Annotated in this window: 100 protein-coding genes and 6 pseudogenes (1 of these 106 running past the window's edge); 58 read left to right on the forward strand and 48 right to left on the reverse strand. The window is 39.9% G+C overall.

Annotated elements, in window-relative coordinates:
* Positions 1-77: 77 nt before the first annotated feature.
* Entirely contained in the window at positions 78-401 is a 324-nt protein-coding gene (locus ACX1N5_RS08940; RefSeq protein ID WP_458801804.1) for a cupin domain-containing protein, read from the forward strand.
* 170 nt (positions 402-571) lie between these two features.
* On the opposite strand, the gene ACX1N5_RS08945 is transcribed toward ACX1N5_RS08940, so the two are convergent.
* Positions 572-1954, reverse strand: coding sequence for a dihydrolipoyl dehydrogenase (locus ACX1N5_RS08945; protein ID WP_458801802.1), 1383 nt, complete (start codon positions 1952-1954; stop codon positions 572-574).
* Positions 1955-2225: 271 nt separating this feature from the next.
* Positions 2226-2561 (reverse strand): protein tyrosine phosphatase family protein, encoded by a 336-nt coding sequence (locus tag ACX1N5_RS08950; RefSeq protein WP_458801800.1) that lies wholly within the window; start codon positions 2559-2561, stop codon positions 2226-2228.
* 200 nt (positions 2562-2761) lie between these two features.
* Between ACX1N5_RS08950 and trxC the strand changes: the two genes are divergently transcribed.
* Both trxC and ACX1N5_RS08960 read left to right on the forward strand, forming a co-directional pair.
* Positions 2762-3187 (forward strand): thioredoxin TrxC, encoded by a 426-nt coding sequence (gene trxC, locus ACX1N5_RS08955; protein ID WP_131379370.1) that lies wholly within the window; start codon positions 2762-2764, stop codon positions 3185-3187.
* 63 nt (positions 3188-3250) lie between these two features.
* Entirely contained in the window at positions 3251-3619 is a 369-nt protein-coding gene (locus tag ACX1N5_RS08960; RefSeq protein WP_131379722.1) for an acyl-CoA thioesterase, read from the forward strand.
* Positions 3620-3678: 59 nt separating this feature from the next.
* Here ACX1N5_RS08960 and ACX1N5_RS08965 read toward each other — a convergent pair whose 3' ends face one another.
* Positions 3679-4167, reverse strand: a complete 489-nt coding sequence (locus ACX1N5_RS08965; protein WP_116727373.1) for a YajQ family cyclic di-GMP-binding protein — start codon at positions 4165-4167, stop codon at positions 3679-3681.
* A gap of 90 nt (positions 4168-4257) precedes the next feature.
* On the opposite strand from ACX1N5_RS08965, the gene ACX1N5_RS08970 reads away from it, so the two are divergent.
* Positions 4258-4569, forward strand: coding sequence for a rhodanese-like domain-containing protein (locus ACX1N5_RS08970; RefSeq protein ID WP_004754119.1), 312 nt, complete (start codon positions 4258-4260; stop codon positions 4567-4569).
* 62 nt (positions 4570-4631) lie between these two features.
* On the opposite strand, the gene mnmC is transcribed toward ACX1N5_RS08970, so the two are convergent.
* The 4 genes from mnmC to ACX1N5_RS08990 are packed head-to-tail and all read right to left on the reverse strand — an operon-like array spanning position 4632 to position 7965.
* Positions 4632-6512: an FAD-dependent 5-carboxymethylaminomethyl-2-thiouridine(34) oxidoreductase MnmC gene (mnmC, locus tag ACX1N5_RS08975; RefSeq protein WP_458801797.1), complete on the reverse strand. Its 1881-nt coding sequence runs from the start codon at positions 6510-6512 to the stop codon at positions 4632-4634.
* 17 nt (positions 6513-6529) lie between these two features.
* Positions 6530-7030 carry a hypothetical protein gene (locus tag ACX1N5_RS08980; protein ID WP_131389023.1) on the reverse strand — a complete coding sequence of 167 codons (501 nt, stop codon included), beginning with the start codon at positions 7028-7030 and terminating at the stop codon, positions 6530-6532.
* Positions 7031-7034: 4 nt separating this feature from the next.
* A complete protein-coding gene (locus ACX1N5_RS08985; protein WP_004754116.1) occupies positions 7035-7337 on the reverse strand; it encodes a YciI family protein in 303 nt (100 codons plus the stop codon).
* 13 nt (positions 7338-7350) lie between these two features.
* Complete coding sequence (locus ACX1N5_RS08990) at positions 7351-7965, reverse strand: septation protein IspZ (RefSeq protein ID WP_004754114.1); 615 nt, start codon at positions 7963-7965, stop codon at positions 7351-7353.
* Positions 7966-8009: 44 nt separating this feature from the next.
* On the opposite strand from ACX1N5_RS08990, the gene ACX1N5_RS08995 reads away from it, so the two are divergent.
* On the forward strand, positions 8010-8861 hold the full coding sequence (locus tag ACX1N5_RS08995; protein ID WP_458801794.1) for a PHP domain-containing protein: 852 nt from the start codon (positions 8010-8012) through the stop codon (positions 8859-8861).
* Positions 8862-8967: 106 nt separating this feature from the next.
* On the opposite strand, the gene ACX1N5_RS09000 is transcribed toward ACX1N5_RS08995, so the two are convergent.
* The 3 genes from ACX1N5_RS09000 to radC all read right to left on the reverse strand — a co-directional run bounded on the left by ACX1N5_RS09000 (position 8968) and on the right by radC (position 11326).
* Positions 8968-9591: a glutathione S-transferase family protein gene (locus ACX1N5_RS09000; RefSeq protein ID WP_458801792.1), complete on the reverse strand. Its 624-nt coding sequence runs from the start codon at positions 9589-9591 to the stop codon at positions 8968-8970.
* 63 nt (positions 9592-9654) lie between these two features.
* Positions 9655-10566, reverse strand: a complete 912-nt coding sequence (locus tag ACX1N5_RS09005) for a bestrophin family protein (protein WP_458801790.1) — start codon at positions 10564-10566, stop codon at positions 9655-9657.
* Positions 10567-10576: 10 nt separating this feature from the next.
* Positions 10577-11326, reverse strand: coding sequence for a RadC family protein (radC, locus tag ACX1N5_RS09010; protein ID WP_458803636.1), 750 nt, complete (start codon positions 11324-11326; stop codon positions 10577-10579).
* Between the two features lie 63 nt (positions 11327-11389).
* Between radC and coaBC the strand changes: the two genes are divergently transcribed.
* Complete coding sequence (coaBC, locus tag ACX1N5_RS09015) at positions 11390-12640, forward strand: bifunctional phosphopantothenoylcysteine decarboxylase/phosphopantothenate--cysteine ligase CoaBC (RefSeq protein ID WP_131379359.1); 1251 nt, start codon at positions 11390-11392, stop codon at positions 12638-12640.
* A gap of 400 nt (positions 12641-13040) precedes the next feature.
* Here coaBC and ACX1N5_RS09020 read toward each other — a convergent pair whose 3' ends face one another.
* Positions 13041-14390 (reverse strand): MATE family efflux transporter, encoded by a 1350-nt coding sequence (locus ACX1N5_RS09020; RefSeq protein WP_458801786.1) that lies wholly within the window; start codon positions 14388-14390, stop codon positions 13041-13043.
* An 18-nt stretch (positions 14391-14408) separates the two neighbouring features.
* A complete protein-coding gene (locus ACX1N5_RS09025) occupies positions 14409-14867 on the reverse strand; it encodes a DMT family transporter (RefSeq protein ID WP_458801784.1) in 459 nt (152 codons plus the stop codon).
* 110 nt (positions 14868-14977) lie between these two features.
* Here ACX1N5_RS09025 and hemW point away from each other — a divergent pair, with 110 nt between their 5' ends.
* Entirely contained in the window at positions 14978-16132 is a 1155-nt protein-coding gene (gene hemW / locus ACX1N5_RS09030) for a radical SAM family heme chaperone HemW (protein WP_458801782.1), read from the forward strand.
* A 49-nt stretch (positions 16133-16181) separates the two neighbouring features.
* On the opposite strand, the gene ACX1N5_RS09035 is transcribed toward hemW, so the two are convergent.
* Complete coding sequence (locus ACX1N5_RS09035; protein WP_458801780.1) at positions 16182-16796, reverse strand: LysE family translocator; 615 nt, start codon at positions 16794-16796, stop codon at positions 16182-16184.
* Between the two features lie 198 nt (positions 16797-16994).
* Between ACX1N5_RS09035 and ACX1N5_RS09040 the strand changes: the two genes are divergently transcribed.
* Positions 16995-17921 carry a Dyp-type peroxidase gene (locus ACX1N5_RS09040; RefSeq protein WP_458801778.1) on the forward strand — a complete coding sequence of 309 codons (927 nt, stop codon included), beginning with the start codon at positions 16995-16997 and terminating at the stop codon, positions 17919-17921.
* 54 nt (positions 17922-17975) lie between these two features.
* On the opposite strand, the gene ACX1N5_RS09045 is transcribed toward ACX1N5_RS09040, so the two are convergent.
* Entirely contained in the window at positions 17976-19799 is a 1824-nt protein-coding gene (locus ACX1N5_RS09045) for an acyl-CoA dehydrogenase C-terminal domain-containing protein (RefSeq protein WP_458801776.1), read from the reverse strand.
* A 222-nt stretch (positions 19800-20021) separates the two neighbouring features.
* Here ACX1N5_RS09045 and ACX1N5_RS09050 point away from each other — a divergent pair, with 222 nt between their 5' ends.
* Positions 20022-22331 (forward strand): hypothetical protein, encoded by a 2310-nt coding sequence (locus ACX1N5_RS09050; RefSeq protein ID WP_458801774.1) that lies wholly within the window; start codon positions 20022-20024, stop codon positions 22329-22331.
* Positions 22332-22384: 53 nt separating this feature from the next.
* On the opposite strand, the gene aroE is transcribed toward ACX1N5_RS09050, so the two are convergent.
* Together aroE and hemF are read right to left on the reverse strand one after the other, a co-directional pair.
* Entirely contained in the window at positions 22385-23173 is a 789-nt protein-coding gene (aroE, locus tag ACX1N5_RS09055) for a shikimate dehydrogenase (RefSeq protein ID WP_458801772.1), read from the reverse strand.
* A 430-nt stretch (positions 23174-23603) separates the two neighbouring features.
* The gene (gene hemF, locus ACX1N5_RS09060; RefSeq protein ID WP_458801770.1) at positions 23604-24542 is read right to left on the reverse strand and encodes an oxygen-dependent coproporphyrinogen oxidase; all 939 of its coding nucleotides are present in this window, start codon (positions 24540-24542) and stop codon (positions 23604-23606) included.
* A 263-nt stretch (positions 24543-24805) separates the two neighbouring features.
* On the opposite strand from hemF, the gene hemN reads away from it, so the two are divergent.
* Positions 24806-26173, forward strand: a complete 1368-nt coding sequence (hemN, locus tag ACX1N5_RS09065) for an oxygen-independent coproporphyrinogen III oxidase (RefSeq protein WP_458801768.1) — start codon at positions 24806-24808, stop codon at positions 26171-26173.
* Positions 26174-26333: 160 nt separating this feature from the next.
* On the opposite strand, the gene ribA is transcribed toward hemN, so the two are convergent.
* Positions 26334-26936 carry a GTP cyclohydrolase II gene (gene ribA / locus ACX1N5_RS09070; RefSeq protein ID WP_004754074.1) on the reverse strand — a complete coding sequence of 201 codons (603 nt, stop codon included), beginning with the start codon at positions 26934-26936 and terminating at the stop codon, positions 26334-26336.
* A gap of 303 nt (positions 26937-27239) precedes the next feature.
* Between ribA and dxs the strand changes: the two genes are divergently transcribed.
* The 8 genes from dxs to ACX1N5_RS09110 all read left to right on the forward strand — a co-directional run bounded on the left by dxs (position 27240) and on the right by ACX1N5_RS09110 (position 36203).
* Positions 27240-29153, forward strand: a complete 1914-nt coding sequence (gene dxs / locus ACX1N5_RS09075) for a 1-deoxy-D-xylulose-5-phosphate synthase (protein ID WP_458801766.1) — start codon at positions 27240-27242, stop codon at positions 29151-29153.
* 121 nt (positions 29154-29274) lie between these two features.
* Positions 29275-30105: an inositol monophosphatase family protein gene (locus ACX1N5_RS09080; RefSeq protein ID WP_131388995.1), complete on the forward strand. Its 831-nt coding sequence runs from the start codon at positions 29275-29277 to the stop codon at positions 30103-30105.
* 633 nt (positions 30106-30738) lie between these two features.
* Positions 30739-32631: a DEAD/DEAH box helicase gene (locus ACX1N5_RS09085; protein ID WP_131377001.1), complete on the forward strand. Its 1893-nt coding sequence runs from the start codon at positions 30739-30741 to the stop codon at positions 32629-32631.
* Between the two features lie 345 nt (positions 32632-32976).
* Positions 32977-33795, forward strand: coding sequence for an ABC transporter ATP-binding protein (locus tag ACX1N5_RS09090; protein ID WP_004754062.1), 819 nt, complete (start codon positions 32977-32979; stop codon positions 33793-33795).
* Positions 33792-34568 (forward strand): lipid asymmetry maintenance ABC transporter permease subunit MlaE, encoded by a 777-nt coding sequence (gene mlaE / locus ACX1N5_RS09095; protein WP_004903116.1) that lies wholly within the window; start codon positions 33792-33794, stop codon positions 34566-34568. The genes ACX1N5_RS09090 and mlaE overlap by 4 nt, the downstream gene beginning before the upstream one ends.
* Positions 34568-35248, forward strand: coding sequence for an outer membrane lipid asymmetry maintenance protein MlaD (gene mlaD / locus ACX1N5_RS09100; RefSeq protein ID WP_131379331.1), 681 nt, complete (start codon positions 34568-34570; stop codon positions 35246-35248). The genes mlaE and mlaD overlap by 1 nt, the downstream gene beginning before the upstream one ends.
* Before the next feature lie 22 nt (positions 35249-35270).
* Positions 35271-35900, forward strand: coding sequence for an MlaC/ttg2D family ABC transporter substrate-binding protein (locus tag ACX1N5_RS09105; protein WP_131379329.1), 630 nt, complete (start codon positions 35271-35273; stop codon positions 35898-35900).
* Between the two features lie 12 nt (positions 35901-35912).
* Positions 35913-36203 carry an STAS domain-containing protein gene (locus tag ACX1N5_RS09110; RefSeq protein ID WP_004754055.1) on the forward strand — a complete coding sequence of 97 codons (291 nt, stop codon included), beginning with the start codon at positions 35913-35915 and terminating at the stop codon, positions 36201-36203.
* Positions 36204-36243: 40 nt separating this feature from the next.
* Here ACX1N5_RS09110 and ACX1N5_RS09115 read toward each other — a convergent pair whose 3' ends face one another.
* Positions 36244-37257: a CorA family divalent cation transporter gene (locus tag ACX1N5_RS09115; RefSeq protein ID WP_131376992.1), complete on the reverse strand. Its 1014-nt coding sequence runs from the start codon at positions 37255-37257 to the stop codon at positions 36244-36246.
* A 155-nt stretch (positions 37258-37412) separates the two neighbouring features.
* On the opposite strand from ACX1N5_RS09115, the gene ACX1N5_RS09120 reads away from it, so the two are divergent.
* A complete protein-coding gene (locus tag ACX1N5_RS09120; protein WP_116727401.1) occupies positions 37413-37994 on the forward strand; it encodes an LOG family protein in 582 nt (193 codons plus the stop codon).
* A 99-nt stretch (positions 37995-38093) separates the two neighbouring features.
* Here the strand turns inward: ACX1N5_RS09120 and ACX1N5_RS09125 are convergent, their stop codons facing one another.
* Positions 38094-38717 carry a ComF family protein gene (locus ACX1N5_RS09125; protein WP_131379326.1) on the reverse strand — a complete coding sequence of 208 codons (624 nt, stop codon included), beginning with the start codon at positions 38715-38717 and terminating at the stop codon, positions 38094-38096.
* Complete coding sequence (gene recG, locus ACX1N5_RS09130; protein ID WP_458801761.1) at positions 38704-40749, reverse strand: ATP-dependent DNA helicase RecG; 2046 nt, start codon at positions 40747-40749, stop codon at positions 38704-38706. Before recG ends, ACX1N5_RS09125 begins: the two co-directional genes overlap by 14 nt.
* Positions 40750-40772: 23 nt before the next feature.
* On the opposite strand from recG, the gene ACX1N5_RS09135 reads away from it, so the two are divergent.
* Positions 40773-41588 (forward strand): NAD-dependent epimerase/dehydratase family protein, encoded by an 816-nt coding sequence (locus tag ACX1N5_RS09135; RefSeq protein ID WP_131379322.1) that lies wholly within the window; start codon positions 40773-40775, stop codon positions 41586-41588.
* Between the two features lie 407 nt (positions 41589-41995).
* On the opposite strand, the gene plsB is transcribed toward ACX1N5_RS09135, so the two are convergent.
* Positions 41996-44572 (reverse strand): glycerol-3-phosphate 1-O-acyltransferase PlsB, encoded by a 2577-nt coding sequence (gene plsB / locus ACX1N5_RS09140; RefSeq protein WP_131379321.1) that lies wholly within the window; start codon positions 44570-44572, stop codon positions 41996-41998.
* Positions 44573-44876: 304 nt separating this feature from the next.
* Between plsB and ACX1N5_RS09145 the strand changes: the two genes are divergently transcribed.
* Together ACX1N5_RS09145 and ACX1N5_RS09150 are read left to right on the forward strand one after the other, a co-directional pair.
* Positions 44877-45752 carry an acyl-CoA thioesterase gene (locus ACX1N5_RS09145; RefSeq protein ID WP_131388983.1) on the forward strand — a complete coding sequence of 292 codons (876 nt, stop codon included), beginning with the start codon at positions 44877-44879 and terminating at the stop codon, positions 45750-45752.
* Positions 45753-45884: 132 nt separating this feature from the next.
* Positions 45885-47126, forward strand: coding sequence for a dicarboxylate/amino acid:cation symporter (locus tag ACX1N5_RS09150; protein WP_131379317.1), 1242 nt, complete (start codon positions 45885-45887; stop codon positions 47124-47126).
* Between the two features lie 55 nt (positions 47127-47181).
* Here ACX1N5_RS09150 and ACX1N5_RS09155 read toward each other — a convergent pair whose 3' ends face one another.
* The 4 genes from ACX1N5_RS09155 to ACX1N5_RS09170 are packed head-to-tail and all read right to left on the reverse strand — an operon-like array spanning position 47182 to position 49496.
* Positions 47182-47538: a roadblock/LC7 domain-containing protein gene (locus ACX1N5_RS09155; protein ID WP_131379315.1), complete on the reverse strand. Its 357-nt coding sequence runs from the start codon at positions 47536-47538 to the stop codon at positions 47182-47184.
* 42 nt (positions 47539-47580) lie between these two features.
* Positions 47581-48522 carry a hypothetical protein gene (locus tag ACX1N5_RS09160; protein ID WP_458801757.1) on the reverse strand — a complete coding sequence of 314 codons (942 nt, stop codon included), beginning with the start codon at positions 48520-48522 and terminating at the stop codon, positions 47581-47583.
* A 10-nt stretch (positions 48523-48532) separates the two neighbouring features.
* Positions 48533-48949, reverse strand: a complete 417-nt coding sequence (locus tag ACX1N5_RS09165) for a roadblock/LC7 domain-containing protein (RefSeq protein WP_131379311.1) — start codon at positions 48947-48949, stop codon at positions 48533-48535.
* 10 nt (positions 48950-48959) lie between these two features.
* The gene (locus tag ACX1N5_RS09170) at positions 48960-49496 is read right to left on the reverse strand and encodes a GTP-binding protein (RefSeq protein WP_458801755.1); all 537 of its coding nucleotides are present in this window, start codon (positions 49494-49496) and stop codon (positions 48960-48962) included.
* 475 nt (positions 49497-49971) lie between these two features.
* Between ACX1N5_RS09170 and ACX1N5_RS09175 the strand changes: the two genes are divergently transcribed.
* Together ACX1N5_RS09175 and ACX1N5_RS09180 are read left to right on the forward strand one after the other, a co-directional pair.
* Positions 49972-50196, forward strand: a complete 225-nt coding sequence (locus tag ACX1N5_RS09175) for a type II toxin-antitoxin system RelB/DinJ family antitoxin (RefSeq protein WP_131379307.1) — start codon at positions 49972-49974, stop codon at positions 50194-50196.
* A 162-nt stretch (positions 50197-50358) separates the two neighbouring features.
* Positions 50359-50781: an NUDIX hydrolase gene (locus ACX1N5_RS09180; protein ID WP_458801753.1), complete on the forward strand. Its 423-nt coding sequence runs from the start codon at positions 50359-50361 to the stop codon at positions 50779-50781.
* A 12-nt stretch (positions 50782-50793) separates the two neighbouring features.
* On the opposite strand, the gene add is transcribed toward ACX1N5_RS09180, so the two are convergent.
* Positions 50794-51816 carry an adenosine deaminase gene (gene add / locus ACX1N5_RS09185; RefSeq protein WP_458801752.1) on the reverse strand — a complete coding sequence of 341 codons (1023 nt, stop codon included), beginning with the start codon at positions 51814-51816 and terminating at the stop codon, positions 50794-50796.
* Between the two features lie 97 nt (positions 51817-51913).
* Positions 51914-53245: an omega-aminotransferase AptA gene (aptA, locus tag ACX1N5_RS09190; RefSeq protein WP_458801750.1), complete on the reverse strand. Its 1332-nt coding sequence runs from the start codon at positions 53243-53245 to the stop codon at positions 51914-51916.
* A 102-nt stretch (positions 53246-53347) separates the two neighbouring features.
* Here aptA and ACX1N5_RS09195 point away from each other — a divergent pair, with 102 nt between their 5' ends.
* Positions 53348-54259, forward strand: a complete 912-nt coding sequence (locus tag ACX1N5_RS09195; protein WP_458801748.1) for a LysR family transcriptional regulator — start codon at positions 53348-53350, stop codon at positions 54257-54259.
* A gap of 247 nt (positions 54260-54506) precedes the next feature.
* Here the strand turns inward: ACX1N5_RS09195 and ACX1N5_RS09200 are convergent, their stop codons facing one another.
* The 8 genes from ACX1N5_RS09200 to ACX1N5_RS09235 all read right to left on the reverse strand — a co-directional run bounded on the left by ACX1N5_RS09200 (position 54507) and on the right by ACX1N5_RS09235 (position 65342).
* On the reverse strand, positions 54507-55301 hold the full coding sequence (locus ACX1N5_RS09200) for a substrate-binding domain-containing protein (protein ID WP_458801746.1): 795 nt from the start codon (positions 55299-55301) through the stop codon (positions 54507-54509).
* A gap of 84 nt (positions 55302-55385) precedes the next feature.
* Positions 55386-56696: a tricarballylate/proton symporter TcuC gene (tcuC, locus tag ACX1N5_RS09205; RefSeq protein ID WP_458801744.1), complete on the reverse strand. Its 1311-nt coding sequence runs from the start codon at positions 56694-56696 to the stop codon at positions 55386-55388.
* A gap of 260 nt (positions 56697-56956) precedes the next feature.
* Positions 56957-57886: a LysR family transcriptional regulator gene (locus ACX1N5_RS09210; protein ID WP_004754027.1), complete on the reverse strand. Its 930-nt coding sequence runs from the start codon at positions 57884-57886 to the stop codon at positions 56957-56959.
* A gap of 458 nt (positions 57887-58344) precedes the next feature.
* The gene (locus ACX1N5_RS09215; protein WP_458801742.1) at positions 58345-60558 is read right to left on the reverse strand and encodes a SulP family inorganic anion transporter; all 2214 of its coding nucleotides are present in this window, start codon (positions 60556-60558) and stop codon (positions 58345-58347) included.
* 561 nt (positions 60559-61119) lie between these two features.
* Entirely contained in the window at positions 61120-62202 is a 1083-nt protein-coding gene (locus tag ACX1N5_RS09220; RefSeq protein WP_458801740.1) for an alkene reductase, read from the reverse strand.
* 266 nt (positions 62203-62468) lie between these two features.
* Entirely contained in the window at positions 62469-63476 is a 1008-nt protein-coding gene (locus ACX1N5_RS09225) for an aldo/keto reductase (protein WP_458801738.1), read from the reverse strand.
* 14 nt (positions 63477-63490) lie between these two features.
* Positions 63491-64489: an NADP-dependent oxidoreductase gene (locus ACX1N5_RS09230; RefSeq protein WP_458801736.1), complete on the reverse strand. Its 999-nt coding sequence runs from the start codon at positions 64487-64489 to the stop codon at positions 63491-63493.
* A gap of 49 nt (positions 64490-64538) precedes the next feature.
* Positions 64539-65342 (reverse strand): oxidoreductase, encoded by an 804-nt coding sequence (locus ACX1N5_RS09235; protein WP_131379284.1) that lies wholly within the window; start codon positions 65340-65342, stop codon positions 64539-64541.
* Positions 65343-65694: 352 nt separating this feature from the next.
* On the opposite strand from ACX1N5_RS09235, the gene ACX1N5_RS09240 reads away from it, so the two are divergent.
* Positions 65695-66570, forward strand: coding sequence for an alpha/beta fold hydrolase (locus ACX1N5_RS09240; protein ID WP_458801808.1), 876 nt, complete (start codon positions 65695-65697; stop codon positions 66568-66570).
* Positions 66571-66617: 47 nt separating this feature from the next.
* A pseudogene (locus ACX1N5_RS09245) lies at positions 66618-66748 on the forward strand (NADH oxidase); the annotation flags it as partial.
* Between the two features lie 69 nt (positions 66749-66817).
* On the opposite strand, the gene ACX1N5_RS09250 reads toward ACX1N5_RS09245, so the two are convergent.
* The gene (locus tag ACX1N5_RS09250) at positions 66818-67252 is read right to left on the reverse strand and encodes a winged helix-turn-helix transcriptional regulator (protein ID WP_131379280.1); all 435 of its coding nucleotides are present in this window, start codon (positions 67250-67252) and stop codon (positions 66818-66820) included.
* A 578-nt stretch (positions 67253-67830) separates the two neighbouring features.
* Between ACX1N5_RS09250 and ACX1N5_RS09255 the strand changes: the two are divergent.
* The 7 genes and pseudogenes from ACX1N5_RS09255 to ACX1N5_RS09285 all read left to right on the forward strand — a co-directional run.
* Positions 67831-68180, forward strand: a pseudogene (locus tag ACX1N5_RS09255) (IS5/IS1182 family transposase); the annotation flags it as partial.
* Between the two features lie 196 nt (positions 68181-68376).
* The gene (locus ACX1N5_RS09260) at positions 68377-69459 is read left to right on the forward strand and encodes a CBASS cGAMP-activated phospholipase (protein WP_458801734.1); all 1083 of its coding nucleotides are present in this window, start codon (positions 68377-68379) and stop codon (positions 69457-69459) included.
* 20 nt (positions 69460-69479) lie between these two features.
* The gene (locus tag ACX1N5_RS09265) at positions 69480-70781 is read left to right on the forward strand and encodes a CBASS cGAMP synthase (protein ID WP_458801732.1); all 1302 of its coding nucleotides are present in this window, start codon (positions 69480-69482) and stop codon (positions 70779-70781) included.
* Positions 70782-70785: 4 nt separating this feature from the next.
* The gene (locus ACX1N5_RS09270) at positions 70786-72552 is read left to right on the forward strand and encodes an E2/UBC family protein (RefSeq protein ID WP_458801730.1); all 1767 of its coding nucleotides are present in this window, start codon (positions 70786-70788) and stop codon (positions 72550-72552) included.
* Entirely contained in the window at positions 72542-73003 is a 462-nt protein-coding gene (gene cap3, locus ACX1N5_RS09275) for a CBASS system CD-NTase/cGAS isopeptidase Cap3 (protein WP_458801728.1), read from the forward strand. Before ACX1N5_RS09270 ends, cap3 begins: the two co-directional genes overlap by 11 nt.
* 450 nt (positions 73004-73453) lie before the next feature.
* Positions 73454-73915: a hypothetical protein gene (locus ACX1N5_RS09280; protein WP_458801726.1), complete on the forward strand. Its 462-nt coding sequence runs from the start codon at positions 73454-73456 to the stop codon at positions 73913-73915.
* Complete coding sequence (locus ACX1N5_RS09285; protein ID WP_458801724.1) at positions 73912-74574, forward strand: Cap15 family cyclic dinucleotide receptor domain-containing protein; 663 nt, start codon at positions 73912-73914, stop codon at positions 74572-74574. Before ACX1N5_RS09280 ends, ACX1N5_RS09285 begins: the two co-directional genes overlap by 4 nt.
* A gap of 205 nt (positions 74575-74779) precedes the next feature.
* Here the strand turns inward: ACX1N5_RS09285 and ACX1N5_RS09290 are convergent, their stop codons facing one another.
* The 6 genes from ACX1N5_RS09290 to ACX1N5_RS09315 all read right to left on the reverse strand — a co-directional run bounded on the left by ACX1N5_RS09290 (position 74780) and on the right by ACX1N5_RS09315 (position 81232).
* Positions 74780-76708 (reverse strand): TniQ family protein, encoded by a 1929-nt coding sequence (locus ACX1N5_RS09290; protein ID WP_458801722.1) that lies wholly within the window; start codon positions 76706-76708, stop codon positions 74780-74782.
* A gap of 13 nt (positions 76709-76721) precedes the next feature.
* A complete protein-coding gene (locus ACX1N5_RS09295; protein WP_458801720.1) occupies positions 76722-77669 on the reverse strand; it encodes a TniB family NTP-binding protein in 948 nt (315 codons plus the stop codon).
* Positions 77659-79533 carry a transposase gene (locus ACX1N5_RS09300; protein ID WP_458801719.1) on the reverse strand — a complete coding sequence of 625 codons (1875 nt, stop codon included), beginning with the start codon at positions 79531-79533 and terminating at the stop codon, positions 77659-77661. Before ACX1N5_RS09300 ends, ACX1N5_RS09295 begins: the two co-directional genes overlap by 11 nt.
* Complete coding sequence (locus ACX1N5_RS09305) at positions 79530-80240, reverse strand: TnsA endonuclease N-terminal domain-containing protein (RefSeq protein ID WP_458801717.1); 711 nt, start codon at positions 80238-80240, stop codon at positions 79530-79532. Before ACX1N5_RS09305 ends, ACX1N5_RS09300 begins: the two co-directional genes overlap by 4 nt.
* A gap of 162 nt (positions 80241-80402) precedes the next feature.
* Entirely contained in the window at positions 80403-80606 is a 204-nt protein-coding gene (locus tag ACX1N5_RS09310) for a DNA-binding protein (protein ID WP_458801715.1), read from the reverse strand.
* Positions 80607-80749: 143 nt separating this feature from the next.
* Positions 80750-81232, reverse strand: coding sequence for a hypothetical protein (locus ACX1N5_RS09315; protein WP_458801713.1), 483 nt, complete (start codon positions 81230-81232; stop codon positions 80750-80752).
* 323 nt (positions 81233-81555) lie between these two features.
* Here ACX1N5_RS09315 and ACX1N5_RS09320 point away from each other — a divergent pair, with 323 nt between their 5' ends.
* The gene (locus ACX1N5_RS09320; RefSeq protein ID WP_458801711.1) at positions 81556-81891 is read left to right on the forward strand and encodes a helix-turn-helix domain-containing protein; all 336 of its coding nucleotides are present in this window, start codon (positions 81556-81558) and stop codon (positions 81889-81891) included.
* Positions 81892-82005: 114 nt separating this feature from the next.
* Entirely contained in the window at positions 82006-82218 is a 213-nt protein-coding gene (locus ACX1N5_RS09325) for a helix-turn-helix domain-containing protein (RefSeq protein ID WP_458801709.1), read from the forward strand.
* A 72-nt stretch (positions 82219-82290) separates the two neighbouring features.
* Here the strand turns inward: ACX1N5_RS09325 and ACX1N5_RS09330 are convergent, their stop codons facing one another.
* A complete protein-coding gene (locus ACX1N5_RS09330; protein WP_458801707.1) occupies positions 82291-82545 on the reverse strand; it encodes a hypothetical protein in 255 nt (84 codons plus the stop codon).
* A 295-nt stretch (positions 82546-82840) separates the two neighbouring features.
* Here ACX1N5_RS09330 and ACX1N5_RS09335 point away from each other — a divergent pair.
* The 4 genes and pseudogenes from ACX1N5_RS09335 to ACX1N5_RS09350 all read left to right on the forward strand — a co-directional run.
* Positions 82841-83635, forward strand: a pseudogene (locus tag ACX1N5_RS09335) (DEAD/DEAH box helicase family protein); the annotation flags it as partial.
* Positions 83623-83838 (forward strand): annotated as a pseudogene (locus ACX1N5_RS09340) (SAM-dependent DNA methyltransferase); the annotation flags it as partial. The pseudogenes ACX1N5_RS09335 and ACX1N5_RS09340, both read left to right, overlap by 13 nt.
* A 15-nt stretch (positions 83839-83853) precedes the next feature.
* Positions 83854-86253 (forward strand): restriction endonuclease subunit S, encoded by a 2400-nt coding sequence (locus ACX1N5_RS09345; RefSeq protein WP_458801705.1) that lies wholly within the window; start codon positions 83854-83856, stop codon positions 86251-86253.
* Positions 86254-86268: 15 nt separating this feature from the next.
* Positions 86269-89511, forward strand: coding sequence for an RNA-directed DNA polymerase (locus tag ACX1N5_RS09350; protein ID WP_458801703.1), 3243 nt, complete (start codon positions 86269-86271; stop codon positions 89509-89511).
* Between the two features lie 97 nt (positions 89512-89608).
* Here the strand turns inward: ACX1N5_RS09350 and ACX1N5_RS09355 are convergent, their stop codons facing one another.
* Positions 89609-90892 carry a ribonucleotide-diphosphate reductase subunit beta gene (locus ACX1N5_RS09355; protein WP_131379255.1) on the reverse strand — a complete coding sequence of 428 codons (1284 nt, stop codon included), beginning with the start codon at positions 90890-90892 and terminating at the stop codon, positions 89609-89611.
* A 328-nt stretch (positions 90893-91220) separates the two neighbouring features.
* Positions 91221-94049, reverse strand: coding sequence for a ribonucleoside-diphosphate reductase subunit alpha (locus ACX1N5_RS09360; RefSeq protein ID WP_458801701.1), 2829 nt, complete (start codon positions 94047-94049; stop codon positions 91221-91223).
* A 567-nt stretch (positions 94050-94616) separates the two neighbouring features.
* On the opposite strand from ACX1N5_RS09360, the gene bfmR reads away from it, so the two are divergent.
* Entirely contained in the window at positions 94617-95333 is a 717-nt protein-coding gene (gene bfmR, locus ACX1N5_RS09365; RefSeq protein ID WP_034426050.1) for a response regulator transcription factor BfmR, read from the forward strand.
* A 98-nt stretch (positions 95334-95431) separates the two neighbouring features.
* Positions 95432-97057: a sensor histidine kinase BfmS gene (gene bfmS / locus ACX1N5_RS09370; protein WP_004753974.1), complete on the forward strand. Its 1626-nt coding sequence runs from the start codon at positions 95432-95434 to the stop codon at positions 97055-97057.
* Here the strand turns inward: bfmS and ACX1N5_RS09375 are convergent.
* Positions 97054-97521: pseudogene (locus ACX1N5_RS09375) on the reverse strand (M15 family metallopeptidase); the annotation flags it as partial. The gene bfmS and the pseudogene ACX1N5_RS09375 sit on opposite strands and share 4 nt — an antisense overlap.
* A gap of 7 nt (positions 97522-97528) precedes the next feature.
* Between ACX1N5_RS09375 and ACX1N5_RS09380 the strand changes: the two are divergent.
* The 15 genes and pseudogenes from ACX1N5_RS09380 to ACX1N5_RS09450 all read left to right on the forward strand — a co-directional run bounded on the left by ACX1N5_RS09380 (position 97529) and on the right by ACX1N5_RS09450 (position 113887).
* Positions 97529-98290, forward strand: a complete 762-nt coding sequence (locus ACX1N5_RS09380) for a hypothetical protein (RefSeq protein WP_458801699.1) — start codon at positions 97529-97531, stop codon at positions 98288-98290.
* 32 nt (positions 98291-98322) lie between these two features.
* Positions 98323-99102: a C40 family peptidase gene (locus tag ACX1N5_RS09385; RefSeq protein ID WP_458801698.1), complete on the forward strand. Its 780-nt coding sequence runs from the start codon at positions 98323-98325 to the stop codon at positions 99100-99102.
* A gap of 13 nt (positions 99103-99115) precedes the next feature.
* Entirely contained in the window at positions 99116-99604 is a 489-nt protein-coding gene (locus ACX1N5_RS09390; RefSeq protein ID WP_458801696.1) for a hypothetical protein, read from the forward strand.
* Between the two features lie 74 nt (positions 99605-99678).
* Positions 99679-100215: a hypothetical protein gene (locus tag ACX1N5_RS09395; protein ID WP_458801694.1), complete on the forward strand. Its 537-nt coding sequence runs from the start codon at positions 99679-99681 to the stop codon at positions 100213-100215.
* Between the two features lie 24 nt (positions 100216-100239).
* Positions 100240-101996 (forward strand): annotated as a pseudogene (locus tag ACX1N5_RS09400) (DUF2345 domain-containing protein); the annotation flags it as partial.
* Complete coding sequence (locus ACX1N5_RS09405; RefSeq protein WP_458801692.1) at positions 101989-104199, forward strand: LysM peptidoglycan-binding domain-containing protein; 2211 nt, start codon at positions 101989-101991, stop codon at positions 104197-104199. The pseudogene ACX1N5_RS09400 and the gene ACX1N5_RS09405, both read left to right, overlap by 8 nt.
* Before the next feature lie 127 nt (positions 104200-104326).
* A complete protein-coding gene (locus tag ACX1N5_RS09410; protein ID WP_458801690.1) occupies positions 104327-105040 on the forward strand; it encodes a hypothetical protein in 714 nt (237 codons plus the stop codon).
* Positions 105041-105587: 547 nt separating this feature from the next.
* Complete coding sequence (locus tag ACX1N5_RS09415) at positions 105588-107636, forward strand: UvrD-helicase domain-containing protein (protein WP_458801688.1); 2049 nt, start codon at positions 105588-105590, stop codon at positions 107634-107636.
* Positions 107637-107660: 24 nt separating this feature from the next.
* Positions 107661-108113, forward strand: a complete 453-nt coding sequence (gene dut, locus ACX1N5_RS09420) for a dUTP diphosphatase (RefSeq protein WP_131379213.1) — start codon at positions 107661-107663, stop codon at positions 108111-108113.
* Positions 108114-108281: 168 nt separating this feature from the next.
* Complete coding sequence (locus tag ACX1N5_RS09425; protein ID WP_458801685.1) at positions 108282-109709, forward strand: phosphomannomutase/phosphoglucomutase; 1428 nt, start codon at positions 108282-108284, stop codon at positions 109707-109709.
* Positions 109710-109719: 10 nt separating this feature from the next.
* On the forward strand, positions 109720-110634 hold the full coding sequence (argB, locus tag ACX1N5_RS09430; RefSeq protein WP_004753965.1) for an acetylglutamate kinase: 915 nt from the start codon (positions 109720-109722) through the stop codon (positions 110632-110634).
* Positions 110635-110813: 179 nt separating this feature from the next.
* Positions 110814-111662: a class II glutamine amidotransferase gene (locus tag ACX1N5_RS09435; protein WP_458801683.1), complete on the forward strand. Its 849-nt coding sequence runs from the start codon at positions 110814-110816 to the stop codon at positions 111660-111662.
* Between the two features lie 225 nt (positions 111663-111887).
* The gene (locus ACX1N5_RS09440) at positions 111888-112343 is read left to right on the forward strand and encodes a bacteriohemerythrin (protein WP_034426043.1); all 456 of its coding nucleotides are present in this window, start codon (positions 111888-111890) and stop codon (positions 112341-112343) included.
* A 150-nt stretch (positions 112344-112493) separates the two neighbouring features.
* A complete protein-coding gene (locus tag ACX1N5_RS09445; RefSeq protein ID WP_458801681.1) occupies positions 112494-113576 on the forward strand; it encodes a hypothetical protein in 1083 nt (360 codons plus the stop codon).
* Positions 113576-113887: an RnfH family protein gene (locus tag ACX1N5_RS09450; RefSeq protein WP_131379203.1), complete on the forward strand. Its 312-nt coding sequence runs from the start codon at positions 113576-113578 to the stop codon at positions 113885-113887. Before ACX1N5_RS09445 ends, ACX1N5_RS09450 begins: the two co-directional genes overlap by 1 nt.
* A 67-nt stretch (positions 113888-113954) precedes the next feature.
* Here ACX1N5_RS09450 and ACX1N5_RS09455 read toward each other — a convergent pair whose 3' ends face one another.
* Positions 113955-114341, reverse strand: a complete 387-nt coding sequence (locus ACX1N5_RS09455; protein ID WP_131379201.1) for an outer membrane protein assembly factor BamE — start codon at positions 114339-114341, stop codon at positions 113955-113957.
* Positions 114342-114452: 111 nt separating this feature from the next.
* On the opposite strand from ACX1N5_RS09455, the gene fur reads away from it, so the two are divergent.
* A complete protein-coding gene (gene fur, locus ACX1N5_RS09460; protein ID WP_004753949.1) occupies positions 114453-114890 on the forward strand; it encodes a ferric iron uptake transcriptional regulator in 438 nt (145 codons plus the stop codon).
* Between the two features lie 64 nt (positions 114891-114954).
* Here the strand turns inward: fur and ACX1N5_RS09465 are convergent, their stop codons facing one another.
* On the reverse strand, positions 114955-115343 hold the 3' portion of the coding sequence (locus ACX1N5_RS09465) for a PilT/PilU family type 4a pilus ATPase (protein WP_131379708.1). Its footprint extends 730 nt past the window's final position; the window shows 389 of its 1119 coding nt (coding positions 731-1119); the start codon falls outside the window, past its right edge; the stop codon is at positions 114955-114957.

A 115343-nucleotide genomic window follows, 5' to 3' on the forward strand; every position in this document is an offset into this window, starting at 1 on the left:
AAAAAGTATTTAGTATAAGGCTATAACTACAAATAACTGTTAATGTGCTATTAGTTCATAATCGAATCGTCTTTACTATGAATTCATTTAACATATTTGATTCACTTCCGAAAGATTTAAGTTCAGAAGTGTTTGAGGACATTGTTCATTCTTCAACAGTAAGAATTGAGCGTATAGTTTCAAAAGGGCATTGTTCACCAGATATAGGTTGGTATGATCAGGATGAGAATGAATGGGTCATGATTGTTGAAGGAAAGGCCATCTTGGAATTTGAGAATGGTTCAAAATGTGAGTTGTCCACTGGCGATTACATAAATATTCCTGCCCATGTCAAACATAAGGTGATCTGGACGAATCCAAATCAAATTACCATTTGGCTTGCTGTCTTCTATAAGTTGTAAACAATGGTATCAAAAGCCATTTAAGTGGCTATCTCAACTCTCGTAAGAGTGACTTATGAATCGTTTAGATATTTTTAAAGCAGCTTAATATAAAGAGAGTCTAAATTTTAAATCAATTAACCCAATTACTTTTCTAATTATTTAAAAAATAATCAAAATGCAAAAACTACTTACAGAGCATTTAATTGCCGCCAAGCATGCTTCAATGCAGTTCTTAAACCTTCTTCCAAAGTTGGATGATAAAACGGTTTTTCTAAAATTTCATCAATTGTGAGCTGTTCAGAAATGACCCAGTTGAGTAAATGTGCTAAATGTTCGGCTGCTTCGACCAGTAATTCTGCACCAAGTAACTGGTTATTTTGGGGATCAACATATACCTCAACAGCTCCTTGATTTTTGCCTAGAACCAAAGCGCGTGCTTGTTTGGTATAAGAGGCTGTACCAACAATAAAAGGAATATTTTTTGCTTGAAGCTCTTTATAGTTTTGCCCCACACTTGCCATCTCAGGAGAGCAAAAAATAATATTTAAAGGCGTTAAGGTCTTAATATTTTGAATTTCTGGGTAATTTAAGCAGTTATGTACAGCCATTTTACCTTCATGCGCCGCTTCATGTTGTACGGGAGTCGTTGTAGCTGCATCTCCAACAATAAAAATCGGGTAATTGCTAAGTTGTCGGGTTTTTTCATCAATCGGGAGTTGTTTGATATCCTGAAAACTTGCTTCAATATTTGCAAGTTGCAGGCTTGGTAACAATGAGCGTCGACCTGTAGCATTTAATAAATAATCGACATGAAGTGTTTGTGGTTGTTGTTGCTGTGTATATTGAATCTCAACCTGCTGGTCAGCATTCAATTGTACGGTGTCTGGTAAGGTTTCAAATAGAATATTCAGCTCTTTGCTGAGTTCTTGTTGTGCCAGTTGTTGTAGTGTTGGACTGGTTAATTGCCCAATGCGTTTACTCCGTGCAAAAATGGTGGTTGTCACACCTAAACGCTGCAAGGCTTGTGCTAGCTCAATAGCAATAATGCCACTTCCCACCACAGCAATAGATTGAGGAAGGGTCTCAAGTTCAAAGATTTGGTCTGAGGTGAGATGACGTTCGCCTAGAGCCGTTTGCCATGCGGTATTGATATTCGGTGTGGAGCCAACTGCGAGAATAAAACTTTTCGCCTGATAGCGTTGTCCATTCACTTCAATTGTTTGAGCGTCTACAAAATGTGCTTGCCCATTGATTTTATGTGCAGCATTCCAACTGTCGACATCTTTGAGTGTAGCATCTGTAAAACGATCACGTAATTGACGTACATGTGACATAACTCGATCAGTTTTGGCCGTGATAGTTGCCTGAACAGCAACCCGATCTAGATGTTGTGCTGCATGGAGTTGATTGGCGCAGGAAATTAAGACTTTACTGGGCATACATCCAACACGGGCACACGTTGTGTCCCAAGCACCTGCATTAATAATTAACAGGTTTTGCGTGTATTTAATTGCTTCTTTATAGGCACTAATACCTGCTGTGCCAGCACCAATAATAATCAAGTCGTACATGTTGTTATTCTAACGTATGGATTCCTTTATAAAACTATAAAGGATATTCACTTCTTTCAGGTGGCAGATTGCATTTTTTAACAATACTGCGTTTTAAATACTTGTACCGATCATAATGCTGGCTCTTGGCTTGGTGGTATCCATACTATTGCAGGCGGTGAGTAATGTCAGACAACTTAAGCTGATTACAATCCATTTCATGATCGTGATTCTCCAAATCTGCATTTAAAATTCTCCTGTATTGCAAGGTTGCAATACAGGTAGTCTGGATTTAGTCGTCAAGCAAATCCATTTGTTTCGCAAGTTGGTATAAGTTGTTTGAACGGTTACCAGTACGACAGAACATTAAAATCGGTTTTGGTAACTCATTGTAATGATTTGCAAAAGTACGTACATCTAGCTCTGTGATTTGCCCTGCAACAACAGGTTGATAGACATAGTCTAAACCAGCTTGGCGTGCAGCTTCTTCGATTTGTGCACTGGTTGGCTGTTCAGCACCACCTTCTAAATCTGGGCGGTTGTTGACGATAGATTTAAAGCCTTTTTCTACAATTTGTGCAACGTGCTCAGGGGTGATCTGGCCTGTAAAACCGACATTTTCAGTCATGCTTAACTCCAACTGGGTTTGATTTTGATTGGTTTATCATAGCATTAACCTTATTGTGATAGCGCAAACTCTCGCTGTAATTTGATGATGAAACGTTAAATCAGGTTAAGGTTAGGTGATTTTTTCTTGGGCTAAGTGTTTTAATTTTGAGGTTTTACCCTCATTGTTATACCAATAAAGATAATTGAGGAGATTGGCTCATGATCGTGGTATGTCCAAGCTGTTTAGCTAAAAATCGTGTGCCTGAAGAAAAACTGGCAGCACAGCCACATTGTGGTCAGTGCCATCAGGTTTTATTGCCATTGGCGCCGATTGAACTGAATGAACAAAATTTCAGTACAGTTTTACAAAACAGTGATTTGCCGATTTTTATTGATTTATGGGCGGATTGGTGTGGTCCATGTAAGATGATGGCACCACATTTTGCTGAAGTTGCCAAGCAGTACCCTAATGTGATTTTTGCCAAGATTAATACCGAGCAGAATCCACGTTTAAGTCAGGCATTTCATATTCGTAGTATTCCGACATTAGTTTTGATGAATAAAACCAACGAAATTGGTAGAATAAGCGGTGCATTACGTTCTAGCGAATTAAAACAATGGCTAGATCAACAACTAATGAAATAGGGAGCAGAAGTGCCAAATTCAAGCATAAAACCAGAAGGGATATTGTCATTACAAACCATTGCTATGCCAGCAGATACTAACTGGAGTGGTGATGTTTTTGGCGGCTGGATTGTTTCGCAGATGGATTTGGCGGGAGCGATTCATGCCGAGCGTTTTAGTAAAGGACGTTGTGCTACGATTTCTATTCATGAAATGACTTTTCTCGTGCCTGTGAAGGTCGGTGATGTCGTAAGCTGTTATACCAAGATTCTCAAGGTCGGTAATACCTCAATTCAGATGCAAATCGAAGTTTGGGACAGCCATGATAGCTCACGTGAACCGAAACGCATTACCCAAGGGCTATTTACCTTTGTTGCAGTCGATGCAGAAGGGCAGAAGCGCCAGATTCCAGAAGAAGCCAAACAGAAATTTTTAAGTCAGACAAAAGCTTAAATATGAGATGTTAAAAATCCCCGTAAAATGAATTACGGGGATTTTTTATACAACAAGGTTTAATCTTTAAAGTTGTTGAACTGCAAAGGTAGACCAAACTGCTGTTCGCGAAGGTAGTTCATTACTTGTTGTAATGTATCTCGCTTTTTGTCAGTCACACGAATTTTATCGCCCTGAATTGAAGACTGCGCTTTAATACCGCTCTCTTTAATAGATTTATTAATTTTTTTCGCAGTATCTGAATCTAGCCCATCTTTGAGCTTGATCACCTGTACAACGTTTTTGCCAGAGGCTGTGGCTTTTTGTGGGTCAAGTGCCTGAACATCAATTTTACGTTTGTAAAAGTGGTTTTCGAGCATGCTATAGACCTGTTCACATTGGAAATCGCTTTCAGTCGAAATTTTAATTTCTTTTGATTTTTCATTGAGTTCAATTGAAACATCCTGACCACGAAAATCAAAACGTGTTGCAATCTCTTTTTGTGTATTTTGTACAGCATGATTGACTTCAAATAGCTCAAGTTCAGATACAATATCAAATGATGGCATGTTGAGACCTTTACAAATGGATGAAATATTTGAGATGCTAAGAGGGTTTTCTTCATTTGCCAAGTGTTGTTTATATCAAAGGAGTGCGCAATGATCCGTAAACAAGAAATTACAACATTTGAGTTCCCAGAAGACGCGGTCATTTGGGATGTTCGTGATGCTGCTGCCTATGCAGAAGGTCATATCAAAGGGGCAATCAATCAGCCTATTAATGACTTGAATATCAGCTGCTTAACTCAAGTGGGTGCGGGTCAGCCAATTTATATTCTTTGTGGCGGCGGCAGTAAAGCCCCACGTGCAGCTGAAAAACTGGAGGGTTTTGATAGCGGTCGTGAATATGTGATCCTGATGGGTGGAACACGTGCAGCAAAAGAGGCGGGTCTACCAATCGAACAAAATTAAAGCAAATAAAAACCGCACCTTAGCTAAAGGTGCGGTTTAAAGAAAAATAATTAAAATAAATTTTACAATTCTTTTTTCTCGTCGGTTTTCACTTCTTTCACAAAATAGGGCTTTTTGACCTTCGATTTTTTCTGAAAACGTTGTAGCTGTAATTTTTGACGTAAAGTCATCGGTACAGGACAAGCCTCTCCAAGAATCTCAGCCGCTAAAATCTCAGCACACAACGGTGCATATAAAAAGCCTTTTGAGCCTAATCCTGCAAAGCTATACACTTCACGTTCAGCATTCGGTTTACCTAGCAATGGAAAATAATCCTGACTTTGTGCACGTAACGAGGCACGTCCTTGCCAAGAGTCGATCGCTGGTAGCATTGCGGCATATTCTGGGCTGAGCTGCTGCAATAATTCCAGATTATGCTGATGGTCAGCTTCAAGAACATCAACATCATCCCGCTGTGGATGAAACGATGCGCCTAGAATTAGTTCTTGCGCATTGAGCTGCATACAATAGCCACCATAGCTATACGCTTGATCTGTCGCTAAAGGTTGCGCTGCATTGTTAACCCAGCTGACTTGCCCACGAATGGGTTTCAGTACAGGGTAGTTTTCAAAGAACTGGGTATTATCTAGCGCACAGCAGACAATCACGTGGTCTGCTTCAAGCAATACAGAGAGCTGTTGATCCAGCAACTGAACTGGTGTGTTATGACTCAATGCTGTGATGTGTTGTGGGTGAAAATGAATATTCTTATGTGCCAAAATCTCATCGCGCAGTTGATGTGGGAACACAGCACCTGCCTGAGTTAAAGTAATCCCTGAGAGCACGCTGTTAAATTCAGGATGCGTTTGTGCTGTCAGTAAACCTTCAGGATATTGGTCAGGCAGTTTTGCCAGCTCACCATTGGCTTTGAGATCAAACTGGCTGACCTGTAACGGGCGAAAGGCTTGAAATTGTGGATAATGCCGTAGGGCATATTGCCAGCTCACCAACATCAGATGTTCATGGCTTTGCTCAATTGGGCAAAACTTTGGGTTGAGCAAGGCTAAAGGGTTGCCTGAACCGCCTGAGAGTGGACCATTGCCATCAAACAGATGTACCTTGTGACCACGCTGTGCAAAAGCCCATGCCGTAGATAAGCCCGCAATCCCTGCGCCTAAGACCGCAATGGTTTTTTGAGTCAGTTTGGGTTGTAGCTGTTGCGAGGTCTGTTCTTCGGTTGCCCAAATGCCTTTGAGCATTTCCCGCTTATGCATAAAACCGCGTGGACGAGAAATCTGTATGCCATGCTGCTTTAAGCCACGTTTGAGGATACCTGCAACACTAAACGAGGCAAAAGTTGTACCGATATCTGACAGTCGGATAATTTGATCCAGTACATTTTGTTGCCACAGCTCAGGATTGCATGAAGGTGCAAAGCCATCTAAAAACCAAGCATTAACCTGACAGGTTTTCGGCATAATCGGAAACACGTCTTCGGCATCGCCGAGCCATAAATCGAGGCTAAAGCGTTCTTCTGGAAAATTAAGGCGATGACAGCCTGAAATCGGTAGGGGATATTGGGCAAGTAGCTGCTCAGCCAAAGGACGCAGCTCTTCCCATGCATTGAGCGCTCGAATCAAGTCAGTTTTGGATAGTGGAAATTTTTCAACACTGATGGCATGCAAATGACTGTGATTGTCAGGGCGTACTTGTTGCCACAGTTGCCACAACGCCAGAATATTTAAACCTGTACCAAAACCTGTTTCACCGACACAAAAATATGCATAGTCATCAAGCTGTGAGAGACGTTCAGTTAAATCATTGCCATTGAGAAAAACGTGGCGAGTTTCGAGTAAGCCATTGTCTTTGGAAAAATAGACATCACCAAATTGTTTGGAAATGGGCACATCAATGCCATCGACCTGTTGCCAATCCAGCTCAGCCGTTTCAATTGCACTAAACATGCAAAATTACCTCAGATTTACCACTGGCGACGACGTTTGGTATGAATATAACTTGCGAGCAGAAAGCCGATTAATACCCCAACGCCCATGGTCGCTGCACCATACATAAAGATTTGAGCGCTACGTTCACTTTGTAACACCTGAACCTGTACATTTAAATTGTCATTTTTAAGCTGGAGGGCCTGGTTTTGTGCTAACGCATCCAGATTAGCTTTTTCCAATTGTTGCATACGCGTCGATTGGTTTTTGACTAATGCTTTAATGCGAGCATCTTCTTCGGCTTTTTTCTGGGCAATTTGTGCAGGCGTCAGCTCCATGATTGGAGCAGGCTGATTGAGTTTGACAGCCGCAGGTTTGGCTGCGGGCTGTGCAGGTGTAGCAGGTTTTTGTGTTGTCGGTGGGGCTGTTGCTGTTGTACCCGTGGGTGCAGCAGCTTGCGGCTGAGTTGCTGTTTCAACAGCCCATGCTGAAGAACTAAGCAGAAGCAAGCTGAGTAAGCTTGGTACAACAACACGCATGATTTTATCCTTTTGGGAAAACTTGAATGAAAGGTTTAACGTCAACCTGACTATAAACCCCTGCTTTGAGATAAGGTTCTTCTTTCAGCCAGTCGTCGAGATCTTCGCGAGAATCAAAATCAACGATCAGGGTGCTGCCATAAAATCCTGCTTGTGGATTACCTGGCTGTTTTGGCATAGGGCCCGCAAGAATCAGACGACCTTCAGCATTGAGCTGTTCAAGGCGAGCCAGATGTGCAGGGCGGGATGCAATACGTTGTTCAAGAGTACCTTCATGGTCGGTACAGGATACTACAAATAAAGCCATAATCTTCTCTGATTTACTCTTCTGGAGATTTGAAATGTTTTCGTAATACGACAAACTGGATAATGATAAAAGAAAACATCACGATCATGTCACCAAATGCAGTAAATTCTCCCCAATATTTGCCATGTGCAAATAAAAATGCGAAGAACACATGTAAACCTGACATCACCACAAACATTGCTGCCCATGCATAGTTGAGTTTTTTCCATGCCGATGAGGTCAGCTCAAGGATCGGGCCGAACATGCGCTGAATCAGGGTATTACGATCTTTGGTAAAAAATGGAGAGAGTGCAAATGCACCTGCAAAGACCAGATTTAAAAGTGCGGCTTTGAGACGAATATAAAAATCATCGCTCAAGAGTAAGGTGACGCCCCCAAAAATCACCGTCATAAACAGCACGATCCATTGTTGTTTATCTAAACGGAATTTTTGGAAAACAAATAATGCACCGTAAACCACTAACATGGAAATAATTAGACCTGTGGTTGCTGCCAGAATATTATTATTGTCGATCCCGCCTGGTGAACCAATCAAAGTGAGTAAAGGATGATGTTTATCGGTCGGATCAACAGTCTTATATAAGTAAAAGAAAATAATGAGCGGCACAAAGTCTAAAAGTGCTTTCATGTTAGAGTATCTAATCCAGTTTCAAGAATGGCATAGTATAAAATATGCAGGTGATAGATTTACATACACATAGCAACATTTCTGATGGGACTTTGTCACCAGAAGCGCTTTTGGCACTGGCTGCCGAACGTAATATTGATGTGCTTGCCTTAACTGATCATGATTCGATGCAGGGAATTGAACGGGCAAGACAAGCGGCTGAGCAATATGGTATCTCGTTAATTTCGGGTGTGGAAATTTCCAGCCAGTGGTCACGTCCTGCCACCAAGAAAAGCTATAGTGTGCATATTGTCGCGCTGAATATGCAAAATCCTGAACCTTTAGAATATGTTTTAGAACAGCAGCAGAAAATTCGGGCTGAACGTGCCCAGCGTATTTGTGAAAAATTGCAGCAATTGGTCAAAATTGATTTATATCCTGAAATTTTACTGGAAGTTGAGCAACAGCCTGATCGGATTACCCGCAGCCATATTGCCAAAGCCTTACTCAAAAATGGTGTAGTCAGCCGTTTGCAGCAAGCTTTTGATCGCTTCTTAAAAGAAGGTAAGCCTGCGTATGTCAAGTTTGATGGTTTGAGTATTCAAGATACCGTACAGTCGATTCATGAAGCACAGGGTTTTGCTGTACTGGCTCATCCGACCCGTTATGATTTGTCTGCGACCAATACTCGATATTTGATTGATTTATTTGCCCAGAGTGCAGGAGATGCCGTTGAACTTGCACCTGAAATAGATTCATTGTCGACTCGGCAAATGGTTGATCGCATGATTGCGCAAAACAATTTAAAGGTCTCTATCGGCAGTGATTTTCATGGTGAACATATGCCATGGCTCAAGCTTGGACAAGCACCACGTCCAAGACCTGAACAGGTGGGGATTTGGGAGAGCTTTCGCTAAAAGCTAGCGTGACATGTCCCAAATGCATTTTCTGATTGATTCGGAAAGCCTTACAAGATCGCTTTCTGATGGATATGTTGATCTTGTAACCAATGCTTGGACTGAATTAATTCTGGCCGTTATTACCCCAGCGCAGATATGCTTCACGCTGACTGAGTAATTCATAATAACGCTTCACCTGTGGGTAATCTGGTTTGTCAAAAGGAGTTAAGTACCAACGCTGTACCGATAACCCAATTACGATATCGGCTAAAGAAAAATGCTCGCCTGTGATATAAGCCCCTGTTTTTTCCAGTTGTTGCTCAACCATCTTCATCATTTTGCTCCATGCCTGAATGCTCTTTTCCACCAGCTTTGGATCTTGATGGTCAGGCGAATGACGAAACAAATTCATCAGGGCATACGTCCAGCTGTTATTCAGCTCAATGCCTTGCCAGTCAATCCATTGATCGATGATGGCACGTTGTTTGACGTTGGTTGGATAAAGGTTTTGCCCCGCATAAGCATTGGCTAAATAACGAATAATTGAATTGGACTGCCACAGTACAAAATCACCATCAATGATCACAGGAATGGTGGCATTGGGGTTGAGTTTGACAAATTCTGGTGCTTGAGGCGACTGAAAACCACGTCCCCAATCTTCACGTTCATAGGTAATATTTAATTCATCGCAGAGCCAAAGCACTTTGCGGACATTGATTGAGTCGGCTCGACCTAAAATTTTAATCACAGCATCATTCCTTGAGTGGTTATTGAATTGAAAAAATGCTCATGTGAGCATTTAATGATTTTTTTATAGCAAATTATGATTGTCTACCTGAATCGGGGCAGGGATTGGCTTACCCAGTGAACTTAGTAATTCACGCTCGATGAGGCGTACAATCGAATCTAGTGGCAAATCGTTGTCTTGAGTGCCAAACGGCTCTTCAAGTTCGGCGCTGAGCATGTCGAGCCCCAAAAACAAATATGCTAGAATCCCGACAAATAGCGGTGTCCACAAGCCTAAAATTGACTCTAGACTAAAAGGCAGCAGAAAGCAGAAACAATACACGGTACGGTTCAGCAACACCGAATAAGAAAAAGGTAAGGGGGTGCTGACAATTCGGTCACAGCCAGCCTGAACATTGCCCATATCCACTACATGACTGTTGACTTGTTGATACAAAATATCGCTAATTTCGCCGTCTTTAAGAGCTTGCATCAGCTCCCACTGAATCAGCCCCAATGTATATTGTGGTGCGTTCAAATGCTGATTGAGCCGTTCCACAGCATGTTCATTTAAACGCCCTGTTTCAAGTAGTTGGGTCGGGTTGGCGGTTTGATGGCGCAAACGGTCACGTAGCATGTTGGCAAATACAATCACATGGTGAATCACGCGTTCACGGCGTGCGTGCGACAAGACGCGCGTATCACGGTCCATATGGCGGGCATTGGCAATCAATGCACCCCAGAGTTTGCGACCTTCCCACCAGCGGTCATAACAGGCATTGTTGCGAAAGCCCAAAAAGATCGACAGAATGACCCCGAAAATGGTAAAGCCAATCGCAGGAACTTGTGGCACATGCAACATGCCATAATAGGTCAGTGTTGCAGTCACTGTGGAAGCCAGCATCACTACCGCTAAAGACGGCAGGACTTTGGGTAAAATCGTCCCTCTCCAAGAAAATAACAGGTTAAAAATATTACTTTTATCACGGATAATCATAAGGTTTCTATCACTTGTTCAGCTCTGAAGGAGAAGGCAAAAGCTGTTGCTCCGCGAAAGAGAATGAACCTGTTGGTGAAATAATGCAATGGTCAAGTAATTGGATTTCAAGCAGTTGGCAGGCAGTAGCAATCTGCTTTGTCAATTCATAATCGGCGGATGAAGGCTGTGCTACACCAAAGGGATGGGTGTGGGCAATCACGATATGTACAGCGTGTTGAGAGATGGCATAGCGCAGCAGTTGATTGATGGAAATGCTGCAGTGTTGTAGTGAACCAAAGAATAATTTCTTAAAGTCGAGTTTATGTAATTCGGCATCCAGACACAGTACCGCAAACACTTCCTGTTTTTCACCTTGCAGTTCATAGCGTAAATAGTCCATGACCAAGGTCGATGAATCCAGTGCTTGGCGCAGTGACCGATAGCTCTGGCTCAAATAACGCCGTCCCAGTTCCTTGACTGCCATAAGCTGTGCGTATTTTGTTGGGCCAATGCCGTGAAAATTGGATAAATCGTTCAGTGAAGCATCAAAAACAGGCGCAAGCCCTTCAAAATGCTGAATCAGAACACGGGCAAGCTCTACGGCAGAATATTGCTGTGAACCTGAGCGCAGAAAAATGGCCAGTAATTCGGCATCGGATAAACTGCTCGCACCTTGGTTTAATAATCGTTCGCGTGGGCGTTCCTGTTCGGGCCATGATTTAATGCTAGATAAACTCATATTTTTTAATTCTAAATAAATCGTTGTTGTTTTTCCCATGACTTGGGATTCGTTATATTTAATGCTATTGTGAGCGCCACTGCAACACAAAGGTAGCCCCTCGTGAGCTTTGATGTAAGCGTAATTTCAAGCAAAAACATTCTGTTGGCTGTAACCGGCGGTATCGCTGCATACAAAAGCGCCATTCTGGTTCGCCGTCTAAAAGACTACGGTTTTAATGTCCGTGTGGTGATGACTCATGGCGCGCAAGCGTTTATTACCCCACTCACTTTTCAGGCACTTTCAGGCAATACTGTACATACCGAATTGCTCAATCCAGAAGCAGAAGCGGGAATGGGGCACATTGAACTGGCACGTTGGGCTGACCTGTTACTGGTTGCACCTGCCAGTTGTGACACGCTGGCCAAGTTTGCACATGGTCTAGCCGATGATCTGCTCAGCACCTTATATCTGGCAATCAAAGCGCCTGTCTGGGTGGCTCCTGCCATGAACCAGCAAATGTGGGCAGCCAAAGCCACCCAGCGTAATTTGCAGATGCTGGTTGAAGATGGTGTGCATGTGATTATGCCTGCGGCAGGGTCGCAAGCCTGTGGTGATGTTGGTTTGGGACGTATGCCAGAACCTGAGTTTTTGGCAGAGCAGGTCAAACTGTATTTTCATCAGACTCAGCGTGCAATTGCTGAAAAATTTGGTTTACTGGCAGGCAAACGTGTGGTGATTACCGCAGGACCAACCCGTGAAGCGATTGATCCTGTACGTTATATTTCGAATCATAGTACAGGTAAAATGGGTTTTGCCTTAGCCAGTGCCTGCTATGCTGCAGGGGCAAAAGTTACTTTAATTGCAGGCCCTGTGAGCCTCGATACGCCAAATGGTGTGCAACGGGTGAATGTACATTCAGCTTTAGAAATGCTGGATCAAAGCTTGCAGCAGCTTGAATATGGCTGTGATATTTTTATTGCCACGGCTGCGGTAGCAGATTACCGTGTGGCGCAGGTTGCCGAGCATAAAATTAAAAAATCGGGCGATGAACTGGATGTTTCATTGATTAAAAATCCCGATATTGTCGCAACTATTGCTCAGCAGCAGAAACGCCCGTTTATGGTGGGTTTTGCCGCAGAAACTCGCAATGTTGAAGAATATGCCGCAGGCAAACTGGTGGCGAAAAAACTGGATATGATTGCCTGCAATGACGTGTCACGTAGCGACATTGGTTTTGCTTCCGATGAAAATGCCATGACGGTATTTTTTGCACAAAAGCATGCGTTACCAAAACGTGACCTTGCCAAAGCCAGTAAGCAGGAAATCGCACAGCAGTTGGTCGAAGCGATTGCGGATGCTTTAGTGCATTAAGTTTCGACTTTCTCAAGCCATAAAAAAACCGCATCTGTCATGGATGCGGTTTTTCTTTGAATGATCATCTGATTTTGATATCAGAATTTTAGAAAAAATAGGATTTGCAGAAACGTCAGTTGCATGTTTGAGGTCAGGACTACTTTTTAAATATATTGTATTTGCAATACATTAATAAAATGCTGGTATTTGATCGAGTTTGCAACTGACAAATGGTTTTGCCTACTTTTCCCAAAAGAAAAGTAGGTCGAACCTGAACAAGATTGAAATATATTTCAATCGCAGTGCAAGACGTAGTGGGTTAATCATAAAATATGAGTCAAATCAGAAAGATTTATTTTTAATTATTTCAATATCTTAAGTTATATAGTTTTAACTGTAAGTTGAGTAACAACATGGATTAAGCTTGCACTTTTAAATGCTGATTCATACGATATAACCGTCCAAGCAACAGCACACATGCCACTGCCAAACCTACAATCAGACTAATCCAGATGCCCTGTGGTCCCATGTGTTGATAGCGAATCCAGTAAATACTCAGCGGTAACGCCACCACCCAATAGGCCAGCAAGGTGATCCACATCGGGGCTTGGGTGTCTTGCATCCCTCGTAGACAGCCTGCGGCACTGACTTGCCATGCATCCATCATTTGATAGGCGATACAGAAAAACAGCAAATACACGGTCACCTGCGCCACGGTAGGGTCACTGGTATAGAGCGCTGTAATTTGGTTGTGAAACAGGGCAATAAAACTCATGGTCAGACAGGCCATACCTGTGGCGGTCATTAAACCGAGTTTTTGCACTTTACGCATGCCTTCCCAGTTTTTCTCACCATAATACGTGCCTACCCGAATGGTCAGGGCAATGGCTAGTGACATCGGGATCATAAACAGTTGCGACGTCACCGAAATTGCAACCTGATGCGCGGCAATAATGGTATCGCCGAGTGGGCTTAAAATAATTGCGCCCGTTGAGAAAATACTGACTTCAAAAAATACCGCCAGGCCAATCGGGACACCCAAGGCCAAAATACGTTTTGGGATGGCTTTGTCGAGTGTTTCCCAAACGCTGAAAATTTTATGGTTTTGATATTTTTTGGCTTTCCAAATATAAACCGCCAAAGTTGCCAGCATCAGCCATTGTAAAATCGCGGTGGCGAAACCACAGCCCGCACTGCCTAAATGTGGAATCGGGCCGATACCATACATAAAAATATAGTCGAGCGGAACGAGAATCACCAGAGACAACAAACTAATCACGGTCACAGGGCGCGGATAGCCCAATGCTTCAGAATAACAACGTAGTGCCGTGTATAAAGTGATCGCAGGCATACCAAAACCAACAGCATGTAAAAACAGGCTGGCTTTAGGCATCAAATCTACAGGAACTTTAAATAACGGTAATAACAGCGGCATAAACTGGAGTAGTAACAACGCTAAAATGCCAAGTAGCCCTGCAACCCATAATGATTGGCGGACAATATGCGGAATCTGATGCTCCTGCCGAGCGCCCAGTGCTTCAGCAACTAAAGGTGTGGTCGCCAGTACAATCCCTGTAAACATCAGCATGACAGGAATCCAGATCCCGACACCAACTGCAATAGCAGCCAAATCGCTGGCAGATAAATGCCCCGCCATAATGGTATCAATCAGCCCTAAACCCGCTTGGGCAAACTGGGTAATCAGAATTGGAATCATAAGGCTAAACAGACGTTTAAGTTCCACGCCTGTCGAAGGAGTTTTTAGCACTGAAAATACTCAAATAAATTAGCGTTGTAGAGTAAGTAATACACCGACAAAAATTGCGACGGCTCCGCAAACACGTTGCCAAGAGATCGGGACACGTTCATTACCAAACCATGCAAAGTGATCCAGTAAGATTGACATACTAATTTGACCAAACAGTACCAAACCAGAAAAGGTCAAAAAGCCCAGTTTAGGGGCAGTATAAATGCTCACGCTGATGGCATAAACCCCCAAACAGCCACCAAACCACAAATACCACGGCAACAAACTCAAGGTCTGCCACTGCGGATAATTTTTGGTAAAAAATAGAACCAGTAGCAATAACGTCAGTGTGCCAACACTAAACGAAATCAATGCGGCATGTAGCGCTGACTCTAAGTGTTCACGTAAGGCACTGTTGATGGCAGTTTGAATGGTCATTGCAATGCCAATGCCAAAGGCAAGCGGGCACAACCATAACAGATGGACTGAAAGTTTCATGGCTGCTCCTTGCTATTGTTATTTTCATTTCAGTGTAGCATTGCCCAGCGGCTTTTATGCGTCAGACATGCTAAAATCTACGATGGTTTTTCTCATTTTAGGCTGAGTTCTTGAGCTTGTTTAATCCGCAAAATATTCCGCTGTCGCTGTACATTCATATGCCGTGGTGTGTGCGTAAATGCCCGTACTGTGACTTCAATTCGCATGCCGTACCCGATGGCAAACTGTCACTGGACTTGGAGCAGGAATATTTACAGGCGTTGGTTGCAGATTTTGATACGCAGATTGAATGGGCACAGGGACGCGAGATTCAGAGCGTATTTATTGGCGGGGGAACGCCGTCACTTATTTCAGCGGCAGGTTACCAGTGGTTATTTACTGAGTTAAAACAACGTCTGAATTTTGCTGCGGATTGTGAAATCACCTTGGAAGCTAATCCAGGCACACTGGAGCATCAACCTTTTGCCGATTATTTACAGGCAGGTATCAACCGTTTGTCGATTGGGGTACAAAGCTTTGACAATGCCCATTTGCAGCGTTTGGGGCGGATTCATAGCGGCGATAATGCAGAAAAAGCCATTCAGCAGGCGAGAGCAGCAGGTTTTGAACGGGTCAATGTGGATCTGATGCATGGTTTGCCGCAGCAAACCCTTGAGCAAGCCTTACTGGATTTACGCTTGGCGGTGGAATGTGGTGCAACGCATGTATCTTGGTATCAGCTCACCATTGAACCGAATACGGTATTTTTCCGTACTCAGCCACTTTTACCCGATGAAGATGTGTTACTTGAGATTCAGCAGCAAGGTGAAGATTATTTAAGAGCCCAAGGTTTTATCAATTATGAAGTGTCCGCATGGCGTAAAGAATTACCTTCACGACATAATCTGAATTACTGGCAGTTTGGGGACTATCTGGCGATTGGGGCAGGCGCTCATGGTAAAGTCACGCAGCCCGATGGCATTTACCGTTTTCAAAAAAGCCGTTTACCGAAGGATTATCTTGCCAAACTGCCTGCACCTGCGTTGCAGTGGCAACGGATTGAAGATGAAGATCTGCCTTTTGAGTTTATGATGAATGCATTGCGTTTAAACGAAGGTGTTCCGAGTGAGTTTTACCAGCAGCGTACAGGGCTGCCATTTTCCAGTGTTGCAGCAAGCGTTGAAAAGTTACAGCAACAGGAATTGATGCTTGCTGATGCTAAGCGACTGGCATGTACCAACAAAGGGCATTTATTTTTAAATAGCGTGCTGGAAGAGTTTTTATAAATTTGGCTATAAAAAAAGGGGCAAAACGCCCCTTTATCATGTGTATATTTTAACGCTTACTGAATGCCAGTTTCAGGGCAAACAAGACAAAAACGGTGCCTGTAATACGGTCAATGCTCTGCACGATTTTTGGCTGTTTCAGATATTTGGCAAAAGGCTGTGAACCGAGAATAAGGAAAGTTGACCAGATCAGCGTCAACAGAATATGAATCAGCACCAACAACATGATCCACGCGGTTGCAGCATGCTGATTGGGCACAAACTGCGGTAAAAATGAAATATAGAAAATTCCGACTTTGGGATTGAGCAAATTACTCAGGCAGCCTTTGAGTAACCAGTTTTGCTGCGTAGTTGTATCTTGCTCCAAATTGCCCAAGTGCTGACGCGGGTTGTGCAGCATTTGTACCCCGAGCCAAGTCAGATAAATCGCCCCTGTCCATTTTAGTAAGGTAAAGGCAAGGACCGAGCTACTCAGTAATGCACCTAGCCCACAGGCAACCACCAATCCCCAGACCAAACACCCCAGATTAATTCCAATCGCTGCTTGTAAGGCTTTTTTCCGACCTTCCATCGTAGCGGTACGCAAAATCAGCGTGGTATCCAGCCCAGGGGTAATCGTTAGTAAAGTAATCGCAATCAGGTAAGAAATCAGCAGGGTAGTCACAAGGTTGTGTGACCTTTAGGTTGGGAAAATGATTGTTACTTTGATTTTAACTGGATTGTGCAAAATCACAATTCTGTAGTAACACATGAAAGGGATCTGTTTAGAGCAAAAAATATTATCAAAAATAGCCTATTAAGCAATGAATGCTTCGGGCAGAATGATGCGAACGATAAATTACAATAGTGTTTAGGAGCCTTCATGACTGCTCAATCCGTGATTTTGCCATTACCTTCAGATCATGCGCGTTTTCTTGTGGTTCGCTTGAACCAGCTCAGTCTTCATGATTTAAAAAAACAACTAGAGAAATTTTTCTCGGAACGAGATCGTCTGATTACTCAACATCCAAATGAACAAATCAAAATCGCAGTGGCCTTTGGCCCTGACTTGTGGAGTCAGCTGCATAGCACCATGCCAGCAGGATTCAAGCAGCTTGATCCACAAGCAGGTGCGTTTAACATGCCTGTACAGCCTGCTGATATACTGATTCATATTGCCAGTCAGCGTACCGACATCTGTTTTTCTTTGAGTCAGACCTTCTTTAATGGCATTCAGGACAAAGTGGAAGTCCTTGATGAACGAGCCTGTTTTCGCTATCTCGATGGGCGTGATTTAACGGGTTTTATTGATGGGACAGAAAATCCACAATTTAAGGATGACCGTGAAGAAACCGCATTACTTGGGGCAGAAGCAGGTGAGTTTGCAGGCGGCAGTTTTGTGTTTGCACAGCGTTATGTACATGATCTGGATAAATGGCGCCGTTTAAAAGTCGATGTTCAGGAACAGGTAATCGGACGCACCAAGCTTGAGTCGATTGAACTGGACGATGAAGCTAAACCTGAAAATGCCCATATTGCCCGTACCGTGGTTGAAGATGATGAAGGTGAGGAACTTGAGATCTTGCGCCACAGTCTACCGTATGGCGATGGGCATGGTGATCAGGGACTATTTTTTATCGCTTATACCAAAGATCTGACTCGTATTGATCGGATGTTGCAGCGCATGTTTGGAACCAGTGGCGACGGAATTCATGACCGCTTATTGCATTTTGTGACTGCGGTGGACGGTGCTTATTATTTTGCGCCATCAGAGCGGTTACTGGAACAAGTACTCGATTTAGACGATTAAAGTGATCCAATAAAAAGAGCGCATTAAGCGCTCTTTTTATTTCGAAATCATGGCTTAGTAATCAAAACTAAAATGTTCAACAGGTAAGCCAATCAGACTTTTTGATGGGGTCACCGCAGATTCGGCATGTCCTTGGGCACGCGGCAAAATACGGTCAAAGTAGAAATCTGCCACTTTGATTTTGGCTTTATAAAACTCGATGGTTTCTGCACCGTCACCTGCTTCGATTTTTTCAGAAGCAATCGCGGCTTGTTGTGCCCAGAAATAGGCCATCATCACATAACCCGAGAACATCAGGAAGTCGACAGAAGCAGCAGATACTACATCGCGGTCTTTGCGTGCTGCCAAGAAGATTCGTACAGTAATCGCATTCCACTGTGCGCAAAGTTTTGTTAAATCCCAGATAAAGCGGCGCAAGTATTTGTTACGGGCATGCCGTCCTGAGAATTTCAAAATCTCGGCAGTATAGTCACGAATGATTTTACCTTTAGATGAGAGCAGTACTTTACGACCAATCAAGTCGAGTGCCTGAACGCCAGTTGTCCCTTCATACAAGGTTGAAATACGGGCATCACGGACGATTTGCTCCATACCCCATTCTTTAATATACCCATGTCCACCAAAGACCTGCATGCCATGATTGGCTGCTTCAAAGCCCAGTTCAGTCAGGAAACCTTTTAAAATCGGGGTGTAAAAACCGAGTTTGTCATCATAGGCTTCGAACTCTGCCTGATCACCACGTTTCAAGGCATCGTTCATTTTGTCGGCAAGCTGTGCAGCATAATAGATCATGGCACGCCCACCTTCAGCGATGGCTTTTTGGGTCAATAACATGCGACGGACATCGGCATGATGAATAATCGCATCGGCAGGTTTGTCAGGGTCTTTCTTACCAGACAGAGCACGCATCGACATACGCTGTTTCGCATATGGCAGTGAACCTTGATAAGACAATTCTGCATGGGCGATCCCTTGTACTGCTGTACCAATTCGCGCCGTGTTCATGAAGGTAAACATGGCATGCAAGCCCTTGTTGGGTTCGCCAATCAAGAAGCCTTTAGCTTGATCAAAATTCAGCACAGTTGTGGCAGATGCGTTGATTCCCATTTTATGTTCAATCGAACCGCAATTCACTGCATTACGTTCGCCCACACCGCCATCGGTATTTGGCAAGAACTTCGGCACAATAAACAGGGAAATACCTTTAGTTCCTTGTGGCGCATTTGGTAAACGTGCTAGCACAATATGCACAATATTTTCAGTCAGGTCATGTTCGCCTGCCGAAATGAAAATTTTGGTGCCTGTAATATCATAGCTGCCATCGGCATTAGGCTCGGCTTTGGTTTTGACTTGACCAAGGTCAGTACCACACTGCGGCTCGGTCAAACACATGGTACCACTCCATGTTCCTGCTACCAGATGTGGCATATAAGTGGTTTTCTGCTCAGGCGTGCCAAACTGCATAATGGTATTCATACAGCCCATACTTAAACCCGGATACATGGTAAATGACCAGTTGGCTGTACCCATCATTTCGGATTTAATCAGGTTGAGCGACATGGGTAAATCTTGCCCACCAAATTCTTCAGGGTAAGACAGGCCTTGCCAGCCACCTTGGACAAACTGATCGTAGGCTTCTTTATATCCTTTTGGTGTGGTGACGACACCATCTTTAAAATGACAGCCTTCATCATCACCCGTTTGATATAACGGTGCGAGGACATTTTCACAATAATCTGCTGCCCCTTCCAAAATCATATCGACTGTGTCTTGGTCAATATTTTCAGCATTGGAGAGGGTTTTATAGTGCTCAGGATAATGAAATACCTCATTCATGAGGAAACGTATGTCACGTAGGGGCGCTTTATATGTGGTCATAAGGCAAATATCCTAATTTTTATTGCGTTCTGATGGATTTCATTATTCATAACCGTGTACTAATTACATTGATAGCCTGACTTGCAAGTGCTGTCAATAAGGCAAATTGGCTGGGCTGAATTACATAAAGCTATTATTTGTATATCGTTTTTTTGTTAAGGTATCTCCGAAAAATCGCAATATAGCGATAAGTCGATATAACAAAACGGAAAACAAGTGATTATGAAACCACAGTATTTAACATGTTGTTTGTTAGGTTTAAGTGTAGCAGGTTGCTCACAACATTTTATTCAGCCTTCTCAAAAAAAACAGCAGATTCAGGAGCGTACCGTTCATGCAGTCAGTGCAATCTATGAGAATTCGGGCTTTGATTTTAAAGGCAATCTCAATTTTGATGTACAAGATAGTTTATCTGTATTAAAGAGAAAACCTGAATTAAATCATGAGCTAAAAGACAAATTAAATCATTATTTGAGCGCACAGCAAATCAATTTATCTGCCGAGCAGCGTCAGCAGCTTGACTTTGCCTTGCTCCAGGAACAACTGCAAAACGGCAAGCAAAAGTGGTCACGTCTGCTTACAACAGGTTTCAATTTCTTACAAGATTTTCAAGTGAATTATCAGGGTGGCGTTGATTATCGCGATCAGGTGGCGGGCATGAACCTGACGGCTCGTTATCAGACTCCAAGTTTACAAATGCAGCTTACTTATCCGCTCATCGTTGACTTGAAACAGGCTAAATTCTATACCAACGTTTTTGCATTTATGCCATTTTTGGCTGCCCCAGAACAGCGTGACCAGTTGATGTATTTTGACCTGTCTAAATTTAAAGGCCAGTTCAATCGGCTGGATATGCGCTTGTTGGTTGATTACCTGAAACAAAGCAATGCGTTGCCTTATATTCTGGCAACACCAGAACAGTTGACCCATGTTAGCGTAAGTGCCGCTGAACGCCAGCAGGGTGTTGTCGAAAAAATACAATTGCATACTTCTCTTGAGGAATATGTTGCGCAAAGTCTGAGTTATGCCACGGTCAATAGCGCTTATTTGACTCAGCATTTGCTCAGTGATAAACCTGTCAGCGCAGACGTCAAACCAGTTGATTTAAACCGTATGACGCCACAAGAGCAGGCAGATTGGGCCTATGCTTTATGGAAAGATCATGCGGCAGTTGAAACTGAAAATTCTGGTGAATCAGATACTAAAGATCAAGAGCCTACGGCAGCTGTGACAGCTCATGATGATGTAGAAGATGTAGCTGAAGTGGATCATCCGATTGCTGCAGCTGCTAAAAATGAGCCAACTGATGCAGAGGATAGGGCGACAATAGCCGCATCGGCAGAACCAGCCGATGATCAAACAAATTTAGCGGCTGAAAGCGATTCAGTTGAGCTTTCTCATGAACAGTGTGTTGTATTACAAAAGCAAGCGAAGGCAGTGAGTGTAGGGCAATATCAAACCTGTCTGGATGAAGGTGTTGATCTGTTTGCAAGTCAGACACAAGATGACCAACTTGCAGAACAATTGGCCAAAACAGGTACGAATGTATTTAAAGTGGTGGAACTGTTTAAAGGTCAATCATCGGAAAAATTTGTTAGCGCTACAGATTTTAAAACCCAGTGGCAAGCCAAACAACCTCAAATTCAGGCGTTGCTGGCAAACGTAGAACAGCGTAACCCGTTAGTGATTGAGGTCGGCATTGACCGTCAGGGGCGTGCTGTCACTACCAATTATCAGGCACAATTAAAAGCCGATTCGATCAATAAGACTTTACATATCCGCTCGAATAACCAGTGGAGCAATTATGGTCATCCGAAAAATATTGACCGTGACGGAATGCGAAAAGCTAAATCCTTTGACGAAGCGGCGCAAGGCACGGTATTACAGGAAAAAGCTGAGCAATTTAAACGGCTATTTGGGCAACACAGTTGGGATGAGCAAATTCAGCAGCTTGCTAACCAAGCGTATGCACAAAACCATTCGTATATAAAAACCTATCAGCTTGTGTATGGCATGTTATTGTCGCTGAAATATCCGAAAATCATGCAGCATTATTCGGCACAGGACATTCAAGAGATTGCACTGGTCATGGCGTATTATGACGGTCAGGAAAATGGTAGCTACACGCCAAAAGGTCAGGAGCTGGCAAGAATCAAACAGCTGATTAAAAAACACCAGCTCAATTCAAGAACATTCTATAAGGTTGATGCGACACCGATTGTGAAAAAAGCGCAGCGTCAGGCGGGAGTGAGTAAGCAATGGGCCATTATTCAAAAATCATATAGCACTCCGGAGTCACGTTTTGCCAAGCTATATGAAGTCAGTTATTTAAACGCACATAATGAGGAGCAAGCCACGAATGATTTGAAGCATCTGGCAAATCGTTTGGGTAAATTTTATGTGCAGTCACGTCAGAAGTTACCGAACCTGAGCAGTATTCAACAGGTGAGTAGTACTGAATATTTATATATGGATCAAGATGTATTTAAGTCTGTGTATGTGCAGATTCTACAAAGTTCAAAACAGAAATAACAACGCAATCACATGGCAGGCAACCTTAAGGTTGCCTGTTTTTTTTATCGGGTTTAGAGGAAATCTCTCAGTTCGGGTTTAACACCATTCCAGATTTCAAAGGCTTCAACCGCCTGACCAACCAGCATGCCAAAACCATCGCTATATGGGACCTGGCGCTGTGCAGCTTGATCGAGAAAACTGGATGGTTTGCCGTATGCCATTTCATAAGCATGGCTGAATTTTAACTGCTCTGGCAGTTGCAAAGCATCGCCTGACAGGCTGGCGGATGTAGCATTAATTACCAAGTCGAAGTCGCCGCTTAGCTGATCTAAACCAGTGGCAGATAATTCGGTATCGGGTACAGCTTGTTGTAAGTCAGTAATCAGTTGTTCTGCGCGAGCCAAGGTACGGTTGGCAATCACGATTTGTTTTGCGCCCGCTTGGGCCAATGGATAAATCACGCCACGGGTTGCACCGCCTGCACCTAAAATCAGAATTTTACTATTTTTAAGTGACCAGCCTAGCGCCAAAATAGCATTGACTAAACCCTGACCATCAGTATTGTCACCGTGCAGTTGTCCATCTTGCATCCATAAGGTATTGACTGCTTTGGCAATTTTGGCACGTTCAGTGAGCTGTTGGCACAAGGCAAAGGCTTGTTCTTTAAAGGGTACGGTGACATTTAAACCGATACCACCTGCCTGAAAGAAATCTTTAATGTTGTGTTCAAAGCCATCAAGAGGAGCAAGACGCTTCTTGTAAGTGAGATCGATACCTAATTTTTGTGCAAAGGCATGATGTAGTTCAGGAGAGCGCGAATGTTCGATTGGATTACCAACAACAGCAAACTGTTTGCTCATGTTTTGATGTCCATGCGGTGAAAAAATTGCCCTCAATATACGTGAATTTTCACCTTGAAAAAACCTGTTTATGGATTACAGATGCCTTCAATTTTTTCCCAGAGTAGTGCCAAAACTAGACTGATGAGAAGCATACTTAGCATAATGCTGAAAAGAATGGATACGCTGTCAGAAATGTGGTTGTTAAATGTGAATGTAGCTGTCATAGAACAGATAAGCAGGGCTAGTGTAAGAACAAAAAAACTAGCTTTGTGATTATGAAATAGATTAAACATGGTGACTCTCATTCCTCGATGAGGTTGTATTACAGCAGATAAATTTTAAACTGATATGACAAAAATATCCTGAGTCTTTTGTAAGAATAATTATTATTTATAGTGGAAAAAGGCAGTTAAATTTAACTGCCTAAAAAGCTTTATGTTTATAACGTTTATAACTCATTGAGCCAGTCATGTGGTTGCAGATAGTACTCAGTTAAACGCCGTTCAGGTGAGTTTTTTTCCCATTCAGGGCGGTATGACCATGCTGCTAGGTTAGGTAGACTGACTAAAATAGATTCAATCCGCCCCCCCGTTTGTAGACCAAAAAGTGTACCGCGATCATACACCAGATTAAATTCTACATAACGCCCACGTCGGTAGAGTTGAAACTCACGTTGTACTTCGCTATAGGGTTGCTCGCGGTGTTTTTCAAAAATGGGTAAAATCGCATTGAGGTAACCATTACCTACAGCCTGCATATACTCAAAACAGGTTTCAAAGTCCCAGCAATTTAAATCATCAAAAAATAAACCACCGACGCCGCGCTGTTCATCGCGATGTTTTAAATAGAAATAATCATCACACCATTGTTTATGCTTGGCATATACATCTTCCCCAAAAGGCTGACACAAGTCATGTGCTGCCTGATGCCAGGCTTTAATGTCAGCATCATCTGGGTAAAATGGGGTAAGGTCATAACCGCCACCAAACCACCATACAGGATCACGACCTTCGGGTTCTGCGACAAACAGGCGCACATTGGCATGTGATGTTGGAATGTGCGGGTTTTTAGGGTGAATCACCAATGATACACCGAGAGCCTGTGCTTTGGCGCCTGCAATTTCAGGATGGCGAGCAGTCGCTGATTCGGGCAATTTGCTGATATTGATGTGTGAAAACATCACACCGCCTTTTTCAATTACTGTGCCGTTTTGCAGTACACGGGAACGTCCACCACCACCTTCAGGGCGTTGCCAGTCATCAATCTCGAATTGGACAGTACCACCGCCTGCTTGTTCTTGTTGTTCAAGACGCTCACAGATTCTTGCCTGCAAGTCGAGCAGAAATTCGCGTACACGCTGAATATCGACTGAAGTCGGATGCTGCATCACAATCCTCATTTAAAAGAGCAAATATGGCATACATCAAAACATAGAAATGTCAAAAAATTAAGGAATTTTAAATTTATACAGGAAAATCAAAGTGTTTTAGTCGGAATAATTGGAATATTATGATTGTAAAATAGCAGTTATGTCATGTCGTTATTGCTTGAAATCTTGTCGGTAGCCAATCAGAATAAACATGCATTTAGGATCAATCTTTCCAAATTTTGCCTGTTGTGGTCAGCAACATCACCAAGAGTTGAGTAAATATGGGTACAACCTCGTTAATTCAAAAATATAATGTTCCAGGACCACGCTATACCAGTTATCCAACTGTGCCGTATTGGGATAATCAGGCATTTTCACTAGAGCTTTGGCAACAGACTTTAAAACGCGCCTTTGATGAATCTAATGCCAGCGAAGGCATTAGTTTGTATATTCATCTGCCATTTTGCGAAAGTTTATGTACCTTTTGTGGTTGCCATAAACGGGTCACCAAACGCCATGAGATGGAACAGCCGTATATTCAGGCAGTACTCAAAGAATGGGATTTGTATTGTCAGTTATTACAAGATCGCCCAATCATTAAAGAAATTCATTTGGGTGGCGGGACGCCGACTTTTTTCTCAGCAGAACATTTGCTTGAGCTGATTCAGGGGATTTTAGCCAAAGCCGAGATTGCTCCACAGCACGAATTTAGTTTTGAAGGGCATCCCAACAATACCACCCGCGAACATCTGCAAACCTTGTATGATCTGGGCTTTCGCCGTGTCAGCTACGGGGTGCAGGATTATAATTTAAATGTACAAAAAGCCATTCACCGTATTCAGCCGTTTGAGCATGTTGAGCAAGTGACGCGTTGGGCGCGCGAAATTGGTTATGAATCGATTTCCCACGATTTGGTTTTTGGTTTGCCATTTCAAAGTCTGGAAGATGTGTTAAACACCATTGAAAAAACCAACAGTTTAAGCCCAGACCGTTTGGCGTTTTACAGCTATGCACATGTGCCTTGGATTAAGGGGAATGGTCAGCGTGGTTTTAAAGATCAGGATGTGCCCAAAGATGATGTGAAACGCACGCTATACGAAGAAGGCAAAAAGCGTTTGTTGGCACATGGTTATCATGAAATTGGCATGGATCATTTTGCTCTGGAACACGATAGCATGTATCAGTCGTTTCAGCAGGGCAGTTTACACCGTAACTTTATGGGCTATACCTCATCGAAAACCAAGGTCATGATTGGTCTAGGACTGTCTTCGATTAGTGATAGCTGGTATAGCTTTGCGCAAAATGAAAAAACGCTCGAAGATTACTATGCACGTTTAGAGCAAAATCAAATTCCTGTGTTTAAAGGACATATCCTGTCGCAGGAAGATTTAATCATTCGTCAGCATATTCTGAATTTGATGTGCACATTTAAAACCTCCTGGGCAGAGTCGAGCATGGCATTCCCTGAGTTACCTCAAGTCCTCAGCCAGCTTGAAGAAATGCAGCAAGATGGTTTGTTGATGCTTCAGCCTCAAGGCATTCAGATTAGTGAACAAGGTAAACCGTTTATTCGCAATATCTGTATGGCGTTCGATTTGCATCTAAAACGAAAACAACCGCAGACGCGAATTTTCTCCATGACGATTTAAAATTGCACAAATAGACTTCTTTCATCACTTTCTTATGTTTCTCTCTAAGGGAGAAACATAAGAAGATCCAGATAGGGATGAAAAGGGCTAGTGTAAAAAAAAGAGCATTTTAAAATGCTCTTTTTATTTGCCTGAAGTGGCTTGTGTGTAATGTGGTGACTTAAAAGTCATCTTCTTTATACATGTGTGACATACGGTCATGTTTGGTTTTTAAATATTGCTGATTAAATGGATTTAAACCCACAGTCAGTGGTACACGATCAACTACATCAATACCCAAATCACGCAAAGCAATCAGTTTAAGCGGGTTGTTTGTAATCAATTTAACCTGGTGTACCTGTAGATGATCGAGCATGATTTTACACATGTCATAGCGGCGTGCATCGGCAGGCAAGTTCAGCATCAGGTTCGCATCGACTGTGTCATGTCCCTGATCCTGCAAGGCATAGGCACGGATTTTATTGGTGAGCCCAATGCCGCGACCTTCCTGGCGCAAGTATAAAATGACCCCTTGACCTGCTTCATTAATCATGTGCTGGGTCGCTTTAAGCTGCGGGCCACAATCGCATTTTAAGGATGAAAATGCATCGCCTGTAAGGCATTCGGAGTGAATGCGCACTAAAACCGGTGCAGTTGCTGGCATATCCAAACCTTTCCATAAGGCGACATGTTCTTCACCTGTTTCAGGGTCTTGAAATACACTAATATGAAATTCACCAAATGCGGTTGGAAGTTTAGAAGTAGCAACAAAAGCAATCGGCACAGTCAAACTCTTTCGTCATCAATTAGTCGAACAAAGTATAGCGCAATGATCAGATATTGATAGCTTGAGCATACAAAAATTACGCCAATCAAATTATTTTTTTGTAGAAAGCAAATAATAATAGTTGAATATCTCTATCATTTTTCAGGATAATCACAGCCCTGTCTAGGACAAAAGCAATGTGTAAGACTACATCAAAAGACATGTGGCTCATTGAAAACAACGTTCGATAAGGTAGAATTATCGATTTAACGCAATATACCTAGCTTAGGATTTGCCAGGCTCTAGAAGGCTTTGCCACATATGTTGTATACAGAAATACCAACTCAACGTCCTGTTACGCCGTTGTTGAATGCGATTGATCATCCGCAGCAATTACGTCAGCTAGATCAAAGCCAGCTCGAACAAGTAGCGGATGAGTTACGTCAATATATCTTGTATGCGGCAGGACAAAGTGGTGGGCATTTTGGTGCAAACCTGGGCGTGATTGAACTGACGGTTGCACTACATTATTGCTTCAATACTCCGCAAGACCGTTTGATTTGGGATGTGGGGCATCAGGCCTATCCACATAAAGTGTTGACGGGGCGACGTGAACAACTGACCACCATTCGTAGTAAAAATGGTCTGGCAGCATTTCCCACACGTGATGAATCTGAATTTGATACTTTCGGTGTGGGACATTCGTCGACTGCGATTTCTGCGGGACTGGGTATGTCGCTGGCATGCCGCTATCAAAACAAACCGCGTGATGTGGTGTGTATTGTCGGTGATGGTGCTATGACCGCAGGTATGGCATTTGAAGCCATGAATGATGCAGTAGCGCACCAAGCTGACTTAATCGTGATTTTAAACGACAATGATATGTCGATCTCATGCAGTACAGGTGGTTTTGCCAAGCATTTGGCAGCCATTTGGGAGCAGGGGCAACTGGTCAATATTAATGCCGATGGCGATGCAGTGATCGAACCGCATCCTGAGTGGGCATATACTTCACGCTTGCATCAGTCTGCGACTCAAGAAGCCGATAACCTGTTTAAAGCAATTGGATTTGAGTACTTTGGGCCATTCGATGGGCATGATGTTCAGCAATTGGTTCAAGTCCTGAACGCGCTGAAACAGCGTAAGGGGCCTCGTTTGGTACATGTCTATACCAAAAAGGGCAAAGGTTTTGCACCCGCAGAAGCCGACCCGATTGGTTATCATGCCATTCCAAAACAAGTAGTTATGGTCGCGCCAGCTAAGAAAAAGCCAGCCCCGAAATATTCCGATGTTTTTGGGCAGTGGTTGTGTGATGAAGCTGCACAAGACTCGCGTTTGCTTGCCATTACTCCAGCCATGTGTGAAGGCTCGGGCATGGTGAAGTTTGCGAAGCAATATCCTGAACGTTTCTTTGATGTTGCGATTGCTGAACAACATGCTGTGACACTTGCAGCAGGCATGGCATGTGAAGGTTTAAAACCTGTAGTCGCGATTTATTCGACCTTCTTGCAACGTGGTTATGACCAACTTGTCCATGATGTTGCCTTGCAAAATCTGGATGTGACTTTTGGGATCGATCGCGCTGGTTTGGTGGGTGAAGATGGACCAACGCATGCAGGTGCGTACGATTATGCGTATATGCGGACTATTCCGAATTTGGTGATTATGGCGCCAAAAGACGAAAATGAATGCCGCCAAATGCTGCATACTGCCTATGCTTATGAAGGACCTGCGGCAGTACGTTATCCTCGTGGTGTAGGCGCAGGTGTAGAGATCGAGCAGAAATTGACTGCTTTACCAATTGGTCAGGCGGAAATTGTGCTTGAACTCAACAGTCAGCATGACGATAAAATCAGTATTTTGGCATTTGGTAGTCGTGTCATGCCTTGTCTGAAAGTTGCAGAAAGCCTTGCGAAGCAGCTTGATGTTGCTGTTACAGTCGTGAATATGCGTTTTGTCAAACCACTGGATGAAAATATCATTCAGCAACTTGCAGCAACCACAGCTTTGTTCGTTACCGTTGAAGAACATGCAGTCATGGCGGGGGCAGGCAGTGCCGTCAATGAATATTTGGCAGAAGCCCAGATTGTAAAACCTGTATTGAACTTAGGTTTGCCAGACAGCTTCTTGCATCAGGCAGAGCATGCACAAATGTTGCACGATTGTGGACTCGATGCAGATGGTATTGAGCAGTCGATTGTGCAAGCATGGAAAAAAGCCGTACAAATCGCATAATTTTTTCTGGTTACACATTTCGAAATATTTTTTAGCAAAAAGCGCAGAGATTTGTTAAAATGCCTGCGCTTTTATGCATTATTCTTTGTCAAAATCTTCTTGTATTTTTAGTGGGTGTTCAATGGAACCTATGGTGGTGATGGCTGCGCGTGCGGCTCAAACAGTTGGTCAAGAGCTTTTAAAAGCGCATCAAAATCGTCATAAACTCGATTTACAAGTTGAAGAAAAAGGCATCGACGGTCCTGTAACACGTGTTGACCGTTACCTAGAACAACTGACTATTGATACTCTTCGTAAAAGCTATAAAAACCACAGCTTCTTAGGCGAAGAGTTTGGTATGCAAGAAGGCAAAGGTCACGATGCAGACTGGTGCTGGGTCATCGATCCTTTAGATGGTACATTAAACTTCATCAATGGCGTTCCACATTTCTGTATTTCTATTGCGGTACAACATAAAGGTATTACTCAACACGGTGTGATCTATGATCCTGTGCGCGATGAGTTATTCTCTGCAAGCCGTGGTCGCGGTGCGATGATGAACCAACGCCGTATTCGTGTAAATGTTCGTGATAGCCTAGAAAATACCTTTATTTCTGTTGGTCATGCTTACCGTGCTAAACGTAATGGCCAAGTCATTTCTTATGCAAAACAACATTTTGATGCATTGCTTGCCGTGACTGAAGCAGGTGCACAATTCCGCCGTACAGGTTCAGCAGCACTTGATTTAGCTTATGTCGCAACAGGTCGTTTCGATGGTTTCTTTGAACTTGGTTTGAAACCATGGGACATCGCAGCAGGTGAGTTAATTGTGAAAGAAGCGGGCGGTACAGTCGTAGACGCGCGTGGTGGTACAGACTCTATGGACAATGGTCAAGTGTTGGCATGTTCAATGAAAATGTTAAAACCATTCATGCAAGCTGTTGTGCCTGCCTGGGCAGATGCAGCTAAATAAGATTGAATATCAATCTACGAATATTTAAAAAGTGACTCGTAAGAGTCACTTTTTTTATGGGAACAAAAAATCATGATCTGACAAATAAAAAATGTTCCTACTGATGATTTTAATAGATAAGCTTGGATAGATGGCAATCATTTTATCTGTAATGCTTGCTTTGAGTGAGAGAGGGCATTTGTAATAGAAACCACGAATTGAACTATAACAGGCAATAATACACATCCAATACATCAGAAAATTTCTTGTTTTTTGAAATTTAATTTTAAAAATTGTAATAAAATTCAAATACTTTAATTTAATGACATAAAAGCCAATCAAAAAAGGTGACTTTCTCGAATTTTCTGCTATAATTCTCGAACGCACTTAATTTTCGTTCATTACCTGAACATTATCTTCTAATCATTGTATGCGCGTCTTGTCCATAGAGAGGACATATCCTTCGCGCCCCAATCGCTTAAGCGATTCCTTCAGGTTTGCGGCAGTAATCATGTGTGCGTTATATCCACATCGTCGTTATTCGGATCGCTGCTGAATTCTTATATTTTCAGCTCTAATTGCTGTACCGCTTTTTGCCGATGTCCATATTGTAATTTATTAAATGGAGCACCCACTTCAGGGTGAATACTCTCTATGAGCAAAACTTTTGCTGATTTTTCCCTTGATGAGTCATTAACACAGGCTCTTGAAGGTTTAGGTTTTACTACGCCAACTCCTGTACAAGAACAAGCTATTCCTGCTGCACTTGAAGGTAAAGACCTTCTAGTATCAAGCCAAACAGGTTCTGGTAAAACTGCTGCATTCTTGCTTCCAACTTTGAATGCGCTTGCAAATCAAGAAACTTTCGTACCGTTTAAAGAACGTATGAAAGCAATTACTCAACCGTCAATTCTAGTGATTTCTCCGACTCGTGAGTTAGCACAACAAGTATGTCAAGATGCGATTGCATTTGTTCGCCATATGAAGGGCGTTCGTGTTGCTGCAATCATGGGTGGTATGCCTTTTGGTAAGCAAATCCAACAATTAAAAGGCGCGCAAGTGGTTGTTGCGACTCCAGGTCGTTTACTTGACCTTGTTAACCGTCGTCAAATCAAACTTGATAAAGTTGATTCGTTAATTGTCGATGAAGCTGACCGTATGCTTGACCTAGGTTTCTCTGAAGATCTAGAAGCAATTGGTGAATTAGCAGCTAACCGTAAACAAACGTTGATGTTCTCTGCAACTTTTGCACCACGTATTATTACGCTTGCTGAACGCATGATGAATGATCCGATGCGTATTGCGATCGAAACTGGTCACTCTACAAATACAGACATCACTCAAACATTGCATTGGACTGATGGCTTTGAACACAAGAAAAAATTATTAACTCACTGGTTATCTGATGAGTCAGTAGATCAAGCAGTTGTGTTTGCTTCAACTCAAGAAGATACAGATATGCTGGCTGAAGAGCTTGCTGAAGCAGGTTTATCAGTTGTTGCACTTCATGGTGCAATGCCACAAACAGTTCGTAACCGTCGTTTACGTAGTATTCGTGAAGGTCGTGCAAAAATCCTTGTTGCTACTGATGTCGCTGCACGTGGTCTTGACGTACCAACAATTTCACACGTAATTAACTTCGGTCTTCCGATGAAAAATGAAGACTATGTACACCGTATTGGTCGTACAGGTCGTGCGGGACGTACAGGTAATGCAATTACTTTAGCGACTTACCGTGAACGTGGTAAAATTCGCGCTTTAGAAGATTTCTTAGATGCACGTTTAAGTGTATCTGAAATCGAAGGTCTTGAGCCATCTCCACCTCCTGCACGTAGTGGTCGTGATGGTGGCGGTCGTGGTCGTGATGGCGGTGGTCGTGGTCGTGGCGGTCGTGATGGCGGTCGTGGCGGTTTCGGTGGTGGTCGTCGTTTTGAAGGCGAAAGCAACTTTAAACGTCGTGAAGGTGGTGATGATCGCCCACGTCGTAGTTTTGATGACAAACCTCGTGGTGAACGCCCAGCGTTTGGTGGTGAAGATCGCCCACGTCGTGATTTCGGTGATCGCCCAGCTCCACGTCGTGAAGGTGGTTTTGGTGACCGTCCACAACGTTCGTTTGATGACCGTCCAAAACGTGATTTCGGTGATCGTCCAGCTCCACGTCGTGAAGGTGGTTTCGGCGACCGTCCACAACGTTCGTTTGATGACCGTCCAAAACGTGATTTCGGTGATCGTCCAGCTCCACGTCGTGAAGGTGGTTTCGGTGATCGTCCACAACGTAGCTTTGGTGACAAACCGCGTTCTAATGATGACAACCGTGGTAACCGTGTAGATTACAAGCCAGCTCGTGATGGTGCTGATCGTCCGCGTCGTGATTTCGGTGATCGTCCAGCTCCACGTCGTGAAGGTGGTTTCGGTGATCGTCCACAGCGTTCTTTCGATGATCGTCCAAAACGCACTTTTGGTGGTGAAGAACGTCCACGCCGCGAGTTCAACGCAGACCGTCCTCGTCGTGAAGATGGTGAGCGTCGCCGTAAATTTAACGACTAATTTTCGTTAGAATTTATTGTAAAAAGCCAGTTTTCTAACTGGCTTTTTTACTGAAAGTTATTTTTTTAAGATTGAAGAAAGTATTAAAAAATAGATTATTCTTTATGAAAATAATTATATTAATGATTTACTTATGTCTTATTTGATTGAATTAATTACCTATATGATACAGACAAAAATATACCTTTTTTACACGATTTATCTCGTCCATTGATAAAATCTTCAACTTTTTCCGTTGCGAAAATGGTAAGCTACGTCACGTAAAATCTATAGGTAAATTTTAAAAATCTTCTATCCTATGAAGAGTTCACTTGCTGTGAAAATCAAGCAGGAATTTGGTCCATTATGAAAAATACAGTAGCTGTGCCAGAGGATTCATTGATTGATATCAAGAATCTGAGCTTTAAGCGAGGTGAGCGCGTCATTTATGACAATGTCAATCTTTGTATTCGCCGTGGGCAAATTACTGCCATTATGGGACCTTCAGGTACAGGTAAGACAACTTTATTACGTCTGATTGGTGGGCAGTTGACTCCCGATCAAGGTTGTGTCCTGCTCGATGGCAAAGATTTGTCAGAAATGTCGCGTCATGAGTTGTTTGCTGCACGTGCGCGTATGGGAATGCTATTTCAAAGTGGCGCATTATTTACCGACATGACTGTGTATGAAAATGTTGCTTTTCCACTTCGTGCACATACTAAACTGCCAGAAAATCTGATTGCTGAGCTGGTAGCACTGAAATTGGAGTCGGTTGGTTTACGCGGTGCTGAACAGTTGATGCCTTCTGAGCTATCTGGTGGGATGAACCGTCGTGTAGCATTAGCTCGCGCCATTGCACTTGACCCTGAACTCATCATGTACGATGAGCCTTTCGCTGGGCAAGACCCAATTGTAAAGGGTGTTCTGACTCGCCTGATTCGTTCATTGCGTGAAGCATTAGATTTGACAACGATTATTGTCTCGCATGATGTCGATGAAACCATGTCGATTGCAGATTATATCTATATTGTTGCCGAAGGCATCATTCAGGGGGAGGGTACGCCACAAGAGCTACGCCAACATCCTTCTGCATTTGTACAACAATTTTTAAATGGGCAGGCTGAAGGCCCTGTCGATTTCCAGTTTAGCCATCAGGCATATTTAAGCCAAGAGGTAAGTTCATGAATGCTATAGCCTTATTGGGTCGACGCGTGATTGAACGTGTACATGGAATTGGTGTGGCAACATTGATGTTGCTCCAAATTATTTGTTCAATGCCAACCCGACTCGGGGTACGTTTATTTGTTTACCAAATGTACCGTGTCGGGGTGATGTCCTTATTGATTATTTCTGTATCTGGTTTGTTTATCGGTTTGGTCTTGGGTTTACAAGGCTACAATATTCTGGTGAATGTCGGTAGTGAAACCATGCTGGGTACGATGGTGGCATTGACCTTGCTGCGCGAGCTTGCCCCTGTGGTTGCAGCTTTGCTGTTTGCAGGGCGAGCAGGTTCTGCATTGACTGCTGAAATTGGCTTGATGAAAGCCACTGAGCAATTGTCGAGTATGGAAATGATCGGGGTAGACCCGCTTAAACGTATTGTGTCACCACGCCTGTGGGCTGGGATTGTCAGTTTACCGATGCTGACCGTAATTTTTGCTGCAATCGGGATTTTTGGCGGAAAAATGGTGGGCGTAGATTTTCTGGGTGTAGATGAAGGCTCTTTCTGGAGTGGCATGCAAAACTCAGTAGAATTTCAACATGATATTGTCAACGGCATCATTAAAAGTGTGGTATTTGCCGTGATCTGTACATGGATTGCTGTGTATCAGGGATATTTTTGTGAGCCGACATCAGAAGGTATTTCCACCGCAACAACGCGTACCGTGGTGTATTCATCTTTGTGTATTTTAGGTTGTGACTTTGTGTTGACTGCGGTCATGTTTGGAGGAGTGTAATGAAGTCCCGTTCAAGTGAGCTGGCCGTAGGTGTACTTGTTATTCTATTCGGCTTGGCATTGTTTTTCTTGGCAATGAAAGTAAGTGGTTTGTCAGGCAGTACTTTAAGTAAAAGTTATGAAATGACCGCCACATTTGACAATGTCAATGGTCTGAAAGAGCGAGCTAAAGTCACGATGAGTGGTGTGACCGTAGGGCGTGTCGAATATATTGACCTTGACCCTGTAACGCGCCTTGCCAAAGTGACGTTTGAGCTGGATGGTAATAAAACGACTTTTAATCCGACTCAATTGCAGACTGTAGAACAAAATGCTCTAGAAGAACTGCACTATAGTGATGACTATCAACATGCAAATGCTGCGAAACAAAAAGTAATGGAACAGCAACTGTTGAGTAACATGAAGTCCATCACCAATATTGACCAAGATGCTTACATTATGGTGGCAACTAATGGTCTGCTTGGGGAAAAATACCTCAAGATTGTACCAGGTGGTGGTTTGAATTATATCAAGCGTGGCGGTGTGATTAGTAATACCCAAGGGACGATGGATCTTGAAGACTTGATTGGTAAGTTCATTACAGGTATGTCTGGCAAGTCATCTACAGGTACAGCCGCAGAGACGAAAACAGCCTCTGAACCGAGCCAAACAGCTGATCCACAGACTTCATTCACCCAATAGCAGAATTTAGAGGAGTAAGACGTTGAATACTTTATTGAAACAAACCCTTACAGCAGGCATCTTATCTAGCATGATCGCAGGAACTGCGTTTGCAGCGCCTGCTGAAGCACCGCCAGTATTTGTAAAACGCGTTGCAGATGCTTTGATTAGCCGTTTAAAAGCAGACCATGCCAAATTGCAAAGCAACCCAGCATCTGTCAATGCAATTGTGAAGCAAAACCTTGACCCATATGTTGATGCGCAGTCATTCACCCGCATTGTAATGGGAACTTATGCTGCACCACAAAACAGTACCGCACAGCAACGTGCAGCATTCGAACATAATTTGCGTCAAAGTCTAGTTCAAAACTATGGCTCAGCTTTAGCAAAATATAGCAATCAAAGTTATAGTCTACGCCCTTATAAACCTACAGGTGGTGCATTCCCTGTGGTCACCATTGACTTTGTTAACCAAGGGCAAAAAACCCCTGTATCATTCCAGTTGACGGATAATAATAGCCAATGGAAAATCCGTAATATTAATGTGGCTGGAATCGATTTGGGCTTACAATTCCGCAACCAGTTTGCAGCAACTGTAAAACGTAATGGTGGCAACATCGATAAAGCGATTGCGACCTTTAAACCAGATGCTGATGCTGCGGTGAAAAAATAAGATAGGTGCATTGTGATTGAGCTTAAACATCAGCAATTATGCCTGTCAGGCACGATTAATTTTGAGAATGCAGCCGAAATTTACCAGAAAGGTCTGGCGCTAATTCGCCAGCAAGCACATTTTCCTGTGGTGGTGAATCTGGAAGGGTTGCAGCTTGGTAATACACTTGCGCTGGCGGTTTTGGTACAGTGGTTACGCCAGACGCCAGAACAAAAGGGACTACATTTTCAGGCAGTTCCAGTCAAAATGCTCAAGATTATTGAAGCCTGCCATTTACAGGATGATCTGATTTTGTTGAGTTAAAGCATGCAATATAAAAAAGCATCCAGATAGGATGCTTTTTTTATATCCATTTTTTCCAGCGGAAATAAGCAGTTGGAAGAACAAATGATGCAACGATAATGATAGAGACAGCAGTAAAGCTGAAATCTCCATGCGCAAATGGTAGAACAGTCGTATTCATCCCATAAAGACTGGTGACCAGCATCGGTGCTGTGAGTAAACTAGGTAAAATCGAGAAACGACGAATCGTATCGCTTTGTTCTGAGTTAATGAAGCCTGATGTGGTATCGAGTAAGAAACGTACTTTCTGGAATAAGAACGCTGTATGTTCAACCAAGGAACGCACATCTTCACTCATCTCCCGAATTTCACCATCATAAATATGGCTACCTAAAGCGCGTGGGCGAGATAGAAAACTGAGAATACGGCGTAAATCGATCAGACACAGTTGCGCTTTTCCGAGCATGTCTTCTTGTTGTGCCAAACGAGTGACCATGTCATCAAGATCAAGCACTTGTTCGCGGTGGTGGTTATTTAGAACTTCGGTTGAATATTTTTCTAGATCTTTATGAATATCTTCCAAGATATCAGCAAGCTCATCAAGCTTGGCTTCGAATAATCCCAGTAAAATCCAGACAGGGTCTTTATAGTCTACATCGTAATCGTTGCGGCGCGCGCGGGCACGAAATGCACGAAACGACACCAGTTTCTCACCACGAAGTGTAAGCAGGCGCTGTTTATTTAAGATAAATGCAACGGTTTGTACCGTTGCCAGCATATGATCCTGCTCATCACTTTCATTATCGACCTGATAGTTTTTATTTTTCGTTAAAAAATAAGTACTGATATGTAAAATGCCATCATCATCGCGATAGAATCGAGCTGATGAGGAAATATCTTCAAGCGATTTGAGTGTAGGCAGATTCTGTTCATAGGCATCAATAACCCATTGTTGCTCCTCTTGTGAAGGTGCAATCAGATCAATCCATACTAATTCTGGGTGTAAGTCGAATCCACCATTAATGGTTGCATCTTCGAGACTCCCACGCTCTGTTGCGTAAAAAGCTTCAAGCATCGGTGTCTTTCTCCCTTGGATAGGTCGGGGGTAAAACGGTGGGTGTATTTTAGACAAGGAATTGCGGAAAAACACTGATCAGTTCGTTATTTTGCTAAAAAAATTTCGCTTTAGTTTATTTTTAATACATGACAGATCAATAGTAGGTCAATTTTATGAATTCAATCGCAATCTTTTGTGGCTCTAAAGCAGGTAATGATTCAATTTTTGTAGAAACTGCGCAACAAGTTGGGCAAAAAATTGCCGAGCAAGGTAAAACTTTGGTTTATGGTGGTGGACGTTCTGGGTTAATGGGGGTTGTTGCTGATAGTGCTTTGCAAGCAGGTGGAAAAGTCATTGGTGTGATTCCTGAGGTACTGGTAAATCGCGAATTGGCGCACCCACATTTAACCGAATTGTATGTGGTCCGCAACATGCATGAGCGTAAAACTAAAATGTCTGAGCTTGCTGATGGGTTTATTGCCTTGCCAGGAGGTGCGGGTACACTGGAAGAAATTTTTGAACAATGGACGTGGGCTCAGCTAGGAATTCATTTAAAACCGTGTGCATTTTTAAATGTGATGGGATTTTATGATCCGTTACTATCCATGATCCAAGCGACGGTCAGACAAGGTTTTACCCACTCTCGCTTTGCCGATACCTTGTTAATTTCGGATCAGATTGAAACTTTATTGACCCAGTTTGAACAGTATCAGCCACCACAGCCAAAATGGGGAATGAATGAAAGCGTAGCATAACGGTTTGCTATGACTTGTCATCTACTGAATAGATTCGTCATGATCCATTTATCCAGTTGCTGCCACCCCAAATGTTGATCAGCTTGGTACCATGTTGCGTTAAGCTTTGGGGCTTGCGAGGCAAACTGCATAAATCTGCTGGCAACCGAGTTGCTGTAATTTTGTATGCAATGCCTGAATTGAGCTCCCCGTCGTGATGACATCATCCACAATCAGTACACGGCGGTAACGTACTTTACTGGGGGCTTGAATCACGAACTGCTGTTCAATATTGCTGAGTCGTTCCAGTCGGTTCAAACCTTTCTGATGTTGCTGATCTTGCCGTAGAATGGGTTGCCAGATTGGGACATTCAGTCGTTTGGCTAAATGCTCTGCCAAAAGCAAGGCCTGATTATATCCCCGTTCAATCAAACGCTGCTGTGAAATAGGCATGGGAACAATCGCTTGAATTTTGGGAAATTTAAGCTGACTCAACATATGATTAAATAACGGCAGATAATGCAGTTGCTGTTCGTATTTGAATTGTTGAATCATCCGATCAAGCGGGTACTGATAGTAGGCAGCGACCTGAATTTGCATTTCTTGGCGATGAATATGTTGTTTGAGCCATGGCAATTGTTGCCAGCAATCCTGACAGACAGAAGTTTGGGTCGCCCGATCACTTTGGCACAGGCTGCAGCTCAACACAGGTTGTAACAGCTGAGACAATTTAGACATAAGCATAGCGCGGTGCCTCAGGTAGCCAGCGTTTTAGCAGGGGTTCAACCAGTTGCGGATACTTTTGCATGATTTGCTGCGCCACATCATGGGCTTGATTGAGCAAATGATCATCGCGCTCCAGTTTGGCGACCCGAAAACCCAGATCACCTGTTTGTTTGGTTCCAAGCATTTCACCAGGCCCGCGTAGCTCCAGATCTTTTTCCGCAATGACAAACCCATCATTACTTTCTCTTAAAATCGACAGGCGTTCATGTCCGTTTTTTGATAGCGGGGTTTTATAAAGTAACACACAAAAACTGGCTAAAGCGCCACGCCCAACCCGCCCGCGTAACTGATGTAACTGCGATAAACCCAGTCGTTCTGCATTTTCAATGATCATCAAGCTAGCATTGGGTACATCGACCCCGACTTCAATCACTGTCGTGGCAATCAACAGTTGCAGTTGGTTGTCTTTGAACTGCTGCATCACGCGCTGCTTGTCATCGGCTTTCATTTTGCCATGCACCAAGCCAATTTTCAGTTCAGGAAAACGCTGCTGAATTTCCTGATAGGTTGCTTCGGCAGCTTGGGCATCGAGAGTTTCCGACTGTTCAACCAAGGTACAGACCCAGTAGGCTTGTTTACCTTCGGCACAGTTGTTGGCAATACGTTGCAGCACTTCTTCACGGCGGTCGATTGGAATCGCAACGGTTTGAATCGGGGTGCGCCCAGGAGGTAGTTCGTCAATAATCGAGGTGTCTAAGTCGCCATAGGCGCTCATCGCCAGTGTACGGGGAATCGGGGTAGCGGTCATTACCAGTTGATGTGGTGTGTACAGGGCATCACCTTTGTTACGCAAAGCCAAACGCTGATCGACCCCGAAACGATGTTGTTCATCAATAATCACCAAACCGAGTTTGGCAAATTTTACATTGTCCTGAAACAGGGCATGCGTGCCGATCACCAGTTGTGCTGCACCTGTGGCAATCTGTTCTTCGGCTGCGATACGAGCTTTACCTTTTTGTTTGCCCGAGAGCCATGCCACGTTTAAACCTAAAGGCTCAAACCAGCGTTTAAAATTCAGATAATGCTGCTCTGCCAAAATCTCGGTGGGTGCCATTAGTGCCACTTGCCAGTCGACTTCTAGTGCATGGCAGGTTGCTATGCCTGCAACCAGTGTTTTTCCTGCACCGACATCACCCTGTACCAAACGTAGCATTGGCTTGTTCTGTTTTAGATCATCAGCGATTTCTTTAGACACCCGTTTTTGCGCATTGGTCATTTTAAACGGCAGTCCAGCCAAAAGCTGTTTGGCAAGGACCCTACTGCTGGGTAGAACAGGCGCTTGGATTTGCTGAATATAGGCACGACGTGCAAGCAAACTCAGTTGATGCGCCACCAGTTCTTCAAAAATCAGGCGTTGCTGTGCAGGATGTGAACCCTGTGCCAGTTGTTGCATGTTGGCACTGAGAGGTGGCTCATGAATATAAAACAGCGCGTCTTTAAGCGCGTAACCGTTGCAAAACTGGCTGGGAATCAGTTCAGGCAAAGCATCACTATGCTGTTGTAAGGCTTGTTTGACATACTCACGTAGCTTGGCTTGGGTTAAACCATCCGTACTGGGATAAATCGCAGTCAGTTGGGTTTTGGGTAATGGAGTATGGGCATGAATCGCTTGAATTTCAGGATGATACAATTCCAAACCGCGTGCGCCAACACGGATTTCGCCAAACACCCGAACCCGATTGCCGACTTGTAAGGTATTGGTCAGGTTTTTATAGATATGATAAAAGCGCAAGGTGACTTTGCCAAAATCATCTTGTAGTGCCACTGCCATGGACTTACGTTTTCCCGCAGGAAAATCGACGGATTGCACCACACCCTCGAGCAAATAGCTGCGTCCAACTTGTAGTTGGTTCATGGCAATAATGCTGCTACGATCTTCATAGTCACGTGGTAAGTGAAATAGCAAATCGTCGGTGGTGAATAGATTCAGTTTTTCCAAGAGTGCAGCGGTTGCCTGACCCACGCCTTGTAATTGATGAATTAAAGCCATGTCCCTCCAGCTTAGGTCATGTCATGCATATTGTATTTATTGGTTATGGTAAAACATCTCAACGCGTTGCAAAACAGCTATTTGCACAAGGACACCAGATTAGCACAATTAGTCGTAGCCCGAAAACCGATCCGTTTGCCCAGCATTATGTTCAAGATGTTCATCATTTAGATTTATCAACCTTCGCCCCGATTGACTGGGTGTATGTGTTGCTTAGCCCTGAACAGAGTAGTGTTGAGGGTTATCAACAGACTTATGTTGATTCGGTTGCGCCAATTGTGGCAGCGCTATGCTCACATCCTGTCAAAAAAGTGGTGGTGGTGTCTTCTACCCGTGTTTATGGTGAAAATGCGGGAGAAAGTATTGATGATGATCGTTTAATCCAACCGAGTGATGAGCAGGGGCATTTACTGCGGGAAATGGAGCTGCGCTGGCAGAAAGCATACCCTGAACAGAGTATCATCATTCGTCCAAGCGGAATTTATGGAGACAGTGTAGCGAGGATGTGCAAGCTGGCACAGAACACCCGCATTTATCCAAATACCCACTGGAGTAACCGTATTCATGCGGATGATTTGGCAGGTTTTTTGGCAGACCTGACTAAGTTAAAACAACATCAGCCGAGTTATATTGTGAGTAATCCTCAGCCGATTCCTTTGCATGAAGTGATTGCATGGTTTCAACAACAATTGGGTTTGCCGAATCTAACTGTACAACAGCCTGAGCAAGTTTCGGGTAAGCGCCTGTATGCGACACGTTTGCAACGAAGCGGTTTTCAGTTACAGCATGCCGATTGTTTTCAAGATTATGCAGCGTTATTGGTACAGCAGCCACGATGAATTAATTGATTTGAAAAGATGTAAAAATGAACTCAAAGATTTGATATTTGGCAGTTACAGCGGTGAAGAATAAATGCTTTAGTTGGTTCTTATAAAATTAAAATTGCATCTTATCGTTTTAAGTCCAATTCTTGGAGCTCATCACTACTTTTGTTTCGGCAAATGAGAAACCAAGCTTCGCAAGGAAACCATCTTGCGGAGCAATGCTCCTCACCACAAAACTCGTTCACTATAAGCAATAATAAAATAAATCGCAGAAACAACAATTTATTAATCTAGTCCTACCTCAAACAATTGTGGATGACGTATCCGTGTATCAAATAATGTGATGAATTTAAAATGGAAAGTGCCAGTCAACTAACTAACTGGCACTAATTCAAAAATGCGGTTTTTTAAAGCTGGATAACTTATTTTTTCTTACGTTTTGAACGACGTTTGGCATTGTGTTCTGCCATCGCCGCCAAGGCTTGCTGTAACTCATCATCGCTAAAAGTGGTGATGTGGCGCAGCATTTGACGAGTGGCATCGTCCAAGACCAAATTGGCATACTGAGCAACACGACTAAAGTTTTCGTCGTATTCCAAGAAGCCTTGTTCATTGGTCTTAATATAGTTTTGCTGAGTCAACACTTTGAGGAAGCTTTGGAACAATGCCTTATCAAAGAACTCTGGTGAATTGAATTCAAACAGCACTGACAAACGCTGCCCGAGTAAGTGACTCAAATCTTCAACCTGTTTCGCTGAAATATTGCCTGAGCCACGTTGTGTGATGAGTGCCAAAGTCATGTAGTAACGTTCCAGACTTTGTTTGACAGGTGCCATCATCAGCACCAATTGATTATGCGCTTCCGAATTCGGTGTTGGGCTATGCAAGTCACCCTGAGCATCGCTTGAGATCAGACCCGCTTCAATCATGGCATCTGTATAGGCCTGAATGGGTTGATTAAGCTCCGACACATCCCATTTCATAAACAGTTCAGCTTTTAAGAATGGATACAGCGTACAAATCACATTGCCTAAATCTTCGCGGCTGATTTTGCCGTTGAGTTCCACCAAAGACGCAATTAGTGATGGCAAGACAAAGGCATGCAAAACGTTATTGCGGAAGTACGTCAGCAATACTGCTTGGTTGTCCTCTACGGTAATAATATCGCCAAGTGCATGTTGCACACGTTTGAGCAATTTGAGTTTCAAGCCATAACTGATCATCTCTTTGCCTGACAAAGAGGTAACTTCACTGCGCGCATCGTAAGGCAGTTTGGTTGCTAGATGACGATAGGTATCAAGCTGTTTAATAAACAGTTCTTCATCGAGTGTGTGTTTATCGTTTGCCAGTAAAATCAGTGACAATAGAGAAACAGGGTTGATTACCACCGCATTGTTAATTTTTTCCAAGATCGCATGAGCGGAACTGGTGACTGCATCCGATACCACAGCAGGAATTGGCTCATCATTCTTTTCAATACGAATCTGGTCAGCATTGTGCGCTTTGAGCAGGTCATTCAAAAATACAGGTTCGCCAAAGTTGACATGTACCTTACCGAAAATGCGCTCGATTTTACGCAAGGTTTTGACAATCCCAATCAGCGACTCGGCTTCTTTTGGTTTACCCTGCATTTCGCCAATATAGGTTGAACCTTCCATGAGGCGTTCATAGCCAATATATGTCGGAATAAACACAATCGGTTTGTTGCTGGTACTGCGCAAATGACTGTGTACTGTCATCGCAAGCATGCCTGTTTTTGGCGGTAGCAAACGCCCCGTACGAGAACGCCCACCTTCAATGAAGTATTCGAGTGGTGTATTTCGCGATACGATGCTATATAAATATTCTTTAAATACAGTTGTATATAAGCCATTTCCACGGAAAGAACGGCGAATAAAGAATGCACCACCACCACGTAATAATTGACCGACAAAAGGCAGGTTCAGGTTATCGCCCGCAGCAATGTACGGTACCATCAAGCCACGACGATGAATAATATAAGACAGCAATAAATAGTCGATGTGACTGCGGTGGCATGGGGTATAGACAACTTCATAGTCTTTTGCCAGTTCACGTACCGTGTTGAAATTATGTACCTCAACGCCATCATAAAGCTGTGTCCACAGGCGGGTCAGTGCCATATCGGCAAAGCGTACGGTTGAATAAGAATAATCCGATACGATTTCATTGACATAGCCAATGGCACGGCGCTCAGCTTCAAACAGACTGATTTTGCCACGAATACTTTCACGGCGAATGGCTTCCTGAACATCGGGTGCCTTGACCAGAGACTGCATCACGTTACGACGATCTGACAAGTCAGGGCCAAGTACGGCTTCACGTTGGCGATCAAGATATTGATTCAGTTGATTAATAATATATGTCGCAGGTGACAGGTTCGGGCGTTGCTCTTTGGCAAAGTTAACCAGTTCACGTAACGACTGTTCAGGATGAAATTCAATAAAGGACTGGCGACCATGCACCCCGATATTAATCAACTGCTTGAGTGTGCTTGGTGTGGCCCATGTGTCAGTAAACAGCAGTTTAAATAAAGAATCTTCTTTGTCTGGTGAGCGCCCCCACAAAATGGTCACAGGCACTAACTGAATGTCTAGCTCAGGCTGTTGCTCAAGCATTTCAATCATGCGCAATAGGCGAGGGGGTAAGGTTGGCGCACTGGCATTGAGCAAATAGTTATGGTCTGGTTGCTGTAAAAAGAATACCGAGCTTTTTTCTGTCGTACTGCCCAATTGTAAGGGTTCTAATGCAGGCGGTAATTTGAGTCTGCGGGTTTCACTATCGACCACCAGCGCATTACTGCGTGAGTAATTTTGCAAGACATAGCAAACAATCTTTTGCGGTTGAGCCGCAACTTCGCCACTTTCTGTGGATACAGCAGAAGTCGGTGGAACATCGCCAAGAACATGTGGAGTCACCACAAGATCAATAATTTTGCTTGATAGTCTACGGTACATCTGACCAAAACTATTCTTGGACATAGAAACTCCTACTTCAACACAAAGGCAAAGTGATAAAAACAAACAGGATGAAGGGTGATGAGATGGAACAAATCGAACCTTTCGCCAATTTTAACCAAAATGTCGGGCTTTGCGCACAAATTACGTTGAAAAAACGTAGTTTCATGTCATTGAAATCAGAAAAATATTGATCTTATGGGTTTTTCTTATGGTTTGGTTGGATAAAACTCACTAAATTATATCTCTACCCGCGCCATTGCTTGGGATTGTGGCAAAATAATCAGTAGATTTTTATGGTCTTAAAAACCGCTTAGTTAGGTAATTGATGATGACACTCACCCAAGAATTAATTGATTTGCTCAGTTTAGAAAAACTTGAAGAAAATATTTATCGTGGGCAGAGCCGTAATCTGGTTGGCAAACGCGTCTTTGGTGGTCAGGTGTTAGGGCAGGCATTGCGTGCAGCATCGTATACTACCGATCGCCCTGCACATTCATTGCATGCTTACTTTCTGTTTGGCGGAGATGTCGAAGCCCCAATTATTTATGAAGTGGATCGTTTACGTGACGGTAAGAGTTTTGTTAGCCGTCAGGTGCGTGCGATTCAACATGGACGCACGATTTTTACCGCTATGGTGTCATTTACCACACCAGAAGAAGGCTTAAACTATCAGCGTCATGCGCCAGATGTGCCTGCACCTGATACCTTGCAAAATGAAAAGCAGATTAAGCAAGGTTTGCTGGAATTTGTGCCTGAAAATGTGCGTAATAGTTTTATGCGCGATCGTCATGTCGAGCTGCGCCCTGTAGAAGACATTCAAAATCCATTTCGCCCGCAGCCACAGCTTCCACATTATTCACATTATGTGCGTACTCATGAGCAAATTAAGGCAGAACAAGACAGCATTGCCCTGCATCAGTCGATTGTGGCGTTTTATTCAGATTTTACCCTCATGACCACGGCATTACGTCCACACGGCTTAAATTATCTATCACCGAGTTTGCAGTGTGCCAGTATCGACCATGCGATTTATTTCCATAAACCACTGCGTGCCGATGACTGGATGCTGTATGAGATGGAAGCAACCGTCAGTGCCAGCTCGCGTGGTCTGAATTTTGGGCGCATGTGGCAAAATGGTGAACTGGTGTGTAGTACTGTTCAGGAAGGTTTAATGCGTTTACGTGAAATTGAAACGCAATAAAATCAGCAGGCTAAGGTAAAAATTTGCCTTAGCCTTTATCCTAAACCTGATTTGCAGATTTAAAATAGCACTCGATTCCACATTGTTGTCATGCCATAGTACTCAATCGCTTAAAATAAGAACTGAGGCAAGATGAGTTTAAATACCAAGATTTTTATTGCAGCCTTAATAGGCATTGCCTATGGTTTGTTGCTGCGGTTTTATCCAGATACGACATTCTTTAATGGCAGCTTATATGTACTGGGCATAGTCAGTGGTATTTTTATTGGTTTCCTGAAAATGTTGCTTGTCCCACTGGTATTTTCTTCGATTGTGATCGGGGTTGCCAGTCTGGAGTCGGGGCATCAACTGGGCAGGGTCTGGAAAATTACCTTGCTCTGTAGTTTGACGACCATGAGTCTGTCGTTATTTCTGGGCTTGCTGGGTGCGCATTTATTTGAAGTGGGCAAGGGGCTAAATGTTGCCCTGTTCCAAACTGCGATGCAGCAGCATCCACCCACAGCACAAAATCTGGATGCTTCCTCATTTCTGGTGAACTTTGTCCAAAATACCCTGATTAACCCATTTAAAGCCTTTAGTGATGGCAATGTCTTGTCAGTGGTGATTTTTTCCATGCTGATTGGTCTGGCACTGGTGTATGGGGGCGAGCGCTTTACAGGGATTCGCCGTTTAAGTCATGAGTTTTTTGAACTGGTGATGATGCTGGTGGGCTGGCTGATGAAGCTTGCGCCCATTGGAATTTTGGCGCTGCTGGCTAAACTGATTGCCAAAGAAGATTTGTCGGTACTGAGCCGTTTGGCAGAATTTGCTGCGGTGGTGACGGGCACCACCTTGTTTCATGGCATTGTGGTCTTGCCACTATTACTGTGGATTTTTGGCAAAATGTCGCCGTGGAAATTTTTCAAAGGTACGCGTCTGGCATTGCTTACGGCATTTGCCACCAGTTCCAGCTCAGCCACTATGCCACTGAGTATGAAGTGTGCACAGGAAAATCTGGGTGTACGTCCACAAATTGCAGGTTTTGTAATTCCGCTCGGTTCACATCTCAACATGGATGGCACGGCGCTTTATGAAGCGGCAGCAGCGCTGTTTGTTGCCAACTTAATTGGGCTGGATTTGCATTTGGGGCAGCAGATTATTGTCTGTTTAACCGCCATGATTGCCTCCTTGGGGGCGCCTGGCATTCCAAGTGCGGGTATGGTCACCATGATTATGGTGTTACAGTCTGTCGGTTTACCTGCCGAAGCCATTGCGATTTTACTGCCGATTGACCGTATTTTGGATACCGTTCGTACCGTGGTCAATGTACAAGGCGATATGATGGTGAGTGTGGTGGTCGATCGTTATACCCGTATTCCACAAGACCCAAGTTAGGTAGAAAAATAAGATCGAAGATTGTCTGCTTCAACAGACAATCTTGTTTGAAGGCTTATGAGAAATCGAGTTCTTTTTCATAGCTACGTAACTCATGACGAGCCATAGCCAGATTCGACTTATTTCGTTCCAAAATTAAATATAAGAACAGATTCTGATTGCCATCTAACGGACGTATTAAGTGATATTGGCGACCTAGTGTGATCAACATATCTTCAATATTGTCATTTAAATTTAGAGACTTAGCAACTTTTCGTTTGGCGCGCAATACTTCGGTATTGCCCGCAGCTGCTAGTTCTAAGTCTAGACCAGTTCCTAAAGTTGCGAGAGCTAATCCACTTTCACTGTCAATCAGTGCAGCTGCAAAAAAGCCATCAATATTGGCTAAAGGATCAAGTTGTAAACGAGCCATTACGTACTCCAAAATAGAAAAATGAGCAAAATGCTCTTTGATTTAAATTCCAAGTTTGCGGCGTAATTTGCCGAAAAGACCTTGGAATATCCCCATAGATGTGGATTCTTGCTCCACGTTGTGTACAAGAAAGCGAGTTTCTTGATTGGGAATCTGTTCGCTCATGCCTAAAAGTTGAGTGAGATAAATAAATTCTTTGACTTGTTGGGCTGAGCAGTTGGCTTTACGCATCACATATTCAATTTCTGCACCTCTGGCAAATAACGCTGCCATTTTTAATAAATATTTGCGTTCAGAGCAGGTGGTAAACTGTGGCCATTGCAATAAACGATAACAATTATGTAAAGGGATAGACTCTACTGTAAAAGTATGACGCGCAGGATAAAGGGTTTCCCATAACCAAACTTTCAAATCAGCAACTTTAAAGTAGCCTTGCACTGCATTGACTCTTGAACTTTTGGCATAACTTTGTTCAACATTTGGAGAAAAAAATTGTTGTATAGGTAAATTTGGATGTAAAAAGATACGTTCAGTTCGTGTATCAATAATGGCTAAATCTTCCTCGTGTTGATACAGACGCAAGAAACTATTCCTTGGCACCAGCATTTCTTCAATATATTTGCTGAGGTTGAGAGGGATGTGCTGTACTTTGGGTGCGATTTGAACAAATTTAATGCGCAACCAAGCACTTAAGTCCGTAGAGTTTTCAAAAGGGTAATACAGTTGATTATTCAGAATTTTTCCAGCCAATGTGGCGTTATACTCAAGGTATAAATAATGCACGTCAGGATGCTGTTGGAGATAGTTTTGAATGGCTTTGCTGTCCAGAAAATGGTGATTAATGAACATAACATCAACAGTTTTGTCTGAGAGTGTAACCCACTCAATAACGAAGCCATGAGGGATCGCAGTTTCGATATCTAATTTGAGTGCTTGAGAAGCTTCACTATTTAAACCCAAAATGGTGGCAGTGAGTGTTTTCATAATCGATGAATTAAGCAGCTAAAGATTGAAAGGCACAAAAGTGTTGAGCAGTTTGTTTAAGCTCATAAAGCAGCTCTCCCAGTAACACCTGTTTTTGAGCTAAGACTACAATCACGCTTGGAAACTGTGGATGAGGAACAGTGCTCAACAGTGCTTTTCCATTGGATGTATCCAACATAATGGTTTTACATTCATCTAAATGCATTTCGGTAATGAATGCTGAAATTAAAGCCATAATTGAACTACTGACAGCCGCAATTTTGCTGGAGTTGTCCCAGTCTTGCTTGCTGGCCATAGCAATTTCTAAGCCATCAGTGGTGCAGAGCATGCTGAATTGAACATGTTGGACTTTATTCAGTAAGCTAGAAATTTCTGCTTTAGAGAAAGTAATAAATTCTTTAGAAAGTGTAGAGTTGGGAAGATTCATTTATTTTACCTTATCCAATTAAATCGACTTCAACATTGGTCATGAGTGCTTCAACCAGCAGTAAAATATCGGCTTTGTTTCGGGCATCGACAGCAAAGACAGGGTAGTGACAACGATGAACCTGCATATAATCACGATAAGTTTTCAGTAATTGGCCTTGATACTCATCGAGATGGCTGATTCCAATGACGAGGTTTTCACTATATGTACGGAAAGCTTGAATATAGAAATCTAAATCTTTGAGACGGTCAGGTTTGGAATGGTCAATTAAAATAATACTGCCAATTGCACCTTTACATAGAATGGGCCACATAAAATTAAAACGCTCTTGCCCAGGTGTTCCATATAAACCAATGGTTGAGTCATCTTCTAAAATAACTTCTCCATAATCAATACCAACGGTTGTTAGGGATTTTTGATGTGATTTTAGATCTGTATTGAGAGCTTCTGTAGAAATAACAGGAATATCAGACAGACTCTGAATTGCAGAAGATTTTCCTGCCCCCATTGGGCCACCAAAAACAATTTTATATTTCTGTAGAATCATATTTAAATAACAAAATTTTAAAGTCAATGTTTTTACTTGAAATTAAGTTTATAAAATATACATCATCTATAACTTAATTATTAATAAGTGCTTGAGAATAATCTAATTTGATTATAGATGGTGTTTTTTTTATTGCAAGTAAATTACTATAAATTTAAATTTTTATCTATTGTTAAAATATATTTATTTTTTAATGCTTAACTTAAATTATTGTATTTATTTAATTTTAATAATAAAAATTAATATAATTATAAAATGATTAATTTATGTTTTGTGTAATTTAAAATGTAAAGCATTCTGCATTACAAATGTGTATTAATACGTAAAATTTTCTTAAATAAATACTATTTATGTGTAATTACATTTGATTTTATTTGATAGATTAATATGTGTTTATAATAAGGAAATGCATTGCGGAGTGTAATCTGATTGGACTTTCTAAATATGATTGAAAGAAATACTAGGAGAAAAATGAATGTCGAATGTTAATTTTCGTGTCGATGATGCATTGAAAAAGAAGTCATATAGTGTATTAAAAGAGTTGGGGATTACTCCGTCTGAGTTGTTTAAATCGGTATTGAAATATGTAGCAGATACTGGAAAACTGCCTGTAAAACATGTGGTCGTTTCTGAGGAAGATTTAAAATTATTGAGTATGATGCGTGAGAAGATACAAGAAGTGGAAGAATCACTAGAGTGAAAATAAATACATGAATAGAAATGGGGGAACTCAAACTTTACTTTGAATATCTCATTTGATGCATTTGCCCAAGTAGTATTCACTCTTGGGTAATTGGTCTGTCCACAAGCTGAGTAGAATGAATTACACTTATATTTTCATAGCCATCTAAGCTTATGCCTTATGTCTTCATCTCTACAGCCCATCATTATGGTCGCAGCAGCCATTATTTTTAATACGCAAGGGCAGGCACTACTGGCACGTAAACGTCATACCGAATTTTTTATGCAGGTCGGTGGCAAGCTTGAAGCCAACGAATCAGCACAGCAAGGTTTATTGCGCGAAATTCAGGAAGAAATTGGCGTGGCTGCACAGATTGTCAAAGATTTAGGCATGGTTGAAACGGCTGCTGCCAATGAAGCCAATCATCGCTTATTGGCGCATTTATTTCATGTCGAGTTGTTGGGTGAGGCTCAAGTGTCTGCTGAACTGGCAGAAATTCAATGGGTGAATGTGTTTGCACCGATTGACTTGGCACTCGCGCCGCTTACAGAACAATATGTTCTGCCTTATATCCGACAGCAGTGTGCTGAATCTCAAAACTAGCGGAGCAAGTGGTTAATTGACTCCTGAAATGGAGTTACGCTGAGCCACTTTCTCTTGAAGCTGCTGTTTTTCCTGAGCGGATAAAAAAGCAATGCTCAAACCGTTCTGCTGCGCTTTTCGGATTTGTGCTTCGGACAAGCCTACCTGTGGCGCTGCGTGTAAATATTCATGTTGAATATCAATGCCTTCAACCGCAGGGTCGTCGCTGTTAATGGTGGCCAAAATGCCATGTTCAAGAAAGGTTTTGAGCGGATGCTGACGAATATCAGCAACGGTACTGGTTTGTAAATTTGAGGTAATGCAGGACTCGATCCCGATCTGATGTTCAGCTAGATAATCCAGTAATTTTGCATCTTCCACAGCTTTCACGCCATGCCCGATACGGGTTGCACCGAGGGTTTGAATGGCTTGCCAAATACTGCTTGCACCTGCGGCTTCGCCTGCATGGATGCTGATGTGCCAGCCTGCATCACGGGCTTGTTTGAAATGCTCGACAAATAATTCACCTGGAAAGCCCAGTTCATCACCAGCCAAATCTAGGGCTGTAATCTGGTCACGATGAGTCAGTAAGGCATCCAGTTCTTGTTGGCAACGCGCTTGCCCAAAAGTACGACTCATAATGCCAATCAGTTTGGCAGGAATATCAAAGTCACTGCTGCCTTGTCGTACACCATCAATCACCGCTTCAACTACGCCAGCCAGAGGAAGTTGATGGGTCATCGCCATATAAAAGGGTGAAAAGCGCAGTTCAACATAGTCCAAACCTTGCTGCGCTGCATCTTGCATATTTTCCCATGCGACACGGCGGCAGGCTTCCAAATCACCCAAGACTTTTACGCCCCAGTCCAGTTTGCTTAAAAAGCTGAGTAGGTCAGGCTGATTGTCCATGACCTGAACATGGGGCAGTAGTTCGGGCAGGGTGTTGGCAGGCAGTTGTATTTGAAATTGTTGCCCGAGTTCTAAGATGGTTTGCGGGCGGATGTTGCCATCGAGGTGGCGGTGTAAATCGGTGAGTGGGATATTTTTATCAATCATTATTATTCGCCTAAAGGTTTATCCAATCAAAAAAGCGTGATGTTCTCACAGCATAATCGCAAGTGGATTCATCACGCTAGTTGAAAGGCAGCAGGCTTTAGTCAATTTTCTGTAACTGATCGCCAACAGCTGCAAATAAACGACTGAGGTCTTCTGGTTTGCTGTTGAACATTGGGCCAAACTGCAAGCAGTCACCGCCAAAACGTACATAGAAACCTGCTTTCCATAGGGCTGTACCGACTTCAAACGGGCGAATGCTTGGGTCGCCATCGCGTGCCGCCAACTGGATTGCCCCGATCAAACCGCAGTTACGAATATCGACCACATGTTTTGCAGTTTTCAGGTCATGAATGACGCTTTGGAAATGTGGTGCAAGCGCAGCAGATTGCTCAAGCAGTTGTTCTTGTTTCAGCAATTCTAGTGTTGCTAAACCTGCAGCACAGGCGACTGGATGACCTGAGTAGGTATAACCATGCGCAAATTCAACAAAATGCTCAGGCGTACCTTGTTGCATAAACGTGTTGTAAATTTCATCTGAGGCAATCACGCCACCCAAAGGCACAGCGCCGTTGGTGACTTGTTTGGCAAAGTTGAGAATGTCTGGGGTCACACCAAAGTATTCAGCCGCCGTCCATTTTCCCATACGTCCAAAACCTGTAATCACTTCATCAAAAATCAACAGGATATTGTGCTGGTCACAGATTTCACGCAGACGTTGTAAATAACCTTGTGGCGGAATAATTGCACCTGCAGAACCTGACACAGGCTCAACAATCACCGCAGCAATGTTAGATGCATCATGTAGTTCAATCAGTTTCAACATTTCATTGGCAAGTGCCACACCGCCTGTTTCCGCCATGCCTTGGGTAAATGGCAGATCAGTTTGTAAGGTATGCGGTAAATGATCGACATCCATAAACTGTCCGAACATTTTACGGTTACCACCGATCCCACCTAGGCTTGTCCCTGCGATGTTTACGCCATGATAGCCTTTGGCACGACCAATAAATTTGGTTTTTGCAGGCTGACCTTTGATGCGCCAGTAGGCTTTTGCCATTTTGACCGCAGTATCGGCAGACTCCGAGCCTGAACCTGTAAAAAATACGTGGTTGAGTGGATCTGGGGTCAGTGCGGTAATTTGTTCAGCCAACTGAAATGAAAGCGGGTGCGCAAATTGAAATGCAGGCGCGTAGTCGAGTGTGCCAAGTTGTTTGGCTACAGCATCCTGAATCTGACTGCGAGTATGCCCAGCACCACATGTCCATAAGCCAGATAATGAATCGTAAATACGGCGACCCTGATCATCAATCAGGTAATTACCTTCGGCTGCCACCACAAAACGCGGGTCTTGTTTAAAATTACGGTTGGCGCTAAATGGCATCCAGTGCGCATCGGAATAATGAGCTTGAGTGTGGCGAGCATCAGACATGTGGGCATCCTTGAAAAATCCTGAGAAATACAGCTTACATTGAGTAAATAGATGAGATAAATTTAAGCTAACTCACGTTTAGATTTAGAAATACTCACCTAAATGAAAAGCAAAACCCTGAACCAAGTCACCGACTCTGATATCAAGCTATTGAAGGTGTTTCGGGCAGTTGCAGAAAGTGGCAGCTTCTCTGCTGCCGAGAGTGCTTTGGGCATTACCCGTTCGGCGATTAGCTTGCATATGAGCACACTGGAAAACCGTTTGGGGATGCGTTTGTGCCAGCGTGGGCGTTCGGGTTTTGCCCTGACCGATGAAGGCAAACATATCTTGAGTTATAGCGAGGCGTTGCTGACCTCGATTGAGGATTTTCGCCAGCATGTCAATCGCCTGCATCATGAAATCAAGGGTGAGCTGAAAATCGGCATCATTAATAATCTGGTGACCTTGCCACAGATGCAGATTACCCATGCCTTATCGCGCCTATATCAAAAAGGGCCGAATATTCAGATTCATCTGAGTATGAGTACTCCGATTGAAATTGAAAAAGGCTTAATGGACGGGCAATTGCATGTCGGGGCATTGCCAATGATCAGCCCGCTTTCAGGTCTGGAATATAGTGATTTATATGAAGAAGCCAGTTATCTGTATTGTAGTCATGGTCATGCCTTGTTTCATCATGTTGGGCAGGTGAGCAGTGCCGAGCAACTGAAAAACTGGGATGCCGTGGTACCGAATTATCGGCTATCTCAAAATGCGATTGAAATGCAGCAAGCCTTAAATGCCAAAGCCAATGCCAGTGACCGTGAAGGCATTGCTTTTCTGATTTTAACAGGGAAATTTATCGGATTTTTGCCTGAACACTATGCCAAACACTGGGTTGAACGTGGCATGATGCGTGCGGTTTTGCCTGAAGAAATGCATTATTTTTCCAATATTTGTATCGCAACGCGTAAGGGGCGGCGCGCCAATTTTATTTTGGATCTGTTTTTGCAAGAACTGAAAGTTCAAGCTTAAGTTTTTATTTTATTTGAAGATTTTAAATTTTAAGAAAGAACGGTTGAGATCACAAAAAATTTATAAAGTCGTTGTCGCACATTCAAGGTCATTTCCAAGCATTGCGATTTAAAAACTGAAAAGTTTTTGCGATGCTAAGTGATAATATGTTTCTGTCTCAAGCCACTCGGCTATTTCCCATTCGGGTAAAATCATCGGGATTTGATAGAAGCGGTAACACCATTTTTCCGATGTTACCTTAAAAAAATTATGGCTTGATTTGTTCTAAACCCTGATCTTCAATAATCTGAGTTGCTTGTGGCGATTTCACGAATAGAATCAGTTCTTTTGCGAGTTTTTCATGTTTAGAATTTTTGTCTATACCTGCTGAGAAGACAGTCACTTTTTGATAAGGTGCAGGAATAGGCCCAACTAATTCAACCTGTCCATATTTACCAGTAAACGGTTTAATTTCGCTGATTTGCTGGAACCCAATATCAAATTGTCCTTCTGCAATACGCTTGGCAACCCGATCACCTATCACTTTTTCAGCCTTACTGCGAATGACTTTATATTCGACAGGGGGAAAGCTTGGGAAAACATCCTTTTCAAGATGCGTACCGCTTGCACTGGCAGAGTAACCAATATGTTTTGCATTTAACAAAACTTTTTCGAAATTTTCCGCAGAGCTGATATCGGGTTTTTTAGCTCCTTTTGGAATAGCCATACCAATGCTGGAATTGACTAAAGCGCTTTGAGAATTTGGATTTACATAACCTTTTTCTGCAAGCTTGCTCAGTTCAGGAGCAGCCAGTACCACCACATCAAAACGTTCACCACGATCGAGTCGATTTGGGATTGCAGTTGGCGATGTGCCCATAGATGAACCAGAAGATAGATGAACCGTATGACCCGTTTGTTTCTCAAATATTGGAATGAGTTTTTGCATGGAGGAATAAAATCCACCTGAGCTAATCACTTCAAGTGTATCTGCATTTGCTATTGTTGATCCTAAGCCTAAACCAGCGAAGCAAACTATCGTGAAGAGAGGAGACTTTTTCATAAAACCTCACGTGAATTGAAAGAGAGTCCAGCAGGTAGAACCGAGATCTACCTGACTGTGAATCGAATTTAAAAATAAATTGTCTTAAGTTCTGGCTTTTACAGGTTCAGCTATAGCGTCAGGATGCTTCTGTTTAGAGCCACGACATAAATATAAGCTTGAAAGAAGGCTACATACCGCTGCGAACATGAGCCAGAAAGCTGGTGTGCTGGCATTACCTGTATGTTCGACAAGGAACGTACATGCGATAGGTGTCATGCCCCCAAAAATAGCGGCTGCTAGACTAAAAGCGAGAGAAAAACCGACTGTCCGTACGCGTTTTGGCATGACTTCTGCCAGTGTTGCAACCATCGTCCCGTTGTACATACCAAAGAAAAATGAAAAGTAAGCAAGCGCAATGAGTAAGTTAGAGAAACTGACATCATTTACCAACCAGCTTAAAACGGGATAACTTGTAAAGATACAAAGTACGGTAATTCCGACAAGAACTGGACGACGCCCGATTTTATCTGAGAGTAACCCACCCATAGGCAACCAGAAGAAATTAGATAAACCTACAAATACGGTGGCTAAAAGGCTATCTGTCACAGACATTTCTAAAGTGCGTTTTGCATAAACGGTAGTGTAGACCGTTATAAAATAAAAAGTTGTTGTGGTCATAGCACTCATCAGCATGCCCGCAACAACAATGCGCCAGTTACCCAAAATAGTTCTGAAAATTTCCTTTGAAGTCGGGTGATTTTTTTGAGCTTTAAAGTCCTCTGTTTCTTCTAAGGTGCGGCGGAATATAAAGATTAATGGAATAATCAAGCAACCGATAAAGAAGGGAATACGCCAGCCCCATTCGCCCACTTGCGCATGAGTTAAAATCGTATTTAGCCAATAGCCGAGTAACGATGCAAACACAACGGCAATTTGCTGGCTGCCAGACTGCCAACTGGTAATGAACCCACGATTTTTATCTGTTGCAATTTCAGCCAGATAAATAGACACACCACCAGATTCAACACCTGCCGAGAAACCTTGTAATAAACGTCCAATCACCACTAAAATTGGAGCAAGAATTCCGATGGTTTCATAACCAGGCACAAAGGTAATGAAGATTGTTCCAATCGCCATCAGACTCAATGTGACGATTAAACCTTTGCGTCGACCCACTTTATCGACATAAGCACCAAGAAAAATAGCTCCTAAAGGACGCATCAGAAAACCAGCAGCGAATACTGTAAAGGTCATCATTAAAGAAACATATTCATTTTCAGAGTGGAAAAATTTTGCTGCAATATACGTTGCATAAAAACCAAAAAGAAAAAAATCGTACTGTTCTAAAAAGTTACCACTCGTAACATTCAATATTTTTTTAAAAGTAGCCCAGTGTTTACTATTGCTATCCATAGGAGACCTCCTTGGTCTGACAAAATGGAAACACTCACAACAATCTGAATCTGAGACCGTTTATTCCCTCATATAGATAAAATGAGGTTCAAGAAAAGTCTTCGCGGAGCCATTGTGATGCCTTGTTTCCAGTTCAAACTACACATTTACATTCTGTTAAACAGAAATACATTCACCATTCAAAGGAAAATGTAATCGCAAATGGTCGAGGGGAGTGAGAGCGCAAAGTTAATTGGGTATTTAATAAAACTAATGGGTCTTTAGAAAATGATTTCAGAGCAAGGCCAGTTTTGATTTTGTATCAGTTCTTTAATACAGGCTTTTATTGCTGATTTTGCAGCTAAAGCGGCAGGAGATAACTCATTTTCAGCGAGGCTGACCAAGTAGTTGATTCGTTCAATTTCAGGGTCGATGACTTTAAGTAACTGCAATTTGTGTTTATATTCTTGTAAACAGGCACTACCAGGGCGGATGCTGGCAAGTTCTAGATGAATAAGGCTGTCCATAAGTAAATGCAGGCCATCAATTTCATACACGATATTTAATTGCCCAATCGAATGATCTAATAATTTCCTTAAGCTATGTCGTTGGCGGGGAAGCACTAAGGGGATATCACCGATCTGTTGTGCTTGGATTGTGCCACTGGCGAGACATTCATGCAGCCCATATTTTTCTAGAAATTCCCGTCTTCCCATCAAATACATTTGTTCTTTGACTAAGGGTTGTATTGCCCACTGTTTGTCGATTTCATTGGTAAAGATAATCGCCAGATCAAGCTGACGCGAATTAATGGCTTGAATCAGATTCCCTGATAGTGTTTCAACAATTTCAAGGTGGATATCCGGGTAGCGTTCAGACATTAATTTCATTAAAGGTATGCCTAATAAAGCAGTAATGGTCGGTGGAAAACCAATACTGACATGACCTGAGAGCCTTGCTGAATGTGCGGCATCAATGGCAAAGTTGATCTGTCTGAGAATTAACTGGGAATGTTTTAAAAATGCAATACCAGCGGGTGTTGGAGTTACTCCAAAAGCATTGCGCTGCAATAAACGGATACTTAATTCTTGCTCCAGTTTACTGATTTGTTGGCTAATCGCGGACGCACCAACATCGAGTTTTTGAGCTGCTTTTCCGATGCTTCCTGCTTCAACAACCGTTGAAAAATATTTTATTTGCTTGATTTCCATAATGAATATTTCACTAATTATTCATAAATTATATGCTTATGATGCGGCTAATCCTGTAACGAAGATTTATATTAACAGCGCTGAAGCAAAAGTTATCTTAAAATTATTTAATATGAGCCTGAAGCATTTCCGTAGCGTAAATTTCAATCGTATTCGCCCTCGTAAAAGCAGCCAGTTAACGCGCCCATTTTAGTGACTGAAGCTTCCGAGCAGATTTCATTTTTCACCCATGATGCAGATGATTGTAATTCTTCACCTATACGGGCAAAGTTTTAAGCATGGTTTCAGTGTCAGACACATTCTTCAAATAAACGTAACTCTATTTAAAATTTTTACCCATAGTTTCGCTATTCTATTACGCCACGGGTTTCTCATTTGCTCAATTCAGTTATAAATCCCTTTATCACCATAAAATTGATGTCACTATGATTGTTGATTTATGCATTAGTTGGAAAATTCTAGGCTTCAATTTCCAGTTCCAAAGCCAAATGCGTCATACGGTTTAGTCTGGAAGATAAATCAATATTCATTCTTTTTAGCAGCTTCAAACCAACAATTGGAGACTCCTGACAAAGCTTGTCAAAAGCACTGCAAGATAATTTTAACAGTGTAATTTCAGTGTCAGCATATACATCACAGACATGTGAATTTAACTGCTTGCTAAACAATGCACCCACACCAGCACTGTAACTGGCTAAACGAATCGTCTGTGCATGATCATCAATAATGACACTGACACGACCACGGGTAATAAAATACAGCCCACCTTCATCACAACAGTCTTTACGCAAAATAAATTGATGTGCAGGAAATGAAAACCGTTCCATTCTTCGATTCAAATCAGCGATTTGCTCTGTTGATAGATCTGCCATAATGTCAAATTCAGACAATGGTTTTTCAATTTGTTCCAGATTGGACAATCCCAATGTGTGTAAAAGCTCATCTTCGGCAAAAGCCAGTGCAGAATCATTATCCTCAAAAACACGACCAGAATTTTCAATTTCACCAATACCGATATTACGCAGGTATTTACGGCGCTGCCCGCCAAAAGGCAAATGTGATAACAGCAGTTTTTTGCCAGTCTTGCTCATGCTTTTGTCCAGACGTTTTAATGTCATGGCACCTGTAGTATCGATCATGCCACAATGTTTAAAACTGAGGATAATCCAGTCTGCGGTCAGCATTTCCTTTTCAATTTTTTGAAAGACCGTTTCAACATTGCCAAAAAATAGCGGCCCGTGTAGATCAATATAGGCAATACGCTGAGATTCTTTGAGCAGGGCATTTACTGCTTCCATGCTACGGTCAGTACGGGAACGCATCTGGTCTGGATGCACAACACGACGGATGACGGTTTTGTTGGCATTGTGCAGGAAAACCAGCAGGGTAATGGCCATACCTACGCCAAGCGCAGCCAGAACGCCTTCAAAAACCACCAAAAAGGTGACAAATACCACAATCGCCAGATTGCTCAGTACATCGGTCTGGTTAGATATGGTGCTACTGATCCCGACTTTGCGCAGCAGTTGCTGAGTCCAGCTGTCCATAGAAGATGCTGTTGTAGCAATGACTACACCAGCCATGACTGGCAGTGGTATGGCGGCAATCAGGTCACTCAGACCATAAGACATACCAACCAGCGCAACGCCCATCATGACATTGGCAAAACGTGTGCGACCGCCATTATTATAAACAGCGCGGGTCAGGTTCGGTGAACCACCACTTGGTGTACCGCCAAACAGTGCTGATGCGGTATTGGCACAGCCTTGCACCAATAACTCTTTGTTGCTGTTATGTCGTGTAGAAAACAATTCGTCAGCATTGGAAATACTTAGTAATGACTGGATAGATGAAACCAGTGCCAGTGTTGCTGCTGTGGCAAAGATCGCAAACAGGTGATGCTGAAAGCTGTAACTTTGCATCACATCTAGCGCATTACTCAATTGCGGCACAAAGTGAATCCCTGAAGGTAACTGACCAACGACTGGAACCAGATTGCTGATACCCGTAAATTTTGTTGCAGCGATATAAGCGAGTGTTCCACCGACTAGCCCGACCAAGGCAGAAGGTATTTTCTTAATCAATTTGCTGCTGAATGCGACTAGCAATGCTGACAGGAGCATTAAGCCTAACGACCAGCCATGCACAGGAATTTTCCCCGTTATTTCCTGCCAAACCTGATTTAAGTTTTGTACCCCAAGTCCATTTGGAATTTGTCCGATCATGATTTGTAAGGCAAAACCGTTAATGATGCCTGCCAAAACAGGATAGGGGACAAACTTGACAAACGATCCCATGCGGAACAGCCCAAGTAGGGCTTGCATGATGCCTGAAAGAAATAGGGTAATAATACAAATTACAACCAAGGCTACAGCAGCAGAATTACCAGGGAAATAATCGGAAAAAGAATGGTGACTGGCAATCGAGGCAATCAGACCAGATAAAATAACGGCATGGCTAGTTTTAGGAGAACTGACATGTAACGGCGGTCCGCCAAATAAACCTGAAACAATTGCCGAGCAGACAGCTGCCACAAAGGCTGCCATAATGCCGACCGAAATAAAGTTTGCTCCCAGACTTTGATAAGAGACCACGCCACAGCTGAGAATAATCGGTACAATCATAATTGCACCGACTACACCGCCCATCATATCGCCTAGAAATTTCTGCATTTTCAAAAATGTTTGCGTAACGGAATGTGCGCAATACTAGGAGTTATATTTGAACAACAGATTACAAAATATTGCACTTTTCAATTCATTACAAAAAGTAAAAAGTTAACTTTTGAGTTTTGATAAGCCGTTCACAAGAATCAGATTTAAAAGCGTATTTCTGCAAATTTTATTCTTGGTACTGTTGATGAGCTTGTTACATAAAGTAACAATGAGCGCTTTGGAGTTAAATCATCTCAGTTTAGGGAGATTTTTGAGTGGGTTGATGTGATTTTGAAAAACGCCAATTAAAATTTTATTGATGATATATAAATCAATAACTTATTTTTTTATAATTGAAAACTGCATTGAAATGCCTAATAAAATTTCATTTTTTGCTAAAACGACATAAGACGCTTCTTTTTAGCTTTTAATATTTATTGGATCATCTGTTGTGAATAACCATCCAAATTTTATTGCTTTAAAAAGAAAAATCGTTAAAACCGTGAGTAAGCTCTCACGGTTTTATTTTAAAGAGGGATGATCAACCAGAGAATTGAGCTTTCAATTGATTGGCAAGTTTTAATTATCGTAATTTGGATAATCTGTATAACCTTCAGCCCCTCCACCATATAAAGTTGCAGGGTTTAACTCAGTCAAAGACAATCCATTTTTTAAACGCGTCACTAAATCAGGATTGCTAATGAATAATTTTCCAAAAGAAAATAGGTCAGCTTCATTCGATTGCAAATGGGCATTCGCAAGTTGTAGATTATAACCATTATTGGCTAAATAGGTCTGTTCAAAACGGCTACGAATAGCAGTGTAATCGAAGGGTAAAATATCACGTGGTCCGCCTGTAGCACCTTCAACGACATGTAAATAGACGATTCCTAGTTGGTTAAGCTGTTCAGTAATGTAATTGTACTGAAGTTGAGGCTCACTGCAGCTGATCCCATTGACAGGGGATACAGGAGATATGCGTACACCTGTGCGTTCAGCACCAATTTCTCCGACTACGGCTTGAACCACTTCAAGTAATAACCGAGCCCGATTTTCGATAGATCCACCATATATATCAGTACGTTGGTTGGCACCATCTTTTATAAACTGTTCAAGTAAATAACCATTGGCAGCATGGATTTCAACACCGTCAAATCCAGCAGTAATCGCATTTGCTGCCGCTTGGCGAAAATCCGAGACAATGACTGGAATTTCGTGTAATTCCAATGCTCGGGGTTCGGATACTTCAGTAAACGTATTATTTACAAAAGTCTTTGTGTTTGCCCGAATGGCTGAGGGTGCTACAGGGCTAGCTCCATTAGGCTGCAAATCAATATGGGAAATTCGCCCAACATGCCATAATTGAACAAAAATTTTTCCACCTTTGGCATGTACAGCATCTGTTACTTTTCGCCAAGCATCAATTTGTTCCGAAGTATATAACCCAGGGGTATCTTGGTATCCTTGGGCTTGTGGAGAAATTTGAGTTGCCTCAGAAATAATAAGTCCTGCGCTAGCACGCTGAGCATAATAATCAGCAGCAAATTCGCTTGGTACTAGCCCTTTTCCTGCACGGTTACGAGTCAACGGAGCCATTACAATGCGATTGGCGAGTTCAATATTTCCTAATTGATAAGGACTAAAAAGAGTTTTGTCTGTCATGTTATACCTCTAATATAATAATGTTGATGAACTAAAAATAAGTGTTTGTAAAATTTGTTATCAGGTCTGTATAGGGCATCGAAAATAAGGCACATGGTTGTAGTATGCGCATATAACTTTCCATCAGGCCCTACTATTCGCCCTTCAGCAGTCGCTGTTTGACGTCAGACATGGACGATTTTCCCTCTGCTCATAGAGGCATTGCATCTGTCAATGCCCGTACTGATTCACTTTGAGTTTGTCGATTGATATTCACTATTTGTGATCTAAGCAATAATGCTTTGATGTTTTACACCATTGCTTAAAATAGGGATGCGGGTTTGATCTGAAGTTATAATTTGACTAACAGAATCTAACAGTTGGATTTGATCAAGTGATAATACAACATCAATTGCACCTAAATTACTTTCTGCTTGCTGTAACGATTTTGGTCCAATAATCGGAATGGTTCCGTGTGTACCTGCCCAAGCAATTGCCACCTGATCAGCAGAGGCATTTAATTCACCAGCAATCGAAAGCACTGCATCTAAAATTGCTGTACGTTGCATCGAGTTTTCTTGCTGAAAAACTTTACCGCCAAAGCCGTCTTCGCGACCTTTTTCTCCTTTACGATATTTACCCGTGAGCATCCCCCCACCTAAAGGGGACCATGTCACCATCCCTAATCCTAGTGCTTGAGAAGCGGGAATTAGGTCTGCTTCAGGCTCACGATAAACTAAACTGTGCTGGAATTGGGTTGCTGCAATCGGCACTGTATTTTTAAGTTCTGCAATAGTTGCTGCACGAGAAAGACGCCATGCTGGAAAATTTGAGAGTCCAGCATAGAGAATCTTTCCTGCACGTGCCAAATCTTCTAGCCCTCTTAGAATTTCTTCGCTAGGTGTAACATTATCAGGGTGGTGTACCCAGTAAAGATCAATATAATCCGTTTTTAATCTGCGTAAACTTTGCTCAACCGAATAAAGCATTGCTTTGCGGCTATTTCCTTTATGCAGTTGATTGGTGTCATGCGAAGCACCATCGGAAAATTTAGTGGCTAAGACAACCTCGTGACGAATGCCTTGTAATAAGTCACCCAGAATTTGCTCTGATTGCCCAAATTGATAAACATCGGCCGTGTCTATGAAATTACCACCTGCATTCAAATATGCATCCAGTATTAATTTAGCTTCTTCTGGTGAGGAACCATACCCCCAGCCAGTACCGAAGTTGCCAGTGCCTAAAGCAATTTGTGAAACATTTAAACCTGTTTGCCCAAACAATTGATAATTCATGTTTATCTCCATTCTTATTCAGAAATTTTTAAAACGACTTTGCCTTTTGCCCGTCCAGTATTTACATATTGGAAAGCATTTTTAATCTCGCTAAATTCATAAGTTTTATCGACTACTGGATTTATTTTCCCATACTCAACTAACTTTGAAATTTCAGATAACTGTTGGCCATTCGGCTGCATAAACAGAAATGAATAGGTAATATCGCGTTTTTTTGCTTTATGACGAATGGACCAACTTAAAAGCGGAATAACACATTTGAGGAACCGGTTCGCTTTGATTGCTTCAGCAAAAGCACGATCAGGCGGACCAGAAATACTGATAATACGACCACCACGTTTAAGAATATTCAGAGACTTCTCTAAAGTTTTTCCCCCTTGCGTATCTAAAACTACGTCATAGTCGTTAAGTACTTGCTCAAAATCAGTCGTTTTGTAATCAATGACCGTATCTGCACCTAATGCCTTGACCCAGTCCATATTTTTTCCACTTGTCGTAGTCGCGACAGTTGCACCTAAATGTTTGGCAAGTTGAATCGCAATTGATCCGACACCCCCTGAACCAGCATGAATCAATACTTTTTGGCCTACTTTAACATTCGCAATTTCGACTAAAGCTTGCCATGCAGTCAACGAAACAAGTGGAAGAGACGCTGCCAGTTCCATAGAAATATTTTGAGGTTTGAGTGCAAGTGATGATTGCTGTACGACCGTGTATTCGGCAAATGCACCATTCAGATCTGTCTTTGCATAGACTTCATCTCCAGCTTTAAACTGGTCAACATTTGCGCCAACTTGAACCACTGTACCTGAGAAATCATTGCCTAAAATAAAAGGAAATTGAACGGGTAGAATTGCCTTAAATTCACCTTCTAAAACTCTTAAGTCGAGTGGGTTAATACTTGCTGCATGTACTTTAATGAGTACGCCATTTTCTGTTAGGGCGGGTTTGGATTGTTCGCCCAGTTGTACATCATTGGTATTACCGTAATGGGTAATGTAGGCTGCTTTCATTGTAGGATCTCTATTTTTTGAATTTTGTTTTAACGTTTTATAGGCATCATTAAACTTTCAAGCTGCGTTGAATTAATTTATCAAAGACCTTTACTGGGGCAAATTTTCGTAAATTCTTTAAATGTCTTGCTGTCGTGCCTGAGGTATAGCGTGGCAGTATATTCTGACTGTTGATTACGGCTAAAATGGTGTTGGCAACGATACTAGGATCATCGGAATTGCGAATTGTCTCTATCATTTGTTGATGCAATTTCTCACGAATTTGCTCATAAGCTGTGACTTGGGCATCTGCTTTAAGTAAGTTCATTCCTAAAGAAGTATTGGTATAAGCAGGTTCAATGAGTGACACGCGAATCCCGTGCGATCTTAACTCATGGTCTAATGATTCTGAATAACCCTCAAGCGCATGTTTTGATGCCGAATAAAGTGCGCCAAAAGGCATTGGTACAAGCCCAAGAATTGAACTGATATTTAAGATTAATCCAGACTGTTGTTGGCGCATTAAAGGAATCACTGCACGAGTCATTCTAACAGCGCCAAAAAAGTTAGTTTCAAAAATAGCTTGAGCTTGCTGCATAGAGCTTTCTTCAGCACCAGCAGGCGCAATAGCAAACCCTGCATTATTGATCAGTACATCAATATGTCCTTCAGTTGAAATCACTTTTTCTATTGCTTGAGCAACAGAATCTTCTTGATTTACATCGAGTTCAATCATTTTAAACTTATATTTCGATGCATTATTCGCACGTCGGCTTGTACCATAAACAGTAAATCCTTCAGCATGTAAAAGCTCTGCCGTCGCTAAACCTATACCTGAAGATGCACCTGTAATCAGAACTACTTTAGCAGCCATACCATGTTCCTTAATCGAATAGTGAGAGGTTATTGCTTGAGCAGTTTTCCTCGTTTTCATCATCATAATCTAAAAATAAAATAGTTACTACTAAAAAGATAGTGACTATTTAAAATTACTCCTGTATTGTTGGTATTAATTTGATAGTTACTATGTGTTGTCATCAAAGGTAGTGCGTCGACCAACCCGAGATACGAATGAATCAGTGAAATTAGGATTTTTATTCTTAGGCTGGTTGTTTAGATACAAAGCTTATTTTAGGAAATGAATTATGAGTAATTTGCTCAAAAAGAGCCTGTTTTCAATGACCCTTGCGTTAACAAGTTCAGTTTATGCAGATGTAAATACAGCGATGACCCCGAATTCAGAAGTAACCGTAATGGTAGAAAAACAATATCAATGGATTAATGTTCCAACTCAATTTATCTCAGCAAATGGTATTAACTTCGCATACCGAGAGTATGGACAGCAAAATGGCGGCACACCTGTGATCTTCTTAAATCATTTAGCTGCGGTGCTAGATAATTGGGATCCACGAATCATTGACGGTATTGCAGCAAAACATCATGTTATTGTTTTCGACAATCGTGGTGTTGGAGCTTCTACTGGGGAACCAGCACAGTCAATTGAACAAATGGCAGATGATGCGATTACTTTTATTCAAGCGAAAGGATTTAAACAAGTCGATTTATTTGGCTTTTCGATGGGGGGAATGATTTCACAGGAAATTGCTCTTAAACAACCCCAATTGATTCGTAAAATGATTTTATCGGGAACAGGCCCCGCTGGTGGAACTGGAATCAGTACAGTTGGACGAGTTTCAAATTGGGATTTAGTACGTGGAATGGCGACTCGCCAAGACCCTAAAGTCTATTTATTTTTTACTCGTACAGACAATGGCAAAGCTGCTGCAAAAGAATTTGTGCAACGCATCAATGAACGTACTGAAAACCGTGATAAAGAAATTACGATTTCTGCGTATCGTGCTCAGCTTAAAGCATTAAAAAAATGGGGTAATAAGAAACCTGTCGATCTCTCCGTTATTCAACAGCCAGTATTGGTGGCGAATGGGGATCATGATCGTATGGTTCCAACGGTAAATACCTATGACTTGGCAAAACGCCTCCCTCATAGCTCACTCATCATTTATCCAGATGCAGGGCATGGGGGAATTTTTCAGTTTCATCAAGATTTTGTAAAACAATCACTCACGTTCTTGGCTAAATAAGAACTTAAATTTAGGACAATGACGATGACAACAATTACACACCAAACAGCCAGCAACTAAAACGCATGGGTAAAGGTAAAGGTCCATAAACCTCATGAAAGTGGTTTATGGACCTTTATTAAATCGATTTTACGTAGTTGTTGGGGAACGTACCACCCAACGGGCACGCCCAAAATAACCTATTTACGTTACATTAGCCCAATAAAAAGCACTCCAATTGAGTGCTTTTATCTATTTAAATTATTCGCTATTTTTGACTAATTGGACGGGTACCAATTTCGGCACCAGTTATTTGATCAATCACAATTGGTTTAATTTCAGTGCCTTGTTCTGCATCAATGAAAGTCACCATTTTCTCAGGTTGTTCATAGGGTTTATATTTTTTGCCCCATGCGCCTATCACAAATAAAACAGGTAAAAAGTCTTTGCCAGCTTGAGTGAGTACATATTCTTCACGTGGTGGGTGTTCTGAATATTGTCGTTTTTCGAGTAAGCCTTCATCGACTAACACAGATAAACGTTTAGTGAGCATTGTAGGAGCAATGCCTAAGCTTTTACGAAACTGGTCAAATCGAGTAAAACCTGCATGAGCATCTCGTAATATCAGCATACTCCATGCATCACCAAGAACTGAAAGACTTCTAGCGATTGGACAGACCTCAAGACTGGTATTTTTACTCATAAGAATTAATAAGTTTAATTGTAACTACTAAATGAATAGTAACATGTTTTCTTCATCAGGCATACGTTATTAAAATGATTAGAGGCTGTACTAGATTGGCACTGTCTTAATCTAGTACAGCCCCAATAAGAATATGCAGATTATGAAATTCTGTCTCTTATTTAAAGATCTTTTGAAAAATTATCATCATTAAAAAAAGTCCATCTATGTAGATGGACTTTTTTCAAGGAAGTTTTATTTATCGCTAAAGAAAACTTAGATGTCGTCTTACCGAAAAACGACAGTTGAAATTTCCTTGGTGTTCTCTATAAATCAATTGTTTAAATTTTGATGCGACAATTGAAAACTGCATAAAACGACGGTTGAAATTTCCTTTTTTCCTGTAAACGACAAATGAAATTTCCTTTTTTAAACTTCTTATTTTGTCAGTAGCCATGTCACTATCCCCCTTTAAATGAACAAATGCTCTTTTCTTATAGACTATCGTTGTTTGAAAGAAAGCAACCAGTTACTGAAGAACAGCTTCCGAAAGACTTTTATGTGTGGTCTGATGAGAAGAAGAAGTTTATTAAAACTGAAACGCTTATATAGATGAAGAGGATGATATGAAATACTGCTGGGAAGTTATAGCAGGTTTAGAAGCCCCCTGTCATTCCACACAAGAAACAATACGAAGCCATGGAAATACAAAAGAGCGATGAATGAATTGTTTAAAACGATCAAATGTCTATGAGGAATAATGTGGAAAAAATGGTCTGTGTATCATCAGAGAAGTTCGGTGGAAACCAAGATGCACTGCATAAAATTATTAGGTTGAAAACTAAGCGCAAGGAACTTTCAATGTCAGGTGAATGAAATCCATACTGGTATAGCAGTATTAAATAGGTTCATGGAATCAGGCAGACCTTACACCCGGGTTATATCTTAAATCTACGTTGTTTAGAGGAATTTTAACTTTTACCAAGTTGTTTGATATTTAAATTGTGAAATATAATATAAAACAATAATTTGTAATTTTTATCTTGAAAATTAATGTAGAGAATCACTACCAGTATATTTTGTACTCTTGAAATATATGTTTTTAACACAATATAAAAAACGATTTTGATAATTACGAATATATAATGGCTATATTACAACAACCTGAAGCGGAAAAATCACCACCAGAAATATCAGAAAAAATTAAAATTTTATGCTTAAACGGTGGCGGTGTCCGTGGCTTATTCACGATTAGTCTACTAGCAGAAATAGAGACCATCATAGAAAAGCGTGAAAATCGAACCGATGTAAAAATTGGTGATTACTTCGACTTAATTACTGGTACTTCAATCGGTGGTATTTTGGCACTTGGTTTGGCAAGCGGTAAGAGTGCCCGTGAGTTATTGGAAAAATTTGAAAGTAGTGCTGCCAGTATTTTTCCATTAGATCGTTTCAGGTGGAAGAAGTTTTGGACCCTTTTTCGTCCTATCTACAAAAGTGAACCTCTATACGAAACTGTCAAAAGCATGATCGGTGACACAGTTAAATTTGAAGATTTAGAACGTCGTGTGATGATTACATCACTAAATCTTTCTACAGGAAAACCAAAGTTTTTTAAAACTCCGCATAATCCTAATTTTAATTATGACCGTGAGATCAGATTGATTGATGCTGCAATGGCAACATCAGCTGCACCGACCTATTTTAAACCACACCTCATCGAAGATACTGGACATTATTTTGGTGATGGTGGTTTGGTCGCAAACAATCCTAGTTTCATTGGGGTGCGTGAAGTTCTGATTGATATGAAAAATGATTTCCCGAATGCAAAACCCGAAGATGTCTGTGTCTTGAACATTGGGACATTGAGTGAAAACTATTGCATAGGCCCCAAAGCCCTTTCTAAAAAATGTAACAAGGGCTATTTGGGGTTATGGGGCATGGGTGAGCGTTTAGTTTTGAGTACTATGACTGCAAACCAACATTTGCAACGATTCATGTTAATTCGTGAGTTTAAAGTCATGGGAATTGAGAAAAATTATGTTGAAATTGATGAGACGATTCCAAACGAAGCTGCTGCCGATATTACGCTTGATAATGCTTCTGAAAGTAGCCTGAGGCAACTTAAAGGTATGGGCAAAAAATTAGGTGCTGAAGGCTATACTGAAAATGAGGAATTACGCAAATTTTTCCTGAAACCAACCAAACGATTTAACACTAATGCATAATTATTACAGGAAAATGCAACATGACTTGGAATTTTCATAGTTATTATACCAATCGTGATACTGGTTTGATCGGTCAGCTAATCCTTGATGACCATGAGAAAAATGCACTCAAGGCATTACGTCAAATCGTACGTGAACGAACACGGGATGTTTTTGACGAAGCTAAGCAGCTTGTTAAGTCATCTAAGCAGTACTACTCAGCTTTATCATTTCGTACTGAGTTTGTTGGTACTCATTTCAAATTTCTTTCAGCAGATGATCAAAAGACTCTATCTGAACTTATTATGGATTTGTCAGATGATCTAAAGGCAGAATTTATGAAGATCAGCCCTCGTTTTTGGACACAGGGTAGCTTCATGTATGACACATTGAATCGTCCATATAAATCTACTCAAGAAATGGACATTGATGATGGTACATATCTGCCAATGCAATTCTTTGAAGATAAACCAGCAATTGGACATCAACTTCTATTACTCTTGGTAGATGCTTCTCTTCAATCTTTAGCTTTTGAGCATTCTGGGTGGGCATTTGAAGCGAAGGAAACTTGTGGTCGCATTAATATCCCAGCAAAAAGCGTCCATATAGATGTACCGATGTATGCCATTCCTTTTGAGAAATTCATTGAAAAAGAGGAGCTAATCAGAAAGTCTGCTGCCTCTCAGATCTTTGGTGAAATGTACGACAGCGTTTCAGCTGCCGACCATGCTCTCTATGATCAAATTGAAACTGACTGTGTAAATCTAGCTGTACGCAAGGACGATGCAAAATGGATTAAAAGCGATCCTAAAGATGTCCATTTGTGGTTCCAAGATGCGTGTCAACGTACTGGTCAGCATCTACGAAAAGTTTGCCGCATTCTTAAAGCATGGCGTGATGCTGGTGATTGGCAAGAGAGTAATGGTCCATCATCAATTTCTTTAATGGCAGCGGTGGTAGACATCTTGGACCGTACTACTGTAGATCCGAAAGATTTTGGATTATTGATGCTGACGGTTGCAAGAAAACTTCCAGATGCTTTCCACAATGGCGTAGAGAGTCCTGATGAAAATGATGATCGCCCTTTGTTCCCTCCATACTATGAGCATGAACCTAAGCACAAAGAAGTCATGCAAAAGCTAGAGCAATTGGTTGATTCACTCGAATCCGCATACGCTGTACATACCAAGCAAGATGCTTTAGATATTCTCAATGGAGAGTATGGCGATCGTGTTCAGGATCTAAGTCTTATTGTGTCTCAAGCAGCAGCTCCTGCCTACGAAAGTACTCCATTAAAAGCTAAAGAAGCCGCTATCATCAGTACTTCAATGAAAAGTGGTTGATTGAGTGTCGGAATTACATGCTGTGATGCTTGGCTGTGGGTATGAATACCTGACAGCCAAGCGACGAAAGAAATATGAAGCTCTATCTTCAATTGCAGAAAAATATCCTATTTACCTAAAAGAGTTCTCAACTTCTGCGGGGATATTCACTATTGCCCTAGAAATAAACTATGACGTTTATACAATTTTGCCATGGGCGCACATCATCAGTAAGCCATCACAGTTTGATGGCATGCTACTCCCTCATGTCAATAATAATGGGAATCTTTGCTACGTTGAACAAATGGAAGCTGATTGGGACCCGAATGATCTTGGTAATCTATATAGGACTATAGATCACCAAATCCAACGCACATTAGATAATTCAATTGAATCTTTAAAGAACGGCAAAGTAGATCAGGTTGAACTTGAGGGTGAATTTGTAGCTTACTGGAAAGCTGAACGACTTACCTATGCTCTGACTGACCTAAACTCATTGAGTGGTGAAGTTGCTTATCTGACTCGAAACACTACTAAGGACGGTTCTAAACGTACTGAATCCTTATTGTTTGGACTCCAAGATAAAGACATTCAAGAAAAATGGCTTAGCCAAAGATCACTTGAAGAAACTGACAGCCGGAAACTTAACGTTTTTTGTCTTACGGTTAGGCCTACCAAACTTTCTGGTGTTCATTGGCCACCGAAAGATGCTAAGGCTCTATTTCAATGGTTGTCTAAAGTAGACCACAATGCCAAAGCACATTTGGTTCAGTATTTTGTAGACCATCCTACGACTAAACATCATTTGATCGTATTGGATGTAGATAAACAAGATACGTTCGGGGTGGTACTCGAACTGAATCTAAAAGCAGTACAGTTTACGACTTACGCAAATCCAAGAAAAAAAGGTAAAGGGGCAAGAAAACTTGATTTAGAAAGAGCAAGTAGCGTTCTCATGGGCAAATTCGCTTTTAATAAATTCCAAAGAATTTCATTTGAAAAATCGGATAAAGATACGATCCTCTCACGCAATAGATCTAGACCTGAGATTGGTGATCTTCGGACAAAGCGTATCGCTTTAATTGGCTGCGGAACGATTGGTGGGTATGTGGCTGAGCTATTGATTCGTGCTGGTGCCAGTATGGGAACCAAAAGTTTAGATTTATATGATCATGATACCTACGGTCCGCACAATTTTGGTCGCCATACATTGAGTAGCAGAGACTTCGGTAAGTACAAAGCAGTAGCATTGAAAGATAAGCTTATTGATTCAACCCATCTCACGGCAAATGTTGAAGCTCATAAATATGGGTTTCCTATTATGAAGTCTTTCCTATCACATTATGACATTGTGATTGATGCCACTGGTCGAGGGCCTGTATCAAAACGCTTAGCAAAAGTGATCCGACAGATTGATACTAAGGATAGACCTATTATTGTTCATGGATTTAATGACGGTAACGGTATCGCATCAAAAGTATTCATTGATAGCTCAAATGGTTGTTATAACTGTCTGTGCAGTGATCCGGCTTTCTATAAAAATGGTACTGATATTCGTTTTGAGAAGCTATTAAATGTTAACCAAAAGAAAGTGTCATGTGGTAATACATACACACCTTATGATGCAGCAGTCAGTGTTATGACAGCAGCATTGATACAAGAAGCAGTTTTATCCACTTTAGAACACGAAAGAGACTGGAATTATAAGGAACATATTTTCATGGGTAGTCGCACTAAAAAGCCGACTTGGATTAAAAAACAAGACTTTTGTGACATATGTAATGGTCGATAAAGAACTCGTTTTCAAAGCTCTAGATGAATCCTTAGTCGTAATCTCAACTGAGGTAGCTAATATATTGCTCTCATACCGCCAAATAAGCGATTCTAGCCCCGAAAGTGCTGGAGTGCTGATTGGTGAACGTAGAGGCGTTCATATCGTCTTTAAAATGCTATCAGTACCTAGTCGCTGGGACGTTAGAAGTCGATTTATGGTAGATCGAGTGAGTCTGCATCATCAAAAGGCCGTTGATGATGCTTTCAAAAAGAGTGATGGTGAATGGCAGTATTTAGGTGAGTGGCACACGCATCCAGAAGATGTGCCAAAACCATCTATGACAGATTACACCAGTTGGCATAAGAACCTCAAATCAGAATTACCACTGATTTTGATTATTGTTGGACGGACTCACTTTTGGGTGGGGAGGAAAATAAAAGACAATATTGAAGTATTAAAACAGTTATAAAGTTTTTATGACTTATACATTTTCTACTAGAAATATTCATTTTGAATTATTGATTAGAGTATGAAAAAGCCGATTTTAAATAGGTAACGTGTATCTAAAATTTTGGTGGCTATTCAATTATGGAATTATACAATATTTAGTAGAGTTGAATTCTCACTCATAAAAAGTAGCACCTCCATTACCTACTGATTTACAAGCGTGGAGGAGTTCTTATGAATATTTTCATAATGAACAAAATATTGATAAAATTCTATGTGTAATTTGGGGATTGGAAAAAGATTGGATTAGAATTTATAAATAAGGATAATTGTTCTTATTTTATAAAACTTTGATATTTAAAAATTTAACAGATATAAGCTTTAAACTGATATCATAGGTCTATATTTTCTATAAGCCCCTTGTTGCTGTGAGATAAGTGGTAAACAATGGTACATATGTACAGGTCTTCTCATGTCTTTATTATTTGAATCATCGATATATCATTCGCTGGAAGAAATTTCTTTAAATAGTAATGAAAGTTTTTCAGGCTTGGGAATAGTATATTACTATAGTCTTGATAATCTCCCATTCATTAGTTTGCATAAAATGAATTTATCTCTCGATCTGCAATCTATAGATTTTATAAAAATAATGCAAGAAATATCAAAAAAAACATCTGTTTTTCATGATGGTTTTCATTTCTTTGATATTAATTCATCTAAAATTACTCATATTTCTCAATATATATCACCAGTATTGTCAGGAGTAAATGAAAAAGAGATTGATAAAGTTACTCCTTGTGGTGCACGTGAAATGACTGCTTTTTTAACTTCTTATATAAAAGGAGTATACTGCGTTGGTTTAGTCAGTATAAATAAAAAAATAAAAATTTTTAAAGATGGGGAATTGGTTTATCAAAAGGATGGTATATGAATTTTATAGTGTTAACATTTGAAGAATTAAAAAAAGTAATTTATATTTTTTTAGGAATTGGAATTATATGTTTTTTTATTTTAAATTTACCTTTTTTAGAAAAATATAATTTATCTATTATTCAGATGGTTTCAACATCAATAACAATATCTTTCTTTATTTTAGGTATTCTATTAACTTCAATAATATTTAAAAATAAAATTTTATCTAAAATAATTGGTAAGCCTATAGTGCATGGCTTATGGAAGGGTGAGCTTCAAAGTAACTATCAAATAGGTGGTAAACAAATTCCCCCCATTGAGATTTATTTTTATATAAAACAAACATTTTTGTTTACGACTATAAAATCATTTACTTCTAATCAAAAATCTGAGTCTGTGATCGCAGCTTTATCATACGATTCAACTGCAGAGAAAATTAAATTTTTGTATACTTATACTTTATATAGAACAAAAAATAGCGAAAATAAAATGACCTTTGGTAGTGGTGATTTAAGTTTAATTAATAATAGTAATAAATTGGTGGGGATATATTGGACTAATGAAAATACGCGTGGTGAAATAGAGCTAAAATTAATAGATAGAGATTGTAATAGTATTGATTCATTTGAGATGGCTTGTTTCCATTATAAAAAAATTTGTAGTTCTGGAAATATTTAGAATTCTAAGGTTTAAAGTGATTTTTTATTAATTAGTAATAGCAGGTTATTTTTTCAGGGGAATTTTTTTGATATTTTATTTAAACCAATAGTTTAAGTTTTGATATGACAATTAAAAACTACATAAATTGCTTGAAAGAAAGCAATCAGTTACTGACGAATAGTTCGTGATGAGTAGGCAAGAGTTGATGAATTAAGGGACACACCTAATATCCATAACCTTTTTCTTTTAGGTAAAACACATCTGTTTTTTTAAATAGTTTAACTATATTTTTACTTCCAAATGCATAAGGTGAAATAAGATTTTGACTAACTAAATTGGTTATATGTGAGTGTGGCATACCAAGAAAATCACTTGCTTCTTTTCCAGTAAAAAAATCTTTTTTTATTTCTAAAATTTTGTAGATATCTTCCTTTTTAACTAATTTCCAAATACAAAGGTCTATTATTTCAATAAAACCAGTTACAACCCAATATTTATAAAACCAATTTTTTGGAGAATTTGTGATTTTAATGGCATCTGCTACAGATATGTAGTTTTGATTATTTATTTTATTTAATAAATTGGTTAAGGATTCATCTTCAATTCTAAAACATTTAGAGGGAGGGGTGCAGTCTAATTTTAAAATATTAGACTTAACTAAATATTTTATTTGATATTTATCTACTTTTAATAATTCTGAAACTCTAAGTAATTCTTTGCTTTTCATTTTTGCAAGATAACCTTCCATAGTGCGACTTGGTCGGTTATATACAGTTGAGTACACTAATCTAGATGTAATATGTTGAATATCTTGACGTAAGTAAATGTTTATAGGTGTATCATCAATAGATGGACCAAATTTTGGAAAAATCCCTAAGGATAAAAGTTTGCTGTAAAGATTAGTGGTGGGAACATTTATGGATGCTGCTAAACTGTGAACTGTAATATATTTTTTGTTGAAAATTTTTACATTTTTTAATTTTGTAACAGTAGTTTTTCTTGAATTAAAAGTAATTATTTCTAAATTAAATATTTTTGATTTTTTTAATAAAATACAACTTATCCGGTAATCTATAGATAGTAATTTTGCTAATTTTTTAGCATCACAATATATATTAGGTAATTCATTTAATTTTAATAATTTTTTTTTGTTGATAATATAATTTTCAATTAATTTAGATGATATTTTTGAAGTGGAGTCAAATTCCGGAAAATAATTTTTTCTAAAATTAGTTTTACATATCTTTAAAGCAATACAAGCAGTTCTTTGTGAGAGTAAAATATTGTGATAATTATAAATTTTATTTTTTCTATAATTTTTAATTTCAGATAAAATTTTTTCATGTATATGAGAAATATCTTGATAACAACTAATAAAGTAAATTGCTAATATTCTAGGATGTGCTAAAGAGGAGTTGTTATTGATAAAATTTAAAAAATAAGTTTTATAATCTTCTATTTTCTTAAAAAATAGGTAACCTAATACTATGTTTGGAATAGGGAGGTACAAATCTTTAAAATTTTTTCTGGTATTATTTATAATATCAAAAAATGATTTTACTTTTTTTAAAAAAAATAAGTCATTTTTTTCAATAATATCTATTAACCATAGGTTTGCATTAATTTCAATAGGTGAAATTTCTTCATCTTGATGAATTTTTTGAAAATCGTAATCACAATAATTGCAAATATTAATGGTATTTCGATTGGAATCTAATGGTGATTTACATTGTGGACAATTTTCTAAAAGCTTAGATTTATGTTTAGTACAAATGGTTAAATATTTAACCATCCAGTTGATTTTTAAATAGTTATTTTCTTTTATGCAATAGCAACAAAGCTTACTTCCATCAGGAGACAGAAAATTTTCATAAATAATCATGTTGTTATAAAACTTTTTAATTTTTTTTGTTGGTCCATAGTTTGATGGTGCTAATATTTTATAGTTTTCATTTAGAGATAGATTTTGAAGGACAATTCTAAATTTTTCAGTGTCAAAAAAATATGAGTTTAATGATGTAGTATAAACATTTATACCATAAGCTTTTAATAAGCTTGAGGTTGTTCTGTAACCATTTCTTCCTGTAGCCCTAATGATGAGGCTGGCAGCTGATTCATCTTTGAATGGTTTTGGTATGTAAATAAGTGTCATATTAACTCCAAAATCAAGTTAGGAATTTTTTTAAGTTATTGATACTCATTGTGAAAGGATTAGTCTCAGATAGTCTGACATATGCTGTAATATCAGTATCCCAAGCTCTTTTAAGGTGCTCAATCGTTATTGATGGTGATCCTTCTTCGAATGCAAATTGAACCGCATCTTTGATAATACTCATTACATAATCATGATAACCAGCAGTTGCTATAAAGATCCTTAATACCAATTCATCATCTGAAAGCTTTAAGGATTTTACTTTTAATTTATCTTGGATAAAACGGTCAACTTCTTGTAAAAATGGTTTTATATGAACATGATTTTCGTCATTTTTAATTGATAATGGATGTATATAATATTTATTCTTAAAGCGTCGGCCTTGCTGGCTGTCTCTTTCAAAAATTCCTACATACTCAGGTAGCGAGACTAAGCAAATACAGATTCTATTTTCATCACTCAATGTCTTAATCCAATTTGCTATATTCTCGTTTGATTTGTTGTTTTTAACTTTTGAAGACTCTGTAGAGTAAATATGGTGAAATTCATCAAATATTATTAGTTCAGTTTGACTTTCTTTCAACTTAGTATTTAGGCGAAATGCACGATCTGCTCGTGTTCCAAAAGACGGATTAATATCATTAAGTTTATGAAGCATTAAGATGGATAATGAGTCGATTGTACTGCCTGCTGGAATTTGTATATAAAATGCTGGGTTTTTATGAATTGTATAACTTTCATATTCTATTAAGCTTGGCTTAAACTCTTGTAAAACTTTTTTGCAAATAGTAGTTTTTCCTAGTCCACCTTCGGCAATAAGCATACAACTTGTAGCTTTAGTGGAAGAGGTAATAGTTCTTTTCCAGCATTGCTTTATTCCTTCCACTGCATTCCTATATTCAGTATGCTGGATAATACAATGATCAAACTCAGCCAGCTTATAGTATAGTTCATCGTTCATCATCAGGCTCCAATACTTCATAACCAAAAGTTTCAAAATCTCCAAAATCAATATCTTTAATGATTTGCTTTTGTATATCGGTAGCTATTGGCTGTAATTCGGATAATGTCGGAGTCCAATCCTCCACAGTTTTTAAAAAAGATTTTGATTTTTTTTTCTTTTTATTACTTTTGATATCTTGTTCAATTAATTGACGTAGTTTTATTCGTGCAAAGACATTTACTTCAGATGGGAAGTTTTCCATATCATCTAATTTTAGCTTTTTTTTGATTAACTTTGCTGCTTCATGCTCTTGTAGTGTTAACTTATTTGTATAGTCTGGTTGTGTGGAATTTGCTTTGATAATTGTTGAATCGGGAAGATGAACATAAACATAACTTAGATCTGATTCATCAACCAAAACTATAACTTGATCAATACCTTTAATTTCATAAGTTTTCAAAGCATGTGAATAATAATACAAATAATTATAAAGTATCCGCCCACCATTTAGTGTCCGTGAATAAGGTATTCGACAAAGCATATCTGCTTCGTAGTCAGTGACTCCTTTGATATAGGTCTTTGAAATCTCTTGGTTCCATAATGAAATAGGCACTCTTTGTAAGCCTGAGTGTAATGTATGATGATATATATTGATCCATTCTCTTATATACAGTTCAAGCTGTTCAAATGTAATACTTGCAAATTTAGATGAGTCATATTTTTCGCGATCCTTCGGTGATGAAAATGTCGTTCCAGGTATTTTTTGAATCAATCCATGAGCTAAATTTTTAAAATAATTTTCTATGTAAGCTTTATTGTCTGGGGTTTCCAGTTGTGCGGGGATTATTGTAATTCCCAAATTTTCACATAATCTTAAAAAAGAATGGTTCATATTTTCGCTGCCATTATCTGGTACGATCATGGCTGGAATTCCACCCATTTGATTATGCAATGGACGTGTAATCATGTCTTTCAAAGCTTGTAAGCTTGTATATGAATTTGCAGAGCTTTTTGAAATATAGAATCCGACAATTACTCTCGTATATGTATCGATCGCAATAGTTACGTTTGGTCTGCTATCGACCTCAAGTGTTTGATTATTTAGTACGATTATGTCTAATTTATGTGAATCAATTTGTACAATGTGCATTAATCCTTGACAAATAAAGCTTTCGCCAGCAGCTCGTACAAGTTGCTGTGCACTTCTATAGCCATTTTTTGACCTATCTTTAGTGTAAGGGTCACTAAACGCCTTTATAAATCTTTGAATTGAACGTAGTGTATATTTGTCTTCTATCTTATAGTCTATATTGTTTTTAACTAAGAGATTAGTAATATTATCATCTATATCTTGCGCAGTGCGTAATGTTGCTTCAGTTTCACACTTTATAAATGATTGTTTTAAAAAATCTAGAATAAAGAATTTTTTTCGTGGGGTGAAATTTCCTTTTCGGTTGTCAATTAAACAATCAATTTGATAACTATTTTTCTTAAATATTCGAATCCAATTCGATAAAGTTCTAGTGGTTGGTGGAGAATTATCTTTTATTTTTTTTGATATCTGTGTAATTGTGTTTTTTAAATTAATGTTTGATTGAGGCCTAATATTTTTTAGCATTGCAGATTTAATATATTTTAATTTTCTATTGATTGACTTAATATCTTTTTCATCAGTAATTAATGAACCATTATTGAATGTTATATTGATTTTATTTTCACTGTATAAGAGATTGATTTTATCAAATGTCCATTCATAACTCACTCCACCATGGATTGTGGTAATTCGTACCTTATTGAATGTAACGAAGGTAATTTCATATTCTGAATTTTTGAATATAAACTGCATTCCAACTTTAGGTGCAAAAAGTTTTTCTTTAATCATGTATGCTGCTCCAGTATATTAATTTCTGGAAATCTATCTGTACCTATTAGTTTATAAAATAATAGAAAATTTACTTGTTCTATTGAAATGTTGTATTGTGATAAGAAAGAGTTTATTGAAGAAAAGCTAATAATGTTTGGAATATATATTGATTGTGCAAATTGTATTTCTTGAGATGTCATTTTTACATCTCGAGAGTTTAGATAGAGCCATAAAAGATTTTGTCGCTGCTTTTGGTCTGGTATCAAATTTTTATCATACAGTTTATACGTAATATGCTTTCGTTTGAGATAAGCTTTAATTAAGTATAGCTTTTCAATTTGCGAGTCATTAAGTCTGGATAAAGACTCTTTAACTTCATGTATTTCATAGCTTTTGTTGATTTTTTGGATAAGAAAGTCGGGAAAGGCAAAGGTATAGCTATCTAAGTTAATTTTTATAGCTTGACTTCTATATGATAGTACTGAAGGTGACCTTTCAAGCTCAATGACATGGCCAAGCTCTAGTTGGCTTTCAACAGCTATTGCACCGTTACACTTTAGACTTGGAAATATCGCTGTTCTCTTTCCAAAAGCTCCTTGGTGTATGTTTCTGACTCCAACGTATTGATTTGAAAGCGATGGTGCACTATTAAATGCTTCATTAATCTGATCGATTACATCAGATTGTATAGTGATAATCTTGCGGATATTTGGTTTAAAGCCCATTGACGATCTCCTAAAAGTCTTTTGATAAGCCAATACCCTGAGCCATTAAAATAATGCTCATAATATTGACTAGCAATCGCATTCAAGAGATACTAAAATTCTCACATAGTGGTATCTTTTGATGCAACTAAGGCATAACGGACTTTTAAGTCCGTTTTGTTTTTATAAAGCTTTTATATCATTAATTTCTCCCGCTTTTAGTCCTAACCTTACAGCAATATCGTGGCTTTTTCCTCTTCTTGGAATTTTATTTGAAAGTAAAACCTGATAAACAAGATGGGCAGGAAAGTTATTATCTTTAGCCCAGCTGGCAATACTTTGACCACGCTGCTCAAATTCTTGACGAACTTGTTCTACTGTTTTCATAGATATTAGTTTTTATAAGTTTATAGAATACATTAAAACATAAGTCATAATGAGGTGCAAGTCAATAAGTTATTGAAATTATTAATATTAATTTAATTATTTATTATTTGTTGGTAAAACATTGTTAAAATATTTTATTTATTTTAATAAATACAAGATTCTATGTTTCTAATAATATTAGATATAATATTTTTTTTATTTTCTAGATTAATTATAATATCTTGGCTATTTTTTATATGATTTTTAAGACAGAAATTAATCTCAGGTAATTGATTGCTGAGTTCTCTAGTAATTTGAATTTCCATATCTTTTTCAATCTGTTCAAGTTGAATTGATCTTAATTTTTCAGTTAATACTTCTGTTGCTTTTGTTTTGCAATGATGAACTCTAAACTCATTAAGTTTATCTGTCTCTGAATAATATTGTTTACCATTTTGATCATAGACTTTCTTTAAATAACCAAATTTGACTAATTGTTTAAGTAATGAATAAGTTTGCCATTTGATTGATTCATATGTTGTATCAAACTGCATCCATAAGTCTTTCGGCTTAAGCCACATTAAAAGAAAGTCATTTTCAATAATTAAAATAAATTGATCTCTTAGAGGGTGTTGAATTTCATGCATTTTAAGTAGTTACAATACAAAAAGAGGATTATAATCATCTTTTTCATAAGCGTCACATCTTAATTATCTAATGATGTTTAAAATTTGAGTAATCACTTGTTTATCATGTAAGCATTTCAAGTCTCTTTATCAGTTAGCTTTATCCAATTTATTTAAATATAGAAAATTGAAAAGAAAGATTGTTAAAAAAATTACTGGAATAGCTCTTATGTTTTAGCTGTTAATGAGTTGTTCATATATTAAAACTAATCAGACATTAAATTTGGCTTAAATTGACTTAAGCTGGATATAATGTCGTATTTTGAGCTTTTTCAGGATTTGTAATGAAGAAATCGTCAAGTCAATTTATGATCGATGGTGTTGCTGAGTTGCTTCAACAAGTCGGTGAAAATATAAAAATTGCTCGAGTTCGTAGGCGTATCACTATTCAAGAATTGGCAAACCGAGTACATGTAGATGAACGCACGATTAGTCGGATGGAAAAGGGTGATTCAAGTATAAATTTTAAAAATTTAGTGACTGTTCTAATAGTGCTAGGCATTGCTGATTCAGTAGCAGGGCTTGCTTATCCTGATGATGATGAAGTTGGTAAAGCTTTAGAAATTCAAAAATATCCAAAACGAGTTCGCAATACTGATAAGTTAAGTGATGATTTCTAAAACTATATTATAGGAAAAGAAAAAAACTTTAAATTTAAATTCTATGAGGATTATAAGCCGTGGATACTTAGTCCTCAAAAATGAATAGTTCTATTCTTTATGTGAATAGAGCTTGTGGACGATTTAGCACAAAAAATTGGACATGCAATTCGAAACTATAGAGTTGCTCAAAAAATTACCCAAGAAAAATTAGCTTTACTTTGCAATATTGATCGAAGCTATCTTGGTCGGATTGAACGTGGTGAAGTCAATATTACTGTTCATAAACTCTATGAAATTGCGCAAACTCTTCAAATTGAACCACATGAGCTATTACCTAGGGATTAAGTAAGACTTCTTTTAGCTATATTGGCTGAATTTGCAATTATGCTGATACCTTAAGTGCTATATGAGGTAGTTTTATTTCTCTGTGGTATCAATGTTACGTTTTTTAATTTTAAAAGTTTTTTGATTAGCAAATTTTTTAGTCAAATTAGGATCACGTCCAGATAAGTACTTAATCAAGACAGGTTCATTATTTGGGGTTTTACTCCATACAATATCATTTTCTACATAAAGTACTTTGCCACTGCTAGCAGCTTCAATAAATTTTTCATGCAAGATGCGTGCTGCTTCCATGGCAAGCTCATGTTCAGTCGTTAGATTTTTTGGCATACTTAAACCATCATGTAATTAAATTACGTTACTAGAACAATTTTCTGATAAAGAAAACTATTGATACTCTTTAATCAATATAAAGCTATTCTGTTAGAACACTATAAAATTTTAAAATTGATAGTTGAATAGAGAAATAAGTTCAGTAAAGTTCTCAAGAATAAAAAATTACGATCTCATCTTAATAAATATTTTCTATGTATTTTTCACTTGGTACTATTAAATCATTGATTATCTATCAAAACTTTTCAAAATTCATTATCCTTATATTAAAGATTAAATACATGGTTTTATAATGGATAAGAAGAAACTATCTGAACGAGATATTTGTAGCAAATTCATTAATCCCGCATTAGAACAAGCAGGGTGGACTGCATATCAAATCCGTGAAGAAGTAACTTTTACTAATGGTCAAATCATGGTGCGTGGAAAGTTACATACACGTGGTGAGCGTAAACGTGCCGATTATGTTCTCTATTATAAAAAGAATATTCCTTTAGCCATCATTGAAGCCAAAGATAATAATCATAGTCTTGGTGCTGGTATGCAGCAGGCTTTGGCATATGCAGATTGTCTACAAGTGCCTTTTGTTTTTTCAAGTAATGGTGATGGTTTTTTATTTCATGACCAAACAGGGCTATTTGGAGAAGTTGAGCAAGAATTAGGATTAGATAAGTTCCCGTCACCAGAACATCTATGGAAACTTTATGAACAACATCACGGGTTAGTCTCTTCGGAATCAAAACAAATAGTAGAATACCCATACTACGATGATGGCTCTTTACGCACTCCACGTTATTACCAAGTCAATGCAATTAATAAAACTATAGAAGCGATTGCCCGAGGACAGAACCGTATTTTACTTGTCATGGCAACAGGTACAGGAAAAACCTATACAGCTTTTCAAATCATTTGGCGCTTATGGAAGGCTGGAGCTAAAAAACGAATATTGTTTTTAGCAGATCGAAATATTCTAGTAGATCAAACAAAGAACAAGGACTTTAAGCCTTTTGGTCAGCACATGACTAAAATTTCAAAACGTATGATTGATAAGAGTTATGAAATTTATTTATCGCTTTTGCTAGTCGTGTAGCAAATGAACAAGCATGGAAAGTATCACTTCAAGATATTATTGGTCGCGGCTATAACCTTGATATAAAAAATCCGCATCAAGTTGAAGAGGATGTTAAAGACCCTAAAGAGCTGTTAGCTAAGTATGAAAGCCTTGAGGCTGAGGTTGCTAAAATTCGTCAGCAATTAAAAGCAATTTTAGATGAAGCTTTAGGTCAATAATTCAGGATGAGTAAAATGACAGATGTTAAAAAACTCATTACTGAGCATTTAGATATTTGGTTAACCGCAGAGACTGAAAAAAAGTCAGGACGTGGACGTAGTTCTGGTTTTAATGATTCAATTTATGGTGTACAAAAGCTTCGTGAATTGATTCTAGATTTGGCAGTGCATGGCAAATTAATTACACAGGTTGACTCTAAATCAGATGTAAGAAAACTGATTGAAAATCATGTTCAAGAGAAAAATCTGAATATTAAAAAACCTTTCATTAAAGACGAAACCATTTTGCCTCCTCAGTGGGTACGGGTACACTTAGCTACGATTGCGGACCATAATACGGGCAAAACATTAGATAAAAATCGTAATACGGGCAGTTCACGTCCATATATCACAACATCTAATTTATATTGGGGCAGATTCGAACTTACTAATCTTAAAGAATTTCTAATTGAGGATTTTGAATTAGAACGTTGTCAGGCTAGAAAAGGGGATTTACTTGTTATTGAAGGTGGAGATGCTGGTCGATCAGCTATTTGGTCAGATGAGGAGCCTATATGTTTTCAGAATCATATTCATCGAGTAAGACCCTTTTTAGGTATCACAAGTGAGTATTTATATAGATGTTTTGAACAATTTTATCTAAGTGGTGAAATAGAAAATTATCGGCAAGGTGTAGGTATAAAAAGTCTATCTGGTAAAAAGTTAGCTCAAATTCCAATCAATTTACCACCCTTAGAAGAACAACAACATATCGTTGTCAAAGTTGATGAACTAATGCAACTTTGTGATCAACTTGAAGAGCAGCAAAATTTAAGCTCACAAGCACATGATCAATTAGTTGATACATTCTTAAATATTTTAATTAATTCAGACGATGTTGATGAGTTCCAACAGAATTGGCAACGTATTTCAGAAAACTTTGATCTGCTATTTACTACTGAATACAGTATTGAACAGCTAAAGCAAACGATTTTGCAGTTGGCTGTAATGGGTAAGTTAGTAAAACAAGACCCAAATGATGCACCAGCAAGCGAGTTACTAGAACAAATCGCTGAAGAGAAAGCGAAATTAGTTAAAGAAGGTAAGATTAAGAAGTCGAAGCCTTTACCTGAAATAAGTGATGAAGAAAAGCCTTTTGAATTGCCAAGTGGATGGGAGTGGGTGCGTGTTGCTAACATTGCTCAGATAATCGAATACGGTACTTCTTACAAAACTAATGACAATGACAGTGTTCCTGTTTATAGAATGGGAAATATTCAAAATGGTCTATTGCTTGAAGAAAATTTAAAATATCTGCCTAAAAGTTGTGATGATTTACCACGTCTGTATTTAAAAAATGGTGATATCTTATTTAATCGTACTAATAGTTATGAGCTAGTTGGTAAATCTGCTGTATATTTAGGCGAAGATGATCATGCTACTTTTGCTTCTTACTTGATAAGAGTTAGATTGTATTCATCTATAAATTCGATATTTATCAACCAAGTTATTAACTCTCCTTACTATCGTACAACACAAATTGAGCCTGAAATCACTCAACAATGTGGTCAAGCTAATTTTAATGGAACAAAGTTAGCGTTCACGGTTATACCTCTACCTAATCTGTTAATGCAAACAAAAATCATTGAAAAGCTTAAAGAATTTTATTCTTTAATTGATAATTTGAATTTATTATTTTCAGAGTTAAGAAAAAACAAAGTTTTATTAGCAGATAGCTTGGTTAATAATACTTTGGCTGGTGCAAACAATAAAAAAGAACCTCAAGCTACTAATAATATAATTCAGTTTGAAAAGCCAACTGAAGTTGTTAAGCAGTCTAATCAAAAAATTACTGACCAAATTGAGTTGTTTGTAGATGAAAGTGTTGAAGATGATGTGAAACTTTTGTCTTTAGCTGCTGAGATTACGTTTCAATTGCATAACGAACCAACATTTGGGCATTTAAAACTGCAAAAGTTAATTTATTTATGCCAACAGTTAAAACATATGGATTTAGCTGCTGACTTTAGACAACATGCTGCTGGTCCCTATGATCCAGTTATGGCACGTTATTTGGATAAAGAATTTAAAGATCGTGAATGGTTTAGTTATGATCCTAAGCGAGATTTAAAGTATAAACCTCTCAGTAAGTGTAATGATCATAGATCAGCATTTAATCAGTATTTTGCGAAAGAGGCTTCTGAGATTTATAACTTAATAGGACTTTTTAGAACAAGTAAGTCTGATCATATAGAAATTGTAGCAACGTTGTTTGCTTGTTGGTTGCGTTTGTTAGAGAAAAAACGATCTGTTACTGAAGAACAGCTTTTGAAAGATTTCTATGCTTGGTCGGAAGAAAAGAATCGATTTAGTAAAGCTGAAGTATTAAATGGTTATAAGTGGATGAAAATACATTCAATAACACCAATAAAATAATTGTAAGGGGGATTTATGTCGTATCAGGCAATTTTTACAGGATGGGAAAATCTTAGATTAAAAGATTTACTCGTTGCTTATAGAAAAGCTAAAGCTGATTGTTTTTTTGAGAATACTTTCCCCACAGCGGTAAAATTTGCAGAGTATGAGCAAAATCTATTGCTCAATTTAAAAGAACTATTAAAAAATTTAAAAAAAGATAATGATTTTTTTAAAGATGCAAAATTGTTGGGTAAATATCGAGTTGTTCCTAAAAAATTAATAATAAATAAGAAGTCTGATAGCAATAGTCTCGGACATGTACATTTTTCAGATCCAAGAAAAAATTTGATTAAGTTGTTTAATAAAAATGAGATAAGTCCATCATTCCGTATAATTGGCGATTTTCCTGTAGAAACGCATATTATTTCAGCACTTTGGATTAATATGATTGGAGAGCAATTTGATGAGCGATTAACTGAGTCTTGTTATGGGGCAAGGTTAAAACGTATAGAAAATGATGAAGAGTTTTCTTTAAGTGTAAGGAAACCCTTTCATATAAGTGCAATAGGGTCCTTTACACCGTATTTTCAACCTTATCAAAAATGGCGAAATGATGGGTTAAATGCTATACGAGATGAATTAGAAAAAGATAAAAGTGTTATAGCAGTATCTTTGGACTTAAAAAGCTATTACCACTATATTGATCCAAAAATTATTGTTTCTGAAAAGTTGCATAAAACATTTGATCTTACTCTTAGTGAGCATGAGCTTTTATTTACTAAGCAATTGGCTAATTTTCTAGAAGAATGGGCTAAACAGGCTGTTGTATTTTCCAAAAAAATCTCCGTTGAATGTGAAATATCAGGTGGTTTAGCAATAGGCTTAACCGCAAGCAGAATTATCTCTAATATGATTTTGCACCGTTGGGATAAATTAATTAAAGAAAAAGTTACTCCAATTCATTATGGTCGTTATGTAGATGATATGTTTTTAGTATTAAAAGATGCTGGAAATATAAGTAATAGTGATGACTTGATGAGATTCTTACAAGAAAGAATTGGAGATGAAATATTAAAACCAGATGATGAGGACCCTAAAAAATGGTTGATTAATCAACCTAACTCTAAGAATGACTCAACCTTAATACAATTGCAATCTGATAAACAAAAGCTATTTCTTTTAGAAGGACGAACAGGACTAGATTTATTAGATAGTATTGAAAAAGATATTTATGAGCTTTCGAGTGAACATCGTTTGATGCCTTCACCTGATCAACTAGATCAGTCAACGGCTGCGAAGGTTCTTTCAGCAGCTGGAAGTGTGGGTGAAAATGCTGATACTTTACGAAGAGCAGATGGATTAACGTTAAGAAGATTAAGTTGGGCATTGCAATTAAGGCATGTTGAGACACTTGCTCGTGATCTACCTTCTAAGGTGTGGAAAAAACAAAGAGATGAGTTTTATCAATTTGCTCATAATCATATTTTAAGACCTGATAGTATATTTGAGCATTTTTCATATTTACCTCGTTTGCTTGGATTTGCTATCAGTTTGAATGAATGGCATCAAGCAGAATTAATTGTATTAAGAGCATATCAATCATTAGATTTTCTTAAAGCAGCAATTTTTGATCAAGATAGATCAAAATTTAATGGAGAAGTTAATGGCACAAAATGTGATCTTCATGAAGATATTTGGCAAGAAATCAAACATTCGTTAACAATACTTTTTATAGATGCCGCAACTAAATACTATGATCCGAAAGACCTTTTTGAGGATAAGGAGCCAAAGCAAAAAAGTTTAGAAGATATATTTTTCCGTGGTTTGTTTGAAAATATTGATTCAATTAGTGATTTACTTAATACTGATTTGAGTATTACCAATTTTAAAGAAAAAGCATTATTAGTTTTAAATTCCGACTTGGGTAAAACACCTTATAAACAAATTTTAGCTTTAAATATAAGTAATAAACTATTAGATAAAGAAAATAAAAGACGAAATGAAAAGCTTATTAGACGTTTCTTAGAAACAGAGCTAATTTCTACTGATTCCTTGAGATCTTTCTTAAAATCTTCATTCCCAAAAAGATTCAATAAGGAAAACTATTCTAATAAATATAGTTTTGAAATATTTTTACCCTACTTATTTCCTACAAGACCATATTCAACAGCAGAAATCTCTGAATTAGCACCTGAATGTGTAGGTTTGCCTCAGAATAATAAGAAGTTTTGTGAAATTACGCCTACTAAGATATGGGCTAGGTATTGCCAAGCAGTACGTGGCGTATGGATAAAACCTACTTTGTTAGCTATTGCTAATGATAATAATGTTACGCTCAATTGTTCAAGGTCTTTAAGAGTAGGAACTGATAGCAAGGATAAAGTTATAGTTGCCCTAACTAACCTAAAAACCTCTCAAAAGGATTGGGCTCATACAGCAGCGAATAAACCTAATTTAAGTTTGGATAGATACCAGAGAATATCTGATTTAGTGAATGATATTTTGAGGTTAAAACCTAGACCTGATTATGTCTTTTTTCCAGAATTATCTATTCCTTTAGCGTGGGTTGATAGCATTTCATCTAGGTTGTGTGCTGCTGGAATAAGTATTATTGCTGGAACTGAATATAGGCACACTGCAAATGATAAGTTAATTAGTGAGGCTTTATTAATATTATCTGATAACCGTTTAGGGCATTATGCCTTTGCTAAGATTTGGCAACCTAAGCTTGAACCCGCTGTAGCTGAAGACAAAGAATTGATTAGTGTATATGGTAAAGCGTGGGATTTTGCTAGAACGAAGTATAAGAGTAAAAAAGGTCAACTTAAAGTTCTTAAAAAGCCAATATATATACATAATAATTTTCATTTTGGCGTTATGGTTTGTTCTGAGTTGCAAAATAGTAAATCAAGAATAAGTTTCCAAGGAAAAGTTGATGCTCTTTCAGTACTCAGTTGGAATCAGGATTTAGAAACATTCTCTACATTAATAGAGTCAGCAGCTCTTGATGTTCATGCTTATACAATTCTTGTAAATAATAGATCATATGGTGATAGTCGAATTCGTGTGCCAGCTAAACAATCCTTTAATCGAGATTTAGCAAGAGTAAGGGGTGGTGAAAATGATTTTGTTGTCGCAGCTACAATTGATATTAAAGAACTAAGAGCTTTTCAAAGTAGATCAACTCGTTGGACTCAAGATAGCGACAAATTTAAGCCATTACCTGAAGGCTTTACGATATTGAAATCCCGAAAGTTATCGCCTCCAATTAAGTAGTAAAAAAATAGAGCCATAAGGCTCTATTTTTTATTTCAAGGAAATTTCAATTGTCGCCAAGGAAATTTCAACTGTCGTTTTTCGCTTACGCAAATACTTACCAGTTTAATGCGCCACCTGTTTGGTAGTCGGTCACACGCGTTTCAAAGAAGTTCTTTTCTTTACGCAAGTCCATCATCTCAGACATCCACTGGAATGGGTTATTCACACCAGGGAACTGTTCAGACAAACCAAGCTGATTCAGACGGCGGTTACAGATGAATTTCAAATATTCTTCCATCATCGCTGCGTTCATGCCCAATACGCCACGCGGCATGGTATCACGCGCATATTCGATTTCGAGCATAGTGCCTTCAAGCAGCATTTGAGTAACTTCTTGCTGGAACTCGGCTGTCCACAATTGCGGATTTTCGATCTTGATCTGGTTGATCATGTCGATACCGAAGTTCACGTGCATTGATTCATCACGCAAAATGTACTGGAACTGTTCAGCAACACCATTCATTTTGTTACGGCGACCCATACTCAAGATTTGAGTAAAGCCACAGTAGAAGAAAATGCCTTCAAGTACACAGTAGAATGCAATCAGGTTACGCAGTAATTGTCGATCAGTTTCAAGTGTGCCTGTTTGGAATGTTGGATCACTTAAAGACTGAGTATATTTCAAGCCCCAAGCTGCTTTACGCGCTACACTTGGAATCTCATGATACATATTGAAGATTTCACCTTCATCCATACCTAAAGATTCAATACAGTATTGATAGGCGTGGGTATGAATCGCTTCTTCAAATGCCTGACGCAAAATGTACTGACGACATTCAGGGTTAGTAATCAGACGGTAAATCGCCAAGACCAGGTTATTGGCAACCAAAGAATCTGCTGTAGAGAAGAAACCAAGATTACGCTTAACAATAACGCGCTCATCTTCGGTTAAGCCATCTTCAGACTTCCAAAGTGCGATGTCATGGTTCATGTTGACTTCTTGTGGCATCCAGTGGTTTGCACAACCATCCAGATATTTTTGCCAAGCCCATTCGTATTTGAACGGAACGAGCTGGTTCAAGTCAGCGCGACAGTTGATCATGGCTTTATCGTCAACCTGAACACGACCTGCACCTGTTCCTAAATCTTCTGCACCTGCGTTAATATCAAGATGTTTTAGGGATTCAGATGCTCGAGCCAACGAATCGGCTGAATCTGTTGTGGCACTGGTATTGGTTCCAACGGATTGAGCATTTGCCACATTCGGCGACGATGGCTGCGAATCAGATACCACTTGCGAATTAGGCGTTTCTTGCGGTTGGACGGGCGCAGACTTGGGTTCTGGTGTAACCGGTTTTTGCGAATCATCTTCAAAATCGTCCCAACTAAGGATAGACATAATCATTCTCTCTTCGTTGTTTATATCTTTTATGACACCTTACAGCGAAGATGTCCCTACTATACGCTTATTCTGCGTAAGCAAAACTAAGTTTTGTCGATTGCTGCTTTGATTTTGTTCAAAAAAGCAGTCTGCACTACTTGTTTTGATTACGCTGTTCTTTACGTACTTTGTAAATCACATAAGTAATCGGTATACAAAACACAATGTAGGTAAAGACATATGCCAGCAAACCTAATTCATAGTTTCTAGATAAATGTTCAAACATTGCCTTTACCTTAATTGAAAATTGAGCAAGCCACTCAAGTGAGTGACTTGCAATAAGAGATTATTGGCAAGCTTCGCAATCTGGATTGTCGATTGAGCAAGCTTGTGGTACTGGCGCTGCCTGAGAGAAACCTTCTTCAGCAACCACTTCCGCTTTTTTCTCAGCCACAACAGGCGCTGCTACGGCAGCTGCAACCGTTGCAGGTTTTACTGCGTTCAACGCACCTGTATTGATGGTTGATTTCTCAGCCGAAGTTGCACCTAAAGCACGGAGGTAATAAGTAGTTTTTAAGCCACGTAACCAAGCCATTTTGTAAGTGATGTCCAGTTTCTTACCATTTGCACCCGCAATATACAGGTTCAATGATTGAGCTTGGTCAATCCACTTCTGACGGCGTGATGCAGCATCCACAATCCAGCGTGGCTCAACTTCAAACGCTGTAGAGAACATTGCTTTCAAGTCTTCAGGAATACGTGAAATCTTTTGTACTGAACCTTCAAAATGTTTCAGGTCGTTCACCATTACGCTATCCCACAAACCACGCGCTTTTAATGCACGAACAAGGTAAGGGTTGATCACGGTGAATTCACCAGACAAGTTTGATTTCACATACAAGTTCTGGAAAGTTGGTTCAATCGATTGTGATACACCACAAATGTTCGAGATAGTTGCTGTTGGTGCAATTGCCATCACATTTGAGTTACGCATACCGTCTTTTTGAACTTTGGCACGTAAGCTGTTCCAGTCCAGACGTTGGGTGCGATCGACTTCAAACATGCGTTCAGGACGTGATTTCGCCACGATCTCTAAAGAGTCGATTGGCAAAATGCCTTGATCCCAGAGTGAACCTTTGAAAGTTGAATACACGCCGCGCTCAACTGCAAGATCACTTGAAGTTTGAATTGCGTAGTAACTGATCACTTCCATCGATTCATCGGCAAAATCAACCGCTTCTTGTGAACCGTAAGCCATGCCCATTTCATACAGTGCATCTTGGAAGCCCATGATCCCCATACCCACTGGGCGGTGTTTCATGTTTGAGTTCTTGGCTTGAGGAACAGCGTAGTAGTTGATGTCGATGACGTTATCGAGCATACGCACGGCTGTTTTAATGGTACGCGCCAGTTTTTCACGATTAAGCACGCCGCCCTGTACGTGTTGCACAAGGTTGACTGAACCCAAGTTACATACCGCGATTTCATCTTCGCTGGTGTTCAAGGTAATTTCAGTACACAAGTTTGATGAATGCACCACGCCAACGTGTTGTTGTGGTGAACGTAAGTTACAAACGTCTTTGAAAGTAATCCACGGATGACCTGTTTCAAACAACATCGATAACATTTTGCGCCATAAATCTTTGGCACGAACTTTCTTGTGTAACAAGTTAAGTTCTTTAGCAATGTTTTCGTAGTGCGTATAACGCTCAACAAAGGCATTACCTGTCAAATCGTGTAGATCTGGCACGTCAGAAGGGGTGAACAGTGTCCATTCTGCATCTTCAATCACACGTTGCATAAACAGGTCAGGAACCCAGTTTGCTGTGTTCATGTCGTGAGTACGGCGACGGTCATCACCTGTGTTTTTACGAAGCTCTAGGAATTCTTCAATGTCCAAGTGCCAAGTTTCAAGGTAAGCACACACAGCGCCTTTACGTTTACCACCTTGGTTCACCGCAACTGCTGTATCGTTCGCAACTTTCAGGAACGGTACAACACCTTGTGATTTACCGTTTGTGCCTTTGATGTATGAGTTCAAGGCACGTACAGGTGTCCAGTCATTACCTAGACCGCCAGCCCATTTAGACAACATGGCATTGTCACGGATTGCACCGTAAATGCTGTAAAGGTCATCGGAAATGGTAGTTAAGTAGCAGCTCGACAACTGTGGACGTAAAGTCCCTGCGTTAAATAGAGTTGGTGTTGACGCCATGTAGTCAAAGCTAGACAATAGGTTATAGAACTCAATCGCACGATCTTCACGGTTGTCTTCATTGAGTGCAAGACCCATTGCTACACGCATAAAGAACAATTGTGGCAGTTCGTAACGTACGCCATCTGAGTGGATGAAGTAACGGTCAAATAATGTTTGCAGACCTAAATACGTGAACTGGTTTGAACGCTCAGGCTGAATTGCTGCAGCAAGTTTCGCCAAGTCAAAGTTCAACAGTTCAGGGTCAAGCAACTCAAGCTCAATACCTTTTTTCAGGAAGGTTTCAAGCGCGTCATTTTCTAGTGTATCAGTTGGCAAGCCTAAAAATTCTAAACCTGTAGCGACCAGCTCGTTACACAACAAGCGTGCAGTCACATAAGTGTAGTTTGGCTCTTGTTCAATACGGGTACGCGTTGCCATCATCATGGTGGTGGCGATATCGCTTGCTTTTACACCGTTATAAAGGTTTTTTACGGTTTCATCGACAATTGCCTGAACATCAATCCCTTCAAGACCTTCTGCTGCTTTTGTAATTGTTGCAGTCAATTCGGTCAAATCTAGAGGCTGTAACTGACCTTGAGCATCTAGGATCTGTAAGGTTGGATGATGATTGGCATTGGTTTGCTGACGTGCAGTCGCACGTTGCTCACGATAAATGACATAGGCACGAGCAACTTTTTGTTCGCCAGTACGCATTAGCGCGAGTTCAACCTGATCCTGAATTTCTTCAATATGAATGGTGCCACCTGACGGTAAACGACGGTGGAAAGTGTTCATCACCATTTCTGTTAACTGTGCAATACGGTCATGAATACGGCTTGAATCTGCGCTTTGCTGACCTTCTACGGCTAAAAAGGCTTTTCCAATGGCAACAGAAATTTTTTCTGCATCAAAATGGACAACATCGCCAGTGCGTTTAATCACTTGCAGTTGACCTGGTGTTGATGAGATTACGCTCATGTCAGTTTAGCTCCATTTCTCATTCGTTATTATGTCTATAGACCATTTGAATCGGGTACATGAACCTCGATATTTGAGGGATAAACACAAGATTTAGTGGTTTAAAAAGAATTAAGGCACAAGATACGGGAAATTTTTTTGAAGATCAATATTGACATTTTTTTAATTCTTTTTAAATTTTTTTTTAATTTTTGCGATGGAATTTGAGCTGTTTTAGATACAAAGACATAGCGTATTTCGCTCAGGTTGCATAGCATAACAAAGTCCATTCCAAATTGCTTATACAGAACGCAGCAAAGTAATTAATTGATCATAAAATAGCGCGACCAAGCTCAGGTAAATCTGTAACACGCGTTACTTTAGCTACACGATATGGGCAATCATGGAAATAAAAATATTAAATTTTTCAATAATTAACCAATTTATTACAATTTACCCTGTAGATGTATCAGTTTGGTGAACGGCATCTTGTTTACAATGTAAACATGTGTATATTGCAGAATATGAATTAGCGTATCTGTTTGAATAACTAATAGCTAATATTGACAGAATTTAAGGGGCAAAATGATGAGCCAAGAAGAAAAGTTACCGAAAATCTTGATTGTAGAAGATGATGAACGCCTAGCACGCCTTACTCAAGAATATCTCATCCGTAACGGACTCGAAGTGGGTGTTGAGCCTGACGGTAATCGTGCAATTCGTCGTATTATTAGTGAACAGCCTGACCTTGTGGTTTTGGATGTAATGTTGCCAGGTGCAGACGGTTTAACGGTATGCCGCGAAGTGCGTCCACACTATCACCAGCCGATTCTTATGTTAACTGCACGTACCGAAGATATGGATCAGGTTTTAGGTCTAGAAATGGGTGCAGATGACTATGTCGCAAAACCTGTACAGCCACGTGTCTTGTTGGCACGTATTCGTGCCTTGCTGCGCCGTACCGATAAAACCGTTGAAGATGAAGTGGCTCAGCGCATCGAATTTGATGACTTGGTGATCGATAACGGTGGTCGTTCAGTCACGTTAAATGGTGAATTGGTTGACTTTACCAGCGCTGAATATGACTTGCTTTGGTTACTGGCTTCAAATGCTGGTCGTATCTTGTCACGTGAAGACATCTTTGAGCGTTTACGTGGGATTGAATATGATGGTCAGGACCGTTCAATCGACGTGCGTATTTCACGGATTCGCCCAAAAATTGGTGATGATCCAGAAAACCCGAAACGTATTAAAACAGTACGCAGTAAAGGGTATCTCTTTGTGAAAGAAACCAATGGTCTCTAATGGAGATTATTGTCGTTGACGCATGACAGCCTCTTTCATCCAAGATGAGAGAGGTTATTGGTTTGATTTAGACATCCTGAACAAAGGACGCTTCATTCGTGTTTAAGCACAGTATATTTTTGCGAATTTACGCAGGTGTCATCATCCTCGTGGCGTTGGTGGCTGTATTTTGCTATTTGCTAGTACAAATTATTAATTATCAACGTGCGCAAGAATATCGTGAATCTTTAACCGATGGCATTTCCTATGTGATTAGTCAGGGGGTGGAGCGTCAGCTGACTTTACAGCAAAAGAAAGACTGGATTTCTGATGCAGCCGATTTACTTGAACTTCCGATTTCTTTGGTCGATCGTTCTAAAGTCGAGTTATCGCGTTCGGAAACCAAACGGATTGAAAATGAACAGGCTGTGGTACGTTACGATGCACAAAGTATGGTTGCGACTTTATTTTTAGCATTGCCACATGACCAAAAACATTATTTGTACATTAAGGTCAATAAAATTGGCGAGCGACAAATGAAAGCGCTCCCGATTTTTATTTTGGATTATTTAATTTATTATCCAGGTCAGGAAAAAGAATACCTCGAAAAAATCCATTCCCATTTTTCATATCCAATTGAAATTAGTTCGATTCTGGATTTAGGGCTCGACTCTGAACAGATTGGGCGGTTGCGTCAGGATCAGAGCATTTTGTTATATCGTGATAGTGCCACGATTCGCGGAACAACCATTTCGATTGTTTCGCCAATGCCGAATAACCCTGCTGAAGTGTTGGTGATCGGTCCTGTACCCATGTTTAACTGGATGCCATTTCAACTTGCAGCAGGCATTACGCTGTTGAGTTTATTTCTGTTGAGTTTGGGCGTGTATGGATTGATTTTGCCGCTACAGCGTAAGACCAAGCAAACCATTAAAGCCCTGAACCAAATGAAATCGGGCGATTTGTCGACCCGACTCAATGTTGAAGGCACAGATGAAATGGCAAGTTTGGCATCAAGCTATAACGATATGGCAAGCCATATTCAGCGTTTGATTGAGGCACAGCGCGAACTGATGCGCGCAGTATCGCATGAACTGCGTACTCCTGTAGCACGAATTCGTTTTGGTATGGAAATGCTGGCTGAAGATGATGATTATGATTCACGTTTAAGTCAGGTCGATATGATTGATAAAGATATTGAAGCACTCAATACCTTGATTGATGAAATTATGACCTATGCCAAACTTGAGCAGGGCACTCCATCTTTGGATATTCAAAGTATTCCGATTGCGGATGTACTGGCACAGGTAGCAAAAGAAACGGAAGCTTTAAAAACTCAAAAGATAATTGAGCTGCAAGCACCAGACCTCAGTGTGGTTGCGGATGCTGAACGGCGTTATTTGCACCGTGTCGTGCAAAATCTGGTTGGGAATGCGGTGCGTTATTGCAATGAGCGAGTACGCATTAGCGGGGGGATTCGCCCCGATGGTCAGGCTTATGTTTGCGTTGAAGATGATGGGCAGGGTATTCCTGAACAAGATCGCGAGCGGGTGTTTGAAGCTTTTGCTCGTCTGGATGATAGCCGAACGCGTGCTTCGGGTGGCTACGGTCTAGGATTATCGATAGTCAGTCGTATCGCTTTTTGGTTTCGGGGTAAGGTTGAAGTTGACCGTAGCCCTGAGCTTGGCGGCGCGCGTTTTATCATGACGTGGCCTGCCAAACAGAAATTACAAACCAAAAATTAAAGTGCTGCAGCAGAGAGCGGAGCATTTCGGCTTTGCCCTTCTGCGATGAGTTTATCAGCCATTTCTTTGGTTTTCTTTAAACTTGGCATGCGGTACTCGGTATGTCCAAAATCTTTAATTGATTTCCAGCGCCCACCCCAAGTCAAGCCAACAGATTCAGCGACTTCGCCATATAGTTCGTAACCGTGCATCGCCCAAGGATCGCATTCTGAAATAACGACTTTACCATTACGTTGAAAGGCAATATCTGCTGCCAAGCCAAATTGGTGATAGCTTTGATAGCCTCTAGCGCGTGTGGTGTTGGGATTTCCAGAGAGCAGGTTTTGCCGTTCAGGACTACGGTAGCCTTCGAGTAAGACTAGATCATAACCATAACGTTCTTTCATGATCTTAAATACCATCAATAAGCGCTGTTTATAACGTGGATTGATCTTATCCCATTTACGGTCTACTAGTTGGCTGTTGTATAAGTTGGCCGCGGTTTCTAAAGTCCCTCCTGCAAAGAAGGCAACGGGTCAAGTTGTTTCGGATCGAAAAGCTACAGGAAACTCTTCATCGAGCGCAACGACTACGCCACCAGCAAAACAGCAAACATCAACAAAGCAAGTTGAACACAAGGCGACCTCAGCACAGGGACAACAGAGTTCAACCCAATCAAAGTCTACAACGCAAAAAACACCGCAACCAACTGCAACAAAAAAGACATCAACAGCCGCGACTGTGACAACCACTCCTCAAAAAATAGCGGTGCAACAGGAACATAATGAAAACAAGAAACCAGTTGCTGTTGCGAGTCTTTCAGGATGCGTATGTAAGCAATACGATATTGCTTGGGGGAAAGCCGTAAATTGTACCTTTAGGAAAAAAGTGATCCAGATTTGTAAGGATATGTGGCCCAATGATGTAAAAAATATGGCAAATAACCTGATGGCATGTATGCATTTAGAAACAGGTGGTGATTTTAGTCCAAAAGCAGGGAGTAAAACGATCCATGTTGGTTTAATTCAATTTGGGGATGATGTAATGCATGACTTAAAGACTACAAAGGCTGAAATGTTAAAAAAGACTGCAGCAGAACAATTGGATTTAGTTAAAGAGCACTTTATGAAGAATGATAATCATAAAAGAATGAAGTCATTAACAGATATGTATTTATATATTAACTATCCAAAAGCATTACTAACAGGTAAGAATAATTCAAATGATATTCTTTATGAAGATAATGGGGGGTAAGTAGGAATTCATATATTTCAAATCCGGAATTTATGAAAGAAAAGGGAGAGTATGATAATGTTTATGATTATAAAAAAAATGCTGATGGTACATATAAGTTAGATAAACATGGGAAAAAAATTCCAATTAGAGGTTTTCACGGGGGTAAAACATATATATGGGAAGTTACCCAAGAAATTAATACCCATTTTAATAATGGAATTCTGAAAGATAATAAAGAGGTTAATTTTTCATGTTCAATAAAAAATGAGAATATAGTGCCTATAGTTTCAGAATCTATAGCACCTTGGATGAAAATAGCGATAAGAGAAGCAAAGCAGTGGAAAGGAAAGAAAGAAGGTGAAATCGGAAAGATAGATAATTATCATGCTTTAGTTGGATGGGGAAAACTGTATCCAACAATGGTTGGTACAAGCAGAGCTTGGTGTGCTTCTTTTGTAAATTATTGTTTACAAGAAAAAGGGTATCAAAAATGGAGCCCTGCACCAACAGCCAGTGCTGTTGCACATGATAAGAATTTTATTCAAATTAATAAACCTATATACGGAGCAATTGCTTTATATAAGACTAGCCATGTTTGTTTTGTTTTTGCAACAGTATATGGAAATCTAAAAAAATTTATTAGATTAGGAGGTAATCAAGGGGATGAATTGAGATGTGAAGAAAGATCTATAGATGGTTATAAATTCTATATCCCTAAATCTTATAAAGAGATTTCAGATAAGCAGGAACGTGCTAAACAGATGTATTTAAAAGATGTAGAAGAATTGGGTTTGTCAGTATCATATGATAAAAATAGTTCAACACGTTAATTGAGAATCAGATATGAAAAGAAATTTTTTAAAATTATGTTTAATGTTGATTACAGGTATTTCACTGAATACAAAGGCATATACACTAGATAAAATTTTGACAGCAAAAGCATTAAGTTGCGAAGCTGAACAACCTTATGATAATATTTCTAAATTATATTATTTGGCAATGAGTGATAAATTAAATATTAAAAAAATAAATAATAATTTATTAATTGTGGGTGATATGTATTTAGAAAATATTAAGAGTTTTACAGAGAAAGATAAAAATATTAATCTGAGTCTGATGTTTTTTTATAAATTGGATAATGTTGTTATAAGGAAAATGGTATTTTTAACTAGCCCAAGCTATAGTGAGGATGAATGGGGTGGTTATTATTATATAGTAGAAGGGAGTCATAAGAATTTTTTAAATTTTGCAAAAAAATATCATTTGTCTTTGGATAATATATCTAAAACTTCACTAGGTAATTATAGGGTGACATGTATCATGGTTAGTTGAAATTGAAATATGTTTTTAGTGGAAAATTTAATAATTTTAAAGATAATAGATATGGAGTTCTATGGGAATAATAAGTGGAATTAATGCTTTTACTTATTTTTAAATATACTGTAGGAATATTTGCTATGAAGTTTTTTTTATTAATTGCAGCTTTATTTTTATCTTCTTATGTATGGTCTAATAGTAATTTAAAGACCGAATTTTTAAATCATTTGAATGTGAAAAATTACTATATTTCTAAAAAATGGGATCAGCGTGATAAAAATTGGTACTATGTTTGTGATCAGGAGTCAGGTGTTATTACTAATAAAATAAAACTTGAGGTAAATAAGGATAAGCAAAGTATTCGGTTTTATTTTATGGAACCAGATCATCCTTTTTTTAAAATAACAAAAGTTATTAAAAAAAATAAAAATAAATATACTGTCTACTTTAATGAAGATGCAAATTTTTTCTTTGATGTAGAATTTTTAGAGAATGGTTTGTCTCTATGGGAGTATCACTCACCGAGTGAAGATGAGACATCTGAAAATTTTATTGATGAAAGCTTTGGTTTAATTAGTTTTGAAGATAAACCTCAAATTAAAATTATTTCCGAGTGCCGAAATTAAGCATAAAATTTTCTTGATGCCAGTCTAGATAGCCCCTTTGTACTGGGGCGTATCCATGAAGCAGAACGCCATCCAACCCGTTTTGATGTCAAAGGGCAATTACCTGACACTAAAAAGCTCAGTGGCATACGCTCCCAAGAAGTCGATGGTTCTGGCTTTAACCAGCTACGCTTTGACGATACTACGGGGCAAATTAGTGTCCAGTTACAGAGCAGCCATGGGGCAAGTCAGTTAAATCTCGGCAATCTCAGCCATCCCAAAGAACAGGCAACTAGCGATGGGCGTGGCGAAGGTTTTGAGTTACGTACCGACCAATGGGGTGCAATGCGTGCGGGCAAGGGCTTACTGATTTCGACCTATGCACAAGATCAGGCGGTTGCCGATCATCTTGCTGCAGCCGAAGCCCAGTCATTGTTGCAACAAGGTCAGGACAGCATGCAAGTGCTGAGTCAGGTTGCGGTCAAACAACAGACGGATGCATTGAATGTACTCTCACGCTTGCCGAAGTTTATTCAATCCCTTGAAATCAAAAGTACCCAGCAAGCCCTGACCAGTACGGTTGATCTATTTAAAAATGGTTTAAGCAGTGACCCGCTCTCTACCTTAAAAAACTGTAGCAGCTTTGTACAGGAAATGGAGGCTTTTGGCAGTAACACACAAAGTATTGTTGAGCAATTCAAGAGTCAGTTTGCCGATTCAAAAGAAGCAATTAGTAACCTCAAACAAACTATCGAAAATTTTGAGGAGCAGGGTACAGAGCTCTTAAAAGGCAAGCTTGCTAGTTTAAAAGCCAAAGTGAATGACCAGCCTCTACAAGTGCTAGGGGACTTAGGCAACATCATTGAACAGGTCAAGATAGATCCTGAAAAATACATGAGTTGCGGTTCATTTGGAAAAGCCAATAAATTTACCCCGACTCAAGCCTTACAACAGGTACAAGGCTTTATGGAGGGTTATACCCAAGGTCTAGAAACGAGCACGAGTCAGGCTAAACAGGAACAAGGCAAGCTGTTTCGTCAGGCGCTGATGCTACTTGCTTCACCGAATGGGATTGCCCTAACCACACCAGAAGATATCTTACTCCATGCCTCACAAGAGATTGCACAGAGTAGCCAAGCCAACATCAACCTAAGTGCGCAAAAAAATATTGTGGCACAGGCACAAAGCAAAATCAGTCTGTTTGCAGCAGAGCAAGGTTTTAGAGCGTTTGCAGGAAAAGGCAAGTTAGAGCTACAAGCACAAGACGATGCGATTGAAGCGATTGCCCGTAAAGTCATCAAGCTTATATCAACCGAAGACAAAATCGAAATCATTAGCCCGAAAGAAATTTCATTAAAAGCGGGTGGATCACAACTCAAAATCAATGCAGATGGTGTATTTGCAACGACAGGAGGCAAGTTCGAGAGCAAGGCAGGGCAGCACGTGTTTACGGGTGGGCGAAGGTGTCTTATGAAGTGCCGACATTGCCAAATACGCCTTTATTTAGTAACCGCTTAGATGTGTATGATTTGTTTTGGGAAAGTGATTTTAGCCAACTAAGCTATAAAGCCTTTCTTCCTGAGAGTAACTCATTTACATCAGGTCAGATTGATGAACATGGTCGTACTGGAAAGATTAGTACAGAAGATGCATCTAAAGTCAAAATACTGATCGGGTCAAATGATGACTGGGGGTTATCAATAGATGGTTTTGATGAAGAAGACTTTGATGAGACTCAAGATACTGAAGAATCAGTAACAGATAGCAATTATTTAGAAGAAGAGACAAACAATAATGAATAAAAAATCATTAGCAACTATTCAAGTTGTTGACTTATTTGGTGAGTCAATTGCAAAAGCACATTATGAAGTTAAAAATCAACAAACAGGGCAGTTAATTGCAACGGGTGCAACAAATGCTAAAGGTTGTATCGTTGAAATTAGTCGGGATAAAGGCACTGTTTTAGATGTTTTTATTAAAAGTATGTTTAATGGGGCGATGGTAAAAGTCCAGAGTTTCTCGATGTCAAAAGACAGAATGCTAGTTAAGATCACAAGCCCCAAAGTTCTTCTAGATTTAAATACTTTGGCAAATAAAGGAAGTAACGGTCAATATAAACGTAAAACACATATTGTAAAAAAAGGTGAAACGCTTTCTGTAATTGCACAGCAGAATAATACAACTGTACGAGCGTTGGAGCGATTAAATAATATTGATGATCCGAATAAGATCAGTATTGGGCAAGTGATTAAATTACCCGTTCATATTGCTGCGACAGGCAATCATAATCATCAAGATAAACCAAAGCCTACTGAACAAAAGAAATCACAGACAACCACTTCTTCACCTAAACCATCTCAATCGAGGACTACAGCTTCAAAAACGGCTCAGACAAGTAGTACACCATCAAAAACTACACCTCAGGCAAAGAGTACAAGTACGTCAACACAAAAATTAGACCAAGCTTATGATCAGCGTAAAAAAGAACTAACAGCAAATTCAGCTACGTCTAAAAAAATTCCTACAACAAATGACCGTAGTCAGGATGTTGGTACACCAAAAGCTTCTGCTACGAATTTATGTACAACCAATCCACAGTGTATTTCCAGTGGAAAAAGTGAATTGATACGTGAGGTCAATATTCGTTTGGCCGGTTTTGGTGGAGCATTACCCACAGATGAATTTACAGAATTAACCGCGAAATGTATTAAGCAGTTTCAACGGGATTATATGGGAGCTCCTGAAACGGGAAAAATTTGTGGTTCTGTTTTGACTGCTTTAGATGATTTTAAGAAAAAATACCCGATAGATCATTTGTTTGAGCAAATGCGATGCCCTTGTAAACAACATGGTGGTGGTGAGGAATGTAAGGGATTTGGCAATAATAGAACAAAAACATATTCAAATGGAACGAATGCTATTGAATATCCTGGAATGCATCGATCAGTTATATGGATATTAAAAGCCACAATTTTTTATTTAAGTCGATACAATAAGAAGCAATTTAGCTTAAAGTCAGTTGATTCAGTGTATCGTTGTATAGAAAACAATAATAAGCATAATGGAGAAAATGCATACAGAACTACTGTAAATCATATGGGATTAGCTCTAGATTTACACTTTAATAAAAATGGAAACCGTACAAGGTCAGTATCTGATATGAATTTAATTAGAGACACTATTTTTTCTAAATTTATGCAAGCATCTACGACAAGAACAATTGACCATATCTATTTAGAGCCAGATCATTATGGGAGTGGTCCAGGCGCTACAACATGGGTACATTTTGATGTAACTAAATTTAATAAGAAAGCATATTTAAAAAATGATCTTTTTGTAAAAAGTGCTACAGCAGCTGAAAATGGAAATTTAATAGATCTTCTAAAAAAATTAAATTTACAGAAAATATTAGGATGCTCTGGGGTCATCAAAACTCTTCCATCAAAAAATCTTGTAACTAATGGTACAAGTATTGGTGGAATTATTGGCAAAGTAATCGCATCTCATGAGAGTAATGGTGACTATAGAGTATTTAATCGGGGTACAGTAGGAAAATATGCAAGTACAGGAGGGAAGGAAGATATTGCAAAACGTACTATTAATGAATGGATATATTTAGGATCATTAGGTGGTGATAATATAAATAAACGCTTTGCAATGGGTAAATATCAGGTAATTCCAGATACATTAATTTATGTAAAAGATAAAATTAAATTAACAGGTGATGAAAAAATTACAAATAATTTGCAAGAAACAATATTTTTAGAAGCTTTTATTAAACCAACAATAATTCATACTGCTATTGTCAAAGGTGATCAAAAGAATATTGTTGATGCATGTATGTTTATTGCAAAAACTTGGGCATCTGTAGGTGTTCCATATGATACAATCCGCAAAGAAAAAAATAAAAAGACAAAAATTGAAAAGAAAATTCCAATAAAAAAAGGACAAAGTTTTTATGCTGGAATGGGGGGGATAAAGCCCATACTACACCTGAAGCAGTAATAAATGCATTAAAACAAATGAATCAAGATTATGCAAGATTAACACATGAAGGAAAATTACCTCAAAAAGCATTTGAGATGATTATGGCAATAGATAAAGCAATTTATTAAAAATGAGGTTAAACTGGATGTATAGATTAATTCTTTTATTAACATTTATTTTTATTACGCATAGTTATGCAGGTACTATAAATAAATTCACTATTTCAATTAATGGAAATAAAGGGCAGTGTAAATTTGACTATGGTGAAGTTGATTTTTGCTCAAAATATTATTTAGATTTGTATAGGAAGAATATAAATTTAAAGCCTAATTTTAATAAAAATTATATTCTACTTGATGTAAGTCAAGATGGAACAATTGTTGTTTTAGATCCTACACATAAAGAAGCTTTTCCTCTTTATGGTCAATATAGTAATAGTGAAGACGAAAATGGAAATTCAATATCTAATAGGATATTAAATTTCTCTAAAAATGATAATAAAATATTTATAAAAGGAAAGAGATATGCATATCGTAATATTTCGAACAGTGGAAATTATTTTTACGAATTTTTAAATAATAAATTTGAATATTTTGATCCAGATAAAAAAGTTAAAATAATTAAAAATGACTTAATTCAAAAGAAAATTGGAATTATACCTGCGGTAAGTTTACCTTTCAATTATAAATCTAAAGTTGAGAAAAAAAATACTTTGTTTGGTAGTGAGGTTACAGAAAATTTAGTAGAAAAAATAGAGGATTTGGGTGGATCAATCAACCCATCTCGATTGCTAATAAAATTGCCAAATAAAGATGGAGTAATAGTTTACCTTGCAACTTATGTAGATGAAGGGGAGTAAAAATCATTTATTTTAAATACTTATTTTAATGGTAAAGCATATCATGTATATTTTAATTCTGGAGCAGGTTTTTGGATAGATCAAAATTATAAAATAAAAGTTAGTAAATATAATAATGGGAAATTGGGTTTTATATATTATAATATTTTAGATGATGGGGAAATTATAAGTAGTAAAAATCCATTCTAAGTTAATTAAGGCATTTAATAAATTTTATTAAATGCTTTTTTATAAGTACTAGACGTCTTGCAAAAGTTCTTTTTATTTCTCTTACGCTGCATTGAAATATATTTCAATTTTTCTTAGGTAGAAAAATAAAGAGGGTGTAGGCAATTATGAAAGAAGCCTATTCTACATACGAGGTATATAGCCTCAAAACTTATTATGGTTCTAATGCTAAAACTCTAACTCAACTAGGTAGAAGTTTATCTTCTTGGCGACACACACTGTCGCCAACCACACAAAAATCTAGCGTTCAGTGCAAGTTCTATTGGGAATCTAAAACCGAGATGACTATAATCATGCTCCAAGCGTAGGAGGTTTACATATGTCATCAGCAAGTCAACTCAATGACAAGCAACTTGAAGCCATGAAATACACTCAAGGACCCTTGTTAGTACTTGCAGGTGCAGGCTCAGGCAAGACCTCGGTGATTACCCGAAAAATTGCCTACTTGGTACAGCAATGCCGCATTCCCGCGCATCGTATTACTGCCATGACCTTTACCAATAAAGCCGCACGTGAAATGAAAGAGCGTGTCGGTAAATTGCTGAGCCGTGAAGAAGCCAAAGGCTTGTCGGTGTCGACCTTCCATACCTTCGGTTTGAATCTGCTACGACTTGAACTCAAACATTTACCACTCAAAGCCAATTTTTCAATTTTGGATGCAGATGACTGCAAACGCATTCTGATTGACTTGATGCATCAAGACAATTTGTCAGGTGCAGAAAGCAAGGAACTGGTCGCGAAGGCAATGAAGAAAATTTCCGACTGGAAAAATGATCTGATTTTGCCTGAACAAGCACCGAGTACCTGTGAAACCGAAGACGATGTGCGCTTTGCCTATTTATATCAACTGTATGAGCGCAACTTGCGTGCCTACAATGCGGTTGATTTTGATGACCTGATTGTGCTGCCAACTCGCTTATTACAAGAAAATGCCGAAGTGCGCGACAAGTGGCAAAACCGTGTGCGTTATTTGCTGGTCGACGAATATCAGGACACCAACACCGCACAGTATATCTTGGTGAAATTACTGGTCGGAGTGATGGGGCAGTTCACCGCTGTGGGTGATGATGACCAGTCAATCTATGCATGGCGTGGAGCAAAGCCTGAAAACATGGCATTGCTCAAAGAAGATTTTCCCAATTTAAAAGTCATTAAACTGGAACAAAATTACCGTTCCACCAGTCGTATCTTAAAAGCTGCCAATGCTGTAATTGAAAATAACCCACATATTTTTGACAAAAAATTGTGGAGTGACAAAGGGCATGGCGAAGTCATCCGTATCATTACCTGCCGTAATGATGACGATGAAGCCGAGCGCGTGGTCAAGGACATCATGACGCATAAGCTCATGAACGGTAAAAACTGGAAAGATTACGCAGTGTTGTATCGCGGTAATTTTCAGGCACGAATACTAGAAACCCAGCTTCGCCAAATGCAAATTCCGTATAAACTCTCAGGCGGAACCTCATTCTTTGCGCGTAGTGAAATCAAAGACATCATGAGTTATTTGCGCCTGATCATTAATCCTGAAGATGACAGCGCGTTCCTACGCATCATTAATACTCCGAAACGTGCAATTGGTCCTGTGACTTTGGAAAAACTGGGTCTATTTGCTCAAGAAAATCATTTGTCGCTATTGATGGCGGCAGCAGATCAGCGTTTGGGCATGGTGCTGAGCAAAAAGGTCTGCTCGCAATTACATGAGTTTGCTCAGTTTATGGCAGATTACACCCGTGAATTGCTCGATGACGATCAGCCAGTACCGATTGTCCGTCAGATGATTACTGAAACAGGTTATATCGACTATATTCGCGAGCAATCGGCAACGCCTGCACAGGAAAAAACCAAGCTGGATAACATCGAAACTTTATACACCAGTATTCAAAGTTTGATTAATCGCGCTGAAGATGTCGATGAAAAAAATATTGAAAGCGTGATTCGTAAAATGGTGTTGCTGGATATGCTGGAGCAACAACAGGAAGAAGAAGACACTGATAAGGTCAACTTGTTGACCCTGCATGCTGCAAAAGGTCTGGAGTTCCCGTTTGTGTATATGATGGGGCTAGAAGAAGAGCTACTTCCACACAAAAACTCGATTGCAGCGGAAACGGTCGAAGAAGAACGCCGCTTAATGTATGTGGGCATTACCCGTGCGCGCCAAGGCTTGACCTTAACTTTGGCAGAACAACGTAAGGCGGGCGGGCAAATGAAACAGATGACCCCAAGCCGTTTCTTGGATGAATTGCCACAAGATGAACTCGACTGGCTCGGACGTAAGAAAAAGACACAACAGGTTCATGTTGACCCGAAAGAACAGGCAAAAGTTTATTTGGAAAATTTACGTGCCATGCTCAAGCATAAGCACTAATGTTTTAATTGTTTAGGAAAGTATATGAAAGTTCAGGTTAAAGTTTTAGACAAGCGTTTAGGTCAACAGTGGGCAATGCCAAGCTATGCGACTGCAGGTTCTGCAGGTCTTGATTTACGTGCATGTTTAGATGAAGCCATCCAGATTGAGCCAGGTCAAACCATATTGGTGAAAACAGGTTTGGCGATTTATATTGAAGATACAAATTTTGCAGGTCTGATTTTGCCACGTTCGGGTTTAGGTCATAAACATGGCATCGTTTTGGGTAATTTGGTTGGTTTAATTGACTCGGATTATCAGGGCGAATTGATGATTTCAGTGTGGAACCGTGGACAGCAAACTTTCACGCTTGAACCAGGCGAGCGTTTGGCTCAGTATGTGCTCGTACCTGTGATTCAGGCTGAATTTGAACAGGTCGAAGAGTTTGCTGCAACTGAGCGTGGAGCAGGTGGCTTCGGTCATACAGGTCAACATTAAAATCAGCAACTGATTTATCGTGGTGAAAAAAACTCCACATGGTTGGAGTTTTTTAACTTTATGTAGCGAACTTGGCGATTTCTTACAAAATAGCCAGAGTGTCGTATTTACAAGACACAAGGTTGTCCTACACAATTTATTCATGATTGATCTAAAAAAAAGTATTTTATGCAGTTAAACAAAAATGATTTTCCTGCGCATATCTTCCGTGCCTACGATATTCGGGGCAAGTTGAATGTTCTGACGCCAGTTGTCGTACAAGCGATCGCTGAAGCATTATCCCAACAATATTTACAACATCGGGTAATGACTGTGGTATTGGGCTATGATGCCCGTTTGACCAGTCCTAGTTATGCAGCCATTTTAGAACAAACTTTTAAAAAGAACGGCTTAAATGTGATCGAATTAGGCTGTTGTTCCACGCCATGTTTATATTTTTTCGCCATGCAGCACGGCGGTAATGGCGTGATGGTGACAGCAAGTCATAACCCAAAAAGTGACAATGGCGTTAAATGGATGTGTCAGGGAGATCCTTCATCTCCTGAACAAATTCAACAGGTTGCATTGTTAGCACAGCAACATTATCAACAGCAGCAATGTGTGATTTCATTTGCAGATCAGCCACATCAATTTATTGAGTCGTATAAAGCTGAATATTTGCAGTATTTACAACGCGATATTCATTTGGCGCGCCCCCTCAAAGTCGTAGTAGATGGTTTATACGGTTCTGCTGGGCAGTATGCTGTGGCGATTTTGCAACGCTTGGGTTGTCAGGTGATTGCACTACGCTGCGAAGCCAATGGCGAATTTCCTGAGCATGCACCTGATCCATCCACGGCCAAGCATTTGGAAAAACTCTGTCATACGGTACGTGAGCAGCGGGCTGATTTGGGCTTTGCTCTCGATGGAGATGGCGACCGTGTGGTAATGGTCGATGAAACGGGAGCAATTTTGCGTGCTGACCGTTTATTGTGCCTATTTGCCAAAATGTGCCTTGAACATCAGCCACAACGTGAAGTGGTATTTGATGTGAAATGCTCAAGCTTAGTGATTCAACAAATTAAGCACTATGGCGGTATTCCTCACATGTTACGTACAGGTAGTACCTTCTTGCGTAAATATATTGCGCATTCACAAGGACAGGCAATTTTTGGTGGGGAATATGCCGGGCATTATGTGTTTAATGACGGGCGTGGCAAAGGCTATGATGATGGTTTGTATGCAGCACTGCGTGCGATGGAATATTTAACCCAAAGCTCCACTCAGAAATTTTCAGGGTTGTTTGCACAAATTCCTGAGCGTTATGCGACAGAAGACACCTATATCCGTACTTATCAGCATCATCCTGTCGATGTATTACAAGATATTGAGCAACAAAGTCATAAAATTGCAGCACATTTGACGAAAATCGATGGGGTTAGGCTTGATTTTGATGATGGTTTTGGCATTATTCGAGCATCCAATACTGGCGAATATTTAACAGTACGCTTCGATGCCAGTAGTGCATCGCGTTTAAATGAAATTCGTCAAAACTTTGCATATCTGCTCAGCGAAAAATATCCAGAAATCGCGCACGATATTTGTAACGCGCAATAAGGAGAGGCACATGCCACACCAACACACTGGCCTCGACAAAGCACAGGTTTTAACAGAAGCTTTGCCGTACATTCAACGTTTCTCAGGAAAAACCCTTGTGGTCAAATATGGCGGCAATGCCATGACGGATCCTGAGCTTGAAAGCTCTTTTGCGCGAGACATTGTGTTGCTTAAAACTGTTGGCTTAAACCCAATTGTTGTACACGGTGGCGGGCCGCAAGTAGATTCCTTGCTCAAGCGTTTGGGGCAAGAGTCAGACCGTATCGATGGTATGCGTGTGACCGATGCTGCGACCATGGAAGTAGTGGAAATGGTGCTTGGCGGTAGCGTCAACAAATCCATTGTAAATCTGATTAACCAGCATGGTGGACGTGCCATCGGTTTGACAGGTAAAGACGGTAATTTACTCCGTGCCCGTAAGCTATTGATGAAAAAACAGAATGAAGATGGTTCTGTAAAAGAGATTGATTTGGGTATGGTCGGTGAAGTCGTAGGTGTGAAAACTGACGTTTTACAGATGTTTACTCAAAGTGACTTTATTCCTGTCATTGCACCGCTCGGTGTCGATGAACAAGGCAATACTTACAACATCAATGCTGACTTGGTGGCTGGTAAAGTGGCTGAAGCCTTGGGGGCAGAAAAACTGATTTTGTTGACCAACATCAGCGGCGTGCTCGATGAAAATAAAAATCTGCTGACTGGTTTAACCACGCATGAAGTCGATCAGTTGATCGAAACAGGTGTGATTTATGGTGGCATGATTCCAAAAGTCAGTTGTGCGCTAGATGCGGTCAAAGGTGGTGTGGTGAGTGCACATATCGTCGATGGGCGAGTGCCACATGCAACCTTGTTGGAAATCTTTACCGATCACGGGGTTGGAACACTGATTACCAACCGTGCCAAATCTGGGCATCCGCAAGTTTAAATCCAAAGAACCGCAGCAATGCGGTTTTTTTACATTTAAAACTTATTATTCAATAATTCTAATTAGATTTTATTTGTTAGCATTATTTTTCATAAAGACAGTGAAAAAACGCATTTGCAGATCGAAGCTGCATCCGCTACATTGCCTATAGATGTATTTGATTGTAAGAAGATTTAAGTATGTGCCAGCTACTCGGAATGAATTGTGCGACACCCACCGATATTACTTTCTCGTTCCGAGGGTTTTCACAACGCGCGGGGGTGACCTCTGATCATTGTGATGGCTTTGGCATAGCTTTTTTTGAAGATAAAGCCTGCCGCTTGTTTGTCGATAACCAGTCTGCGGTCGAGTCACCGATTGCTGACTTGATTCGCAATTATCCGATTAAATCACGCAATGTGATTGCACATATCCGTAAAGCGACACAAGGTAAAATCACCCTTGAAAATTCGCATCCGTTTTTGCGTGAGTTGTGGGGGCGTCACTGGATTTTCGCACATAATGGCGATCTGCATGGGTTTCAGCCTGCGCTGAGTGGGCATTTTACGCCTGTTGGCAATACTGACAGTGAATATGCATTTTGCTTTTTGCTAGATCAGTTGGTGGAGCGTTTTGGTTATCAGGAACCTTCAATTCAAGATATTTTTCAGGTTTTACAGGAAGTTGCTCCACAAATTGCAGAGCATGGCACATTCAATTTCTGTTTATCCAATGGTCAAGCGTTGTGGAGTTATGCCACCACCAAATTACACTGGATTGTACGTGAATATCCATTTCAACATGCACAGCTGATTGATCTGGATGTCGAAGTTGATTTTAGTGAAGTAACCACACCAGAGGATCGTGTTGCTGTTATTACCACTGAGCCGCTGACACAAAATGAACAGTGGACAGCTTTTCGGGCAGGAGAAATGATTTTATTTCAGCAGGGGCGTCCGATTTTACATGCCATGACCATCGTACAGCGCTTGATTCGTGAAGCGCAAGACCCTTCTTTACGACGTATCAGTAAAGCTGATTTATATTAGATTTTTCGAATTATTTTTTATATTTGGTAAAAACTAACTATATAAGCAATTGAATTGATTAAAAAATACTTGATTCTTTTGGTTGGGTATGTGAGGTTTTGTGAACTTAATCAAATAATTAGTGAAAAGTGCTGTAATTCTGAGGACATTGCTTGGTTTTTCGTTGATCATTTTTTGTATATTATGCCTCGAAAATGAAATATGAATGCGTTAGGTGACCTCACTATGAAGATGAATTGGCGCTCTGAATACAATACTGGTATTGAAGTGATTGATGATCAGCATAAACGTATTCTCGATTATATTAATCAAATCGAAGATGTGCGTTTTACTCACGATCGCAATCAAATCAAAGTGGTATTGGATAATATTATTGACTATACCCAGTCTCATTTTACCTTTGAAGAAAGTCTGCAAGAAGAGGCAGCCTATAAGTATCGTGTGCCACATAAGCGCGTACATGACTTATTTATTAAAAAAATTGAAACCTATCGTGATCGTTTTATGATGGGGCAAGCCATTGAAGATGAGTTGCATCAAATTTTAACAAAATGGTTGATTAATCATATTCAACACGATGATGCCGATTATGTTGGTGCAGTCAAAGAAAACATGAAAGGTATTATTCGTGAGCATGAAAAGAAAAAAGGCAAGAACTGGTTCGCACGGTTCTTCTCATAAATAATAAAAACAATAAACTAGAATAATCATAAAAAACTACAGCTTGCTTTATGCGCCAAAAATCATTGCCTCGGCAATGATTTCTTTTTTCTACAAACTTTGATTTTCAGCCATGACAAAGGCAAAATAGCTCATTATTTTTAACTTCGGATGCAGGACAGACCTATGTCACGATGGTTATCGCCACTGATGGCGTTTTGTTTATCATTTATGTTGATTACCACGCTTGCGCCAGTGGTGGGGATTCAATTGGATCGGCAACTGGATTTCTGGTTGCTGTGGCTGGTCATGATGGTCGTACTGGCATTGCCTTTTGCCTACATGGAAGTCGCACTGGTTAAACGCGCAAAGACAACAGCCTTGCAAGCGTTGATGGCCTTGACGCGTGAAGCGGATGCTTCAGCATATTGGCGTATTGCAGGTTGGTTGGCTGTGGTGTTTATGCCATTTTTAGCAGGAGCACTGATTGCCAATGCGAGTCACTCCTTAACGCATTATGTCCAACTACCTGTTGCAGAAAATATTGTATTTGCGATTCTGGCGGTAGTTGCTGTTGCTGCATCATTTTTGCCACGCCTGATTTTGGTTGGTATGAGTGCAGTTATGCTGCTGGTTTCACTGGTTTTGAGTCATATCTTCCCATTGAACTTAACTGCATGGCATATCACCGCAATTCACTTCTCTGAATGGGGCTATGCGGTAGTTCTAGCACTGGTTGCTACAGGGCTGGGGTTAGGTGTGTATGCGCAGACCAGCTTGGTGCAAATCAAAGATACTGAGCAAGCCACTCCCAATGCTTTACCTGTTTGGGTCGCACAAGTGCTTGCAGTGGTACTTTTTGGCTTTTTTGCGGTACAAGCAGAACTTCCAGCGATTACTATTTTAGTGAGTGCAGTGGCAGTCGCTGCTGGCTTTATACAATTGGCGCGTGAACAATTACAGCAACGTCAAATTGCGATGGTTGTACAATGGGCCATTGTTTTAATTGCAATATTGACATGGGCATGTCTTGCAATTGTTCCAGTACTCAATACTGTACTTATGCTTTGGGGATTATTGATTTGTCTGATTTACGCGTTTTTTGCCGGTTGGATCATGAAAATCAGCCATTTGCGTAAATCACTGAATTTCAGTCAGGAAGTGACTTATAACCTGTGGCGTATTTCCGTGCGTATTGTTGCGCCTTTAGCAATTGTATTGGCAATGGTAGCGATTGTGCTGGGGGCAGTGTAATGCAGCAGGTTTGGGTTGCCTATGCAACCACACAGCAGCAATACTATATGACGGTTGAATTTCAGCAGGGGATGACTGTACAGGATGCGATTGAGCAGAGTGGTCTTACCATGCAGACTGACCTGCCGCAGCCTTTACAGGTGGGAATTTTTGGGGTCAAAGTTAGTCTTGAACATGTCTTGCAGGCAGGTGATCGGGTGGAAATATACCGCCCATTGCTAATTAATCCTCAAGATATTCGCCGTAATCGTGCTGCGAATCATCCCGTCGGACGCTATCAGAAAGGAAATCGGTTTAAACGATCTTCTTAATAAAAGAAAACCCCAATCAGATTTGATTGGGGTTTTCTTTTACCGTATCGATGCATCAATGGATCGATTAGGGTTGTGCAGACAGGATTGCATCTTTTGAAGATGGTAATCCTGGTTGTGCATCTGGAAGCGTGTCTAAGCCTTCAATTTTGGTAACAATACCTGATTTATCAAAGAAAATACGCAGATGCTGACCATGAGCTGCTGGAATCTTGGCTTTTTTCGCATAAGTTCCTGGGATATAATTGTAAACATAATCCCAACGTTCTGGATTAAGTGGGTCAGTAATGGTTGGGCTACCAAGTAAGAAACGAACTTGTTGGTAACTCATGCCAACATGTATCTGAGAAGCTTGGGCTTTTGTTAAAGGTGTCCCTTGAGGAATATCTATTTTATAGACACAGCCGGCAAGCAATGAACTGACGAGTAAGGTCGTCAACATAATTTTTTGCATTTTTGCTACACTATCCAAATCAATTGTGATGCATTTAATCTAGTGATAGATCATACTGCATATAAACTCTGTTGCATATTCCAACTTAACAAATTGTTGAGAGACTTTTTCATGCCCATTTCGAATCAAGATTTGCGTAAAGCAGGACTTAAAGTAACCCTTCCAAGAATTAAGATATTGGAATTACTTGAAAGCTCAAAACAACACCATTTGAGCGCTGAAGATATTTATAAAACATTACTAGATCAAGGTGAAGATGTTGGTTTAGCAACCGTGTATCGCGTGTTAACACAATTTGAAGCTGCCGGCATTATTCAACGTCACCATTTTGAAAATAATCACTCGGTTTTTGAAATTATGCAAGAAGATCATCACGATCATCTTGTGTGCCAAAATTGTAATAAAGTCCTTGAATTTACAAACGATGTTATTGAGCATGAACAGCATGAAGTTGCAAAAGAGTATGGTTTTACGCTTACAGGGCACTCGTTGAATTTGTACGGTTATTGCGATGCGACTGAATGTCAGGATGCATCACGCAAGAAATAATCCCTACATAAATATAACAAATAAAAAAGGCATTTCTTAAAGAAATGCCTTTTTTATTGATGACTTACTGGCCATCAAAGGTGATTTTGCTACTCGCGTTGAGGAGCTGACCTGCACCATCTTCGGAGAGCTTGATTTGTAAGCGTAGATCATTTGGCGAATCGGCATGACGAAGTGCATCTTTATAATTAATTTCACCTGCTTTATATAAATCAAACAAGGCTTGGTCAAAAGTCTGCATTCCCAGTTCGCGAGAGCGAGTCATGAGAGCTTTAAGCTCATGTATTTCGCCTTTACGAATATAATCTGCCATCAATGGACTATTAATCATGACCTCAATCGCTGCACGGCGGGATTTACCGTCAACTGTTGGTACGAGTTGCTGCGCTACAACGGCACGCAAGTTGAGCGATAAATCCAGATAAATCTGCTCGTGGCGTTCTGTTTCAAAGA

This window comes from Acinetobacter sp. ANC 4636, from assembly GCF_054454555.1.

Excerpts from the sequence above, each read along its gene's own strand:
- ACX1N5_RS08940 (WP_458801804.1), top strand. The coding sequence starts at position 78 with ATGAATTCATTTAACATATTTGATTCACTTCCGAAAGATTTAAGTTCA.
- ACX1N5_RS08945 (WP_458801802.1), bottom strand. The coding sequence starts at position 1,954 with ATGTACGACTTGATTATTATTGGTGCTGGCACAGCAGGTATTAGTGCC.
- ACX1N5_RS08950 (WP_458801800.1), bottom strand. The coding sequence starts at position 2,561 with ATGACTGAAAATGTCGGTTTTACAGGCCAGATCACCCCTGAGCACGTT.
- trxC (WP_131379370.1), top strand. The coding sequence starts at position 2,762 with ATGATCGTGGTATGTCCAAGCTGTTTAGCTAAAAATCGTGTGCCTGAA.
- ACX1N5_RS08960 (WP_131379722.1), top strand. The coding sequence starts at position 3,251 with ATGCCAGCAGATACTAACTGGAGTGGTGATGTTTTTGGCGGCTGGATT.
- ACX1N5_RS08965 (WP_116727373.1), bottom strand. The coding sequence starts at position 4,167 with ATGCCATCATTTGATATTGTATCTGAACTTGAGCTATTTGAAGTCAAT.
- ACX1N5_RS08970 (WP_004754119.1), top strand. The coding sequence starts at position 4,258 with ATGATCCGTAAACAAGAAATTACAACATTTGAGTTCCCAGAAGACGCG.
- mnmC (WP_458801797.1), bottom strand. The coding sequence starts at position 6,512 with ATGTTTAGTGCAATTGAAACGGCTGAGCTGGATTGGCAACAGGTCGAT.
- ACX1N5_RS08980 (WP_131389023.1), bottom strand. The coding sequence starts at position 7,030 with ATGCGTGTTGTTGTACCAAGCTTACTCAGCTTGCTTCTGCTTAGTTCT.
- ACX1N5_RS08985 (WP_004754116.1), bottom strand. The coding sequence starts at position 7,337 with ATGGCTTTATTTGTAGTATCCTGTACCGACCATGAAGGTACTCTTGAA.
- ACX1N5_RS08990 (WP_004754114.1), bottom strand. The coding sequence starts at position 7,965 with ATGAAAGCACTTTTAGACTTTGTGCCGCTCATTATTTTCTTTTACTTA.
- ACX1N5_RS08995 (WP_458801794.1), top strand. The coding sequence starts at position 8,010 with ATGCAGGTGATAGATTTACATACACATAGCAACATTTCTGATGGGACT.
- ACX1N5_RS09005 (WP_458801790.1), bottom strand. The coding sequence starts at position 10,566 with ATGATTATCCGTGATAAAAGTAATATTTTTAACCTGTTATTTTCTTGG.
- radC (WP_458803636.1), bottom strand. The coding sequence starts at position 11,326 with ATGGGAAAAACAACAACGATTTATTTAGAATTAAAAAATATGAGTTTA.
- ACX1N5_RS09025 (WP_458801784.1), bottom strand. The coding sequence starts at position 14,867 with ATGAAACTTTCAGTCCATCTGTTATGGTTGTGCCCGCTTGCCTTTGGC.
- ACX1N5_RS09040 (WP_458801778.1), top strand. The coding sequence starts at position 16,995 with ATGACTGCTCAATCCGTGATTTTGCCATTACCTTCAGATCATGCGCGT.
- ACX1N5_RS09045 (WP_458801776.1), bottom strand. The coding sequence starts at position 19,799 with ATGACCACATATAAAGCGCCCCTACGTGACATACGTTTCCTCATGAAT.
- ACX1N5_RS09050 (WP_458801774.1), top strand. The coding sequence starts at position 20,022 with ATGAAACCACAGTATTTAACATGTTGTTTGTTAGGTTTAAGTGTAGCA.
- aroE (WP_458801772.1), bottom strand. The coding sequence starts at position 23,173 with ATGAGCAAACAGTTTGCTGTTGTTGGTAATCCAATCGAACATTCGCGC.
- hemF (WP_458801770.1), bottom strand. The coding sequence starts at position 24,542 with ATGCAGCATCCGACTTCAGTCGATATTCAGCGTGTACGCGAATTTCTG.
- hemN (WP_458801768.1), top strand. The coding sequence starts at position 24,806 with ATGGGTACAACCTCGTTAATTCAAAAATATAATGTTCCAGGACCACGC.
- dxs (WP_458801766.1), top strand. The coding sequence starts at position 27,240 with ATGTTGTATACAGAAATACCAACTCAACGTCCTGTTACGCCGTTGTTG.
- ACX1N5_RS09080 (WP_131388995.1), top strand. The coding sequence starts at position 29,275 with ATGGAACCTATGGTGGTGATGGCTGCGCGTGCGGCTCAAACAGTTGGT.
- ACX1N5_RS09085 (WP_131377001.1), top strand. The coding sequence starts at position 30,739 with ATGAGCAAAACTTTTGCTGATTTTTCCCTTGATGAGTCATTAACACAG.
- ACX1N5_RS09090 (WP_004754062.1), top strand. The coding sequence starts at position 32,977 with ATGAAAAATACAGTAGCTGTGCCAGAGGATTCATTGATTGATATCAAG.
- mlaE (WP_004903116.1), top strand. The coding sequence starts at position 33,792 with ATGAATGCTATAGCCTTATTGGGTCGACGCGTGATTGAACGTGTACAT.
- mlaD (WP_131379331.1), top strand. The coding sequence starts at position 34,568 with ATGAAGTCCCGTTCAAGTGAGCTGGCCGTAGGTGTACTTGTTATTCTA.
- ACX1N5_RS09115 (WP_131376992.1), bottom strand. The coding sequence starts at position 37,257 with ATGCTTGAAGCTTTTTACGCAACAGAGCGTGGGAGTCTCGAAGATGCA.
- ACX1N5_RS09120 (WP_116727401.1), top strand. The coding sequence starts at position 37,413 with ATGAATTCAATCGCAATCTTTTGTGGCTCTAAAGCAGGTAATGATTCA.
- ACX1N5_RS09125 (WP_131379326.1), bottom strand. The coding sequence starts at position 38,717 with ATGCTTATGTCTAAATTGTCTCAGCTGTTACAACCTGTGTTGAGCTGC.
- recG (WP_458801761.1), bottom strand. The coding sequence starts at position 40,749 with ATGGCTTTAATTCATCAATTACAAGGCGTGGGTCAGGCAACCGCTGCA.
- ACX1N5_RS09135 (WP_131379322.1), top strand. The coding sequence starts at position 40,773 with ATGCATATTGTATTTATTGGTTATGGTAAAACATCTCAACGCGTTGCA.
- plsB (WP_131379321.1), bottom strand. The coding sequence starts at position 44,572 with ATGTCCAAGAATAGTTTTGGTCAGATGTACCGTAGACTATCAAGCAAA.
- ACX1N5_RS09145 (WP_131388983.1), top strand. The coding sequence starts at position 44,877 with ATGATGACACTCACCCAAGAATTAATTGATTTGCTCAGTTTAGAAAAA.
- ACX1N5_RS09150 (WP_131379317.1), top strand. The coding sequence starts at position 45,885 with ATGAGTTTAAATACCAAGATTTTTATTGCAGCCTTAATAGGCATTGCC.
- ACX1N5_RS09155 (WP_131379315.1), bottom strand. The coding sequence starts at position 47,538 with ATGGCTCGTTTACAACTTGATCCTTTAGCCAATATTGATGGCTTTTTT.
- ACX1N5_RS09160 (WP_458801757.1), bottom strand. The coding sequence starts at position 48,522 with ATGAAAACACTCACTGCCACCATTTTGGGTTTAAATAGTGAAGCTTCT.
- ACX1N5_RS09165 (WP_131379311.1), bottom strand. The coding sequence starts at position 48,949 with ATGAATCTTCCCAACTCTACACTTTCTAAAGAATTTATTACTTTCTCT.
- ACX1N5_RS09170 (WP_458801755.1), bottom strand. The coding sequence starts at position 49,496 with ATGATTCTACAGAAATATAAAATTGTTTTTGGTGGCCCAATGGGGGCA.
- ACX1N5_RS09175 (WP_131379307.1), top strand. The coding sequence starts at position 49,972 with ATGTCGAATGTTAATTTTCGTGTCGATGATGCATTGAAAAAGAAGTCA.
- ACX1N5_RS09180 (WP_458801753.1), top strand. The coding sequence starts at position 50,359 with ATGTCTTCATCTCTACAGCCCATCATTATGGTCGCAGCAGCCATTATT.
- add (WP_458801752.1), bottom strand. The coding sequence starts at position 51,816 with ATGATTGATAAAAATATCCCACTCACCGATTTACACCGCCACCTCGAT.
- aptA (WP_458801750.1), bottom strand. The coding sequence starts at position 53,245 with ATGTCTGATGCTCGCCACACTCAAGCTCATTATTCCGATGCGCACTGG.
- ACX1N5_RS09195 (WP_458801748.1), top strand. The coding sequence starts at position 53,348 with ATGAAAAGCAAAACCCTGAACCAAGTCACCGACTCTGATATCAAGCTA.
- ACX1N5_RS09200 (WP_458801746.1), bottom strand. The coding sequence starts at position 55,301 with ATGAAAAAGTCTCCTCTCTTCACGATAGTTTGCTTCGCTGGTTTAGGC.
- tcuC (WP_458801744.1), bottom strand. The coding sequence starts at position 56,696 with ATGGATAGCAATAGTAAACACTGGGCTACTTTTAAAAAAATATTGAAT.
- ACX1N5_RS09210 (WP_004754027.1), bottom strand. The coding sequence starts at position 57,886 with ATGGAAATCAAGCAAATAAAATATTTTTCAACGGTTGTTGAAGCAGGA.
- ACX1N5_RS09215 (WP_458801742.1), bottom strand. The coding sequence starts at position 60,558 with ATGCAGAAATTTCTAGGCGATATGATGGGCGGTGTAGTCGGTGCAATT.
- ACX1N5_RS09220 (WP_458801740.1), bottom strand. The coding sequence starts at position 62,202 with ATGACAGACAAAACTCTTTTTAGTCCTTATCAATTAGGAAATATTGAA.
- ACX1N5_RS09225 (WP_458801738.1), bottom strand. The coding sequence starts at position 63,476 with ATGAATTATCAATTGTTTGGGCAAACAGGTTTAAATGTTTCACAAATT.
- ACX1N5_RS09230 (WP_458801736.1), bottom strand. The coding sequence starts at position 64,489 with ATGAAAGCAGCCTACATTACCCATTACGGTAATACCAATGATGTACAA.
- ACX1N5_RS09235 (WP_131379284.1), bottom strand. The coding sequence starts at position 65,342 with ATGGCTGCTAAAGTAGTTCTGATTACAGGTGCATCTTCAGGTATAGGT.
- ACX1N5_RS09240 (WP_458801808.1), top strand. The coding sequence starts at position 65,695 with ATGACCCCGAATTCAGAAGTAACCGTAATGGTAGAAAAACAATATCAA.
- ACX1N5_RS09250 (WP_131379280.1), bottom strand. The coding sequence starts at position 67,252 with ATGAGTAAAAATACCAGTCTTGAGGTCTGTCCAATCGCTAGAAGTCTT.
- ACX1N5_RS09260 (WP_458801734.1), top strand. The coding sequence starts at position 68,377 with ATGGCTATATTACAACAACCTGAAGCGGAAAAATCACCACCAGAAATA.
- ACX1N5_RS09265 (WP_458801732.1), top strand. The coding sequence starts at position 69,480 with ATGACTTGGAATTTTCATAGTTATTATACCAATCGTGATACTGGTTTG.
- cap3 (WP_458801728.1), top strand. The coding sequence starts at position 72,542 with ATGGTCGATAAAGAACTCGTTTTCAAAGCTCTAGATGAATCCTTAGTC.
- ACX1N5_RS09280 (WP_458801726.1), top strand. The coding sequence starts at position 73,454 with ATGTCTTTATTATTTGAATCATCGATATATCATTCGCTGGAAGAAATT.
- ACX1N5_RS09285 (WP_458801724.1), top strand. The coding sequence starts at position 73,912 with ATGAATTTTATAGTGTTAACATTTGAAGAATTAAAAAAAGTAATTTAT.
- ACX1N5_RS09290 (WP_458801722.1), bottom strand. The coding sequence starts at position 76,708 with ATGACACTTATTTACATACCAAAACCATTCAAAGATGAATCAGCTGCC.
- ACX1N5_RS09295 (WP_458801720.1), bottom strand. The coding sequence starts at position 77,669 with ATGAACGATGAACTATACTATAAGCTGGCTGAGTTTGATCATTGTATT.
- ACX1N5_RS09300 (WP_458801719.1), bottom strand. The coding sequence starts at position 79,533 with ATGATTAAAGAAAAACTTTTTGCACCTAAAGTTGGAATGCAGTTTATA.
- ACX1N5_RS09305 (WP_458801717.1), bottom strand. The coding sequence starts at position 80,240 with ATGGGCTTTAAACCAAATATCCGCAAGATTATCACTATACAATCTGAT.
- ACX1N5_RS09310 (WP_458801715.1), bottom strand. The coding sequence starts at position 80,606 with ATGAAAACAGTAGAACAAGTTCGTCAAGAATTTGAGCAGCGTGGTCAA.
- ACX1N5_RS09315 (WP_458801713.1), bottom strand. The coding sequence starts at position 81,232 with ATGCATGAAATTCAACACCCTCTAAGAGATCAATTTATTTTAATTATT.
- ACX1N5_RS09320 (WP_458801711.1), top strand. The coding sequence starts at position 81,556 with ATGAAGAAATCGTCAAGTCAATTTATGATCGATGGTGTTGCTGAGTTG.
- ACX1N5_RS09330 (WP_458801707.1), bottom strand. The coding sequence starts at position 82,545 with ATGCCAAAAAATCTAACGACTGAACATGAGCTTGCCATGGAAGCAGCA.
- ACX1N5_RS09345 (WP_458801705.1), top strand. The coding sequence starts at position 83,854 with ATGACAGATGTTAAAAAACTCATTACTGAGCATTTAGATATTTGGTTA.
- ACX1N5_RS09350 (WP_458801703.1), top strand. The coding sequence starts at position 86,269 with ATGTCGTATCAGGCAATTTTTACAGGATGGGAAAATCTTAGATTAAAA.
- ACX1N5_RS09355 (WP_131379255.1), bottom strand. The coding sequence starts at position 90,892 with ATGTCTATCCTTAGTTGGGACGATTTTGAAGATGATTCGCAAAAACCG.
- ACX1N5_RS09360 (WP_458801701.1), bottom strand. The coding sequence starts at position 94,049 with ATGAGCGTAATCTCATCAACACCAGGTCAACTGCAAGTGATTAAACGC.
- bfmR (WP_034426050.1), top strand. The coding sequence starts at position 94,617 with ATGAGCCAAGAAGAAAAGTTACCGAAAATCTTGATTGTAGAAGATGAT.
- ACX1N5_RS09385 (WP_458801698.1), top strand. The coding sequence starts at position 98,323 with ATGAAAGAAAAGGGAGAGTATGATAATGTTTATGATTATAAAAAAAAT.
- ACX1N5_RS09390 (WP_458801696.1), top strand. The coding sequence starts at position 99,116 with ATGAAAAGAAATTTTTTAAAATTATGTTTAATGTTGATTACAGGTATT.
- ACX1N5_RS09405 (WP_458801692.1), top strand. The coding sequence starts at position 101,989 with ATGAATAAAAAATCATTAGCAACTATTCAAGTTGTTGACTTATTTGGT.
- ACX1N5_RS09410 (WP_458801690.1), top strand. The coding sequence starts at position 104,327 with ATGTATAGATTAATTCTTTTATTAACATTTATTTTTATTACGCATAGT.
- ACX1N5_RS09415 (WP_458801688.1), top strand. The coding sequence starts at position 105,588 with ATGTCATCAGCAAGTCAACTCAATGACAAGCAACTTGAAGCCATGAAA.
- dut (WP_131379213.1), top strand. The coding sequence starts at position 107,661 with ATGAAAGTTCAGGTTAAAGTTTTAGACAAGCGTTTAGGTCAACAGTGG.
- ACX1N5_RS09425 (WP_458801685.1), top strand. The coding sequence starts at position 108,282 with ATGCAGTTAAACAAAAATGATTTTCCTGCGCATATCTTCCGTGCCTAC.
- argB (WP_004753965.1), top strand. The coding sequence starts at position 109,720 with ATGCCACACCAACACACTGGCCTCGACAAAGCACAGGTTTTAACAGAA.
- ACX1N5_RS09435 (WP_458801683.1), top strand. The coding sequence starts at position 110,814 with ATGTGCCAGCTACTCGGAATGAATTGTGCGACACCCACCGATATTACT.
- ACX1N5_RS09440 (WP_034426043.1), top strand. The coding sequence starts at position 111,888 with ATGAAGATGAATTGGCGCTCTGAATACAATACTGGTATTGAAGTGATT.
- ACX1N5_RS09445 (WP_458801681.1), top strand. The coding sequence starts at position 112,494 with ATGCAGGACAGACCTATGTCACGATGGTTATCGCCACTGATGGCGTTT.
- ACX1N5_RS09450 (WP_131379203.1), top strand. The coding sequence starts at position 113,576 with ATGCAGCAGGTTTGGGTTGCCTATGCAACCACACAGCAGCAATACTAT.
- ACX1N5_RS09455 (WP_131379201.1), bottom strand. The coding sequence starts at position 114,341 with ATGCAAAAAATTATGTTGACGACCTTACTCGTCAGTTCATTGCTTGCC.
- fur (WP_004753949.1), top strand. The coding sequence starts at position 114,453 with ATGCCCATTTCGAATCAAGATTTGCGTAAAGCAGGACTTAAAGTAACC.